Source organism: Streptomyces cyaneochromogenes (assembly GCF_003963535.1).
Classification (GTDB): domain Bacteria; phylum Actinomycetota; class Actinomycetes; order Streptomycetales; family Streptomycetaceae; genus Streptomyces; species Streptomyces shaanxiensis.
Map to the genome: position 1 here is coordinate 5,187,437 of NZ_CP034539.1, position 113,598 is coordinate 5,301,034.

Here is a 113,598-nt window from a genome sequence, read left to right on the forward strand (position 1 = left end):
CTCCCCTGCGTTCCCTGTGATCGCGAAGGCACGCATACTCGGGGGGTGACCGCGTACGAGCCGACGAGCGCCCAGGGCGCCGCCGACACCGGGGACGACGTCGTGTACGACGCCGTCGTGCTCGCCGGCGGCGGTGCCCGGCGGCTCGGCGGCGTGGACAAACCCGCCGTGCGCGTGGGCGGGCGCGCCCTGCTCGACCGGGTGCTCGGGGCCTGCGCCGAGGCCCGGACCACCGTCGTCGTCGCCGACCCCCGGCCCACCCCGCGGCCCGTGATCTGGGCGCGTGAGGACCCGCCCGGCGGCGGCCCCCTCGCCGCCCTCGACGCCGGGCTGCGGCACACCACGGCGGAGCAGGTCGTCGTCCTCTCCGCCGACCTGCCGTTCCTCGACCAGGGCACGGTCCGGCGGCTGCTGGCCGCCCTGCGCACCGGCGGCGCCGACGGCGCGCTGCTCACCGACGCCGACGGCCGCGACCAGCCGCTCGTCGCCGCGTACCGGGCGTCCGCGCTGCGCCGCGAACTGGCGTCACTCGCCGACTCCGGCGGCCGTCTCACCGGCCTCCCCCTGCGCCGGCTGACCGGTGCGCTCGACCTCACCCGCGTCCAGGACCCCGTCGCGTCCTTCGACTGCGACACCTGGGACGACATCGCCACCGCCAGGGCACGCATCAGGGAGCATGGGCACGTGTTGGATGAATGGATTTCCGCAGTCAAGGACGAACTCGGCATCGACCTGGACGTCGACACCAAGGTCCTGCTGGACCTGGCCCGCGACGCCGCCCACGGCGTGGCACGGCCCGCGGCCCCGCTGACCACCTTCCTCGTCGGATACGCGGCGGCACAGGCCAAGGGCGGCCAGGGCGGCCCCGAAGCCGTCGCCGAGGCATCCCGCAAGGCCGTCGCCCTCGCGCTGCGCTGGGCGGAGGAAGCCGCCGCCGAGCCGGACGCGGCCTCCGCCGCCAAGCCGGCCGCCACGCCCGACGCCACCCCCGACACCCGCCCGGACGCCGGATGACCGCCCGCGGCATCCGGGCGAACGAGGACGCCGAGGACCTCGACGTCGAGGAGGTGCTCGCCCTCGTGAACGAACACAACGGCCACCCCACCCCCGACGATCACGTGCGCGCCCCCACCTCGCACGGCCCGGGCTCCGGCAACGCCGACCGCCACCACAAGGCCACCCCCTGGCCGACCGCCCGCGAGATCGCCTCCCGCGCCGCCCGAACCGCCGCCCGGGCCGGCCGCCGCGCCCCCGTCTCCGTGCCCCTCGACGCCGCCCTCGGCCTCACCCTGGCCGCCCCCCTCACCGCCCTCACCGACCTGCCCTCCTTCGACACCTCGGCGATGGACGGCTGGGCGGTCGCGGGCCCCGGCCCCTGGGACGTACGGGACGAGGGAGTCCTGGCCGGGCACGCCGAGCCCGAGCCGCTCACCGACGGCGAGGCCGTCCGTATCGCGACCGGCGCCCGTATCCCCCCGGACACCAGCGCCGTCCTGCGCAGCGAGCACGGCCGGATGGACAGCAAGGACCGCCTGCACGGCACCCGGGAGATCGAGCCCGGCCAGGACATCCGTCCACGCGGCCAGGAGTGCCGTAGCGGCGACCAACTGCTCGCCGTCGGCACCCTGGTGACCCCGGCTGTGCTCGGGCTGGCCGCGGCCGCCGGATACGACACCCTGACCGCCGTGCCCCGCCCCCGCGTCGAAGTCCTCGTCCTCGGCGACGAGTTGCTGGCCGAAGGGCTGCCGCACGACGGCCTGATCCGTGACGCGCTCGGCCCTATGCTGCCGTCCTGGCTGCGCGCACTCGGCGCCGAGGTCACCGCCCTGCGCCGGCTCGGTGACGACGCCAAGGCCCTGCACAAGGCGCTCACCAAGTCCGACGCCGACCTCATCGTCACGACCGGCGGCACCGCGGCCGGCCCCGTCGACCATGTCCACCCCACCCTGCGGCGCATCGGCGCCGAACTCCTGGTGGACGGCGTCAAGGTGCGGCCCGGCCACCCCATGCTGCTGGCGCGCACCAAGGAGGACCAGCACCTCGTCGGCCTGCCCGGCAACCCCCTCGCCGCTGTCTCCGGCCTGCTCACGCTCGCCGAACCCCTGCTGCGCACCCTCGCCGCCCGCCCGGCGCCGGAGTCGTACACGCTGCCTCTGAGGGAGGCGGCGCACGGGCATCCGTACGACACCCGGCTCATCCCCGTCGTGCTGCGCGGCGACCATGCCGTGCCGCTGCACTACCACGGCCCGGCCATGCTGCGGGGCATGGCGGCGGCGGACGCCGTGGCCGTCGTACCGCCGGGCGGTGCCCGTGCGGGTCAGGAGACCGAACTGCTCGATCTGCCCTGGGCGTCGGCAGGCATCGAGGTGTGTTTCACGTGAAACTTCCGGGCCAGGACGCGATCGCCCGTGGCGCGGACGAGAGGGTCGCGACCTATCGGGTCAAACTCCCGAAGAAGATCGTGGAGCATCCGTTCCGGCAGGTCGCCAAGCGGGTCCTGCTCGCCCTGTCACTGCTCGTGGCGGCCGCCTTGATCGTCTACGCAGACCACGATGGCTACAACGACAACTCCGACGGTTCCGTCGACCTCCTCGACGCCTTCTACTACGCGACCGTCAGCCTCTCCACCACCGGATACGGCGACATCACCCCGGTCAGTGACGGCGCCCGGCTCACCAATATCTTCGTCATCACGCCCATGCGGGTGCTGTTCCTGATCATCCTGGTCGGCACCACACTGGAGGTCCTCACCGAGCGGACCCGGGAGGAATGGCGTCTGACCCGCTGGAGGTCCACCTTGCGCGATCACACCGTCGTCGTCGGCTTCGGCACGAAGGGGCGGTCGGCGATCCAGACCGTCTGCGCGACGGGCCTGCGCAAGGACCAGGTCATCGTGGTCGACCCGAGTTCCAAGGTGATCGAGGCCGCGGTCGCGGACGGATACGCCGGTGTCACGGGGGACGCGACGCGCAGCGAGGTCCTGTTGCGGGCCGAGGTGCAGAAGGCGCGGAAGATCATCATCGCCACCCAGCGAGACGACACCGCCGTCCTGGTCACGCTGACGGCCCGGCAGCTCAACCGTGGCGCGAAGATCGTGGCCGCGGTGCGTGAGGAGGAGAACGCGCCGCTGCTGAAGCAGTCCGGCGCCGACGCGGTCATCACCAGCGCCAGCGCGGCCGGCCGGCTGCTCGGCCTCTCCGTGCTCAGCCCGGCCGCCGGCATGGTCCTGGAGGACCTGATCCAGCAGGGCAGCGGGCTCGACATCGTCGAACGGCCGGTCGTGAAGGCCGAGGTGGGCAAGAGCCCGCGGCAGACGGACGACCTGGTGGTGAGCGTCGTACGCGGGCACCGGGTGCTCGGATACGACGATCCTGCCGTCGGGACACTGGAGTTGACGGACCGGCTGATCACGATCGTACGGGCGACGCCGGGCACTCAGGTCGCACCTGATGACCGGCGTCTGCCCCCGGGGATGAAGCCCATGTGACGGTCGGCCCCGGCTATTTGCGGTTGTACAGCCGCATCGTGATCGGCCCGAAGACCAGCACGAACAGTCCCGCCCAGCCCAGCGACCAGGCGACCTCGTCCGCCGGCCAGTCGCCCGCCATCAACCCGCGCACGGCCGAGGACAGATGGGTGATCGGGCTGTTGTTGACGAAGGCCTGGAGCCAGCCCGGCATGGTGCTCGGGTCCACGAAGACGTTGGACAGGAAGGTGAGCGGGAAGATCACCATCATGCTGACGCCCATCACCGACTTCTCGGAGCGCAGCATCAGCCCGAACATCGTCCAGATCCACGAGAACGCGAAGGAAAAGACGACCAGCAGCGCGATCCCGGCGAGCACTCCGCCGACCCCGCCGTCCGGGCGGTAGCCCAGGATGATGCCGACGGTGAGCATCACGATCGACGCGATCGTGTAGCGCAGGGCGTCGCCGAGCAGATAGCCGACCATGGTCGACGGCCGCCAGATCGGCAGCGAACGGAAGCGGTCGAAGACACCCTTCTCGATGTCGGTGTTCACCGAGACACCGGTGTACATCGTGATCATCACGACCGACATCACGAGGATGCCCGGCAGCAGGAACTGGATGTACTCCTTCGGGGACCCGGCCAGGGCGCCCCCGAACAGGTACGTGTACATCAGCACCATCATGATCGGGAACGCCGTGACGTCGAAGAGCTGCTCCGGCACGTGCTTGATCTTCAGGATCGCCCGCCAGCCGAAGGTCATGGAGGCCGACCAGGCGCTGGGCCGCGGCGGGCGCTCCCCGGCGACGAGCAGCGCGGCGAGCGACTCGGCGCTGACGGGGGCGAGTTCCCTGCTCTCGGTCTGCGTCACGGTGCTCATGCCGCCACCTCGTCCTTGTCGTCCTTGTCGTTCCTGTCGGCTTCGGTCTTGTGGGTGTCGTGTCCGGTGAGGGCGAGGAACACCTCGTCCAGGCTGGGCTGGCCCAGCGAGAAGTTGTCGACGGTGATGCCGGCGCGGGCGAGTTCGTTCAACGCGCGGGCGGCCTGCTCCGCCGCGGTGTCCTCGCTCGCCGCCCCGCTCAGCCGGGCGGTGAGGGCCACCGGGTCGGGCTCCGGCTGCACATGCGCGTCGAGGGCGCGGACCAGCAGGTCCGCCGCGAGGTCCCGCTGCGCCGCGTCCCGCAGCCGCAGATGGACGGAACCGGCGCCGACGGACGCCTTCAGCTCGCCCTTGGTCCCCTCGGCGATGACCTTGCCCTGGTCGATGACGGCGATACGGGACGCCAACTGATCGGCCTCGTCGAGGTACTGGGTGGTCAGCAGGACGGTGGTGCCCTGGGCGACGACCGCGCGGATGATGTCCCACACCTGGTTGCGGCTGCGCGGGTCGAGGCCGGTGGTCGGCTCGTCGAGGAAGAGCAGGTCGGGGGTGTTGAGGATGGACGCGGCGATGTCGATGCGGCGCCGCATGCCGCCGGAGTAGTTCTTGACCTGCTTCCCGGCGGCCTCGGTCAGCCCGAAGGCCTCCAGGAGCTGCCCGGAACGCTGCCGCGCGGCCTGCTTGCCGTGCCCGAGGAGCCGGCCCAGCAGGACCAGGTTCTCGGTGCCGGTGAGGTCCTCGTCCACGGAGGCGTACTGGCCGGTGAGACTCACGCGCCCGCGCACCTCGTCGGCTTCCCGCACGACGTCGTGGCCGAAGACATGGGCCTCGCCGCCGTCGGGTCGTAGGAGCGTGGCGAGCATCTTCACCGTGGTCGTCTTGCCGGCGCCGTTCGGGCCGAGGACGCCGTAGACCGTGCCGGCCGGAACCGCGAGGTCCACGCCGTCGACGGCCCGTGTCTCACCGAACGTCTTCACCAGGCCGGCGGTCTCGATCGCGAGACCGGACGTCGTCTGCGTGCTCATGCTTCGGGTTCCTTCCGAGAGGTCCTTCCGCCTTCTTGGGCTACGCATGGGGAGACTTTTACGGTCGCGCAAACTCATCGGTGGCGCACAGGGATTTTCGAAGGACCCGTCGAAGGTCCGAGGGGTGTGGGGCCGGGGACCGAGGCCGGCCGGGTTCGCGTTCGCCGTGGGGGTACGCGGGTCGGGGAGCGGAGGCCGAGGAGTAGCGTCCGTGCCATGCATGCGATCACGATTCCCGAACCTGGTGGGCCCGAGGCGCTGGTGTGGGACGAGGTCCCCGATCCCGTGCCCGGTGAGGGCGAGGTGCTGGTCGAGGTGGTGGCCGGGGCCGTCAACCGCGCCGACATCCTGCAACGCCAGGGCTTCTACAACCCGCCGCCCGGCGCCTCCCCCTACCCCGGCCTGGAGTGCTCCGGCCGCATCGCCGAGCTCGGCCCCGGCGTCTCCGGCTGGGCCGTCGGCGACGAGGTGTGCGCGCTGCTCTCGGGCGGCGGCTACGCCGAGAAGGTCGCCGTACCGGCCGGCCAACTGCTGCCCGTGCCCAAGGGCGTGAGCCTCACGCGGGCCGCGGCCCTGCCCGAGGTGGTCTGCACGGTCTGGTCCAACGTCTTCATGGTCTCCCACCTCCGCCCCGGCGAGACCCTGCTCGTGCACGGCGGCTCCAGCGGCATCGGCACCATGGCCATCCAGCTCGCCAAGGCCGTCGGCGCCAAGGTGGCGGTCACGGCGGGCAGCAAGGAGAAGCTCGACCGGTGTGCCGAGCTGGGCGCCGACATCCTGATCAACTACCGGGAACAGGACTTCGTCGCCGAGGTCAAGAAGGCCACCGACGGGGCGGGCGCCGACGTCATCCTCGACAACATGGGCGCCAAGTACCTCGACCGCAACGTCCAGACCCTCGCCGTCAACGGCCGCCTCGCCATCATCGGCATGCAGGGCGGCATCAAGGGCGAGCTCAACATCGGCGCGCTCCTGGCCAAGCGCGGCGCCATCAGCGCGACTTCGCTGCGTGCCCGCCCGGTCTCCGAGAAGGCGGCGATCGTGGCAGCCGTACGCGAGCACGTGTGGCCGCTGTTGGACGGCGGCCACGTACGTCCGGTCGTCGACCGCGAGATCCCGATGAGCGACGCGGCGGAGGCGCACCGGGTGCTGGAGGAGAGCGGGCATGTGGGGAAGGTGCTGCTTGTGGCGCCGTAGGGGGTGTGAGCGGCTGCTCGGGCGGTTCGGGCTCTGCTCGGTGCGGAGGCGGAGGCGGGGGGGACTGACGGGGCGGGAGCGGGTGCATCTCTGGGCGGGGGCGAGGGGACGCCTCCCGCCTGGGGCGGCTGCGAGCATCTGTTGGGGGTTGGTGGTGGGGGTGAGTGTGGGTGGGCTGGGGCGAGGGTCTTCGGGCTGGCGGTAGTGAAGGCTGCCCACGTGTGCAGGGGCGTCGCGGGGCGGGGCGACGGGATCCTCGTCCGGGCCGGCCTAAGAGCATCCGGTGGGTGCTGGTGGCGGGGTGAGTATCGGTCGGCTGGGGTGAGCGGCTTCCGGGGCCAGGGGTGGTGAAGGCGGCTGTGTGTAGGGCCGACCCGGGCGGGGCGACGGGGTCGGTTACGAGCATCCGTTGGGCGCCGGTGGCGGAGGGGGGCGTCGCCGGGCATGGGCCGGCCTCTGCGCACCGGCAGGAGCGCCGCCGCCCGGGGCGGCCCGAGCACCGTTTCCCGCGGCCGGCCGGCCTGCCTCGGAAGGCACCCGACCCTGTTAGCCGCGTCGTAGCCGGAGGCCTACGAAGGCGAGGCCCAGACCGAGCCCGATGAGCACCAGCCCGCTGCCGAGGGGCAAAATCTGCATCACGGGCTCGGAGGGGCCCTCGGCATGCGCCACAGGCTGCCGTACGGCGTCTGTCGGCGGGGCGGAGGGCTCCGCGGAGGCGTCCCGGGCGGGGTCATCGGCGGCACCCGCGCTCTCGCGCGCACTCCCGCCGTCGTCCTCGCCCTCCGCCTCCGGCGACGTCACGCCGTCGGCGTCCTCGTCGTCGCCTTCGTCACCGACGCCGCCGTCCGGCTTCTCCCGCGCCGCCTCCTCGTCCTCCAGCGGCCCCTTCTCCCGCCCGGGCCGCTGCCGCCCCTCACCCGCCCGGCTCCCGGCCCGGGACGGTCCGTCGGAGGGCGCGGGAGGGGAGCTGACGGGCCCGTGAGCGGGCGAGGCGGACGACCCCCTCGACTCGCCGGAATTCCTGGAGCCTCCGGAACCCTTGGACTCTCCGGGGCCTGTGGACGCCTTTGACTCCCCGGACCCCGTCGTCTCTTCGGATCCCCCGGTCTCCCCGGGTCCCCTGGACGCCTTGGACTCTCCGGACTCCCGGGGCTCCCTGGATTCCCCTGGCTCCTTGGGCTCCCGGGGCTGCGTGGATTCCGTGGACCTTCCCGGCGTGGCCGAGGGGGCCGAGGCGGCCGCGGACTCATCCGCAGGGCTGGCGGAGGGCCGGGATTCGGCTGCGGATCCGGGGGACTCATCAGAGGAACGATCCGAGGAATCCTCTGAGGAGGGGCCGGACGCTGGACCGGAGGAGCGGGCGGACGTAGGACCGGAGGAGGGGGCGGAGGGAGGGCCCGAGGACCCACCGGAGGAACGGTCCGACAAATCCCTGGAGGAGTCCCGCAAGACATCCGTGGGCGACCCCGTGGCCGCGGAGAGAGCCCAGGACGCCTCTGTGGAGCCGGAGGAGTCCCCGACCGCACCGGCACCACTCGGCCCGGCATGGCCGTACGACACCCCGGCGCCCCACAGCCCCATGACCGCCCCCACCATCAGCGCGACCAACACGCTCCCCGCACGCATGGCGACCAGAGCCCGGGGCGCCGGCTGGGCCTGCACCGTCGACTGAGCCTGGAGCGCCGATTGATCCTGGACCACGGACCGATTCCGGACCACGGACCTATCCCGCACCGCCGATCGATCCCAGATCGGCGACCGATCCTCCACCACCGCCTGATCCCGGACCACCGCCTGATCCCGCACCGCCAACCGCCCCCGCACCACAGACCGCCGCACCACAGACCGCCGCATCAAAGACCACCCCCACCCCGCCCGCAGCACCGACGCCCTTCCCACCCCCACCCCGATCCCGCCCACCCCGCACCTCAGCGAGCCAAGGGCAAGCCGCCGGAACCCTCCGCCCTGTCCGCCCTGTCCGCCCGGCACGACCGCGCTCACGGCCGCGGGGACGAACCCGCCCGCGGCCGTCGACATCCGTCGACGCAAGGCGCGCGGGCCGCCGGAGGCAGCTCGCGGCCGTACCCGTCGATTTCTCACCACGGCCAGCCATGGAGTCATGGGAACAAGCCTCACAGCACCCAACACACCCGGCATTCCGGACTCCGCCACCCGACCGAATCCGGCGCACAATCCGGGTATGTCGATACGACACGGGCTGCTGGCGCTCCTGGAACCCGGCGCCCGCTACGGCTCGCGGCTGCGCACCGAATTCCAGGCGCGTACGGGCGGAACCTGGCCGCTGGACATCGGCCAGGTCTATACGACCCTCGGCCGGCTGGAGCGGGACGGCCTGGTCGCCCAGGACGGCGTGGACGAGGCGGGGCGGGTGCTGTACGCGCTGACGGAGGCGGGCCGCGCCGAACTGCGGGCCTGGTTCATCCGACCAGTGGAGCGGGCCAGCCCGCCCCGCGACGAGCTGGCGATCAAGCTGGTGATGGCGGTCGGGGCGGCCGGCGTCGACGTACGCGAAGTCGTGGGGGCCCAGCGCAGACATGTGGCCGAGGCCCTGCACGGCTATGTACGGCAGCGGGCCGAGGCGCTGGCGCGGGCGCACGAGCACCCCGACGAGATGGCCCGGCTGCTGGTCCTGGAGCAGCTCGTCTTCCACACCGAGGCCGAGAGCCGCTGGCTCGACATCTGCGAGACACGTCTCCTGCGGCTCACCCAGGCCCCCTAGGCCGCTAGGCCCCTGGGCCGCCTATACCCCCAGGCCTCTTGGCTTGCTATGCACCAGGCCTCCCAGGCACCTCAGGCCCTTCAGGCCAGGCAGACCCCGGCCCAGGCCAGTACCCCCGACCCAGCAGACCCCAGACCTGGCAGACCCAAGACCAACAGCCCGAAAGCCCCCGCAGCCGCAAGGAGTGACGAAAAGTCCCGCAACGTAAACGGTGGATCTCTCCCCAGCGGGGGCACCACGATGATGAGCTGTACGGGTGCGAGAGAATGGCGGCATGGAGATGCCGAGGAACGAAAGGCCGTCCGAGAGCCCCCAGATCCTGGTCGTGGGCCAGGACGGGATGGCGCTCACCGGCGGCAACGGAGACGAGGACTCCCGCGAGATCCCGGTGACGGAGCAGGTCGAGCAGCCGGCGAAGGTCATGCGCATCGGCAGCATGATCAAGCAGCTGCTCGAAGAGGTGCGCGTTGCTCCGCTGGACGAGGCGAGCCGGGTCCGGCTGAAGGAGATCCACGCCAGTTCGGTGAAGGAACTGGAGGACGGCCTGGCCCCGGAGCTGGTCGAGGAGCTGGAGCGGCTCTCTCTGCCGTTCACGGACGAGGCGACCCCGAGCGACGCGGAACTGCGCATCGCGCAGGCCCAGTTGGTCGGCTGGCTGGAGGGCCTCTTCCACGGCATCCAGACCACGCTCTTCGCCCAGCAGATGGCGGCCCGCGCCCAGTTGGAACAGATGCGTCGCGCTCTCCCGCCGGGCGTCGGCGGCCACGAGGACGGCGAACAGCGCCCGGGCGGCCGATCGGGCGGGCCGTACCTGTAACAACCACCCCCCAGACAGGAGAAGGGCCCGGCAGCCGATGCTGCCGGGCCCTTTCACTCACGACGCCGGCTCACGACGTCACCGTCACCTCACGGACGTCATGACCTCCGCGGATACCCCGTCGAGACCTCGATCGTGAACACCGGCGGGTTGTCCGGGTCGAACTCCTTGTAGGACTTGGGCGTCTGCGCCATGACGGTGTTGTGGCCGAACAGGTTCTCGTTCACGTCGACCGTCTTGTAGTCCCAACCCGCGGCGTCGAGGCACTTCTTGACCGACGGCCAGGACTTGAACAGGAAGCTCGGCGCCCGCACGTTGCCACTGCTGTCGTACGTCTTCAGCGGGTCGGTGCACGCGGTCGTCTCGACCGTGTTCGTGGCGTCGCCTTCCCGGTAGTCCGACAGCGATCCCGCCGTGCTCGACCCCGAGGCGGTCGCGGTCGGGGTGCTGTAGGTGTAGTCGCTCGTCGGCAGGCTGTACGGATCGTCGTCGTCCGAACCGCCGTCGTTCAGCGTCGTCGCCAGGATCAGACTGACCACTGCCACGACGGACACGACGATCGACACGATGATCGTCGACCGGTTGTTCCGGCCACCGCCCGGAGCGGGCCGCTGCTGGGGCGAGATGTTGTACGGCGGCGGAATCGGGGCGCCAGGGGGCGGGACCGGTCCGCCGGGCGGCGGGGTCGACAGGCCCGGCTGCGGGGAGTACGCCGCCGGCGGGGGCGTCCGGGGCCCGGGCTGCTGCGGATAGCCGTACGACGGAGAAGGCATCGACGGCGGCGGGGTGCTGTACGGGTTCGGCGCCGGGGTCTGCTGGTACGGCGTCTGGACGGGGCCGCCCGGCGGGGGTGTTTGGACGGGGCCACCCGGCGGCGGTGTCTGGACGACCGGCGGGAACACCGCGGCGCCCACGCCCTGACCGCTCTGCGTCTGCGCTCCCGGCACGATGCTCGGCGGGGTGGCCTGGACGGACGCGGCCACGCGCAGGCTCTCCTCGCGCATGGACTCGGCACTCGGGAAGCGTTCGTTCGGGTTCTTCTTCAGCGCGCGGGCGACCAGCGCGTCCACGGCCGGCGGCAGGGCGCGGTTGATCGAGGACGGAGCCACCGGCTCCTCCTGCACATGCGCGTACGCGATCGCCAGCGGCGAGTCCGCGTCGAACGGCAGCCGCCCGGTGACCAGTTGGAACAGCATGATGCCGACCGAGTACAGGTCGGAGCGGGCGTCCACGGCCCGGCCCAGCGCCTGCTCCGGCGAGAGGTACTGCGGGGTGCCGACCACCATGCCGGTCTGTGTCATCGACGTCACACCGGACTGCATGGCGCGCGCGATGCCGAAGTCCATCACCTTGACGACGCCGCGCTTGTTCACCATCACGTTGCCCGGCTTGATGTCCCGGTGGACCAGCCCCATCTCGTGGCTGATCTCCAGCGCCGCGAGCACATCCGCGATGATCTTCAGCGCCTTGTCGGCGGGCACCGCGCCGAACTGCCGTATGTCCTCGTCGAACACCGAGCTGAGCGGCCGGCCCTCGATGTACTCCATGACGATGTACGGCGTCGTCATGCCGTCGACGGTGTCCTCGCCGGTGTCGAAGACCGAGACGATGTTGGTGTGCGTGAGCTTCGCCACTGCCTGGGCCTCGCGGCGGAAGCGCTCGCGGAACGCCTGCTCGCGGCCGAGCTCGGTGTGCAGCGTCTTGACCGCCACCTGCCGGTCGAGCACGGTGTCGTACGCGAGGTGCACGGAGGCCATGCCGCCCTGGCCGAGCAGGTCGCGCAGTTGATAGCGGCCGCCGGCCAGCGCCCGCCCCGCGTACTCGCCCTGTGCGCCGTCCTGGCTCATGTTCTGCTTCCCCCGTAGCCTCTTGGGCGCCTGCGATTGGCGTGGATCGGGTGATCCGAGTGATCCAATGTGCTATTCCCGGCCAAGTCTGCCCCAAGGCACTGACAGGTCAAGCGAGGTGCCCGTTCCGTGACCGTACGCGAAAGAAGAGCCGCGCAAGCGTTACAGGGGCAGTACGGCCGGTACACAGAATTTGCACGAGGAGGCGGGGTGCCGGTTTGATGGCCGGTCCGTCTCCTTCCGGTTTGGGGCGACCGTCTCGGACCGACGGCTTGCGCGGAGGCTGTAGCGTGGCCGACGGAGACCGTAACAACACCGCGCGCACCGCGGGCAGAAACGACGGCGAGGACTGATGGCACAGCAGCAGCGCGCTCAGGGCCCGTCCGACCCCGAGGCGGCTGGCGGCGGTATGTCAGATGCGCCGGAGATGTGGGGTAACGGCGGACTTGTCGGGGACGGCCGTTACAGGCTGACCCGCAGACTCGGCCGGGGCGGCATGGCCGAGGTGTTCGCCGCCGAGGACGTACGTCTGGGCCGCACCGTGGCGGTCAAGCTGCTGCGCTCCGATCTCGCCGAGGACCCGGTCTCCAAGGCCCGCTTCACGCGCGAGGCCCAGTCGGTGGCCGGCCTCAACCACCACGCGATCGTCGCCGTGTACGACTCCGGCGAGGACTTCGTGAACGGCCATGCCGTGCCGTACATCGTGATGGAGATCGTCGAGGGGCGGACGATCCGGGACCTGCTGATCAACGCCGAGGCACCCGGCCCCGAGCAGGCCCTGATCATCGTCTCCGGCGTCCTGGAGGCGCTCGCCTACTCGCACCAGCACGGCATCGTGCACCGCGACATCAAGCCGGCCAACGTCATCATCACGCACAACGGCGCCGTGAAGGTGATGGACTTCGGCATCGCCCGCGCGCTGCACGGCGCGCAGTCGACGATGACGCAGACCGGCATGGTCATGGGCACCCCGCAGTACCTCTCGCCCGAGCAGGCGCTCGGCAAGGCCGTCGACCACCGCTCCGACCTGTACGCGACCGGCTGCCTCCTCTACGAACTCCTCGCGCTGCGCCCGCCGTTCACCGGTGAGACCCCGCTGTCGGTGGTCTACCAGCACGTCCAGGACATCCCGACCCCGCCGTCCGAGGTCTCCGACGCCACGCCGCCGGAGCTCGACGGCCTGGTCATGCGCTCGCTCGCCAAGGAGCCGGACGACCGGTTCCAGACGGCCGAGGAGATGCGCGGTCTCGTCCAGTACGGCCTGCAGATGCTGTACGACCAGGGCGGCCACACCGGCACCTGGAACACCGGCCCGGTGGCGATGCACGAGGGCCGGCACACCCCGTCGGCGGGCTTCGCGAACACGACCGTCATGGGGCACCCCCACGACTCCGGCTCCGGTACGACGCAGATCCCGCAGCCGATCCTGCCCAACAGGTACGGGGGCGGCGACGACGGCGGCTTCGAGGGGCACGGCAACAAGGGCGGCGGCCGCGGCAAGCTGTGGATCCTCGCCGTCCTCGCGGTGATCGCCATCGCGGCGGGTGTCGCGCTGGCGCTGAACAACAGCGGCGGTGGCGGCGGGGGCAGCGACACCACGCCGACGCCGACGACCTCGCAGACGACGGACGAGAACAAGGACAGCGAGACGCCGAGCGACGAGCCGACCGAGGAGCCGACCGACACGGTCACGGACGACGGCACCGGCACGGGCACCGACCCGACCTACGAGCCGACCGAGGACCCCTCGTACTCGCCGACCGAGGACCCCACGTTCGAGCCGACGGAGGACCCGACCACCGCGGAGCCGACCGAGGAGCCGACCGAGGAGCCCACGGAGGAGCCGACCGAGGAGCCGACGGAGGAGCCGACCGAGGAGCCCACGCTGCCGACGGGCGGCGCCGGAGGCGGTGCCTGACCGGCCCCTGGGCACGGTTCGACGAGAGACACATCCCACGCGCGCGTGCGGCCCGGAATCGGGCTCCACGCGCGCGTGCCGTTTGGGCGTGCCGTTCGGCGTGTCGTTTCGCGTGTCGTTTTCGCGTGTCGTTTTTCGGGCCGCACGCGCGCGTGGCCGGATCGTTCTGTGGGCATACCCTGACTTATCCGCCTCTGCGTATGAGATCAGCGTCACACGACTTCAGTGACCTCGCCCTCGACGACTCTTCCCGTGACCTGGGTCACCGATATAACGTGCCGTTGTTCCGGCCCCCTGCAAGGCTGTGACCAGGACTTGTTCCCGACTTTCGCGATTTACTTGGAAATCCAAGCAAAATCGCAGGTCAGGAGGGGTTTCACAGAAATGTGGAGCACTGGGTAACGTGCCTGTTGCAGGGCGCTCGCCGGGGCACCTGTCACGCCTGTCCCCACCGAGCCGCACCCCACCCCGTGCGTCCGAGGGCCGCAGGTGAGCCGCACTGGCACCCGGCGAACCCGGGTAGCCGGACCGACGGAGGAGCACACGTGACCGTGGAGAGCACTGCCGCGCGGAAACCGCGACGCAGCGCCGGTACCAAGAGCACGGCCGGCAAGAGCACGACCGCAAGGAAACCGGCGAGCAAGGACCCCGAGCTCGTCCAGCTGCTGACGCCCGAGGGCAAGCGCGTCAAGAACGCCGAGTACGACAAGTACGTCGCCGGCATCACCCCCGAAGAGCTCCGCGGTCTCTACCGCGACATGGTGCTCACCCGCCGCTTCGACGCCGAGGCCACCTCCCTGCAGCGCCAGGGCGAGCTGGGCCTGTGGGCGTCGCTGCTCGGCCAGGAGGCCGCCCAGATCGGCTCCGGCCGGGCCACCCGCGAGGACGACTACGTCTTCCCGACCTACCGCGAGCACGGCGTGGCCTGGTGCCGCGGGGTCGACCCGACCAACCTGCTGGGCATGTTCCGCGGCGTGAACAACGGCGGCTGGGACCCGAACAGCAACAACTTCCAGCTCTACACGATCGTCATCGGCTCCCAGACGCTGCACGCCACCGGCTACGCGATGGGCATCGCCAAGGACGGCGCCGACAGCGCGGTGATCGCGTACTTCGGTGACGGCGCCTCCAGCCAGGGCGACGTCGCGGAATCGTTCACCTTCTCCGCGGTCTACAACGCCCCCGTGGTGTTCTTCTGCCAGAACAACCAGTGGGCGATCTCCGAGCCGACCGAGAAGCAGACCCGCGTGCCGCTCTACCAGCGCGCACAGGGCTTCGGCTTCCCCGGCGTCCGCGTGGACGGCAACGACGTCCTGGCCTGCCTGGCCGTGACGAAGTGGGCGCTGGAGCGCGCCCGTGCCGGTGAGGGACCGACGCTGGTCGAGGCGTACACGTACCGCATGGGCGCCCACACCACCTCCGACGACCCCACCCGCTACCGGGGTGACGAGGAGCGCCTGGCCTGGGAGGCGAAGGACCCGATCCTGCGCCTTCGCCGCTACCTCGAGGCTTCAAACCACGCGGACGAGGGATTCTTCGCGGAACTGGAGACCGAGAGCGAGGCGTTGGGCAAACGAGTGCGCGAGGCGGTCCGTGCCATGCCGGACCCGGACCACTTCGCCATCTTCGAGAACGCGTACGCGGACGGGCATGCGCTCGTCGACGAGGAGCGCGCCCAGTTCGCCGCCTACCAGGCGTCGTTCGCGGACGTAGAGGGGGCCTGACATGGCAGCGGAGACAATCAAGAACGTGGCTTTGGCCAAGGCGATCAACGAGTCGCTGCGGCGCGCCCTGGACTCCGACCCCAAGGTCCTCATCATGGGCGAGGACGTCGGCAAGCTCGGCGGCGTCTTCCGTGTGACGGACGGACTGCAGAAGGACTTCGGCGAGAGCCGGGTCATCGACACCCCGCTGGCCGAGTCGGGCATCGTGGGCACGGCGATCGGCCTCGCCCTGCGCGGCTACCGCCCGGTGGTGGAGATCCAGTTCGACGGCTTCGTCTTCCCGGCGTACGACCAGATCGTCACGCAGCTCGCGAAGATGCACGCGCGCTCGCTGGGCAAGGTCAAGCTGCCGGTCGTCGTCCGGATCCCCTACGGCGGCGGCATCGGCGCGGTCGAGCACCACTCCGAGTCGCCGGAGGCGCTCTTCGCGCACGTGGCGGGCCTGAAGATCGTGTCGCCGTCCAACGCGTCGGACGCCTACTGGATGATGCAGCAGGCCATCCAGAGCGACGACCCGGTGATCTTCTTCGAGCCCAAGCGCCGCTACTGGGACAAGGGCGAGGTCAACACCGAGGCGATCCCCGGCCCGCTGCACAAGGCGAAGGTCGTCCGTGAGGGCACGGACCTCACCCTGGCCGCGTACGGCCCGATGGTGAAGCTCTGCCAGGAGGTCGCCGCCGCGGCCGCCGAGGAGGGCAGGAACCTGGAGGTCCTGGACCTGCGCTCGGTGTCCCCGCTGGACTTCGACTCGATCCAGGCGTCGGTGGAGAAGACCCGCCGCCTGGTGGTGGTCCACGAGGCCCCGGTGTTCTTCGGCTCGGGCGCGGAGATCGCCGCCCGGATCACGGAGCGCTGCTTCTACCACCTGGAGGCCCCGGTGCTGCGGGTGGGCGGATACCACGCCCCGTATCCGCCGGCCCGCCTGGAGGAGGAGTACCTGCCGGGCCTGGACCGGGTGCTCGACGCCGTCGACCGTGCCCTGGCGTACTGAGGAGAGGGTCGTGACGACGATGACTGAAGCGACCGTGCGTGAGTTCAAGATGCCCGACGTGGGCGAGGGACTCACCGAGGCCGAGATCCTCAAGTGGTACGTCCAGCCCGGTGACACGGTCACCGACGGCCAGGTGGTGTGCGAGGTCGAGACGGCCAAGGCGGCCGTGGAACTGCCCATCCCGTACGACGGGGTGGTCCGCGAGCTGCACTTCCCCGAGGGCACGACGGTGGACGTCGGTACGGCGATCATCGCGGTGGATCTCGGAGGCGGGACTGCGGCTGCCGCTCCGGCGCCGGCCGCGGAGCCGCAGGCCGCGACGGAAGCCGCGACGGAGGCCGTGAAGGAGGAGCCCAAGGCGGCCGGCTCGGGCCGCCAGCCGGTGCTGGTCGGCTACGGCGTGGCCGCGTCCTCGACGAAGCGCCGCCCGCGCAAGGGGGCCGAGGTCCCGCACCAGGAGCCCGTGGCGGCGGCGCAGGCACTGCAGTCCGAGCTGAACGGGCATGGTTCCGCCCCGGCGGCGCAGTCGGCCCGCCCGCTGGCGAAGCCGCCGGTGCGCAAGCTGGCCAAGGACCTGGGCGTCGACCTGGCCACGGTGACGCCCACCGGCCCCGACGGCATCATCACGCGCGAGGACGTGCACGCGGCGGTGGCCCCGCCGGCCCCGGCCGCCGAGCCGGTGCCGCAGGCAGCCCCGGTCGCCGCTCCCGCCGCCCCGGCGCCGCTGGTCACCTTCGACACGGCGCGCGAGACCCGTATCCCGGTCAAGGGCGTCCGCAAGGCGACCGCCGCGGCGATGGTCGGCTCGGCGTTCACGGCCCCGCATGTCACGGAGTTCGTGACGGTGGACGTGACGCGCACGATGAAGCTGGTCGAGGAGCTCAAGGAGGACAAGGAGTTCGCGGGCCTGCGCGTGAACCCCCTGTTGCTGATCTCCAAGGCCCTGCTGGTCGCGATCAAGCGCAACCCGGAGGTCAACGCGTCCTGGGACGAGGCGGCCCAGGAGATCGTGCAGAAGCACTACGTCAACCTGGGCATCGCCGCGGCGACCCCGCGCGGCCTGATCGTCCCGAACATCAAGGACGCCCAGGCCAAGACGCTCCCGCAACTGGCCGAGGCGCTCGGTGAGTTGGTGTCGACGGCACGGGAGGGCAAGACCACCCCGGCCGCTATGCAGGGCGGCACGGTCACCATCACCAATGTCGGCGTCTTCGGCGTCGACACCGGGACCCCGATCCTCAACCCCGGCGAGTCCGCGATCCTCGCGGTCGGCGCGATCAAGCTCCAGCCGTGGGTCCACAAGGGCAAGGTGAAGCCGCGCCAGGTCACGACGCTGGCGCTCAGCTTCGACCACCGCCTGGTGGACGGCGAGCTGGGCTCCAAGGTGCTGGCCGACGTGGCGGCGATCCTGGAGCAGCCGAAGCGGCTGATCACCTGGGCGTGAGGCACCGGTAAGGCGTGAGGCACCGGTAAACGAAGGGGGGCGGCCACTGGCGAGTGGCCGCCCCCCTGTTCGCTGCTCGTGGACGCTAGCTGATCCGGGCGTAGCCGTAGTTGATCAGCTTCTTCACGTCCGCCGTGCGGTTGTCCGCGGAGGACGACGTGAGGACGGTGCCCATCACCGACTCGCCGTTGAGCGTGGCGGCGAAGATGAGGCAGTACTTGGCCTCGGTGCCGGAGCCGGTCTTGATGCCGAGCGTGCCGTTCCAGCCGAGCAGGGTGTTGGTGTTGTTCCACGTCGCCATGGTGCGGATGGCGCCGGTCTTCGTGATCGTCTTGGCGGTGTACGCCTTGGTCTTCACGACGGTCTTGAAGGTGGTGCTCTTCATCGCGCTGCGGGCGAGCTTCGTCAGGTCGCGCGGCGTCGAGTAGTTGGAGCCGTTGCTTATGCCGTCGAACGAATCGAAGTGCGTGTTCGTCATGCCAAGGTTCTTGGCCGTCGTGTTCATCTTGCCGATGAACGACTTCACGCGCGCGCTCACGCTCGTGCCGGTGCCGAACTTGTCGGCGAGGGCCATCGCGGCGTCACAGCCGGACGGCAGCATCATCCCGTACAGCAGCTGACGGACGGTGACCTTGTCGCCGACGATCAGCCGGGCGGACGAAGCGCCCTTGGAGACGATGTAGTCGCTGACTTCCTTGCGGATGGTGACCTTCGTGTCGAGGTTCAGGTTCGACTGCGAGAGCACGACCTTCGCGGTCATGACCTTGGTGGTGGAGGCGGTGAGCCTCTTCGTGTCGGCGGCCTTGGTGAACAGGGTCGTGCCGGTGGCGCTGTTCATCAGGAACCCGCCCTTGGCGGTGATGGTGGGCGCCGTCACTGCCTGCGCGGGTGCCGCGGTGAGGGCTCCGGTGGCGAGCATCGCGCCGGTCGTCACGGCGACGGCTGCGGCTCTGCGGACACGGAAGCCCTTGGTGGCGGTTATCAACTGAAATACCCCGATTACGTCGAATGCCCCTGAGTGCGGCCAAGTTGGAGGGGAAGACAGGCGGGCCGCACATGTGTGACACGTAAGTAGCACAGATGGTTGTGCGTCCGGTGAGGCGGGTTGTCCTCAGGGGGCATTTGACAGCCGATTGGCAGGTGGGGCGGGCGGGGGCGCGCGTCCGCATGATGGACCGGAACCCCGATGCGTACGTGTTGTATCTATGCTGTGTGCATGCCTACCGCCCCGCCCGCCCCCCTGAAGCAGCCCCCCGCCGCCGACCGCGTCTACAACCACGTCAAGCAGGGCGTCCTGGAGCGCCGTTACGAGGGCGGGACGCTGCTCACCGAGGGCGAGCTCGCCGAGGCCGTCGGGGTCTCGCGCACGCCGGTGCGCGAAGCGCTGCTGCGGCTGGAGGTCGAGGGGCTGATCAAGCTCTACCCGAAGAAGGGCGCGCTGGTCCTGCCGGTCTCCGCGCAGGAGATCAAGGACGTCGTGGAGACGCGGCTCCTGGTCGAGGAGCACGCGGCGCGCAAGGCCGTCCCCGCCCCGCCCGGCCTCATCGCCCGGCTCGAGGAGCTGCTCGCCCAGCAGAAGGCGCAGGCCGCCGCCGGTGACCTCGCCGGAGCCGCCGTCACCGACCGGTGCTTCCACGCCGAGATCGTCCGCAGCGGCGGCAACGAGATCCTCTCGCGGCTCTACGACCAACTGCGCGACCGGCAACTGCGCATGGGCGTGGCCGTCCTGCACTCCCACCCCGACCGGATCGCCAAGACCCTTCTCGAGCACGAGGAGATCCTTCAGGCGCTGCGCTCCGGGGACGCCGAGGCGGCCGTCGGGCTGGTCCACCGGCACATCGACTGGTTCTCGCACCTCGCGCGGGGTGAGGAGCGTTGAAGCCCGCCGCACTCCCCGGCGATCCTCCGGGCGGCCGCCGTGCCGTCGCCGTCTGGGGCATAGGCGTCTCGGTCTACTTCGTCGCCGTCATCTTCCGTACGTCCCTGGGTGTCGCCGGTCTCGATGCCGCGGACCGCTTCGACGTGAACGCCTCGGCCCTGTCGACGTTCTCGATCCTCCAGCTGCTCGTGTACGCGGGCATGCAGATACCCGTCGGCCTGCTGGTCGACCGGCTCGGCACCAAGAAGGTGCTGACCCTGGGCGTGGTGCTGTTCACGGCGGGCCAGCTGGGCTTCGCCCTCTCGCCGACGTACGGCACGGCCCTCGCCTCGCGCGCGCTGCTCGGCTGCGGCGACGCGATGACGTTCATCAGCGTGCTGCGGCTCGGCACCCGGTGGTTCCCGGCCCGGCGCGGTCCGCTGATCGCGCAGCTCGCGGGACTGGCCGGCATGGCGGGCAACCTCGTCTCCACGCTGGTGCTGGCGCGGCTGCTGCACGGGGTGGGCTGGACGGCGGCGTTCGCGGGCAGCGCGGGGGCCGGTGTCGTCGTACTCGTGCTGATGCTGCTGTTCCTCAAGGACCACCCCGAGGGGCACGAGCCGGAGCCGCTGCCGCACCTGGGCGTGGCCTACGTACGACGCCAGATCGCCGCGTCCTGGCGGGAGCCGGGCACCCGGCTGGGGCTTTGGGTGCACTTCACGACGCAGTTCCCGGCGATGGTGTTCCTGCTGCTGTGGGGGCTGCCGTTCCTGGTGGAGGCGCAGGGGCTGTCCCGGGCGACGGCCGGTGAACTGCTCACCCTCGTCGTCCTGTCGAACATGGCGGTGGGTCTGGTCTACGGCCAGGTCGTCGCCCGGCACCACGAGGCCCGGCTGCCGCTGGCGCTCGGGACCGTCGGGGCGACGGCGGTGCTGTGGGGGACGACACTGGCCTGGCCCGGTGAGACGGCGCCGATGTGGCTGCTGATCGTGCTGTGCACGGTGCTCGGGGCGTGCGGGCCGGCCTCGATGATCGGGTTCGACTTCGCCCGGCCGGCGAATCCGCCGGAGCGGCAGGGGACGGCGTCCGGGATCACCAACATGGGCGGTTTCGTCGCCTCGATGACGACGTTGTTCGCGATCGGTGTGCTGCTGGACGCGACGGGCGGCGACTACGCCGTCGCCTTCTCGGTGGTGTTCGTTCTGCAGGCGCTGGGGGTCGGTCAGATCCTGCGGCTGCGGAAGCGGGCGGCGCGCAGGGAGCGGGAACGGCTGGTTGCCAGCCGGGTGGAGACGGTGCACGTTCCCGCGTGAGTCGGTGTGCGGTTCGTACGGTTCGTACGGTTCACCGGGCCGGGACGAGTGTGAGGAACGCGAGTCCCAGTACGCCGCGGTAGCTCATCCACTGGGCGCGATGGCGGTCGAGGCGCTCGCGTGTCTCGGCCGCGAGCGGGTGGTCGGGGTGCTGGGCCAGCCATATCTCGGTGTCCGCCTGGTACGCCGACTCGAACTCCTCCCACTCGTCGAGGCTTGCCGTCTCGGTCCACTCCGGGCGGAAGCCGGCGGCGACCGCGAGGTCGAGCAGGGTGGCGAGGTCGAAGTGGTCCGTGGCGGCGGCTCCCGGCCACATGCCGGAGAGTTCGGCGGGGGTCGGGGGGCGCTGCCAGAAGCCCTCGCCGAGCAGGACACGGCCGTTGTCGGTGACCAGGCGGCGTAGTTCGCGCAGGGCCTCGGTGGTGTGGTCCGGGGGTGGGGCCGTGCTCAGGGCCTGGCTCGCTCCTATGCACAGGACCAGGTCGGCGGGGCCGCGGGAGGTGCCGATGGTGGACTCCTCGACGAATTCGGCCCTGTGCGTCAGTCCTCTGGCCTCGGCGTTGCGGCGGCCGCGGGCGAGGTCCTGGGGGCTGATGTCGAGGCCGATGCCTTTTGCCTCCGGGGCGGCGGTCAGGATGCGGAGCATCAACTCGCCCCAGCCGGAGCCGATGTCGAGGACCGTGGTGGGGTTCGTGCGGGTGAGGCGGTGGACGAGGGTGTTCGCCCGGGTCTCGGACAGTGGGCTGTGGAAGGTGAGGCGGGTCAGGCGTGGGGGGTGGCCGGTGGTGGTGTCGATGTTGGTCATGGCGGGACGGTAGCCATGGGCCGGGGGTGGGGGACAGACGATTTCTCGCCCCCGCCGCCCCTACCCGTCCCGTCCCTGGGGGCTGCCGCCCCCAGACCCCCGCTTCGGCCCGAAGGGCCTCGTCCTCAAACGCCGGACGGGCTGAAAGGCCGGGACCGGCCTCGAAACGCCGGGCGACTGAGATATGCCGTCCGATGCTGCGTTGACCGTCCGTGCCCCTGCGGCGCCTACGGCGTCACCGTGAAGTTGCGCAGGATCGCTGTCGTCAGGCCCGGGTCGCCCTCCGCCTTCACCCGGTCCGCGACCGCTTCCGGTGTGACGCGGCCGCAGGCGAGGCGGACGTAGGTTTCCCAGTCGAGGGTGAGGGTGGCGGCGGGGCCGAGGGCGGGGGCCGTTTCGAGGGTGCCGCGGCCCTGGATGTCGATGCGGATCGTGCGGAGGAACTCGATCGGGCCGTGGACGTCGAGGACGATGGCCGAACTGCGCGGGGCGTCGGCCTTGGTGGCGACGATCTCGGGCAGCTTGCCGAGCAGGACGTCGCGGGCGACGTGGGCGCCGGGGGAGTCGAGGTTGCCGGGGCGGCCGAGGGCGGCGCGCAGGTCCTGTTCGTGCACCCAGACGTCGAAGGCATGGCCTCGCATCGACTCTTCGAGAGTGAGTTCGGCGCCGAGCGGGCCGCGCACCTTCGTGCCGGGGTCGCGGGACTCGTTCCGCAGCTGGCGGTTGCGGCGGATGACCGTGTACTCCAGCTCGGACGTCATCTCCGGCGCCGTGTGGTGGCGGCGGACGTCGACCTGCATCTCCGTGTAGCGCTGCTGGTCGTTGGTGACGTGGAACAGGTCGCGCGGGAGCGTGTGGATGGGGCGCGGGTCGCCGAGCATCTCGCAGTCGAGGCCGATGACATGGGAGACCACGTCCCGCACCGACCAGCCGGGGCACGGCGTCCGCCGGTTCCACTCGCCCTCCACAAGGGGCGTCACCAGTTCGGATATCGCTTCGATCGAGTGGGTCCAGGCGTCGGCGTAGGGCTGGAGGGTGGGATGCAGACTCACGGAACGGGACCCCTCGGCGGTTGGTACGTCAATACGCGGGCAGGTGGTGGCGGCGTTGCCAGTGGGAGGCGGCAGCTGTCGGCGGGTGTCTTGGAACGCTAAGTTACGCTGCTGTGAGGCACCCCGGCAGTGCTTTCGTGTGACGATCGTAGGCCCGTGTGGAAGCCCGTGTGGACCGCTCGAATGCCAGGACGGTGGTAGTGTGCGCGCCTCTCTGCTCCAGATCGACGTAAATGAGGGCGAATCGATTGATTCGCGTCGGCTGAGAGTTGCCTCGCTCGTGCGGGAACAGGCCGGGGCGGCCGATCTTGTCGTCCTGCCCGAGCTGTGGACCACCGGGGCGTTCGCCTACGAGGGGTTCTCCAGCGAGGCCGAGCCGCTCGAAGGGCCCACGTACGAGGCGATGGCGAAGGCAGCGAGCGACGCGGGCGTGTGGCTGCACGCCGGCTCGATCCCCGAGCGGGACCCCGACGGGCCGCTCTACAACACCTCGCTCGTCTTCTCCCCGTCCGGTGATCTGGTCGCCGCGTACCGCAAGATCCATCGGTTCGGCTTCGACAAGGGCGAGGCCGTGCTGATGGGGGCGGGCGAGGAACTGGTGACGGTCCGGCTGCCCGAGACCACTCTGGGCGTGGCCACCTGTTACGACCTCCGTTTCCCCGAACTCTTCCGCGGCCTCGTCGACGCCGGCGCCGAGACCCTGGTCCTTCCGGCGGGCTGGCCGGAGCGCCGCCGGGCGCACTGGACGCTGCTGGCTCAGGCGCGGGCGGTGGAGAACCAGGCGTTCGTGCTCGCCTGTGGAACGGCCGGGACGCACGCGGGAGTTCCGCAGGCCGGTCACTCGATCGTGGTCGATCCGTGGGGCGAGGTGCTGGCGGAGGCCGGTGCGGGGGAGCAGGTCCTCACGGTGGAGTTCGACCCGGCGAAGGTGGCGACGACCAGGGAGCAGTTCCCGGCGCTGAAGGACCGGATGCTGGGGCTGCCGGCCCCGCGCCGCTGACGGCGGGCCACCTTCCGAGAGGCCGCCCTCCGAGGGGGATCCCCTCAGCCCTCCCCGCGCTCCTTTCAGTCCTCCCCGCGCTCCTTCTCCGCGAGGTGGATCACACACACCGCCACCGCGATCAGCAGCGCCGGATCCGCGTCGTCCCGTACGACGTCCACGCCGTACGTCTCCCGGACGTGCAGCCACCGGCGGGAGACCACGGCCAGGAGCTCACCGTCGTACTCGACGGCGAACTCCCGGTCGAGGATCTTGCCGCTGACGTCGAGTTCCGTGCTGCCGTCCGCCAGGGACACCCGGTAGTGGTTGCGCAGCAGGGACAGCCGTTTGCGGCGGATCTTCGCGAGCGGTGCGCCGTCCCGCTCGATCACCATCGTGTCGCGCAGGGCGAGCATCTTCTGGCGGATGTCGATGAGAACGCGTCCCTGGGTGTCCTTCAGCTCGAAGGTGTCCCGCAGGCGCATCGCCTTGCCGTCGACGAGGAACACCCTGTTGCCCCGGTCGTCCTCGATCCAGTAGTCGTCACCGAAGCCGAGGAGCCGGTCGCGTACGAGGAATCTCATGACACGAGGGGTTCCCCGCCGCGCGATCCGAAACGCCGTCTGTAGGCCGACGGGCCGATCCCGGCCCAGCGCACCGGCGCGTTCTCAGGTGCCGTACCCGTCGCTGTACCCGTCCCGCCTGTGATGGTGCCCCTCGTCGTCGACGACCGGCGTCGCGGGTGGCACGACCACGCGCCGGCGCCTGGCGATGCTGCTGAACGTGGTGGTGCCGATGAGCCCCACGATCATCAGGATGATCCCGACCAGGTCGAGATTGACCCCGTCCATCTCCCAGTCGGTCGCGAAGGTGAGGATGGCTCCCGCGGCGATGAGGATGATGCACCCGCCGAGGCCCATGAGTTGTCGCCTCCCTGTCCGGTCCGGTGGTTCCGGTGGTTCCGGTCGGGGGCGGGTACCCGGTCCCCTCGGAACTACCCCTCCAGGAACGCCACCAGCGAGTTGGCCAGCAGCCACGGGTCGTCCGCGCCGCACAACTCCCGCGCGCTGTGCATCGACAGGATCGCCACGCCGATGTCGACGGTCTTGATGCCGTGCCGGGCCGCGGTGATCGGGCCGATGGTGGTCCCGCAGGGCATGGCGTTGTTGGAGACGAAGGACTGAAAGGGGACGTCCGCCCTCTCGCAGGCGGCCGCCCACACCGCGCGGCCCGAACCGTCGGTCGCGTAGCGGTTGTTGACGTTGACCTTGAGGATCGGCCCGCCGTTGACGCGCGGGTGGTGCGTCGGGTCGTGGCGCTCCGCGTAGTTGGGGTGGACCGCGTGGCCCGTGTCGGAGGAGAGACAGACGGTGCCCGCGAAGGCACGTGCCTTGTCCTCGTACGATCCTCCGCGCGCGAACACCGAACGCTCCAGGACGCCGCCCAGCAGCGGCCCGTCGGCACCGGTGTCGCTCTGCGAGCCGTTCTCCTCGTGGTCGAAGGCGGCCAGCACGGGGATGGAGGGCAGGGCCGCACCCGAGGTCGCCGCCGCGGTCAGCGCGGCCACGCCCGAGTGCACCGAGAGCAGGTTGTCCATGCGTGGCCCCGCGACCAGCTCCTTGTCCCGGCCCAGGTAGGCCGGCGGCTCCACGGAGTGGACCATCAGGTCCCAGCCGGCGACCTCGCCCGCGGCGAGCCCGGCCGTCTCCTCCAGGAAGGCGATGAGGTCGCCGTCGCGCACGTCGTTGCCGAGGCCCCAGATGGGCTGCAGGTGCCGCTGCTTGTCGAGCTTGAGCCCCTCCGCCGACACCGAGCGGTCCAGGTGGATGGCGAGCTGGGGGACGCGCAGCAGCGGGCGGTCCACGTTCACCAGCCGCGACGAGCCGTCCCGCAGGGTCAGCCGGCCCGCCAGGCCCAGGTCGCGGTCGAGCCAGGAGTTGAGCAGCGGTCCGCCGTAGATCTCCACGGCGACCTGCCGCCAGCCGTGCGCCCCGCTGTCGGGCAGCGGCTTGACGCGCAGGTTGGGCGAGTCCGTGTGCGCGCCCACGATCCGGAACGGCGTGTGGGGCGCCGCACCCTCGGGGACGTACCAGGCCACGATCGCGCCACCGCGCAGCACGTACTTGCCGCCGCTCGTCCCGTCCCAGGCGTCCGTCTCGGCGACCTGCCTGAATCCGGCCTTCTCCAGCCGCTCGGCGGTGTTCGCCACGGCGTGGTACGGCGACGGGCTCGCCGCCAGGAAGGACATGAGGTCGTCGGTGTGGCCGCGGTCGAAGCGGGGGGGTTCGCTCATGGGGTTCACCTTAACGACGTACGAGGGCCCGCTCCCGGTGAAGGGGAGCGGGCCCTCGTGAGGGCGATGTGGATTGTCCGTGAGTGACCGGAAGGATTGGCCGGATCGCGTGCTTAGAAGGCCGCCTCGTCCAGCTCCATCAGGTCCAGGTCGACACCCTCGGCGAGCTTGCGCGCGCCGGTGACGCCGGGCAGGACGTTGGCCGCGAAGAACTTCGCCGCCGCGATCTTGCCGGTGTAGAAGGCCTTGTCCTTGGCGGACGCCGTCTGGAGCTTCTCGGCCGCGACCGCGGCACCCTTGAGCAGCAGGTAGCCGACGACGACGTCACCGGAGGCCAGCAGCAGGCGGGTGGTGTTGAGGCCGACCTTGTAGATGTTCTTGACGTCCTGCTCGGTGGCCGCGAGGTCGGTCAGCATCAGACCGACGATCGCCTCCAGCTCGACGGCGGCCTTCGCGAGGTACTCGCGGGCGCCGGCCAGCTCCTCGCCGCCCTCACCGAGCGCCAGGAACTTCTTGATGTCCTCGGCGAGCGAGTTCAGCGCGGCACCCTGGTTGCGGACGATCTTCCGGAAGAAGTAGTCCTGGCCCTGGATCGCCGTGGTGCCCTCGTAGAGGGTGTCGATCTTGGCGTCGCGGATGTACTGCTCGATCGGGTACTCCTGCAGGAAGCCGGAGCCGCCGAAGGTCTGCAGCGACTGGGCGAGCTGCTCGTAGCCCTTCTCGGAGCCGTAGCCCTTGACGATCGGCAGGAGCAGGTCGTTCAGCGCGTGCTCGGCCTTGGCGTCCTCGCCCGCGGCCTCCTTGACGGCGATCGCGTCCTGGATGGAGGCGGTGTACAGCACCAGCGCGCGCATGCCCTCCGCGTACGCCTTCTGCGTCATGAGCGAGCGGCGCACGTCGGGGTGGTGGGTGATGGTGACCTTGGGCGCGCTCTTGTCCATGAAGTTCGCCAGGTCCTGGCCCTGGACGCGCTCCTTGGCGTACTCCAGCGCGTTCAGGTAGCCCGTCGACAGCGTGGAGATCGCCTTCGTGCCGACCATCATGCGGGCGAACTCGATGATGCGGAACATCTGCCGGATGCCGTCGTGCTTGTCGCCGATCAGCCAGCCCTTGGCGGGGTGCTGGTCGCCGAAGGTCATCTCGCAGGTGTTGGAGGCCTTCAGGCCCATCTTGTGCTCGACGTTCGTGGCGTAGACGCCGTTGCGCTCGCCCAGCTCGCCGGTCTCGAAGTCGAAGAGGTACTTCGGGACGAGGAAGAGGGACAGGCCCTTGGTGCCGGGGCCGGCACCCTCGGGACGGGCGAGCACGTAGTGAAGGATGTTCTCCTCCATGTCGTGCTCACCGGAGGTGATGAAGCGCTTCACGCCCTCGATGTGCCAGGAGCCGTCCTCCTGCTGGATCGCCTTGGTGCGACCGGCGCCCACGTCCGAACCGGCGTCCGGCTCGGTCAGCACCATCGTCGAGCCCCAGGTCTTCTCGACCGCGATCTGGGCGATCTTCTTCTGGACGTCGTTGCCCTCGTCGTAGAGGATGCCGGCGAACGCCGGGCCGGAGGAGTACATCCACACGGCCGGGTTCGAGCCGAGGATCAGCTCCGCGTACGACCAGATCAGGGACGGCGGAGCCGTCGTGCCGCCGATCCCCTCGGGGAGACCGAGCCGCCAGTACTCGGAGTCCATGAAGGCCTTGTAGCTCTTCTTGAAGGACGCGGGGACCGGCGCGGTGTTGGTCTCCGGGTCGAAGACCGGCGGGTTGCGGTCGGCGTCCGCGAAGGACTCGGCCAGCTCGTTCTCCGCGAGCCGGGTGAGCTCCTCGAGGATGCTCTTCGCGGTCTCGACGTCCATCTCCTCGAAGGGACCCGTGCCGTACAGCTTGTCGCGGCCGAGTACTTCGAACAGGTTGAACTCGATGTCGCGGAGATTCGACTTGTAGTGCCCCATGGTGACGACTCCGTTAAGGGATCGGCGAGGCACTTGGATCCTCGCGCTAGTTCACGTACCAACAAGTAGCTACGATGATGCTACCCGCGAGTAATAAGACGCAACCCCGATCCGGTCATCTGTGACAGGTCACACCGGAACCGTCAGTGTGGCGGTGTATCCCTTCTCGACACTCCCCTCCAGGGTCGCCAGCTGCTGGTCGTAACTGTCGCTGAAGATGTTGTCCGTCTCCAGGGAGAGCTGAGCGAGGTTCGTCACGCTCTGGGTGTAGCCGTCCGTCGCGTACACCGTGTCGCAGACGTCCTTCGGCAGGGCGAGCTGGGAGGTGTTCGTGATCGAGGTCGCCGCCGTGGCGTCGTCCAGGCTTCCGTAGACCTCGAAGTGGATGTGCGGCCAGCGGCCCGTGTAGCAGGCCGGGAAGATGCTCTTGAAGGTGACCTGGCCCTTGTCGTCGGTCTCCTGGACGCCGCGCAGGTAGTTCTCGTCGGTGGCGCCCTCGGAGTACAGGGAGTACAGGCCCTCCCGGTCGCAGTGCCAGAGGTAGACGGCCGCGCCCTTCTTCGGGGTCCCGCAGCCGGAGGCGGCGTCCACGACCGTCAGCGTGACGGTGAGGGGCACGCCCTCGGCGGTGCCGCCCGCGGAGTCGCCGAAGCTCTTGGTGATGTCGCTGCGCACGACACCGCTCTCCTTCAGCACGTTCACGCCGTTCGAGCCGTCGCCCGGGTAGGGCCCGGCGGTCTCGTTCGGGATGGTCGCGCACTCGGCGGACGAGGAGGAGCCGCCGGAGGAGCCGCTGGAGGAAGCGGCCGAGGACGACGACGAGGCGGACGCCGGGGTGTCCTCGTCCGCGCCGCAGCCCACCAGCGGGACCAGGCTCGCCCCCGCCATCAGCCGGATCATGCGGCGGCGGGCGAGGACGGGAAGGTCGTAGGAGAGGCCTCTGTCGTGCTCGTGGTCCTCGTCGTCGTGGTGTCGGTGCATGGCTGTCCCCTTGCTGGTGCGGTGCCCCTTTCGGGCACATCTCGCGATACACCAGGACGCTAGGAGCGGCGGCTGTGCGAAACCAGCGCATGGGCTGTCGACGCGCTGTCAAGTCGCTGTCGGTTTGCCAGGACCCCCGTACCCGTCCGCTCTCCCGGCCGCTCTCGGTACGCTTGCGCCCATGTATGGATACGGCCAGCCCATGGACGGCGGCGCCGCTCAGCAGGGCTACGTCCCGCCGCAGCAGCCCATGTCCGGCGGCGTCGGCGGTTACGGCCAGCAGCCACCGCTCTACCCCGAGCCGTCCCCGCCCTCGCTCGCGGACGCGGTGCGCGCCTTCACCACCGGGCAGATGTCCGCCGAGGACTTCCAGCAGGTCTTCGCGACGTCGAAGGTCTACTGCCCGCGCGGCGACAACCCGGGTTTCCTCGCCCTGCACAACACCCAGCAGCCGGTGATCCCGATGTTCACCTCGCTCAAGGAGCTGCGGCGGTACGCGGGCAAGGAGTCCAAGTACTTCGTCATCACCGGCGCCGAGGTGATCGACCTGCTGCCGACCGGGTACGGCTTCGTCCTGGACATGGAGGGCGAGCACCGCATGGTCTTCGACGCGAAGGCCGTGGAGCAGATGGTCGAGTTCGCGATGCGGCGGATGTACGGCTAGACCGGCCACCGCACCTGCTACTTCTCCAGCCGCAGCGCCAGTCCGTCCAGGACGATCTCCAGGGCCGCGGCGAACTTGCCGTCCCGCAGGGCCACAGGGTCGGCCGCGGCTGTTTCCACCCCCGCGTACCCCTGCGCCAGATGCTCGTGGTCGGCGACGGCCTGCTGGGCCGCCGGCAGCAGCCGTGCGATGAAGTCGGCCTCGGTCTCCCCGGAGCGGGCGACCGTGATCAGCCAGGCGCCCTCGGTGGTGCTCATCCCGATGACGTACGACAGGACGGCGTCGATCGCCCCGCTGGGGTCCGGGAACCCGGCGGCCGCGAACAGGGCGGCCAGGCGCTCCGAGTACGACATGAGGTTGGGGCCGAGGTAGGCGAGGCCCGCCTGGCCGAGGACCGAGGACAGCCACGGGTGCCGTAGGGCCGTCGTACGGAAGGAGTGCGCCGCCTCGCTGACGGCCGCGCGCCAGTCGGGGCTGTCCGCCGGCGGTACGTGGATCTCGGCGGCGACCTCGTCGACGGCGAGCTCCATCAGCTCGTCCTTGGTCGCCACGTGCCGGTAGAGAGAGGCCGCGCCGGCGTTGAGCCGGGTGGCCAGCTTGCGCATGCTCAGCGCCTCCACGCCCTCCGCGTCCAGCATGGCGATCGCCTCGCGCACGATCGTGGCGCGGCTGAGCGTGGGCTGGTCGGGCTCGCGCTGGGGGCGGGCCCAGACGGAGGGGATGGGGCTCTGCTTGGTCGACTTGGCGGCCATCGGGCTCCTTCGGGTCCGTGCGTACAACGTTCGCATCGAGCGTACAGGAATCGAGGGTTGCGAACACTGTTCCGCTGTGCGTACAGTGTTCGCACCGAAGGAACGGTGTTCACAAACCGGGAGGGGAAGCCGTCATGGACGTCAAGGGAACCCGCGATCCACGCCGCTGGTGGATTCTGATCGTGCTCTGCCTGAGCACGCTGGTGCTGGTCGTCGACAGCATGGCGCTGACCGTCGCGGTGCCGGTGATGACCGGGGAGATCGGGGCGAGCGCGCAGCAGACCCAGTGGATCCTGGACTCCTACATCCTGGTCTTCGCCGGCCTGCTGCTCACCTCCGGCAGCCTGGGCGACCGGTTCGGACGCCGCAAGGTGATGCTGATCGGGCTCCTGCTCTTCGGGGCGGCCTCACTGGCCGCGACCTGGTGCACGAACCCCGGCGAGGTGATCGCCGTACGTGTCGCGATGGGTGTCGGCGGGGCCCTGATCATGCCGTCCACCCTGTCGATCCTCATCACCGTCTTCGACGAGGACGAGCGCGGCAAGGCGATGGCGGCCTGGAGTTCGGTGTCCATGCTCGGTCTGGTCGGCAGCCCGGTGCTGGGCGGTGTCCTGATCGAGCACTTCTCCTGGCAGTCGATCTTCCTCATCAACGTGCCGATCGTGGCGCTCGCCGTCGTCGCCGGTCTCACGCTGATGCCGGAGTCCAGGGCGCCCTGGCAGAAGGCCGACCCGCTGGGCGCGGTGCTGTCGGCGGTCGGGATGACGGCCCTGGTCTGGTGGATCATCGAGCTCCCGCAGCACGGCGCGCTGGGCGGCCGCTCCACGATCACCCTGGTGGTGGCGCTCGCCTCCCTGGTCGGCTTCGTGGTCTGGGAGAACGTCACCAAGTCCCCGATGGTCCCGCTGGTCCTGTTCAAGCACCGCAACTTCAGCGGTGGTTCGCTCTCCCTGGCCCTGGTCCAGATCGGCAACGGCGGTCTGCTGCTGGTCCTCACCCAGCACCTGCAGTTCGTGCTCGGCTACTCGCCGATCAAGGCGGGCCTCGCCTTCCTGCCGCTGGCGATCACGGCCCTGATCGGCAACGGCGTGGGCGTCAAGCTCGCCGCGAAGTACGGCAACCGGTGGGTGATCCTCGCGGGGATGCTGGTGATGGTGGCCTGCTTCGCCCTGCTGGCCACGGTCTCGGCGGACTCCGGCTTCACCGTCCCGGCGGTGGCGCTCGGTCTCCTCGGCCTCGGCGCGGGCCTGGCGATGCCGGCCGCGGTCGGCGCGCTGATGGGCACCATCCCCGAGGACAAGGCGGGCGTCGGCTCCGCCCTGAACGACACCATCCAGCAGGCCGGCACGGCCCTCGGCATCGCGATCCTGGGTTCGCTGCTGTCGAGCGGCTTCGCGGACCGGATGCCCGAGGGTGTGCCGGACGAGGCCAGGCACTCGATCGCCGGGGCGGTCGCCGGCGGTGACGCCGGTCTGGTCGCGGCGGCCCGCGAGGCCTTCACCGCCTCGATGTCCACCACCTTCACGGTCAGCGCGATCGGTGTCGCGGCGGCGGCGCTGCTGGCGACCCTGGTGATGCGGGATGACCGGCGAGGGCCGAAGGACGCCGCTGAGACTCCTGAGCAGCGGCACGAACTGGTCGTCTGACCGCATCGCCCCGGCTCTTCCTGACACACTGAGCCGCCATCGAAGCACCGGATCCTCGTGACGAAGGCCGGCGCCCACCCCGGGTGTCGGCCTTCGGTCGTGCCCGGGAATGGCTGCCGTGCCATTTCCGTTAGGGGTGGCAGGAAGTTCAATGCTCAACTAAACTGGCCGCACAAGGAGGTACCGACATGCCTGCAGTGACCGTCGAGAACCCGCTGACGCTGCCCCGTGTCGCCGCGCCCGCGGAGGCCGTGGCCCGTCCCGTGCTCGCCGTCACGACCGCGCCGAGCGGTTTCGAGGGTGAGGGCTTCCCGGTGCGCCGTGCGTTCGCCGGGATCAACTACCGCTACCTGGACCCGTTCATCATGATGGACCAGATGGGCGAGGTGGACTACGCGCCGGGCGAGCCCAAGGGCACCCCCTGGCACCCGCACCGCGGCTTCGAGACCGTCACCTACATCATCGACGGGATCTTCGACCACCAGGACTCCAACGGCGGTGGCGGCACCATCACCAACGGCGACACCCAGTGGATGACGGCCGGTTCCGGCCTTCTGCACATCGAGGCGCCGCCGGAGTCGCTGGTCGTGTCCGGCGGTCTCTTCCACGGCCTGCAGCTGTGGGTGAACCTCCCGGCCAAGGACAAGATGATGGCGCCGCGCTACCAGGACATCCGCGGCGGCCACGTCCAGCTGCTCACCACCCCCGACGGCGGCGCGCTGCTGCGGGTCATCGCCGGTGAGCTGGACGGCCACCAGGGTCCCGGCATCACGCACACGCCGATCACGATGATCCACGCGACCCTCGCGCCGGGCGCGGAGATCACGCTGCCGTGGCGCGAGGACTTCAACGGCCTCGCGTACGTCCTCGCCGGCCGGGGCGCGGTGGGCGCCGAGCGCCGTCCGATCCAGCTCGGCCAGACCGCGGTCTTCGGCGACGGCGGCTCGCTGACGGTCCGCGCGGACGAGAAGCAGGACTCGAACGCGCCGGACCTGGAGGTCGTCCTCCTCGGCGGACAGCCGATCCGCGAGCCGATGGCCCACTACGGCCCCTTCGTGATGAACACGCGGGAAGAACTCCAGCAGGCCTTCGACGACTTCCAGAAGGGCCGGCTGGGGACGATCCCCGCCGTGCACGGAATGACAGGGAGCGGGCCCTCCGAGGCCTGACCCTCCGTCATACGGCGACCAGGCCCGAAGCCGCCACCTCGTGGTGCGGCTTCGGGCCTTTCGTCACCCGTCACCCACCGACGGGCCCATCACCCACCCGGTCCGCCCGCACACGACAACCCCGCCGCGCGCATGATCCGCTGGAAGCGTGCAGGCCCCCACCCCGCTGCTCCCCGACCCCGTCCGGCGGCTCGCCGCCTGGTGTGTCGTCGTGCTGCTGGTCGCCGGGGTCGTCTACGTCGGGATCCGGCTGGCCGTGGAGTTCCGTACGGCGGTCGTGCCCGTGCTGCTGGCGCTGCTCGGGGCGGCGCTGCTCGGGCCGTTGCACCGGCGGCTGGTGACGGCCAGGGTGAACCGGTCCGTCGCCGCCGGGCTCACCTGCGTCGCCGTCGTGGCCGTCGTCGGCGGGGCCGTGTACATCGTGGTCGCCGCGATCGTCGAGACCGGCGACCAGATCGTCGACTCGCTCAAGCAGGCGGGCCAGGACCTCGCCGACCACTTCGGGGCCGCCGGGACCTCGCTGGACGACCTCGCGTCCAACTCCAGGGAACTGCTCACCAAGTTCGGGGGGACGGCCGCCTCCGGTGTCATCAGCGGGGTGAGCGTCGTCGGCGAGACCATCGCCATCGCTGTGCTCGCGCTGCTGCTCGTCTTCTTCTTCCTCCGGGACTCCGACCGGGCCGCCGGAGCCCTGCGGGCCATCGTTCCGGGGCAGAACGGGGACGTCGTGGAGGCCATGGCCCGGCGCGCCTTCCAGGCGGTGGAGGGGTTCATGCGGGGGACCACCTTCATCGCCTTCATCGACGCCGTCTGCATCACCGTCGGGCTGTTCGTGCTCGACGTGCCGGGTGCCATCGGGCTCGGCGCGCTCGTCTTCGTCGGGGCCTACATCCCCTACCTCGGCGCCTTCATCTCGGGGGCCGTCGCCGTGCTGGTCGCGCTCGCCGACCGCGGGTTCGTCATCGCGCTGTGGGTGCTGGCCATCGTGCTCGCCGTGCAGATCCTGGAAGGGCACGTGCTGACGCCCATGATCCAGAGCCGGACCGTGCAGATGCACCCGGCCGTCGTCATGGTGACGATCACCGCGGGGGCCTCCGTGGCCGGCATCCTCGGCATGCTGCTCGCCGTACCGCTCACCGCCGCCGTCACCGGCGTCGTCCACGAACTGCGGGAGCTCTACGGAAGCTCGGAACCCCCCGAGCCGCCGGACTCCCCCGGGTCGCCCGACTCCCCCGGGTCACCGGAACCTCCCGAACCTCCCGAGCCGTCCCCGTCGCCGGCACCGTCCGCGCCCCCGGAGCCGTCGGGGCCCTTGGCCTCGTAGAGCTCGAACCACGTGCTCTTGCCCTCGCCCCGCGGATCCACGCCCCACGCCTCGGCGAGCAGCTCGATCAGCACCAACCCCCGCCCGGACGACGCCAGTTCTCCGGGGCTGCGCCGGTGCGGCAGGTCGTCGCTGGTGTCCGTGACCTCGACGCGCAGTCGGCGGCCGCCCGGCTCGCCCCGCACCTCGGCGAGGAGCAGGGCGTCCGCGTCGGTGTGGACGAGGACGTTGGTGAGCGTCTCGGACAGGAGCAGGACCGCCGAGTCGACCTGGTCCTCGCAGGCCCAGTCGTGCAGCAGCTCCCGCAGCTGCTGACGGGCCACCGCGACGCGCTCCGGCTCGGCCTGCGCGACCGACAGCATGGTGCGCCGGATCGTCGGCGGGGCGACGAGGGTGTCGCCGCAGCCGCACCCGTCCCCTTGGCGGCGCAGCAGCAGCACCGCTATGTCGTCCTCGCGCCGGTCGGCGAGCGGGCCGGTGGTGTGGTGGGAGGACGGGCCGTGGACGGCCTGGACGAGGCCGTCGGCGAGGGACTCCAGGTCGCCGTCGTGCTCCTCGAGGATCGTGCGGATGCGCTTCCAGCCGGTCTCCAGGTCGTGGCCGCCGGTCTCGATCAGGCCGTCCGTGCAGATCAGCATGGTCTCGCCGGGCTCCAGGGTGATCCGGGTCGTCGGGTAGTCGGCGTCCGGGTCGATGCCCAGGGGGAGGCCGCCGGCCGTCGGGCGGGCCAGCACCGTGCCGTCGCTCATCCGGATCGCCGGGTCCGGGTGGCCGGCGCGGGCGATGTCCAGCAGCCCGGTCGTGGGGTCGACCTCGACGTACAGGCAGGTCGCGAAGCGCAGCTCGGAGGGGTCCTCGTCAAGGGAGCCGAGGGAGCCGAACGTCATCCCGTGCAGGAACCGGGAGGCGCGGGAGAGCACGGCGTCGGGGCGGTGGCCCTCGGAGGCGTAGGCGCGCAGGGCGATCCGGAGCTGGCCCATCAGGCCCGCCGCCCGCACGTCATGGCCCTGGACGTCGCCGATGACCAGGGCGAAGCGGCCGCTCGGCAGCGGGATCATGTCGTACCAGTCGCCGCCGACCTGGAGTCCGCCGCCGGTCGGGACGTAGCGGGCGGCGACGCTCATGCCCGGTATCTCGGGGCCCAGCTGGGGCAGCATCGAGCGCTGCAGACCGTCCGTCAGCTCCCGCGCGGACTCGGTGGCCTCGGCGCGGGACAGGGCCTGGGCGAGCATCCGGGCGACCGTCGTCAGCACGGACCGCTCGTCGGGGGTGAAGGCGACCGGATAGGTGAACGCCGCCATCCAGGCGCCCATCGTGCGGCCGGCCACGGTCAGCGGCAGGAACGCCCAGGACTGGCGGTTGAAGTGCGCGGCGAGCGGCCAGGTGACCGGGTAGCGGTCCTTGTACCTCGCGGGCGAGGAGAGATAGACGGCACGGCCGGTGCGGACGACCTCGGCGGCCGGGTAGTCCGTGTCCAGGGCCATGTGTGTGAACGGGTCCTCGTCGCCGGGCTCATGGCCGTGATGGCCGATGATCGTCAGGCGGTCGCCCGTGACGCCGAACACCGCGAGCCCGTCGGGTGAGAAACCCGGCATCGACAGGCCGGCCGCGACCCGCAGCACCTCCGCCGTCGAGCGCGCCTCGGCCAGCGCACGGCCCGCGTCCAGCAGGAACGCCTCCCGTGAGCGCCGCCAGTCCCCGGTGACCGCCGTACGCCCCGCGGAGGTGCCCGGCACCGGTTCGGTGACCTCCTGGAGGGAGCCGGTGACCTCGTAGGACCGCTTCTCCATGTCGAAGGAGGCGTGGAAGCGGCTGCGGCCCACCCGGACGACCCGGCCCCGCTCGTCCATGATCCGCACCCGCACCTCGCCGAGCGTGCCCTCGGCGACGGCGAGCTGGATCACTCCGCTGATCTCGTTCCAGTCGACGGGATGCAGCCGGGCGCGCACCTGGGCCTGGCTGAGAGTGGCCTGTTCGGCGGGCAGCCCGAGCAGCCGTGCCGCCTCCGCGTCGACCGTGACCAGTCCTGTGGCGGTGTTCCAGTGCCACAGTCCGGTCGCGAGGGCGGCGAGAACCTCCCCCACGCTGGGCAGGGGCTCACCAGTGCGCATTGCCCCACTCTAAGAAGAGGTGATCGCACACTGCCACCGAAGCTGTACGGGGCATCTGGTCGGGAGGGGGCCGGGGGAGGGCGTATGGGCGCGCAGTAATGGTGGGGAGCCGATCTTGGGGTCCCCGGTAGGCTTGGGTGAGGTTTCACGGAAAGTTTCACGTGAAACAGGCCCCCCGATCCGCGAAGACTGGATGAACGACGATGCATCGGTACAGGTCCCACACCTGCGGCGAGCTCCGCTCCTCTGACGTCGGTACCGACGTCCGACTGAGTGGCTGGCTGCACAATCGGCGCGACCTGGGCGGCATCCTCTTCATCGATCTGCGCGACCACTACGGCATCACGCAGCTCGTCGCCCGCCCCGGCACGCCCGCGTACGAGGCCCTGGACAAGCTCTCCAAGGAGTCCACGGTCCGCATCGACGGCAAGGTCGTCTCCCGCGGCGCCGAGAACATCAACTCCGAGCTGCCCACCGGCGAGGTCGAGGTCGAGGTCGGCGAGGTCGAGCTGCTCGGCGCGGCCGCCCCGCTGCCGTTCACGATCAACACCGAGGACGGGGTCAACGAGGAGCGGCGCCTGGAGTACCGCTTCCTGGACCTGCGCCGCGAGCGCATGCACAAGAACATCCTGCTGCGTACGTCGGTCATCTCGGCGATCCGGCACAAGATGACGGCGCTGGGCTTCAACGAGATGGCGACGCCGATCCTGTCCGCGACCTCCCCCGAGGGCGCCCGTGACTTCGTCGTCCCCTCCCGCCTGAACCCGGGCAAGTTCTACGCCCTGCCGCAGGCGCCGCAGCAGTTCAAGCAGCTGCTGATGATCTCCGGCTTCGACCGCTACTTCCAGATCGCGCCCTGCTTCCGTGACGAGGACGCGCGCGCGGACCGCTCGCCGGGCGAGTTCTACCAGCTCGACGTCGAGATGAGCTTCGTCGAGCAGGAGGACGTCTTCCAGCCGATCGAGCAGCTCATGACCGAGCTGTTCGAGGAGTTCGGCGGCGGCCGCCACGTCACCTCCCCCTTCCCGCGGATCCCGTTCCGCGAGGCGATGCTGAAGTACGGCTCCGACAAGCCGGACCTGCGCGCCCAGCTGGAGCTCGTCGACATCACCGACGTGTTCGAAGGCTCGGAGTTCAAGGCGTTCGCCGGCAAGCACGTGCGCGCGCTGCCGGTGCCGGACGTCTCCGCCCAGCCCCGCAAGTTCTTCGACCAGCTCGGTGACTTCGCGGTCTCCCAGGGCGCGAAGGGCCTGGCCTGGGTCCGCGTCGCCGAGGACGGCTCGCTGACCGGCCCGATCGCCAAGTTCCTCACCGAGGAGAACGTCAAGGTCCTCACCGAGCGTCTCGGCCTGGAGGCCGGTCACGCCGTGTTCTTCGGCGCGGGCGAGTTCGACGAGGTCTCGAAGATCATGGGCGCGGTGCGGGTCGAGGCCGCCAAGCGCGCCGGGCACTTCGAGGAGGGCGTCTTCCGGTTCTGCTGGATCGTCGACTTCCCGATGTACGAGAAGGACGAGGACACCGGCGCGATCGACTTCTCGCACAACCCGTTCTCGATGCCGCAGGGCGGTCTGGAGGCCCTTCAGACCCAGGACCCGCTGGACATCCTGGGCTGGCAGTACGACATCGTCTGCAACGGCGTCGAGCTGTCCTCCGGCGCGATCCGGAACCACGAGCCGGAGATCATGCTGAAGGCCTTCGAGATCGCGGGCTACGACCGCGAGACCGTCGAGGAGAAGTTCGCCGGCATGCTGCGCGCCTTCCGCTTCGGCGCCCCGCCGCACGGCGGCATCGCGCCCGGCGTGGACCGCATCGTCATGCTCCTCGCCGACGAGCCGAACATCCGCGAGACCATCGCCTTCCCGCTCAACGGCAACGCCCAGGACCTGATGATGGGCGCGCCGACGGAGCTGGAGGAGGCGCGGCTGAAGGAGCTGCACCTGTCGGTGCGCAAGCCGCAGCCGAAGTAGGCGGCACGCAGCAAGAGGCTGAGAAGGGGCCCGGAACCGACACGGTTCCGGGCCCCTTCAGCTTCCACAGGTAGCCACAGCCCACACCCACGTTGCTTACAGCCCTCTTACCTAGCGTTCCGGGCATGACGGGAAACCAGACGGCCGAAGGGCCGAAACACAAGCGGGACCTCACGCGTCGCAAGGTCGTCGTCGCCGGTGCGGGAGCCGCCGCGGCGGTGGGTGTGGGCGGCACGGTCGCGGCGGGCGCGTTCGCGGGTGAGTCCGGAGCGAAGGGTGCCAAGGCGTCGCCGAGCAGCAGCTCCAGTGCCGGTGAGACGTGCTACAAGCTCACCTCGGAGACCACCGAGGGTCCCTACTACATCGACGCCGACAAGCTCCGCCAGGACATCACCGAGGACAAGGAGGGCATCCCGCTCACCCTCCGCATCAAGGTGATCGACGCCGAGACCTGCAAGCCGGTCTCCAACGCGGCGGTGGATGTCTGGCACTGCGACGCGCTCGGCCTGTACTCGGGCTACGAGAGCTTCTCGGGCGGCGGCGGGGGCGGCACGCCGCCCACGGACGCCCCCTCGGGCACCCCCACCGACGTGCCGTCCGGCACCCCGACCGGTGAGCCCCCGTCCGGCGGCGGCGGTGGCGGCGGGCACGAGGAGCCCACCAGTGACACCCGCTATCTGCGCGGCACCTGGAAGACGGACCGCAAGGGCTTCGTCACCTTCAGGACCATCTTCCCGGGCTGGTACCAGGGCCGCTGCGTCCACATCCACACCAAGGTGCATGTGAGCGGCGAGTGGACGGACGCCGGTTACGAGGGCGGCAACACCTGCCACACCGGCCAGTTCTTCTTCGACGAGGAGACGGTCCTGCTCTCCGCCGAGGTGGAGCCGTACTCGACGTCCACGACCGAGCGCACCACGCTCGACGAGGACACGATCTACGACCAGAGCGGCACGACCGGCGGTCTGCTGAAGCTGAAGTACCAGAAGAACGACATCGCCAAGGGCGTCCTCGCGACCATCACGGTCGGCGTCGACCCGGAGGCGACGAACACCGGCACGGACGACTCGGTCCAGCCGGGAGCGTCGGCCTCGGCGAGCTGACCAGCCCAGAGGGCTCGGGGCGGGTGTGTGCGGACACATCCGCCCCGAGCTCACATGCGATGGCCGAGGGGGCCGGCGCGCAGCCCGCTAGATGACCCAGAGCAGCCCGTTGCCGCCGAGGAGCGTGCCGTTCTGCTGGGTTAGGTTGACGGAGAACGCGTTGAACACGCGGCTGCCCTTGGCGATCGGCCCCGACGCGGCGCCGGGGAACACCCAGACCGTACCGGTGAAGTTGTTCTCGCCGGACGCGCCGACGAACAGCTCGGGCCTGCCGTCCCCGTCGACGTCCCCGGCGGAGACGGTCGTACCGAAGAAGTCGTCGAGTTCGTTGCCGCCGCCGACGCCCGCCGTGAACTGGTTGAACGCATACGAGCCCGTGCCGGGCGCGCCCGTCTTCCGGCCCGGGATCACCGTCACCTCGCCGGAGCGGTTCTTGCCGGCGACGCCCTCGTAGGGGGTGCCGACGACGATGTCGTCGACGCCGTCCCGGTCGAGGTCGGCGACGGCGACGGAGGCGCCGAAGGCGTCGTTCTTCTCGCTGGTGCCGGGGACGCCGGGGGTGTTCTGGGTGAGGACGACGGGCTGGACGTCGTTGTTGATCCCGTTCGACCCGGCGTAGTAGACGATCACCCGGCCCCCGAGCGCGCCTTCCCTGCTGGCCGGCGCCGTGGGCTCCTCGGGGTCGCCGACCACGACGTCGTCGCGGCCGTCGCCGTTGACGTCACCGGTGGCGACGACGCGGCCGTCGCCCTGCGCCATCTCGTTCAGCTTCATGGGCGGGATGTACACGTCGTGGGCGGTGGCGGCGGCCTCGTCGGGCTTGCCGTCGCCGTTGAAGTCGCCGAGTCCGAAGCTGGTGAACGCCGTGGTCTCCATCTCCGAGGTGATCCACCGGGACCCGGACGTGCCGGTGCGGCTGAACGGTCCCTCGAAGTGCGCGGCCCCGAGCTTGCGGCCCGCGGCCACCACCTCGGTCCCCTCACCCGGGCCGAGGCCGATCGCGGCGAGGTCGCTGCCGTAGGCCGCCCCCTCCGCCCACCCCGCGCCCGGCATGAAGGGAATCGGCAGCTCGGTGGCGCTCGCGAGACCGGCCTTGCTGCCCCACAGCACGGTGAGCAGCCCCGTGTCCTTGCCCCGGGCGGTGTCCTCGTACGGCGCCGACACCACCAGGTCGGCATAGCCGTCCCGGTTCAGGTCGGCCGTGGCGGTGGCGCCGCCGAAGCGGTCGTAGGCCTCGGGGGAGCTGGGTACCCCGGTCGAGTTCTGCGTGAAGGTCTTGCGCCGCGTCGGCGACAGACCGGCCGACGAGCCGTACAGCACGACGACCGCCCCCGCGGCCTCCTGGCCCGCCACGTCGGCGCCCGGCGCGGGCAGGACGGCGTCCCCGTAGCCGTCGCCGTTGAAGTCACCCGGCACCGCGCCGTCCACGGCACCGGCCGGGGCCGCCGAGAGCAGCGTCGCGCTCAGCAGCGCGGAGAGCAGAACGGCGGCGCTTCGCCAACCGCCCTTGCGTATACGTCTTTTCATGGTCGTACGGGTCATGCACGTCATACGTGTCATGCGCGGCGTGTGCGTCATGTGCGTCCCCTCAACCCCAGGCGCACCTTTTGTGCGCCGACGTCACGCGCGGGATGGTAAAGGCGCCCGGTGACCAGCAGTCAACGGGCGCCTTAAGGGAGTGGGTGGCCGCAACTCACCCGCTACGAAAGGGACTTGTAGCCGCTCCACCCGCTCGCGATCTTCACCCGCGACCCGAACGACCCCTTGCCGTCCCCACTGTTGCGCCACGCGTTGCCGCTGGTGTCGCGGGAGACCAGGTCCGGTCGGCCGTCGTCGGTGATGTCGCCGATGCCGACCACGGCGTTGTACGAGCCGCCCCAGTCGGCGAAGACCTTCACGCGGGCGGCGAAGGTGCCGTCGCCCTTGCCGTCGTAGCGCCAGAGGGTGTTCGCCGTGTCCTGGGCGAGGAGGTCGGGCCGGCCGTCGCCGGTGATGTCGCCGACGCCGACGATCTTCTTGTAGCCCTTCCAGTTGTCGTAGAGCTTGACGCGGGAGGCGAGCTTGCCGTCGCTCGTGCCTTTGTAGAGGTAGACCGCTCCGGTGGACGAGTTCCTCGCGATCAGGTCCGGGCGTCCGTCCCCGCTCACGTCGCCGGGCGAGGTGAGCGCGTTGTACTGCGTCCAGCCGCTGGTCGCGAGGGTCGTGTACGACGTCGACGGCTTGACCGTCGCGCCGCAGCCCGGCTTGTACAGGCGCAGGGCGCCGCTGCTGTAGCGGATCAGGACGTCGTTGCAGCGGTCGCCGCTCAGGTCGCCGAAGGGGACGGCCGTGATGGTGGTGGGCCAGCCGGTGCCCGTCGTCTTCTCACCGAGCTTGCCCGTGCCGGTGCCCGCGTGGAAGGTGAGGCCGCCGGAGGAGTTGAGGGTGACCAGGTCGCCCCGGCCGTCCGGGCCGTCGGGGCTGTCGAAGTCGTGGCGCACGGGGGCTCCGCGTCCGACGTAGGCCTTGCCGGTGGTCACCGCGACGGGCGCGGAGGTGCCGAGGCCGGTCGCCTTGAGGGCCCAGGTCGACCAGCCGTTGGGGAAGTAGCTCCCGCTCGCCGTCCTGCCGTTCCAGTTCGCCGACACCCACGCCGAGGACGCGCCGCCGGTAAGGGTGCGGGTGGCCTTTCCGTTCGCGCCGCTCTGGACCGAGGTGAAGGTCAAGGACCAGGAGGTGACCGGGCGGGACACCAGCCAGTGGCCGTTGAACGGCACCGCCGGGTCCACGAAGTTGTCCACCTCCGAGTCGAAGGCCGTCACCGCGGACGGGGCGACGCCGGTGGTGGCGACGTGCGTCTGCTCGCGCGCGTCGAACCAGGCGACCAGGCCCGTGTACTCGTCGACCGTCCAGCGGAAACGGCGGTCCACGGCGAGCCCGCTGTCGGGCAGACCGGAGGCGATCACACGGGAGGAGCCGGTGGCCGCCTCGGTCAGGACCAGCCGGTCGGCGTCGTGGTCGTGGCGGACGGTGAAGCCGTCGCCGAGGAGCACGTCACCCGGGGTGACGGCCACGGACGTACGCGCTTTGGTGTCGTACACACCGGCCGAGCCCGTCCCGCACGCCCAGTACACCCAGCGGCCCGCCGCCTGCAGCTCGCTCGGCACACAGCCGAGGCCGGGGACGGTCACCGTGGCGAGGGTCTTGTCGGTGACGAGGCTGTACGAGGTGAGCTGCCCGGCGGTGGCGGTGGCGCTCCACAGGGTCGAGCCGTTCAGGGCGGCGGCACGCACGGAGCGCTTCAGCTTCTGGCCCTGGCCGAACTCGCCGACGTACTGCATCGGGGCGGAGCCGCCGGAGTCGTAGACGGCGTAGTCGTCGGAGACATCGACGATCGAGCCGCCCTCGGTGTGGAACTCCAGCGGGACGTAGCCGATGTTGACCAGCCGGTCCGCGTTCTCCAGACCGCTGCCGCCCTCGTCGCTGTCGTAGTACGTGTCGAGGTAGACGTCCCTGGCGTCGGTGCCGTCGAAGTTGCCCCACAGGGCCGAGCACGCGGTGTTCGCGTACGGGCACTTCGGGCTGACCGGCGAGGACTCCGTGATCGCGGACGCCGTCAGCTCGGTGCCGCCGTTCGTGGTGAGCGTGCGCAGGGACGTGGTGTCGCTGTTGGCGTTACTGGGGTTGTCCTCCACGACGCGCAGACTGCCGCGGCTGAGGGCGATGCCGGTCTTCTTGTTCTCGTACGGCGCGATCTTGGTCAGCCTCTTCACCTGCGGGGCGCCGTCGGATCCGAGGCTCACGCGCTGCACCCACCAGTCGGCCGTGGTGGTGCCGCCGGTGACGAGGGCGCCGCCGTCGGGGGTGGCCAGCGGGACGCCGTACGAGGCGGTCAGCAGGGTCTTCGTGGTGCCGTCGGTCAGGGAGACGGCCTTGAGGGGGCCGTTGGTGAAGACCGCCCAGTCGCCGACGAGGACGGGGACGGGGTCGGGGGAGGCGTTGTTCTCCGTGCCGGCCACCGGGACCGTCTCCTCGGCCGTGAGATCGGCCCGCGGCTTGAGGTGCAGACCGGCGGCCTCGGTGTACCAGCCGACCCGGTCCGCGGTCAGGACCAGGTCCGGGATGGTGTCCGCGCCCGTGAAGACCGGCGTGAACTGGGCGGTGGCGAAGTCCAGATAGCCGACGGTGTACGTCGTCGCGGAGCCGCTCCCGTCGGAGACCGGGTAGGAGAGCAGCGCGCCGTCCTTGTCGCCGGTGCGCGGGGACGAGCCGAAGCCACCCGACCAGTCCGCGTCGGCCGGCCAGCCGGTGACCGCGCGGTCGCGCTGCTCGCCGTCGACGATGTCGGTGAGTTCCAGCCAGGTGCCGTCCACGCCGTGACCGTCGGTGACGGCGTCACGGTCGGCCGACACGAGGGTGGTGCCGTAGGTACCGGCGTAGTCTCTGCCGTTCAGGTCGACGGTCGTCAGCCCGTTCCCGCCGGGCGTCCACAGCGAGATCGGATAGTCGGAGTAGTAGTGGGGCAGCGCCACGGTGTCGGCGCCCTGGCCGAACGTGCCGGACCGACAGGGCTGGGAGATCTCGTAGCAGTTCCGGCTGTTGGTGGGTTCATAGACCCCGCTCGGGCCTTGGACGGTGACGGTGCTGCCGTCGTCGTAGTCCGTCCACAGCAGCCCGGGGACCGAGGCCTGCCGGTGCAGGAAGCCGGTATCGCCCGCGGCGAGCAGCTGCTCTGTGCGCCGGGTTTCGGTGCGCGGGTCGTCCAGGACGATCTCGGTCGTCCCGGCCGCCGCGGTGGCGGCCTGCGCGGCCCCGCCGCCGTCCTCGGATCCGGCGAACAAGGTGATGGAGCCGGCCGCCACGGCGACCGCGAGCGCGGAGACGAGAGCGGCTCGACCGCCCCGTCTCAGGGCGTGTCTGCCCACGTGAGGTTCCCTCCCCAACGAGGGCCCCCGCCCTCGCACAAGTGGCCGGATCCTATCCCAGGGCCCGGTCAACCCGGCACCGGAGGCGGATCGTTGCTTCATCCCCGCGCGGGTGACGGAGGGCGAGGTCGCGGGAGGAAAACCGCAATGATCGCTCTGTCCAACCGGACGATCCGCTTCCTTTCTGACAAGGAGATGGTCGCCATGCGGCGCACCGCCACCGTCCTGCTCGCAGCCCTCGCCCTCGCCGGCGCCATGGCCCCGGCCGCCCACGCCGTTCCGGACCCGGTCGGGACCCTCACGTGTCTCGCCGAGACCCCGGCCGGCGTGGCGGGGCTCGCCGACCCCGCCGCGCTCCTCGACCCGGCCGGCCTGCTGGACCCGGCCGGCGCCCCGGGCGTCAGCTGCCTGGCCCCCTGAGCAGGAGGTCCGCTCGTAGAACGACGTGTGCGGCCGCCCTCCCCGACAGGAGGGCGGCCGCACACGTGTGAACGGGCTACTTCGCCACGAACTGCGTCAGGATCGCCTGCACCTCGTAGATGTCGACGCCCTTGGTGAACGTCTTCTGTATCGGCGTCGCCGAACCCGAGAGCCAGATCTTCAGCTCGGCGTCCAGATCGAAGGTGCCGGCCGTCTCCACCGCGAAGTGCGTGATGCTGCGGTAGGGGATGGAGTGGTACTCCACCTTCTTGCCGGTGATGCCCTGCTTGTCGACCAGGATCAGACGGCGGTCGGTGAACAGGATGGTGTCGCGTATCAGCAGGTACGCGGCGTGCACCTGCTCACCGTGGCCCAGCAGGCGCGCGTAGTCCTGCTGTGCCTGCCCCTGGTCGATGGTGTGCGCGTTTCCGAACAGTGCCATGAATGGATCCCCCCACTTGATGGCGTCTCGCTGGCTTGCGTGATCTTCGCCATGTATAGCGCCTCGGGGGTGTCCGGGCATAGGGGGGTAAACGATCAGGTGTCGTGAACGGTCAGGTGTCGTACGTACCGTCCCAGGGTGCCCCGAACCCCAGGTGGTCGGGGTAGAGCTCGGCCCAGGGCTCGCCCTCGTCCACTCCCGTCAGCAGACCGAACAGCACGCTGTCCACGGTGAGTTGGAAGGGGCGTATCGCGATGTCCGTGTACGTACGCCGGGGGAGGCTGCGCAGCATCGTCGCGAGGTGGGCGCGGGCGCGGGCGAGGACGGACTCCGGGCCGTGCGGGGCGCGCTGCTGCTCGGCCCAGGTGCCGGCGCACCAGATCTCCGAGTCGCGGTACCTGCCGTCGGCGTCGAAGGTGTGCAGGACCGAGTAGAGGCGTTTGTGGTCCTCCCAGCCGGCCTCGAGCTCGAACCCCTTGGGGAAGGCGTACGTGACGGACCCTATGAACTGCCCGTCCGCGTAATGACCGATCGCCTCGGTACGGCCGTGCGGCTCGTAGGCGATCGGGATGACCTCTGGGACTGCCATGGCGGAAACCTTACGGTCGTCGCGGGGGGCATGGTGGGGGTGGGGGGTTATCCGTGCCAAGCGGATGGGCAACATCCGCGTGATGTCCCCAACTTGAGCACTGATCGGCCAAAAGATTCACCTGCTTCTGGCGATGAAGCCCCAGCGCCTGTGCCCTCTGTCAGCTCTTCGTCGGGGCCGTGACGGTGGCGCGGGCGCGGTGGTACGCCCACATCCCGTTCCCGCTGGTCTACGCCGCCCCGGTGGTCGGCGCGCCGGCGCTCGCGTACGCGAGTGACCGGCATAAGCGAACGGGCCCGGAAACCAGCCGGTGAGGCGGGTTCCGGGCCCGTTCGCCCTGTCTCGTTTCGTGCCTACTCGCCGCCGAAGCGCTCCTTGTACGTCTCCAGGTCCTCGTCCGTGAGCTTGGCGAAGAGGACCGGCGGGACGGTGAAGGGGGTGCCGACGGGGACGGCGGTCAGGGACTTCGCCTCGTCCGTGCCGACCCAGGTCGCGGTGTCGTCCTTCAGGGCGAAGGCCTGGCGCATGGCTGCCGAGGTCGCCGGGATGAACGGTTCCGAGACCACCGCGTAGAGGTGGATCAGGTTCATCGCGGTGCGCAGGGTGAGGGCGGCGCCGTCCTTGTCGGTCTTGATCTCCAGCCAGGGGGCCTTCTCCTCCAGGTAGGAGTTGCCGGCCGACCACAGGGCGCGCAGGGCCGCCGACGCCTTGCGGAACTGGAGGGTCTCCATGTGGTTCTCGTACTCGGCGAGCAGTTCGGCGATCTGCTCGCCCAGCTTCGCCTCCGCCTCGCCGGGCTCGCCGCCCGCCGGGACCTCCTCGCCGAAGCGCTTCTTGGAGAAGGACAGGACGCGGTTGACGAAGTTGCCGAGCGTGTCGGCGAGGTCCTTGTTCACCGTCGCCGTGAAGTGCTCCCAGGTGAAGGACGCGTCGTCCGACTCGGGGGCGTTGGCGATCAGGAAGTAGCGCCAGTAGTCGGCGGGGAGGATCTCCAGGGCCTGGTCGGTGAAGACGCCGCGCTTCTGGGAGGTGGAGAACTTGCCGCCGTAGTACGTCAGCCAGTTGAAGGCCTTGACGAAGTCGACCTTCTTCCAGGGCTCGCGGATGCCGAGTTCCGTGGCCGGGAACATCACCGTGTGGAACGGGACGTTGTCCTTCGCCATGAACTGCGTGTAGCGCACGTCGGTGTCGACGTCGTACCACCACGACTTCCAGTCGCGGTTCTCCGGGTCCAGGTCGGCCCACTCCTTGGTCGCGCCGAGGTACTCGATCGGGGCGTCGAACCAGACGTAGAAGACCTTGCCCTCGGCCGCCAGCTCCGGCCAGGTGTCCGCCGGGACCGGGACGCCCCAGTCCAGGTCACGGGTGATCGCGCGGTCGTGCAGGCCCTCGGTCAGCCACTTGTGGGCGATCGAGGAGGCCAGGTGCGGCCAGACGCCGTCGTGCCGGGCGACCCACTCCATGACCTCGCTCTGCAGCTTGGACTGCAGGAGGAAGAGGTGCTTGGTCTCGCGGACCTCCAGGTCCGTGGAGCCCGAGATCGCGGAGCGCGGGTTGATGAGGTCCGTCGGGTCCAGGACGCGGGTGCAGTTCTCGCACTGGTCGCCGCGGGCCTTGTCGTAGCCGCAGTGGGGGCAGGTGCCCTCGACGTAGCGGTCCGGGAGGAAGCGGCCGTCGGTGGGGCTGTACACCTGGCGGATGGCGCGCTCTTCGATGAAGCCGTTCTCGTGCAGCTTGCGGGCGAAGTGCTGGGTGATCTCGACGTTCTGGGAGCTGGAGCTGCGGCCGAAGTAGTCGAAGGCCAGCGCGAAGCCGTCGTAGACCGCCTTCTGGGCGTCGTGCGCCTGCGCGCAGAAGTCCGCCACGGGGATGCCCTGCTCCTTCGCGGCCAGCTCGGCCGGGGTGCCGTGCTCGTCCGTGGCGCAGATGTAGAGGACGTCGTGGCCGCGCTGGCGGAGGTACCGGGAGTACACGTCCGCCGGGAGCATGGACCCCACCATGTTGCCCAGGTGCTTGATTCCGTTGATGTACGGAAGGGCGCTGGTGATGAGGTGTCGAGCCATCGGGGGATGCTCCCAGGTCGGTTCTGCTGCTGGTTTTGCGAACCTTGAAATCGTAGCCGACATGGGTGGGCCGCCCGCTTCCCGTTTTGAGGGGTGGGAAGGGGCGGCCGGGGTGGGCTACCGGGGCGGCCCGGGGGTGGTCCGGGGTGACCCGGGGGCGGAGCTACGGGCGCCAGTTCGCCAGGATGCCCTCGTAGACCTGCTGGTCGGTCAGCTCCAGGGGGGTCTCGCCGGCCAGGAAGTGGGCCGTGTTGTCCGTCTTGAGCTTGCGGAGGTAGTCGAAGGCCTTCTGCTCGGGGTCGCCGAAGGCGACGAAGGAGAAGAACACGGAGGGGTGGTTCTTCGCGGCCTCGGTGAGGGCGTGGGTGGCGGGGGTCTTGGCGTCGGGGGCGCCGTCGGTCTGGAAGATCACCAGGGCGGGGGTGTCGGGGGCGGTCTTGTGGTGGTGGGTGACCACCTCGTCGACGGCTACGTGGTAGCTGGTGCGGCCCATGCGGCCGAGGGCGGCGTGGAGCTCGTCGATCTTGGTCTCGTGGTCGGTGAGGGTGAGTTCGCCGGTGCCGTCGAGCTCGGTGGAGAAGAAGACGACGTGGACCGTGGCCTCGGGGTCGAGGTGGGCGGCGAGGGCGAGGGTCTGGTCGCCGAGGGCCTGGGCGGAGCCGTCCTTGTAGTACGGGCGCATGCTCGCGGAGCGGTCGAGGACGAGGTAGACCTTGGCGTGGGTGCCGGTGAGGTCGTGCTTCTTGAGGGCGGTGGCGGCTGCGCGGTGGGCTGTGCGGAGGGTTCGGGGGATCTTGGGGGCGGTGTCGACTGCCTCGGGCTCGGCGGTGGCCTCGGCCTCGGCTTCGCCTTCGGCCTCCGGGTTCCCACCCGCACCACCCGTGCTGCTTTCGTCGTCGGCTGCGAGTGGCCCCTGAGGGGCGTCCTCGCCGTCGGCGGCCGCGGGGGTGTCTGTGGCAGGGGTGGCCTCGGCTTCGCCTTCGGCCTCCGGGTTCCCACCCGCATCACCCGTGCTGCTTTCGTCGTCGGCTGCGAGTGGCCCCTGAGGGGCGTCCTCGCCGTCGGCGGCCGCGGGGGAGTCTGTGGCAGGGGTGGCCTCGGCTTCGCCTTCGGCCTCCGGGTTCCCACCCGCACCACCCGTGCTGCTTTCGTCGTCGGCTGCCAGTGGCCCCTGAGGGGCGTCCTCGCCGTCGGCGGCCGCGGGCTCGTCGTGCGTCTCGGCGGCCGGTTCGGGGGTGATCTCGACGACCGGCTCCGGCTCGGGTGCCGCTTCCTCGGCCGCGGCAACCGGGGCCGGCTCATCGACGACCGGCTCGGTCTCGGGCTCTGCGGCGACCGGGGTCTCCGCGACCGGCTCGGTGGCAGCCGGTTCCTCGGCAGCCGGCTCCTCTACGACCGGCTCCTCGGCCACCGGCGCCTCGGCGACGGTCTCCTCGGCGACCGGGGTCTCGGCAGATGCCTCCTCGGCAACAGGAGTCTCCTCGGCAACCGGAGTCTCCTCGGCCACCGCCGTCTCAGCCGCAGCCTCCTCAGCCACCGAAATCTCCGCGACGGCCTCCTCAGCAACCGCCGTCTCGGCAGCCGCCTCCTCAGCCACGGCCGTCTCAGCCGCAGCCTCCCCAGAAACCGCCCCCTCCGGCGCAGCCTCCCCCTCCGTCACCGTCTCCACCGGCTTCGCCGGCTTCGGCACCGTGACGTTGTTGAAGGCGGCCGAGACCAGCTCGTGCTCGTCCTTCGACGTTTCCTCCGCCGGGTCCGCTGCCGCCTCTGCCGTTTTCGGCGTCTCCGGCGTCTCCGGCGTCTCCGGTCCCTCCGGTGCGGTCGGCTCCGCGACGCGCGGTTCCGGTACCTGGGCGGTAGCCGTCGGCTGGGGTTCGGGGGACGGGGAGGGGACCGCCGGCTGCGGTTCCGGCGAAGGAGTCGCACCCTCTGCTTCGGCGGTACGCCCCTTGCGGGACCGGCCGAACGCGTTCCGCAGGAGAGTGAGAATGCCCATGTGCGCAACCCTTCGCGTGAGTTGATGCCCGTAGATCCCTGGCCAGGACGGACACGTAAGGTTAGCGGCCCCGGATGGCGATCTTGGGGAGGGGCTGACACAAGGGGTCCAGGTACGTCAAGGGCTGCATCGAGCCGAGTCGGGTCGCGGGCCCAACTGCCGTACATCCACCTCTGGTTCACCCTCCGTTCACCCGGTCGCCCCGCTCCCGCACAAACGTGCCCCTACCGTCCCCCACGCTGCACTCAAGGGGAAGCAAGGGGAGAACGAAACGCCATGCGCATACCGTTGCCGATCATCAGAACGAACAGTGACTCGCACCCCGGTGGGCGATCTGCCCTGACTTGCCGGTTCCGGTGTGGTGACGCCTGTTTCCACGAGGTGCCCAACACCAGCACGAACCCGTACGTCGGTGACGTCATCGCCGAGGCCGTCAGCCGCCGCACGACGCTGCGCGCCGCCGCCGTCGTCACCGCGGCCGCCGCCGTGGGCGGTGCCGTCACCGTCGCCGCGCCGCAGGCCGACGCCGCCGAAGCCGCCGCCGGGGCGGCCACGACCGACCGGACCGGCACCTTCGGCCACGGTGCGCGCGGTCTGCGCTTCAGCCCCGTCGCGCCCAACACCGCCGACACCGTGACCATCCCGGACGGCTACGCGCAGAACATCGTCATCCGCTGGGGCGAGCCCATCCTGCGTGGCGCCCCCGCCTTCGACCCGGACAAGCAGACCGCCGCCGCCCAGGCCGGTCAGTTCGGGTACAACTGTGACTTCCTGTCGCTGCTGCCGCTTCCCGGCGAGCGGGGCCGGCAGCTCCTCGTCGCCAACCACGAGTACACCGACGAGGTGCTCATGTTCCGCGGCTACGACGCCGCCAACCCGACCCGCGAGCAGGCCGAGATCGCCTGGGCGGCCCACGGTCTGTCCGTCGTCGTGGTGGAGGGGGACCGGGGGACCGGGAAGCTGACTGTCGTGCCCCGGCACTCGCTCAACCGGCGCGTCACCGCCACCTCCGAGTTCAAGGTCACCGGCCCTGCCGCCGGCTCCGACCTGCTGAAGACCTCCGCCGACCCGACCGGCAGGAAGGTGCTGGGCACCCTCAACAACTGCTCGGGCGGTACGACCCCCTGGGGCACCACGTTGCACGGCGAGGAGAACTTCAACCAGTACTTCGCCAACGGCACCCGCGCGACGGACAAGCGCTACGGCCTGCCGGCCACCGGCTCCGAGCGCAAGTGGGAGCTCTTCGACAAGCGCTTCGACGTCGCCCAGGAGCCCAACGAGCCGCACCGCTTCGGCTACGTCGTCGAGCTCGACCCGTACGACCCCACGTCCAAGCCGCGCAAGCACACGCTGCTCGGCCGCGTGAAGCACGAGGGTGCGACCGTGCGGCTGACCGACGACGGGCGGCCCGTCGTCTACACCGGTGACGACGAGCGCTTCGACTACTTCTACAAGTTCGTCGGCGCCAAGCGGATGATGAAGGGCACCAGCCGGGCCGTCCGTGAGCACAATCTCTCGCTGCTCGACGAGGGGACGCTGTACGTCGCCAAGCTCACCGGCGACTCCCCGGCCATCGAGATCGACGGCACCGGCAAGCTCCCGAGCGACGGTGAGTTCGACGGCAGCGGCGAGTGGATTCCGCTGGTCACCGCCACCGCCAAGGGTGCCGTCTCGCACGTGGACGGGATGACCGCCGAGGAGGTCTGCGTCTTCACGCGGCTCGCCGGTGACAAGGTCGGCGCCACGAAGATGGACCGCCCCGAGGACATCGAGCCCAACCCGCACACCGGCAAGGTCTACGTCGCCCTCACCAACAACTCCCGCCGCGGCACCACCGGCAACGCGCCCGTCGACGAGGCCAACCCCCGCATCGGCAACAAGCACGGCCAGGTCCTGGAGCTGACCGAGCGCTGGAACCGGGCCGACAGCAAGAAGTTCGCCTGGAGCCTGTTCCTCGTGGCCGGTGACCCGAACGACCCGGCGACCTACTTCGCGGGCTTCCCGAAGGACCAGGTCAGCCCGATCTCCTGCCCGGACAACGTCGCCTTCGACCCGTACGGCAACCTGTGGATCTCCACCGACGGCAACCAGCTCGGCTCGCACGACGGCCTCTTCGGTGTCGCCACGCGCGGCGAGCGGCGCGGTGAGCTGAAGCAGTTCCTGACGGTGCCGAAGGGCGCCGAGACCTGCGGCCCGATCGTCCAGGACCGCCGTGTCCTCGTCGCCGTGCAGCACCCGGGCGAGATCGACGGCGCGACCGCCGAGAAGCCGCTGAGCGCCTGGCCCGACGGTGAGGGCAAGATCAACCGTCCGGCCGTCGTGGCGGTCTGGCGCAAGGACGGCTGCAACATCGGCGTCTGAGCCACCACAGACACCGGTTACGGGAGTGCTGGGACCGGCGGTTGCCGCTCACCGTCGCGTTCCAGCCACTCCCGGTAGGCCGGCGCCTGCCGTGCCGCCTCCCAGTACGCCTCCTCCAGGGCGGGATAGACACCGTCCAGGTCCGTCTCCGTACGGGCCGCGAGGAGCAGGCGCACGCCGAGGGGGTCGCCGTGCAGGCGCCGTACCGCCATCGTGGGGCTGTCGGCGTGGGTCGGCTGGCAGATGGCCACCACCTCGCCGGTGGCGACCAGGGCGTCCGCCGTGTAGTAGTCGCCATGCAGGACATGGGGGTTGACGCCGGCCGCGCGGAACATCCGCTGCACGGCGTCCCACTCGCCGTCGACCGTCGGGTCGACCATCCAGCGGTCCTCGGCCAGGTCGGGGAGGGTGACCTCCGACTTCGCCGTGGCCGGGTGGTCGGTGGGCAGGGACACGAACTGCGGTTCGCGTTCCATCAGCACGCGCAGGCGCAGCTCCGGCGGGAAGCGCAGCGGGCAGCCCTCCACCTCGTGCACGAAGGCCACGTCCAGCTGGCCGTCGGCGACCATGCGCAGCAGGGCGTTCGGGGAGACGTTCATATGGAGGGTCGGGTCCTGGCCGTGGCCGCGCAGCCGGCGCAGCCAGCCCGCCAGGGCCTTGCTGGCCGTCGAGCCGACGCGCAGCTCCGGACCGCCCGTCGCGGCCGCCCGCGCCTCGGCGACCAGGGCACGCATATCGGCCACCAGCGGACGGGCCCGGCTGAGGACGAGGCGGCCCAGCGGAGTGGGGCGGCAGCCGGATCTCGCGCGCAGGAACAGGGCGCCGCCGAGCTCCTGCTCGATCCGCCGCAGTTGCGTGCTCAACGATGGCTGAGCGACGCCCAGTTGGCGGGCGGCCCGGTGCAGACTGCCGGTGTCGGCTATGGCGCACAGCGCGCGGAGGTGTCTGACCTCAAGGTCCATGCCCTCGGAGACTAAAGCGGAATCAAGGCTTTCACCAGCCGTACAAATCCCCCTGGATGACCGTCAATTGGGCCCCCGATAGGGCCGTGCTATCACCGATTGCCATCATCACAGCCGTCCCACAGGCGCCGACACTCGCCTTGACGACTCACCCCCCACCTAGGAGTCATCAATGCGCATGTCCATGTCCCTGTCCGCACGTACGACCCGTACGGCGGCGGCGGTCGGTCTCAGTGTCGCGGTACTCGGCTTGGGTACGGCCGTTCCGGCGACGGCGGCGACGGCACCCGTGCACGCCGGCTACGTCGCCAAGTCGGCCGAGTCCGACGCCGGTCGGGCGTTCTTCGAGGCGGTCCTGAAGTCCGTCGCCGAGAAGCGCGCCGAGAACCCGAGCGCCGCGGCCGTCACGGTCGTCTACGACGCCTCCGACGCGCCCACGTTCAGCGCCCAGATAGCCCGCAGCACCGAGATATGGAACGGCTCGGTGTCCAACGTCCAGCTCCAGGAGGGCTCGAACGCCGACTTCACCTACCGCGAGGGCAACGACTCGCGCGGCTCGTACGCCTCGACGGACGGGCACGGCAACGGATACATCTTCCTCGACTACCAGCAGAACCAGGAGTACGACTCGACTCGCGTCACCGCGCACGAGACGGGGCATGTTCTCGGGCTGCCGGACCACTACGAGGGGCCCTGCAGTGAGCTGATGTCGGGTGGCGGGCCCGGTACGTCCTGCACGAACTCGGTCCCGGACGCGAATGAGCGGGCCAAGGTCGAGCAGCTGTGGGCCAACGGGTTCGCCGCGGCCATGGACAAGGCCCTGCACAAGGCCGCCCGCCGGTAACGCCAGGAACGCCAGTAACGCCGAGATCCCAGACCCACCCCCCACATGGCGCGGTCGCCCTCCTGCACGGGGCGGCCGCGCCGGTCTTCAGGTCGGCTGCCGATCAGCTTTCTTCATGAGGTGACGTGATGGCGCGTGCCGCTGCCACCTCCTGGCGCAGGGGCTCCAGGACGCTGTCCGCCGGGCCCGTCAGGTCCGTGCGGACCGCGTACGGCGTTTCGGCCTCTCTTACGCCCGTCGCCAGCTCCCGTAGCTGGACGGCGACTTGGGTTGCCTCGCTCTCCGAGGGCGGCGTCGCCCCGTGTTTCACCCGTACCCGTGCCGCCGTCGTCGCGTCCACGATGCGTTCCACCGCCACCACCAGGGGCCACCAGGCCGCCGCCCGGCGTCCGGTCGGTGGGGGTTCGGTCAGGGCGCGTTGGAACTCCGTGCGGATGGCGGAGAGGTTGCGGTAGAGGCGGCGGCGCATGCGGGCGCGGGCCGGTGGGTCGACGGGGTGCGGACCGAAGGCGCCCTCCACGTAGCGTGCCGTGTCGTCCACCGCGTCCGCGAGCCGGTCGCCGACGCGGGTGTGCCAGCTCTCCGGCCACAGCAGGTAACCGGCGACGAGGGCGATCGCGCAGCCGAGGAGGGAGTCGACCAGGCGGGGCAGCAGCAGTGCGGTGCCCTCGCGGTTCAGGACGTCCGACAGGAGCAGGATCACCGGGGTGATGGCGGCCGTCTGGTAGCCGTACCCGCGGGGCGTGAACGCCGGGATCAGCGGCGCGAGCAGTATCAGTGTCGGTACGTCCGCCCAGCCGCGCGGCACCTGGGCCAGCACCGCCGCCGCGATGACCAGCCCGGCGACCGTGCCCGCCGCCCGCAGCAGGGCCCGGGAGAACACGGAGCCGAAGTCGGGCTTGAGGACGAAGGTGATGGTCAGGGCGACCCAGTAGGAGCGGGGGACGGGGATGAGGGACACCAGGGCCTGGGCCAGTCCGATGCACAGGGCCAGGCGCAGGCCGTAGCGCCAGGACGCGGCGGAGAGCGTCACGTCGCGCAGTGCGCGGGCGGTGCGGATGCTCAGGGCGGCCGGTCGGCCGAGGCGGTCGTCGATGCCGCGAGGGTCCACGTCGGGGGTGGCGACGACCTCGGCGGTGTGGCGCAGGGCGTGGTCGACGGCGCGGGCGGCCTCGGTGGTGGGGGCCGGCAGCTCCAGGCCTGTCGGGCCCGTGCAGCCGGTTTCGACGGCTGAGGCGAGGTGCCGTACGGACTGGGGGATCTCGGGCGGGAGGGGGGTGCCGCTGAGGTGGGCGGCGGGGGCGGCCTCGACCACCGGGGTGATGGCGTTCAACTGGGCCAGCAGCCGGGTGAGTTCGGGGCTGCGGCCGTGGTGGCGGGCGCGGTGGGCGAGGACGGTGTCGTACGCCTGGTTCAGGGACTGGGTCACGGCGTGCCGGGCGTCGTCGTACGCCTGGGTGCTGCCGACGGCGCAGGCCGCGAGCAGATCGGCGACCGCCCGGTAGGTGTCCGCGACCGCGCTCCGCTCCGGCACTCCCATCCGCAGCGGCCAGGCGAGCAGTCCGAGGAGGAGGACGAGCAGGCCGCCGCCGGACATCAGCAGCGGCGCGTGCCACCACTCGCCCGGCATCGGCAGGCCCGCCCCGACCACGCAGGTCAGCAGCAGCAACAGCCCCGACACGGAGGCGACCGCGCCGATCGTCGAGATCATCCCGGAGACCAGCGCGACGCCGGTGACGGCGGCGACGGCGACCCAGCCGTGGCCGTACACGAGGGCACCGAGGGTGATGCCGACGGCGCTGAAGAGCTGGGGGACGGCGATGGTGGGGATACGGATGCGGTACGCCGCGGCGGTGTCGCTGATGACGCCGTTGAGGGCGCCCATCGCGGCGAGGGCGCCGTACTCGGGCCGGCCGGTGGCGAGGCCGATGGCCAGGGGCAGGGGGATCGCGATCGCGGCGCGGATCACGGCCGGCCGGTTGACGGGGGCCGGCTGGGCCCGGAGGTTCCGCACCAGCCAGTCGGGGGGTGTGAGGCCGATGGGGAACTCGCGGGGCATGCGGCCCATTATGAGCACCCTCGTTCAGCTCATCGGCGCTGGTGAAGCGTGATGTCGGTGAGAAGCGCGCGGTGGTCGGTGCCGGGCAGGTCGAGGAAGCGGGCCCTGCGGACGGAGAAGTCCGCGGAGAGGAGGACGTGGTCGATCTGTACGCCGAAGACGGGCGTGGTGCGCGCGGGCCAGCTGGGGGTGCGGTCGTGGCCGGTGAGGCGGCTGGCGCTGCGCAGGCCGGTGTCCAGGATGCGGCGGAAGGCGGCGTGGTCCTGGGAGGCGTTGAAGTCGCCGGCGAGGATCAGGGGCGTACGGCTGTCACCGGTGCTCCCGGTGTTCTCGGCGGCGAAGTCGCGCAGCCTGCCCAGTTCCTCGCGCCACGCGTCGGTCCGGCCCGGCATCGGCGGCATGGGATGCGCGAGCTGCAGCCGTACGGCGTGGCCGCGCACGTCGGCGACGGCGCCGGGCATGGCCATGGTGCCGGGGACACCCTCGGCGGCGGTGAGCGGGAAGCGGCTGAGGACGACCGAGCCCGCCGAGCCGGCGGCCACCTGGGCCGCCCGGTACGGATAGTCGGTGCCGAGGGCCCGCTTGAGCGTGTCCTCGCAGGTGTACTCGCACTCCTGGACGAACACGAGGTCCGGCCTCTCGCGGCGGACGGCGTCGACCAGGGCGTCGGTCGCCTGCCCGAACTCGACGTTCGAGGTCAGCACCCGGAAGGAGACGAGCGGCGGCCCGCCCGGCTCACCGGTCTTCCCGTACGGCTCGATGTACCACGCCAGCAGCCCGAGCAGGGCCACGGCCCAGACGACGCCGGGCCACCAGCGGGAGAACAGCGCGAGCAGCAGCCCGACCCCGGTGGGCACGAGCAGCCACGGCAGGAAGGCGAGGAACTGCGGGACGGGGGTGACGCAGTCGGCGTCGGCGACGCGACAGCCGACGACCGCGCTGACGCCGAGGAACAGCAAGACAGCCGCAGTCTCCAAGAGCCGGCCTTCCGCTCGCGGGTGGGATGCCCGAATCCTCCCTCAAAGACGGGGGTCGTGGGGTGCAGGTTGCGTGGGCGGGAGGGGTCCCGGGGGTGCGTGCCGATGATGGGGCGCCGGTCACCGAGTGGGACAAGGAGATCCGAGATGACACCTGTGCAGGTCAACTGGCTGACTCTGCTGCTCGCGCCGATCGCCGTCGTCGGGCTGGTGGTCGCCCTCGGCGCCAAGCTTTCGTCGTCCAGGAGGGGCGAGCCGATGCCCGGATGGGCCAATGCCGTTCAGGGTGCGGCGATCGCGGTCGTGCTGCTCGTGGCCATCCTGAACTGGTAGTGAGCGGTTCGTGGGCGGAGTACGGATCACCCGTCGACCCGGGCCAGAAACGCCCCCAGCGCCTCGTTGAACTCCCCCGGCCGCTCCAGGTTCGGCATGTGCGCGGCCCCGTCGATCACCCGCAGGGCCGAGTCCGGGAGCGCCGCGTGCATCGCCTGCGCGTCGGCGACGGGGGTGTAGGCGTCGTCCGCGCCCACGACGACCAGGGCGGGGACCGTGACGCGGGTCAGCAGGGTGCGGTAGTCGGGGCGTTCGGCGCGGCCGCGCAGGGCCGCCGCGGCGCCCTCGGGCGGCGTCGCCGTCATCATGCGGTGGACGTGGGCCTTGACCTCGGCGTCCGCGTACGGCGCGACCATCTTCTCCAGCACCTCGTCGGCGTATCCGCGCATGCCCTCGCGCAGCAGCCGGTCCGCCATGGCGTTCCGCGTCCGCCTGCCCTGAGCCGTCTCCGCGGCCGGGAAGGTGTCCGCGAGGACCAGGCCCCGGATGCGGCCGGGGAAACGGTCGTAGCACTCCATGACGATCTGGCCGCCCATCGACAGGCCCGCCAGCACGAAGGTCTCCACCTCCAGGTGGTCCAGCAGGGCCTCGATGTCCCGGGCGAAGTCGGAGAGGAGCGTGATGCCGGGGACGACCGGGGAGGCGCCGTAGCCGCGCAGGTCGGGGGCGATCACCCGGCGGGCGGCGGAGAACGTCTCGATCTGCGGGGCCCACATCGTGCGGTCGAAGGGGTGGCCGTGGACGAGGACGAGGGGAGTCGATGATGCGTCGGCGCCTTTGTCCTCGTATGCGATGGATACGAGGGATGCACGGGATACGCGGGATGCGGGGGAAGGGGTCATGTGAAGGACCCTAGATCGGCCCAACTCCTCGGTGCAATAAGATCTTTGCCCTCGGTGCAATGTCAGGGGGAGAGCACGTGAACGACTATCGGCGCCTCGCCGACCGGATAGCCGACGACATCACCGCCGGACGGCTCAAGCCCGGCGAACGGCTGCCGCCGCAGCGGGTGTTCGCGCGGCGGCGCGGGATCGCCGGGTCGACGGCGGGGCGGGTGTACGCGGAACTCGTACGGCGCGGGCTGGTCGTCGGCGAGGTCGGCCGCGGCACGTTCGTACGGGCCGCTCCGGCGGCGTCCGGGCGGGCGCTCGTCGAGGCGGCGACCGCGGCGCCGGTGAACCTGGAGCTCAACTACCCCTCCGTGCCGGGCGAGGCGGAGCTCCTCGCGGCGACCTTCGGCCCGCTGCTGCGCCCCGACGTGCTGGCCGAGGCCCTGCGCCCGGCCGCCGCCACCGGCACGCCCGCGGCCCGGGAGGCGGCGGCCGCGCTCCTCGCCACCCCCGGCTGGCGCCCCGCCCCCGACCGGGTCCTGTTCACCGGCAGCGGCCGTCAGTCCATCGCCGCCACGCTCGCCTCCCTCGTCCGGCCCGGCGGCCGGGTCGGAGCCGAGGCGCTGACGTACCCCATGGTCAAGGAGATCGCCGCCCGGCTCGGCATCACCCTGGTGCCGCTGGCCACGGACGAGGAGGGACCGCGCCCGGAGTCCGTGGCCGCCGCCCACCGCGCGGCCCCGCTGGCCGCGCTCTACCTCCAGCCGACCCTGCACAACCCGACCTCGGTGACGACGAGCCCCGAACGCCGACACCAACTCGCCCGCACCGCAGTCGACTTGAACATCCCCGTCGTCGAGGACCGCATCTGGTCCTTCCTCACGGACGACGACCCCTTCGCCGCCCACGCGCCCGGACTCACCCATGTCGTCGACAGCCTCTCCAAGCGCGTCGCGCCCGGACTCACCGTCGGCTTCGCCGTCGTGCCCGAGACACGGGTCGAGGCGGTGGCGGCGGCCGTGCGCTCCGGTGGGTGGAGTGCGGGGCGGTTCGCGGTGGAGGCGGCCGTGCGGTGGATCGGGGACGGGACGGTGCGGCGGCTGGTCGCGGCGAAGCGGGCGGACGCGGCGCACCGGCAGCGGATCGTCGGCGAGGAACTGCGCGGGTTCGCCGTACGGTCCGATCCGCGCACCTGTTTCGCCTGGTGGGAGCTGCCGGCACCGTGGCGCGCGGACACCTTCACGGCCGCCGCGGCCGCGCACGGCATCGCCGTCACCCCCGGCCCCGCCTTCGCCGTCGACCCGAACCGCACCCCGGACGCGGTCAGACTCGGGCTCGCGTCGGCCCCGGAGCCGGATCTGCGGCGGGCGCTGCGGACCCTCGCCGGCGTTGCGCGAGCAGTTCGATGAGCCGGCACAGGAGGGCCGCCGTCAGGCCGAGGGCGATCAGCAGCCAGGACACCGTGCGCAGGGTCTGCGTCAGGGCGTCGTAGACCGCGCCGGCGGCCGGGCGGTGGGCCGCCTCGGGCAGGTCGGCCAGCGTGAGCCGGCGGCCGATCGCCACCGCGAGCAGCAGGAACGCGCCGCCGAGGGCCGCGCCCAGCGCGGTCGCCGTGAGGGCGCGGCGGCGGCAGGCGGCGACGGCGATGCCGGTCGTGGCGAGGACTGCGGCCGAGACGGGCAGCCAGAAACCGGCGACTTCGAGCACGTCGTACCCCTTCCTGAGCCGGTCCAGCTCGTGCGCCGGGAGCACCGGGACCTCGGTGTGCTCGACCGGGATGTTCTGCGCCAACGGCACGTTGTCCTCGGCGAGTTGGCGTTTGACCTGGGCGGCGACCGGGGCGAGGTCGACGGTGACGGTGCCCTCGCTCCCGTCCTGAAGGGCACTCAGCACGGAGCCGTGCAGCGCCCTGTTGCCCGCGTCCCACGCCGTGCGGAAGGCGTCGGTCCGGGTGAAGGAGCGCACCGCGTCGTACACGAAGGGGCGTACGGTGCCGCGCTCGTCGCGGATGCCGAGGTCGTGGTCGAGCCGGGGGGCCATCTCGTGCATGATCCCGGCCCCGACGGTGTCCGCGACCGCGCCCTGCACCGCCGGATCCCCGGCGAGCGGCGCCATCGTGGTGACGTAGTGCCCCGTGTCCGCGAGCCCGTACGTCACCCAGGCCGCCAGCGCGCCGAACGGCACGAGGAGGCACGACAGGGCGATCAGCGCTGCCGACAGGGCGTTCCGCAGACGGGTGAGCACGTTCTCAGGCAAGGCGCGCGGGGGTCGGGGCGCCAGCGGGCTGCCTGCATACGGCCGCACGATTCCGCTCTCCCGTGGCTCAGCGATGCCTCCGCGGTGGCTCTCCGGTGGAGCGTTCACCCGAACGGGTGTCTCATGGATCAGGGGAGCAAGGAGGCGGATCATGCGCACCAGCCCGACCCTGCGGATCATGGCCGCGGCTCTGCTCACCGGTGGCACTCTCGCGGTCGCGGCGGCGGGGACCCCGGCGGTGGCCGTAGACGATCACGACCGGCTGGTCAGGGGCACGGTCGTCTCCCACACCGATCTCAAGGTCAGGGAGGCGCCCACGACCCGGTCGGCCGTCGTCGACCGGCTCGCACCGGGCAGCGAGGTCCGCATCGAGTGCAAGGTGCGCGGTGAGCACATCGACGGCAATCCGTTCTGGTACTGGCTGGTGGACTCCCGTGGCTGGTCGAGCGCCGCCTTCGTGGACACCGGCGGACGCCACGTACCGGACTGCGCCGACCCCGTCCCCGAGTGGAAGGACGGCTCCTGGAGCAACTGGGACCCCTCCTGGAGCGTGTCGGCCTCCGGTTCGTGGAGCTGGAACGTGAGCGTGACCGTGGGTGGATGAACGTGACCGTGGGTGGATGAAGGGGAACGGATCGGCCCCGGCGCCAGTGGTGCCGGGGCCGATCCGTGCGCCCGTGAGTCCTCCGTCAGTCGGCCTTCCGGCCTTCCGTCAGCGGATGCGGTGGCCCTCGGCGTCCTCGTGCGTGTAGTAGCGGTAGAACAGCACGGCGAACCAGACCGCGCCGACCACAAGCCCCATCAGCACGGACCTGACGATGCTCTTGTCGGTCAGGCTGTACAGGAACCCGAAGGCGCCACCGGTGAAGGAGGCCCACAGGATCGCGTGCAGTTCGCGCCTCATGTGGGGCGCGAGGGCGCGAATGCCGACGTAGAGCACCATGAACGCGAACGCCGTGACGAAGCCGAAGAGCAGGTTCCAGCCGGTGATCTCGCCGCCGGAGCGCTGGTTCGCCGCGGCCCAGTAGCCGTAGACCAGCCCGAGGACGACGGGCACGGCCACGCTCGCGATGCGGTGCGTCCGCTCGCTGAACACGTCGGGCAGACCGCCTGCGCCGGCCGTCACCGCCCTTGGCGCCCCTGCGCCGGACGCGGGTGCCGCATGAGCCATGAGAGCACTCCTCTCTCTCGTCGCCCCCGCAATCAAGGGCACACCTGAGGGGGCTGCGTGGCAAGTCGGCGGGGCGGTCGTTTCAGCCCGCCCGGCGGCCACGGGAACCCCGGGTACCCGGATGCGGCAAGCCGGACGCCGTGTTTCGCTGAGGCGCATGAGGGCCGTCAGCGACGGCGGGGCCAGCCCGCTGGGCCGCCCACGCCGGCCGCAGCTGCTGCGCGTGCGCGGCCGGAGTGTCGCCTGGGTGCCGCCGCTGCTGCTGCTCGTCGGCATCGTGCTGGTCGACTTCCGCACCAGCAGCGACTTCCGGATCCTGTCCTGGATCGTGCTGGTGCCCGGTATCGCCGCCGCGATCTGCGGGGTGTGGGGGACGGCCGTGTACGCGGTGCTCGCGCCCGCCACCTACATCGTCGCGGACGCCGCCCTGCCGCACGAGTACCAGGCCGGCCTGCCCGACCTCGTCCTCGCCGGCATCGGCGGCGTCCTCGCCACGCTGGCCTGCGTGGTCCGGGTACGCGGCGAGCAGCGCATGCTGCACATGCAGGACGTCGCCGAGACCATCCGCCGCACCGTGCTGCGCCCGCTGCCCCCCGGCTGGGGCGGCCTCGACCACGCGGCCGTGTATCTCTCCGCCGACAGCGAGGCCAGGGTCGGCGGCGACTTCTACGACATCCAGATCGGCCTGCACGGCACCCGCGTCATCCTCGGCGACGTCCAGGGCAAGGGGCTCGGCGCGGTGGAGGCGGCGGCCGCGCTGCTCGGCACGTTCCGTGAGGCCGCGTACCACGAGGCGGATCTGAGGGCGGTCGCCGTGTGCCTGGAACTGCGTATGCAGCGGCACATCCGGCTGCGCACGGAGCTCGGCAGGGAGGAGGGCGACCGGTTCGCCACCGCCGTGCTGCTCGGCTTCCCCGAGGAGCGGCCGGGCGCGGTGGAGGCGGTCGTTCTCGGCCACGACGCCCCGCTGGTGGTCGGCCCCGACGGCGTACGGCCCCTGCCGCCCGACCACGGCCTCCCCCTCGGCTACGCCGAACTCGCCCCCGCCGACGGCCCGGCGCCCGTCCTGCGCGTCTCCCTCGCCCCCGGCGAGACGCTGCTGCTGACCACGGACGGCGTGACCGAGGCCAGGGACGGCGACGGCGCGTTCTACCCGCTCACCGCCGAGGTCACCGAGGCCGTCGCCGCCGACCCGGCCCTCGCACGGCCCGCACGGCTGGTCGCCTTCGTCCGGGAGCGGACGCTGCGGCACTGCGACGGTCATCTGGCCGACGACACGACGGTGTTCGCGGTGCGCAGGAGAGCCGGTATGGGGAACGGCGTGGGGAATGGCGGGGGGAAGGGCGGGGGGAACGGCGGGGGGAATGGGGACGGAATCGGGCGTAAACAGTCCTGAGATCCCGCTTTGCAGCCGCAGCGGTTACGGTGCTGCCGTACGTGATCGACGGGGGATGGGGAGGGACCGATGCCCGGAACCGTGCTGCTGTTGGCCGCCGCACCGGCGGGCAAGGGCTGTCTGGTGGACGCCGCCTCCGTGCTCCCCGTCCTCGCCGCCGTCGCGCCCACGGTGCTGTCCGGGACGGACACGGCGAACGTGGTGGAACTCGCCGATCCCCTGGAGCCGCAGGCCGTCCTCACCCGCCTGCGGGCGGCCGCGGCCGCGCAGGCCCCGCTCACGGTCTTCGTCACCGGCCAGCTCCAACTGGACCGCCGCCAGCACCTTCCCCACCTGGCGCTGGCCCGCACGACCCCCGCGACGGTCCGCTACACCGGGTTCCCCTGGCAGTGGATCCGCGAGGAACTGCGCCTGCGCGCACCGGGTTCGACGTCCATCTTCCTCGACCTGCACGCCGACGCGGAGACCTGGGAGTGGCTGCGCGCCAACGCCCTTGACTCGGGCCGCAACACCACGGTCTACGGCCGCGTCGCCCCACCACCGAGCCGCCGCACGGTGGCCGTGCCGACGTACATGAAGGCCCTCGCCACCATCCTCCGCAGCGGCCACCGCCCACCCCTCGACCAACTCCACCAGCAGGTACTGACCCGCATCTCCCCCGAGGGCGGCGTCGGCACGGACATCGTGCTGACAGCACACGCCCCGGCACAGTTCCCCGCACGGGGCGCTGCGCAGGCGCCGGTGCAGGTTCAGATGCCGGTTCAGGTGCCTGTGCCGATGCCGGTATCGGGCCAGGCCCCGCGGCAGGCTCCCGTGCAGGTCCGGCCGCAGAGTCCCGCGGGCGGTCCGACACAGCTTCACCCTCAGCCACCCGCGGCGAGTTCGGCCGAGGTCCTGCCGTCGCCTGCGGGGGGCACGGTGCAGCTTCTGCCTCAGGGGTCCTCGGTGGGGGCGGGGCAGGTGTCGGCTCAGGCGGGGGTGCTGTCGCAGGGGCCGGCGGGCGGTGGCCCGGTGCGGGTTGGGCCTCAGTCGCCTGCGGCGGGTCCGGCGCAGGGTCAGTCTCAGTCGCCCGCGGCGAGTTCGGCCGAGGTCCTGCCGTCGCCTGCGGGGGGCACGGTGCAGCTTCTGCCTCAGGGGTCCTCGGTGGGGTCGGGGCAGGTGCCGCCCCAGACCGCCGCGCAGGCTCCGGCACAGGTGCAGCCGCAGCAACTCCCGCAGAGCCCCGGCCCGATGCCGGCGCTGAGCCCCGCGCAGAATCCTGCCCGCATCCCTGCGCCGATCCTGGGGCAGGAACCGGCGCAGGTTCTGCCGCAGGAGCCCCGGGAGAGCCCTGCCGGGGGCTCGGGGTCGGGCCCCGCTCAGGTCCTGGCGCACGACTCCGAGCTAGGTCCTGGGCAGCTTCCCGCGGAACTTGTGCCGCGATCCTCGAAGGGCCTCGTGCACACCCCTGGGCGCAACCCCGCGCAGTTCTCGGGGGAGGCTCCTGCACAGAATCCGCCGGAGTTCTCGGGGCAGGGTCTTGCTCAGGTCCTGGCGCACGACTCCGAGCAAAGTTCTGCGCAGTTCCCCGGGCAGCCTCCCGCGCAGGTCCTGTCGCAGAGCCTTCCGGAGATCCCTGCGGAGGTCTCGGGGCTGGGTTCCGCTCAAGTCCCGCCGCATTACCCCGCGCAGAGTCACACGCAACTCCCGGCTCAGCTCCCGGCGGGGTTTCTGCCGCGGGAAGCTGCGGAGAGCCCCGCGCAACCCCCCATGGGCAACCCTGCGTCGACTCTGCCGACTCCGACGACCCCTCTGAACGCTCCCCCGATGCCTGCGCACAGTCCCGCGCAAATGCGGGCACCGGGCTCAGTACCAGGCCCAACCCAGAGCCCGCAGCCCAGCCTGGCCCAGAGCCTCCCGCCAGGCCCCGCACAGCGAGCCGCCCAGCCCTCGACGCAGGCCCTCGTCCAACCGTCCACCCAGGCCTTCGACCAGCCCGTCGCCGGGCCTTCCGCCCCGCCCCCCTCCCAACCCCCCACCCCCAACGACCCCCACGCCGCCATCGCCACCGCCGTCGAGTCAGGTCGGCACGGTGAGGCCGAGGCGTTGGCCGCGCACTATGAGCAGGTTGCTCTGCGGGCCCATGGGCCGGCGTCCGAGGAGGCTCTGCACTGGATCGAGGTGCGGGCCGATCTGGCGATGCTGGTGGGGGATCCGGTGCGCAGTTGCCGTACCTGGCTGACCGTCGCCTCGGCGCGGCTCTCCGCGGGGCAGGCCGCGGACACGCCCGCGGTGGAGGCCGCGGTGGACCGGGCCCATCACCAGTGGGGGCAGATCAAGGACGCTGCCCCCGCGCGCGAGCTCGGCCCCGTGCTCGCGGAGCTACGGGGCCGAGTGCCGGGACGGCGGCAGGGCGCTCTGGAGAACGTCCTCCAGCAGCTGCAGCAGTTGCAGACACAGAGCTGAGCCGCCGCCGCGTCACCTGGTGAAGGTGAAGTACTTCCAACCGCCGTACGTCGTCGCGTTGACGTTGTCGCCCGACGCCGTGTCGATGTAGGAGGAGCGGATCCGGAAGCGGACGCCGGTGGGCGGGTTGTCCTCCAGGAGGACGGAGTCCTTGCCGTAGCTGTCCAGGCCGAAGTACTCGCTCCCCGTCGTGTGCCAGGCCCCGCTGTAGTACTGCTCGATCTGGAACTGGTACTTGCGGCCCGGGTACATCGTCATCGTCGTGTCGTAGATCGGGTCCTTGGACTGGCGGAAGTAGTAGTACTTCGCGTTCCAGGCCGTGGCCGTCTTGTAGTAGCCGCTCAGCGAGGTCGAGATCGCCACCTTGGTGTACACGGTGTTGATCGTCGTCTTCGCCGCGTACCGCGTGTCACCCGTGAACTTCGCGCTGACCTTGGTGTCCCGGGTCAGGCGCACGCTCGCGGCGAGGTTGCCGTTCGCATCGACCGTCGCCTTCTTCACCAGCGCGTTCGGCTTGTCCGAGCCGTACGGGTCCGCCCAGATCTCAACCGTGCGGTTCTTGTACGTCGTGCCGAGATGCGCCGTGAAGGTGACGGTGCTGCCGTAGCCGTACACCTTGAGGTTGTTGTTCAGCGTCAGCGTGGTCGCCGTCTTCGCGACGGTCACCGAGCGGGAGGCCGTGGCGCCCGCGTGGTCCGCGTCGCCCGCGTAGGTAGCCGTGTACGTCACCTTGCCGCCGGCCGGCGGGGTGTCGGTGAAGGAGTACGAGCCGTCCGCGGCGACGGTCGCGGTGCCGAGGGCCTTGCCGCTCGGGGACTCGTCGTCGGTGCGGGTGACGGAGACCGTGGTGCCGGCCGGGAACGGCAACGACGAGGTCAGTGAGCCGGTCACCGTCAGCGGCTTGGCTCGGGGTGCCGTGGCGGGGGCGTTCGCCGTGAGGGTGGTGGCCGTCTTCGTCGGGGCGTCGAAGATACGCAGCGAGTAGGCGTCGTTGTTGTTCTTCGACACCGCGAACAGCTTGCTCTCGTCCGGCGCCCAGGCCAGGCCCCGGGCGGCGAGGGTGTCGGAGCCGCTGTCGGTGCCGGTGTTGGGGAAGTCGTACTGCTTCACCGGCGTCGACACGCCCTGCTTGAAGACGTGTACGTCCGGGTCGTACCAGGAGTCGGTGCCCGCCGCGACGTCGCCGTTCGGGGCGATGTCCACCGCGTTCGGGTAGGTGTTGGTGACGTACTTGCCGTCCGAGGACAGGTCGGAGAGCTTGTAGACCGCCTGGTAGTACGGGGCGCCGCTGGCCGTGATCACGTCCTTGCCGTCCGGCGTCACCGCGAGGTCGGCGAGGTTGCCGCCGCCCGTGTTGCCCGGGTCGAAGGCGTACGCCGTCTGGCTCGCCGTGCCCGACGAGACGTCATACACGGCGAGTGACGCCGGGCTCTGGCCCACCGCGCCCGCGACCAGCGTGCCCGGCGCGCCCGCCGAGGCGTCCAGGATCGGGGCCTCGTAGAAGAGGCGGCCGGTGTTCTGGTCCAGGGCGACGGCCGGGTCGGTGCCGGTCGGGTCGAGCGAGCCGATGTTGCCGCCGCCCCCGGAGCCGTAGCTGAACCAGAGCTTGCCGCCGGTGAGGGCCACGTACTTGGGGCCGGCCGTGCCCGTCGAGAAGCGGTGGGCCTCCGCCGCGGTGGCCGTGTCGATGGCGACGACCGCGGCGGCCCCCGCCACGGCCGCGTACAGGGTGCCCGAGTCGGGCGACAGCTCCAGGCCGCGCACGCCGGGCAGGGAGCCGACGGTGCCGACGAGCTTGCCCGCGTAGTCGGTGACGACGACCTGGCCGGCGGTCGGGTCGCTGATGAAGACCCGCTGGTGGAGCCCGTCGACCACGATGTCGCCGGTCGACTTCAGGGACAGGGGAGCGGTGGAGTCGGCGGCCGCCGACCCGGCGCCGGTCGCGACCAGCGCGACCGAGCTGAAGAGGACCGCGAGCGCCGTCGCGGTAGCCGGAAGAGTGCGTCTGCGCACGGTTGTTTCGAACCCCCCGGAACGAAAAAGACGTGAGGGCGGACGCGGCAGGAGCCAAGGGCTGGCAAAGGGCTGGGCACGCGTACCGCCGTGAGTGATCGAAGGCTAGGTCATGGCGCTGACAGCCGGGTGAAGCGGGGTGTAAGAGACGGGTGAGAGCGAGAGGAAGCCCCCGGCGGGACAGGGGGGTGTCCCCGCCGGGGGCTGCTCGGTGCCGGTCCGTGCGTCAGAACCAGGGGACCTCGTCGGGCTTGGCCTTGTTGATGTTGCTGACGAGGTTGTTGGTCAGCGGGAAGTTGGCCCTGCCCCACTGGGAGTTCCACAGGGCGTCGCGCGGCGCCTGGGGCATCTGCTCCATCGTGACCAGGGCCGGGGTGTCCCAGTGGTTGCCCGGGCCCCAGGCCTCCGTGTCCTCGCCCCACCCGGCGAAGCGGAAGGCGTGCGTGCTCGCGCCGTCCTTGTGGTAGACGATCTTGACGTGGTTGCCGTCCATCGGCACCTCGTTGATCGGGTGGGTGCTGAAGCCGCCGTGCCGGGAGGCGGCCAGGTAACGGGGGCGCTCCTCACCCTGCTTCTGGAAGACCACGACGCACTCCCAGTCGTGGCGGTGCCCGAAGGCGTCGGCGCCGTTGAGCGTCTGGTCCTTCTCGAAGTAGAGCGCGTACACGTAGGCGCACCAGCCGTTTCTGCACAGGGACTGCGAGTACGTGTTGGCTCTGCCGAGGTGGTCGGTCCGGCAGCCGCCGGTGATCGAGCCGCTGGGGTTGAGGCCACCGTTGAGGTGTCCGCTCGCGTCCACCGCTGCCGCGGGGAAGCAGCCGTCGGTGTCGTAGTCGAAGAGCGGCATGTACTTGTTCTGGAACGTGCTCGCGTTCCACGGCAGCGGGTTCAGGACCTCGGCGCTCGCGCTGCCCGTAAGACCGACGATCAGGGCGGCGGCGCTGCCCAGGACGAGGGCGGCCTTGGCGAGGCGGGACCGTCGGCGGGGCTTGGCTGTCTGAGACATGTGGGGTGCTCCAGTGGTTCGCTTGGCTCGTTCTGCCGGGATTCCGGCGGGACGAGACCGAGACTGGAGTGCGGGGAGTTGATTGGCGGCATGTCCTGAACAGGGCGATCAATCGTCCTGGGTGTTTCGGCGGGATGTTCCTTGTGGCGTCAACACCCGTTCCTCTCCCGCCGTTCGCCGTTCACCTCAGGTTGCGCCGCGGCCTTGCCGTCGCACTCGAACCAGACGGTCTTGCCGGGCCGGTCGGCCAGGGGAACCCACCCCCACCGGTCCGTCACGGCCTCGACGATCCCCACTCCGCGCCCGCCCTCGGCGAGTTCGTCCACAGCTGTGGACAGCGGCGGGCACGCGCTCGCGTCGGTGACCTCGACGCGCAGTCCCTGCCCCTCCGGCAACCGCAGGATCAGCACCGCGGCACGCCGGTCGGGACAGTGGCGAACGACGTTGGCGATCAGCTCCGTGAGCGCGAGGGACGCCGCGTCGTAGAGGTCGTCCATCTCCCAGGCGGCGAGATACCGGCGGAGGACGCGGCGCAGGTGCCGGGCGGAGTGCTCACCGAGGGCGAAGTCGGTGCCGTACCGGGCGCCAAGTCCTCCCTCGTGAGAGGCAGTTACGCGATTCATGTCATCAGAGTGGAGTCATGTGATTACGCTCGGCCACAGACCGAAATGAACGCCGCGCCGCGTTCTGACCTGGGGGTGACCGCCGCATGCCCAACATCCGCAAACTCGACCCCACCGCCTCGCCGCTGGACTACTTCGGCTCCGAGCTCCGCCGGTACCGGGAGTCGGCGGGGATGTCCCAGCAGGAGCTGGGCGACTGCATCTTCTGCACCGGCTCCCTGGTGGGCCAGATCGAGACCGCCCACAAGGTGCCGACCAGGGAGTTCGCGGAGCGGGCGGATGCGGCGCTGCTGACGGACGGGTGCTTTTCGAGGCTGGTGGGGTTGGTTCTGCGAAGCCAACTGCCGACGTGGTTTCAGCCGTTCGCCGACATGGAAGCGAAGGCGACGTACATCTCCACGTACCAGTGCCAACTGGTGTACGGGCTGTTGCAGACGGAGGAGTACGCCCGTGCCGTGCTGGCCACGGGGCGGCCGGACAAGCTCGACGAACTGCTCGCCGCCCGCATGGAACGCCAGCGCATCCTCAAGCGGGAGCACCCGCCCCTGACGTTGGTGGTGCTCGACGAGGCGGTGCTGCACCGCCCGATCGGGGGCCCGGAGGTCATGCGGAAGCAACTCCAGCACCTGTTGGGTCTCCAGGACGAGCGCTGGATCCAGCTCCAGGTGCTGCCTTTCCGGGTGGGTGAACACGTGAGTCTGGCGGGGTCGTTCACTCTCCTCCGCTTTGACGACGACCCGGACGTCGTCTACACCGAAGACCTGATTTCGGGCCACATGACGGCCAACGCGGACACCATTCGCGAGGCCGCCCTTCGTTACGCTGGCTTGCAGGGAGCCGCCCTCTCCGAGGAGGATTCGGCGGAACTGATCAAGGGCGTACTGGAGGAGCGTTATGGACAGCACACCGGAACTGGTCAACGTCCCGTGGCGTAAGTCCAGTTACAGCGGCAACACCGGCGGCGAATGCGTCGAGGTCGCCCCCCTCACCCCCCACATCGCCGTCCGCGACTCAAAGAACCCCGAGGTCGGCACCCTCACCCTCTCACCGGAGGCGTACGTCGCCTTCGTGGGCCACGTCGGGCGCTGACGAGCGCGAGGCCCCCACGGGGATCACGCCGTGGGGGCCCGGTGCCGCTTCGCGGCCTGTGTCTCAGCCGGACTTGGGGACGTACTTACCGAGGGCGATCAGCAGGCAGTACGCGGCGAACGTCTTCGGGTCGTTCAGGAAGATCTTGACCCACTCACCCGTCTTCCTGTTGAAGGACCAGATCCACAGGGCGGACGAGGCCGGTTCGCTCTGCTGGTTCTTCATCTGCGTGTTGAAGCGCTCGCTCAACTGGCCCCAGCTGTTCTCCATATCCACGAGCTGCCAGGGCAGGCGGGTCTCCTGCACGTTCGGAGCGGAGGCGAGGTGGAAGAATTCGGCGATCGGGCGGAAGCGGGACCCCTCCGCGAGGGTCTGGGCCATCATCAGGAACGCTCGCGCCTGGTCCCTGTCGTCGCCCGCCTTCAGGAGCGAGTGCACCGCGTTGCTCAGGCTCACCTCGCTGTACGTCACGTCGTAGCGCGTGGTCCCGCCTTTCTGCTCCAGACTCCCGTAGTCCTCGTCGAAGGGTGCAGGCGTGCTGTTGCTGCTTGAGGCCTGGCTGTCGTCGGCGTAGTGATACCGGCCGTCGTTCGCCCACCAACCCATCAGGTACATGTCCGAGGCGCGCATCCGTACGCGTACGTAGGCGTCGCTGTACGCGTCCTCGACGTCGATGTCGACATACGTCTGCCTGGCAGTCGTGTCCGTGTGCATGACCTGGTATCCGGCGCCCGGCACCGTGGGGTCCTGGGCGTTCACCGCGTTGCGGATCGCCTTGACGACCTGGACGTAGCTCGTGGGGCTGTTCGGGTCGCTGTCGCCGATCTTCCACGTGATGTGGCCGTCGGCGGCGTTCGCGCTCGACAGCACGCCGAGCGGCCCGAGCAGGGTGGCGAAGATCGACAGCACCAGGGTGGTGACGACCGAGCCGATGGTGACCTTGCGGGTGCGTTGCCGCGGCGCCGCGGTCGGCTGTTCGTGTGCTTCCCGTTCCGGGAGCGTCGGGAGCGTGGTGTCGTCGGTATGGGACATGCGCTGTCCTCCGGGAGTTCGGGGTGCCGGGATCCTTGCCCCACCGACGCTCGCAACCGGAACGTTGATTGCCACGTCCCTTTTGTCAGGTCAATCAATTTCGTGGGCGGAAGGGGATTGCATCGCCGTCCGCGACCCCAAGAACCCCGAGGCCGGCACCCCCACCCTCTCGCCGGAGGCGTACGTCGCCTTCGTGGGCCACGTCAGGCACTGACGAGCGCGCGGCGCCCGGGCCACGCCAGAAGCCGCCGGTGGACGGGGGGTGTCCACCGGCGGCTGTCTGCCCGAGCCCCGCGCAGAACACGGGCGCCTCGGTTGGCCGGGACTCGTCAGGGGGGCTGAGAGGTCGCCGGCCGGGGTGTGCCCCTCGGGGGGATGAGGGCCACGGATCCAAGGCTGGCAGCCGGAGAGTTGATCGGCAGCCCGTCCGATCAGGGCAATCAATCCCTCGGTGGTGAGCGCCCGCGTCCTGAACCCGGCCAAGAGCCACCTACGCCCTGCGCCCCGCCCCCGAACCGACCGCGGCGGTCCCCGCCCGGAGCCCGCTGACCCGGGGGCGGTGCCGGTGCCCGGAGGAACACCGCTGCCCCGGCGGGATGGGCGCCGGAAAGGATCTGCCCGCGGCCCGCCCCCGCACCATCGGCGGCGTTCACGGCCTTTGCCCCAGCGACGCTCGCAACCGGAACGCTGATTTCCACGTCCCTTTTGTCAGGTCAATCAATCTCGTAGGCGGAGGTTGGTTGATGGACATCACATGGCGCATCGCCCGCACGTCACCCGCAGGAAACCTGGGCGTCACCGGGCGGCTTGTACGTTCGTCGCGCTCGTGTCCCTTTCGCCGGTCATACGGAGGTGTGCGCATGGGGCGCCCGGAAAGACCGCTGGACCCGACGGCCGGTCCCGTGCCGCGGCTCGCGCACGAGCTGCGGGAGCTGCGCAAGGCCGCGGGGAACCCCTCGTACCGGAAGATGGCCGAGACGGCGGGCTTCTCCGCGACAACGCTGTCGCAGGCCGCGGCAGGTGAACGGCTGCCGTCCCTCGCCGTCGTCCAGGGCTATGTACGGGCCTGCGGCGGCGACCCGGACGAGTGGGAGCCACGGTGGAAGGACGCCGAGGCGGAGGCGGCGGGGGAGGTCCGCGAGGACGACGAGGACGCGGCGCCGCCCTACCGGGGCCTGTCCCGGTTCGAGCCGGCCGACCGGGGGCTGTTCTTCGGCCGGGACCGTCTGACGGAGGACCTGCTGCAGCTCGTGTGCGGGCACCGGTTCGCCGCGGTGTTCGGCGCCTCCGGCAGCGGGAAGTCCTCGCTGCTGCGGGCCGGACTGATACCCCGGCTCCAGCAGGAGATCGCCGACCAGGGGCGTCCGGCGGTGCTGCGGGTGCTCACGCCCGGCGACCGGCCTGCCACCAGGTACGGCCATCTGCTGGCCCCGGCGGCGGACGAGCCGGAGAGCTGGGTGGTGGTGGACCAGTTCGAGGAGCTCTTCACCCTGTGCCGGGACCGGGCCGAGCGCGCCCGGTTCATCGACCTGCTGCTCACCGCCCGGGACCCGGACAGCCGGCTGCGGGTGCTCATCGCCGTACGGGCCGACTTCTACTCCCGCTGCGGCGAGCACCGCGGCCTGGCCGACACGCTGTGCGGCGCCGGACTGCTGGTCGGCCCGATGACCGCGGACGAGCTGCGCGAGGCGGTCGTCAAGCCGGCGCAGGAGGTCGGGCTCCTGGTGGAGCGGGAGCTGACCGCGCGGATCGTGGAGGAGGTCCTCGACGAGCCCGGCGGGCTGCCGATGCTCTCGCACGCCCTGCTGGAGACCTGGCGGCGACGCAAGGGCCGGGTGCTCACCCTGGCCGCGTACGAGGCGGCGGGCGGGGTGCGCGGTGCGATCGCCGCGAGCGCGGAGGAGGCGTACGGGCAGCTCACCGGGGAGCAGGCGGACGCCGCCCGGCGGCTGCTGCTGCGGATGGTCGAGCCCGGCCAGGGCACCCCCGACACCCGGCGGCCGCTGACCCGGACCGAGCGGGAGGAGTGGGGGTGCCCGGACGTGCCCCCGGCGGTGGAGCGGCTGGCCCGCGCCCGGCTGCTGACCGTCGACGAGGACGCCGTCCAGCTCGCCCACGAGGCGCTGATCACCTGCTGGCCGCGGCTGCGCGGCTGGATCGAGGAGGACCGCGAGCGGCTGCGCCACCACCGTCGGCTGACCGATGCCGCCCGCGTCTGGCTGGAGCACGACCGCGACCCCGGCGCCCTGTACCGGGGCACCCGCCTGGACCGGGTGGCGGAGCTGTTCCCCGACCCCGAGCACGACTACTCCCTGACCGCGCCGGAACGCGAGTTCCTCACCGCCGCGCTGGCCGCCCGCGAGGCGGAACGCCGGGCTGCCGCCCGCTCGACGCGCCGGGCGCGGGCCGCGGTGGGCGTGCTGTCGGCCGTCCTCGCGGTGGCGCTGGTCGCCGGTCTGGCCGCCTGGACCCAGAGCCGGGACAACGAGCTCCGCCGCATCGACGACGAGGCCCGTCGCATCGCCGCCGTCGCGGACGGCCTGCGCACGACCGACCCGCGCACCGCACAGCTGCTGGGCGTCGCCGCCTGGCGTGTGTCCGAGCTGCCGGAGACCCGGCGGGCGCTGCTGGGCTCGCTCGGCCAGCAGGAACTGGACACCTTCAGCGACCCGGCACCGGGCGCCGGCCCCTTCCGCCGTCTGACGGACTCCGGTCGCACCCTGCTCAGCGTCGAGGGGCGCACCTGGCGGACCTGGGACGTGGCACGACACCGGCCGATCGCCGAGGGGCGGCTCCCGGAGGCCGGCACCGACGTCGGGGCGAGCTCGGACGGGCGGCTGCTGGCGATCCAGGGGGATGGCTACGGCGACGGGGTTCGGCTGTGGGACACCGCTGCCGGACGCTGGGTCGGTGACCGGCTGCCGGCGTGGTCCTCCGTGGACTTCGCCGAGAGCACGTATGCCGTGGGCAGTGCGGAGGACGACCGGGTGGAGGTGCACTCGGTCGCGGACGGGAAGCTGCTGTTCGAGACGGAGTCGGACGGCACGGTGCCGAGCGACGACGGCCGGCTGATCGCGCTCTGCCCACCCGGGAGTGGCGCGCCGCAGGTGCGGGACCTCACGGACCGGCGCGCGGTGCACGGGCGCTGGGAACGCGTGGGCGACGTCTGCAGCCAGGAGCGCCTGCAGCTGGTGGTCGGCGGGGGACGGTGGCTCGCCGCGGTGCTCCCGAGCGGCGTGCGGGTCTGGGACATCCGCTCGGGGGAGCAGCTGCCCGACCTCCCCCATACGGGAGTGACGTACGCCGCCTTCAGCAAGGACGGGAACTTCCTGGCGACCGCCGACGGGGAGGAGATCAGGGTGTGGCGGCTGGGCGTCGACAACCCGGTGTTCCGGCACTCCCTCAACAACCAGCACCTCGGCGGTCTGGCCTGGGACCCCGCCCACCCGGCACTGCGCTATCTGGAGGCCGGCACGGTCCACACCCTGGACCTCGCGACGGCCGTGACGTCCGCCTGGCAGGACGAGCCACTGGACAGGGTGTCGCTGAGCCCGGACGGCCGCACCCTCGCCACCGTGCGACGCACCGGCGACACCTACCGCTTCGAGCTGCGCGACACCCGCGACCGACTGCTCAGGACACTGCCGCCCACGCCGCTCCCCGTATCGCGCGACCCCTCCCGGCCGGTACGCCCGAAGGACACTCTCCCCCTTCTGGCCTTCACCCCCGACGGCAAGGCGCTCGCGTACGCCGTCTCGGCGCCCGGTTACGAGGCGTCCCCGCAGCGCCTCACGATCTGGGACGTCACCCGGGGCCGGGTCCGCACGACGCTGGACCTGGCGGCGCAGACGTCGGTCGGGGCGGTGATCACGATCGCCCTCGGCCCGGACGCTCGCACGCTCCACCTCGCCCGCACACCGGCCATCGGCGAGCTGAGCAACGAGACCTGGGACATCGCCCGCCACCGCCGGACGGCCGTCCTCACCGGCCTGTCCAGCAGTTACCTGGCCGTCCGTCCCGACGGCGGGCTCCTGGTCGGGGACAACCGCACGGTGGCTCTGCCCGGCGGCAAGGCCACCCCAAGTGACCTGGTCCAGGGTGATCAGATCGGCGCCCTCGCCTTCGCTCCGGACGGTTCGCGGCTCGCGGCGGGCGACCAGGCGGGCCGGGTGGCGCTGTGGGACGGGAAGCTCCGGCAGCGGGAGGGGACCCTGCCGAACGTCTTCCCCGCGCTCCCGGAGGGCATGGACGAGGAGATCACCGGCGACACCTCCGAGGCCGTCAGCGCCCTCGCCATCAGCCCCGACGGCCGCACGCTGGCGGTGGGCGGCGAAGCGGGAAGTCTGCAGCTGTGGGACATCGCCACCCACCAGCCGCTCGGCGGACCGCTGACCACACCCGGCGACGCGATCGACACGGTGGCGTTCGGCGCGGACAGCGGCACGGTGTACGCGGGCAGCGCGCACGTGCCTCTCCAGCGCTACACCATCGACCCGGCCAGGGCGGTCGAATCGGTGTGCGCGCGGCCGGGACAGCGCGAGCTGACGCGGGCTCAGTGGCAGACGTACGTGCACGAGGTGCCGTACCGCAGGGTGTGCGGCGACTGAGGCGTCCGGCGTTGCCGTGCTCGATATGCCGCTCCGCCGCGTGGGCCTGGCCGCAGGCAATTGATCGACCTGATGGAACGGCTGGCCGATCAACTCCCGGCCCCCCGACGATCGACCTGTCGCTGCCCCGGTTCCGAACGGCCCCCCTCCTCGGCCGGGGCAGCGACCCGACCCGACGAACGGGTCGAGGCATCCGACAGGAGATCCCCCACATGAAGATCCTGAAGAACGGCCGCCGCCGGACGGCGATGCTGACGTCGGCGCTCGCCCTCGCGCTGATCCCCTTCTCCACAGGCACGGCCAGCGCCAACACCACCCCCGGCTGGGGCGACGACATGCCCGACGTGATCTGGGACTGCAACAACGGCAACGCCGACTCGTGCCAGTACCACGAGCAGAACGCCGAGACCGAACTCGGCAAGCGGCGTCAGGCCTCCAACGTGATCAGCAACTGCGCCAGCAACCAGCCCGTGACCCTCACCCGCACCGACAGCACCACCACGAGCACCGAGTACGCCTTCGAGCAGCAGACGTCCGTGGAGGTGTCCGCCGGCTTCAGCGACACGTTCGAGGCCGGGATGAAGGCCAGCGAGTCGCAGACCGAGACCTGGAAGGTGGGCAGTGCCCACACCGCGACCGAGACCCACACCTCGACCATCCCGCCCGGCCAGCAGGGCGCCTGGTGGTTCGCGCCGTACGTCCGCCACTCCCAGGGTTACCTGGAGGTCCACTACGGCAGTCGCAACCACGGCCACTACATCTGGTACTACCCCGGCAACGGCGGCCTTCCGGGCGTCGACGTCCTGACCCCGGTCTTCCTCCCGGGTAGCGGCGAGCTGAAGGGCAACTGGTACTGGGCGACCTGGAACTGCTGACTTAGGGGAAACGTAACAGCACACTCGTTCGAGTGAACGGCTCCGCATTCGGTGAGCGGGCTGCCGGTCCGCCTTGAGAGGGTCGCGCTGAGCGAAGGAGGTCTGGTCACGCGCTCCCCGGCCTGAAGGGCCGGGGCTTGTCCCCTGTGAGGGGCTGAGCCCTCGTGTGACCAGCACCAGCCGAACGACGCGTCAAGGAGGTGACCGACGTTGGCTACGTTCCGCGTACGACAGAAGACCGACCGGGCTGTGCTTCCTCAGCAGCTCGCTCTCGAATTCGAGTCAGCAGACAACCCCGGGAGCAGGGACGAAACGGGGCTCGAAGACCACCACAGGGTGGTACCGGGCGCGGGACATGTGCGAGAGGAGACCCGCACCGTTTCACCTGGCGGTGCGGGCGTCACCCTCAACTGCCGAGTTGGGGAGGAGGGGCGTGAGTCCCACCCGTACGTCCTGGTACTCGACAAGCACCACCACCCCTTGCAGCCCTGCACCCCCGCACGGGCCCGCAAGCTCCTCAAGAAGGGCCGCGCTGTTGTTCACCGGCATACGCCGTTCGTCATCCGGCTCACCGACCGCACTATCGCCGAGTCGGAGGTGGATGGTGTCGAGGTAGGCGTCGACCCCGGCTCCAAGCACACCGGCCTGGCCGTCTTCACCATGCAGGCCGCCGAACGCCGAGCGAGGTTTGCCGTCCAGCTCGACCACCGAGGCGCCATCGTCCGGAAGAAGCTGGGGCAGCGCGCTGCTTACCGGCGTCGCCGCCGTTCGAAGAATCTGCGTTACCGGGCTCCGCGCTTCCTCAACCGGCGCAGGCCGGACGGCTGGCTTGCCCCGAGTCTGCGGCACCGTGTCGACACCACGGTGTCGTGGATCGATCGGCTGTCCCGCTGGGCCCCGGTGCGGGCGGTGCATGTGGAGCGGGTCGCGTTCGATACTCACGCCCTGTCGGCAGGGCGGCCGCTGGAGGGGGCCGAGTACCAGCAGGGCACCCTCGCCGGGTACGAGGTCCGTGAGTACTTGCTGGCCAAGTGGGGCCGCTGCTGCGCGTACTGCGGGGCTTCCGGGGTGCCGCTCAACATCGACCACATCCACCCCAGGTCACGGGGCGGAAGTGACCGCGTCAGCAACCTGTGCCTCGCTTGCGTCCCATGCAACCGGACCAAGTCAAACCAGCCGGTGGAGGACTTCCTCGCAAAGAAGCCGAAGCTCCTCGCGCGAATCAAGGCACAGGCCAAGTCCTCCCTGCAGGACGCGGCAGCCGTCCAATCGGTGCGCTGGGTCCTCTGGAGGGCATTGGACGCCCGCCTGCCCACCCACGTGGCGTCGGGGGGACGTACGAATGTGAACCGCACCCGCAACCACCTGCCCAAGTCTCACACGCTCGACGCGCTCAACGTCGGCAAGCTCGACGTCGTCACCGAGGTGGTCTCCACGGTGCTCGTGGCCGGGTGCGCGGGACGCGGAACTCACTGCCGGACCCGCACCGACAATCACGGCTTTCCCCGCCTCCGCATGCCCCGGCAGAAACGGCATTTTGGCTACCAGACCGGAGACCTCGTCCGAGCTGTCGTCCCTGGCGGGAAGTACGCGGGCTGCTACACGGGCCGTGTCGTGGTCCGCTCCACTGGGCGTCATCAGATCCCGACCCCGGCCGGGCCCGCGAACACCTCATACAAGAATCTCACCCTGCTGCAGCGAGCAGACGGCTACGCCTACACCAGCCGGGCGGAAGGGCGATTGTGATCCATGACCGCAAGTGGCCCGCTGCCGGCCTTCGGCGGCAAACGACGATCTGCCCTGGCACCGGAGCGGGCCTTCCAGTTGTCCAGCGGGGCGGCCCCCGAGGGCTGGCGCGTGGAGCTGATCGAAGGGGAGATCTGCGTGACGCCACCGGCCAACGGGGAGCACGCGGAGATTGTGTCGGAGGTCGTCGGCCAAGTCATCGACCGGTGTACTGACCGGTCCCTGCGTAACTACACCGGCATCGGCCTGAACGTCCCCGGGGCCTCCGGAACCAGTCATGTCCTCCCCGATCTGACCGTCGCTCCCAAGGGCAGTTTTCAGGACCAGGAGGAGTGGCACGATGCCTCCCCCGTCCTCCTCGTCGCCGAGGTCACCTCCAACGGCACCGCCGACCGCGACCGCCACATGAAGATCCGCGGCTACGCCCGGGCCGGCATCCCCATCTACCTGCTGATCGACCGCGATGAAGCGGAGGTCACCGTCTACTCCGAGCCGTCCGGCGACGAATACACCCAGAACCCCAAGTACAAGCTCGGTCTCACCGTCCCGCTCCCCGCCCCCTTCGGATTCGAGCTGGACACCGCCGAGTTCTGAGCCCGCTCAGCGCCTTGGTTGTGAAGGGCTGACGCGCGGGCCGGGCCCGCGTTCGCTGCCAATATCAACGTCGCCACGGCGACCACCGCGGCAGCGAAGCCCCGGGTGTATCGCTCGGTGGAGCTGGTGCGTTCCTGCACGGCGACCTCGCAACAGCTGTAGGTTAAGCGCGTTTAATACGCGGTTTAACCTAGGGGCGCCGGACTCCAACGGCAAGGGGCGCAGGGGGAGTTGAGCGATGTCGGAGCGTGACGACCCAGCGATCATCGGACGCAGAGTCCAGCAGCTGCGGGCCGACCGCGGCCTGACGCAGCGGCAGTTGGCGGAGCCCGCGTACACCCCCGCCTACATCTCCACCCTGGAGGCCGGCCGCGTCCGTGCCTCCGACGACGCGCTGCGGCACATCGCCGAGCGGCTCGGGGTCGCCTTCGAGGAGCTCGCCACCGGACGCCCCGCCCACCTCGTCACGGACCTGCGCCTGCGGCTGACCGAGGCGCAGCGCGCCCTCGCCACCGGCGATGCCGAGGCGGCGGCCGGGCGGTACGCCGCGCTGCTCGCCGAGGCGGAGGCACACGGGTTCGCCGAAGAGCAGGCGACCGCGCTGCTCGGGCTCGGCGAGTGCGGCATCGACGTCGGTGAACTCACCTCCGCCCGCCGTCACTTCGAACGCGCCGAGCGCCTGCTCGCCGAGGCCGACGCCCCGCTGCCCGCCCGCGTCCCGGCCCTGCGCGGGAGAGCCGTGTCCCACTACCTCGCCGGTGAACTCCGTTACGCCGTCTACCTCCTCGAATCCACCCTCGACGAGCTCAACCGCGGCGGACTGCACGACCCCGACGCCCTCCTCCTGCTCTACGCCAGCGTCATCGGCCCCTACATGGACATGGGCGCCCACGCCCGCGCCGCCCAGGCCGCCGAGTACGCCCTCGCCCTCGCCCCGAAGGCCGCGGACCCGGCCCTGGTCGCCCGTATGCACCGCTCCGTCGCCCGCACCCTCCTCGCCGAGGGCAGGATCGCGGAGGCCGACGCCTCCCTCGCCAAGGCCGCCGAGCTGTACCGGCAACTGCAGATCCGCACCGAACTCGCCAACTGCCACTGGATGCGGGGCTACGTCTACGCCCAGAACGGCGACCTGGAACGCGCCGAGGCCGAACTGCGCGAGGCCCGGGCCATGCTCACCGCCCAGCGCGCCGCCCTCTACACCAGCCAGGTCGCCGTCGAACTCGCCGACGTACTGCACCGGCGCGGCAAGTCGGAAGAGGCCGCCGCCCTCCTCCACGAGGTGCTCAGTGACCTCAGCCCCGAACGCGGCGCCCTGCACTCCGCGGCCGCCCACCGCCTCCTCGGCATCATCGCCGAGGACGCCCGCGACACCGAGACGGCCGAGGAGCACTACGTCCGCGCCCTGAGCCTGTTGGAACGCGCGGGCGCGGCGGGTGACCTGGCTGACCTGTGCCGCCTGCTGGGCGACCTGCTCCGCCGCACGGGCCGTGTGGAGGCGGCCCTGGACGCATACCGAACGGGCCTGGGCCACCGCACGGCCCCCGGCACCACCACCCTGGGCCCGGCCCCCGCACAGCCACCTCTGTGAGGAACCCAAGGCCGAGTACGGGCTCCACCGCTTAGCCTGCGCCCCGCCCTCCCCCCGGCCCTCCCCTCACTCAGCGACGCCCGCCCCTTCGGCACCCACCCCACAGCCCTCTCCGGAACGAACCCAAGGCTTTCCACAGGTCCCACCGGTTAGCCTTCGCGGGGACATCCGGACAGGTGGGGACAGGCGCGTGGAGAACCAGCGGACCGTGGTCGACGGGCTGCGGCTCGGTATGCGCGCGCTCGTGTACGCCGTGCTCGGCGGTGCCGCGCTCCTCGCCGTCGCCACGGTCGCCTCGGTCCTCGGCCCGATGCTCGCGCTCGACCTGTACACCCCGCCCGTCGCCGCCTGGTGGACCGTCTTCACGGCGATCGCGGTGCAGGGCGTGCCCTTCCTGCTGCTCGGGACGGTCGTCTCGGCGGCGGTCGGCGCCTTCGTGCCGGAGAAGGTGTTCAGCCGGCTGCTGCCCCGCAACCAGGCCCTCGCCGTGCCCGTCGCGGGCGCGGCCGGTGTCGTCCTGCCGGGCTGCGAGTGCGCGTCCGTGCCGGTGGCCGGGAGCCTGATGCGGCGTGGGGTCGCCCCGGCCGCCGCCCTCGCCTTCCTCCTCTCCGCGCCCGCCATCAACCCGGTCGTCCTCGTCGCCACGTCCGTCGCCTTCCCCGGGCAGCCGCAGATGGTCCTCGCCCGGCTCGTCGCCTCGCTGGCCACGGCCGTGACGATGGGCTGGCTGTGGGCCCGGTTCGGCCGCGAGGAGTGGCTGCGGCCGCCGAAACGGCACACCGGCCCCGGCGCTTCCGGCCTGCGCGCCTTCACCGCCGGGCTCCAGCACGACTTCCTGCACGCGGGCGGCTTCCTCGTCCTCGGCGCGGCGGCCGCGGCGACCTTCAACATCGCCGTGCCGCGTTCGGTCCTGGACCTCTTCACCGGCTCGCCCTGGCTGTCGGTGCTGCTCCTGGCGCTGCTCGCGGTCGTGCTGTGCGTGTGCAGCGAGGCGGACGCGTTCGTCGCCGCGTCCCTGACCGGCTTCTCGCCGACCGCGCGGCTGGCGTTCATGGTGGTCGGCCCGATGGTGGACCTGAAGCTGATCGCCCTCCAGGCGGGCACCTTCGGACGCTCCTTCGCCCTGCGGTTCTCGTCCGTGACGTGGGTCGTGGCCGTGGTGAGCAGCGTGCTGGTGGGGTGGTGGGTGCTGTGAGGCGGTACGGCCCCGCGGTGCTGCTGCTCCTGACGGGCGCGGCGATCCTGCGGATCTCCCTGTTCAGCGAGCTGTATCTGCGGTATGTGCAGGCGGGGCTACGGCCATACCTGGTCGTGTCCGGGTTTCTGCTGGTGCTGCTGGCGGTGGCCGCGGCGGTCGTCGCGCGACCGGAACAGGAACCGCACGCCGAGCAGGGCCGGCACACAGAGCACGGTGAACAGGCCGGCCGCGATCAGCAACGCGAGCACGGCGAGCACGACGAGTCCGGCGAGGATTCCCACGCCCACGATCAGCACGGCGGCCACCATAGCCCCCGCGTCGCCTGGCTCCTCACCCTCCCCGCCCTCGCCCTCCTGCTCTTCCCGCCGCCCGCCCTCGGCTCCTACAGCGCCGAACGCGAGGCCGAGCAGCGGGCGGCGCAAGGGGTCGGGGCCTTCCCGGCGCTGCCGTCCGGGAACCCGCTGGAGCTGACGCTCGCCGAGTTCGGCTCCCGGGCGATCTACGACAGCGGACGCTCGCTCGCGGGCCGTACGGTCCGGCTGACCGGCTTCGTCACCCGGGACGGCGAGGGCACCTGGTACGTCACCCGCCTCCTCGTCGCCTGCTGCGCCGCCGACGCCACCACCAGCAAGGTCGAGATCCGGGGTGCGGACGCGCCGCCCGTCGACGCCTGGGTCACCGTCACCGGCACCTGGCACCCCAAGGGCGAGCTCGGCACGGACGGGGCCTGGCCGCCTGTCCTGGACGCCGTGTCGGTACGGCGGATCACGCAGCCGGCGAACCCGTACGAGAAGCGTTGAGGGTCGGTGAAAGGGTGCTCGCCGGGGGCCGCAGACGGGTTTCGTGGGGCGGGCCACGGGTAGTCGGGCGTCGTCCGGGGCGGGCGGTGAGATGGCCGTCGAGCGGGGTCCCTGGATCCAGCAGGCCGCGCTCGGAACGAGGAGGCTGCCGTGCGGCCCAAAGACGAGCAACGAGGCGAGCGGGGCCGGGAGTGTGCCGGTCCCGCGGACGCGATCGCCGAGGGCGTACGCGACGCGGGGCCCGGCGACATCCCGGCGCGGCTGTGCGACGTCGCCGTACGACTGCTGCCCGTGACCGGCGCGAGCGTGTCGCTGCACAGTGACGGCATGCCGGTCCAGCTGGGGGCGAGCAACGCGCAGGCCGCGTATGTGACGGAGATCCAGGCCACGCTGGGCGACGGTCCCTGCCAGTCCGCCGCGGAGAGCGGGGCGCCGGTGCTGGCCTGCGATCTGACGGCGGGGCGGGACGTGCTGCGCTGGCCGGTCTTCGCCCAGCAGGCCACGGCCGCCGGGGTGCGGGCGGTGTACTCGATGCCGCTCGGCAGCGACACGGTGTGCGTGGGCACGCTCGACCTCTACCGGGACACCCCCGGCGACCTCACCGAGCACGACCTGCGGACGGCGCGCCTGATGGCCGGGATGATGACCGTGGCGCTGATGGCGCTGTCGCGCGCGGACGAGGCGGGCGACCTCGACGACGAACGCTGGCTGAGCGGCCTGACCACCGACCATGACCAGGTCTACCAGGCCACCGGCATGATCATGGCCCAGCTGGGCGTCGGCACGGACGAGGCGCTGGCCCGCCTGCGCGCCCACGCCTTCGCACACGGCCGTACGGCGCTGGACGTGGCCCAGGACGTGGTGGCACACCGGCTGCGCTTCGACCGGGACCAGGACCAGGACCAGGCCTAGGCCGTACGGGCCGGCCCGCCTAGGATCTTCGACCATGGTTGAGAAGGTGGGAAACTTCGTGCCGGACGACGACCCTCGGCTGGCCGAGGTCGTGGCCCTGGTGCGGAAGGGCAAGAAGATCCGGGCGATCAAGCTCTACCGGCAGATCACCGGGGCGGACTTCCAGGAGGCCAACGAGGCGGTGGAGCGCATCAGTTGAGCGTGCGCGTCAGTTGAGCATGCGCGTCAGTTGAGCGTGCGCATCGGTTGACGCGCGGGGCGGTCGTGCGTATCGGCTGACCGCGCGGGGCTGCCGTGCCGCTCCGCCGCGGCGGCCACCTCGGTCCCCCGTCGGTTACACGTCCTCCCTCCCCCGCTTCCTCGCCTCCGTCAGCCGGCGGGCGCCCAGTTCGACGGCCGCCGAGGTGGCGTCGGAAGGGACCTCGGCGAGGCCGCCGTTGGTGAGGGTGATCGCGTCGTCGCCCACGCGGATGGCGGCGACGTGCAGCGTCAGCGTGGGCGCGTCCGCGTCCTCGTCCTCGGAGACGGCGCTCAGGACGATCCGCAGACCCACGCGGGCGTCCCCGACCTCCGGCATCTCGGCCGCGCTCACCTCGACGGCCATCTCCCCGTCGCCCGCCGTCGCGATGAACTCCCCGCACTTCTCCGGCAGGCTGCCCAGCCACGCCAACGTCCGGTCCAGGTCGGCGGGCCGATGGGCCACGACCTGGTAGCGCAGCTGGGCCCCGCTCCACTCGTCGTCCAGACCGACCGACGCGCGCGTACGGGCCTCGGGGCCGAAGAGCTCCTCCGTGTACAGGGCGTCGAGCAGCCGCCCGCAGTCGGCCGACTCGGCGCTCGCCTTGAGCATGGAGTCCCGCCAGGTGGCGAAGCCCTGGGTGGCCGCCCAGCCGCCACCGAGGTCGTCCTCACCGATGAGGGCGGCACGGGCCTGGGCCTCGGTGAGCGTGGGCGCGGCCGCGGGGGTGGGCGGCGCGGTGGTGGGGTCCGCGGGCGTGACCGCTTCGGGGACGCCCCTGATCGCCTTGTCCAGGTCGCCGAGGGAGCACGCGGACGTGGACAGCAGGGCGGCCGCCGAGAGGGTCGAGGCGATGACGGTGCGGGCCGGGGGACGGGGCATCGCGAGCCTCCTGTGCTGGGTGCGGGGGTGCGCTCAAGATCGGGTGCGTGTTCTTAAGGCACCACCGCGGGAGTACGACCACCAGTGCGCCGGGCCGTCCGGGTGACACCGCCCCGGTCGGCGGGCGGGCGATTACGTCGGACGTGTAACAACCGTCGATGAGCGGCCGCAACATGACGGCCGACTTACCGAGAAGCGGCACTCATAGCTTCTGAGCACTAGCCGATGACCAACGACAGCAACGGAGCCGGAAGCCATGAACGACACGAGGATCTCCCGCAAGAAGGCGACCCTGGCGGCGGGCCTGACCGCGGCCGCCCTGCTCGGGGCGTTCGCCACCTCGCAGGCGGCGGACGCGACGGGGGCGTCGTCGGACGACGCCGGGAAGGCCGGCCGTGCCGTCGCCGCCCCGCACGTCCTCAACTTCTACGGCGAGGAGTACGCCGACACCGGCCACCCCGAGCGCCGCCCCACCAACCTCGTGCTGTCCGAGTTCACCCACATCGACAACGTGAAGTGGAAGCAGTGGGGGGCGAAGGAGGCCGTCGGCACCGGCGACGTCAGCGGCATGTGGTGCCTGCCCGACTGCCTCGACAAGCCGCTGAAGGGGACCGTCACGCTCTCCGACCCCAAGACCGTGAACGGGAAGACCTACTACTCCGCCTTCACGCTCAAGTTGTCCGGGAATCCCGGAACGTATGATTCCGAGGACCTTCAGGGCAAGCACGCGCTCGCCACCCCCTGAGCGGCGACGCGACCCGCCCTCGTACGCAAAGGTTCCCGCAATGCGCACACCTACGGCCGTCGCCGCCGCCCTCACGCTGGCCCTGGTGCCGGCCGTGGGCGTCGCCGGATGCGGGGGCCCCGAGCGGCCGCGGGTCCAGGGGCCCGCGCCCACCGCGAGTCCGGCGAACGGCCCGGTCTACGCCTCCGACGCCATGGGACGCCCGCTGGTCCGTCCCGCGAACTTCCCCTTCAGCGAGTTCGCCGGGCTCACGCACGTGAAGTGGCGGAACTGGGGACAGCCGAAGGCCGTGGGCACGGGCGAGCTGAGCGCCTCCTGGTGCGCCCCTGACTGCGACTACCCGACGGCCACCATCGAGCTGACCCGCCTGGAGCACCAGGAGAACGTCTCGTACTACACCCGGGCCACCGTGGTGTCCCCGCAGGTCGAGCCCGAGTACGAGGCCAATGTGCGCTCGGTGCACCTGTACGTCCCCGAACCCTAGGCAGAAAGCCGCGACCGATGACCGATGTCCTGCTCGTCGAGGACGACGCCCTGCTCCGTGAGGCGACCCAACTGTCCCTGGAGCGCTACGGCTACGAGGTGCGCACGGCCTCGGACGGGCTCGCGGGGCTGGCGGAGTTCAGGCTCAGGGCGCCGGACGTCGCCCTGCTCGACGTGATGCTGCCGCACCTCGACGGCGTCAGCCTGGTCCGCCGCATCCGCGAGACCAGCCGGGTGCCGGTCCTGATGATCTCCGCGCGGACCGACCCGGTGGACGTCGTCCTCGGCCTGGAGGCCGGGGCCGACGACTACCTCACCAAGCCGTACGACATGCCGGTGCTCGTCGCCCGGATCCGCAGCGCGCTGCGCCGGGCCGCCGACTTCACCGGCCCCGGCCAGGCCGTCGTACCGGAGCCCGCCCTCGCGTTCGGCGACATCACCGTGGAGATCGCCTCCATGGAGGTACGCCGCGACGGGCGAGTGCTCGAACTCACCCCCACCGAGCGCAAGTTGATGCTGGAGTTCGCGGAACAGCCCGGTGTGGTGCTGTCCCGGGCGATGCTGCTGGAGCGGGTGTGGGACTACGCGTGGGGCGGCGACAGCCGGGTCGTCGACGTCCATGTGCAGCGGCTGCGCGCGAAGATCGGCCGCGAGCGGATCGAGACCGTACGCGGCTTCGGCTACAAGCTCGTGGCCGGAGCGCGCCCCGCGTCCGGCGACGTCTGACCGCCGCCATGGGACTGCGAACGAAGACAGCCCTGGTCATCGCCGCCGTCGCCGCGGTCGTCGCCGCGTTCATCGGGCTCCTGGTGCACCAGCGCACCGCCGACGACCAGCGCGAGGACGCGGAGCGCACGGCCGACGCCCGGCTCGTGGAGGCGCTGCAGGACCGGATCGCCGGCGTCGAGACGAACGCGCTGGTCAACCCGCGCGCGCTGCCGACCGTCCTGCGCGAGACCGTCACCGACCGGCCCGTGCGGGCCACTTACCTCCAGGAGAGCGCCCGCGGTGGCCCGGTGATGTGGGCCGCGGCCCGCAGCGGCGCGGACGTCGTCGCCGTACGACGCTCCTACGCGCCCGAGGTGCGGGCGCTGAACTCCCTGGACCAGGTGCTGCTCAGCGCGGGCGCCGCCGCCGTCGCCCTCGGCTGCGGCCTCGGCATCGCCGTCGCGGCCGCCGCGGGACGCCGCATCGGCGCCTCCGCCCGCACCGCGCAGCGCATCGCCCACGGCGACCTGACGGCACGCGTGACGCCCAAGGGCAAGGACGAGATCGCCGAACTGGCCGACGCGGTCAACACCATGGCCGACGCGTTGAGCCTCCGGCTGGAGGCGGAACGCCGGGTCACCGCCGACATCGCCCATGAACTCCGTACGCCCGTCGCCGGGTTGGTGACCGCCGTCGGTCTCCTGCCCCCGGGCCGGGCGACCGAGCTGGTCAGCGGGGGCGTGGACCAGCTACGCCGACTCGTCGAGGACGTCCTGGAAGTGGCCCGCCTCGACGTGCCGGGTGTTGAGCGGGCCCAGCGCGAGGAGGTCTCTTTGGCCGACCTCACTCGCCGGGCCGCGGCGGCGACGGGCCGGGAGGTGGAGGTGCGGGTGCGTCGGGACGAGGTCGTGGCCACCGACCCGCGCCGGGTCGAACGGATCCTGGCCAACCTGATCGCCAACGCCTACCGGCACGGGGCCCCGCCGGTGACCTTGGAGGTCGACGGGGCCGCGGTACGGGTGTCCGACCGGGGCCCCGGCTTCCCTGCCGACCTCCTGGCGGAGGGGCCGCAACGCTTCCGCACGGGGGCGCGGGAGCGGGGTACGGGCATCGGGCTGGGCCTGACCATCGTCATGGGCCAGGCCCAGGTGCTGGGCGCCCGGGTGACGTACGAGAACCTCGCGGAAGGCGGCGCTCAGGCCACGGTCGACCTGACGTAGCCGATGAAGGAGGCGTAGGCCTCCGGCGAGAGGGTGAGGGTGCCGACCTCGGGGTTCTTGGAGTCGCGGACGGCGAGGCGGGGGGTGAGGTCGGCTACCTCGACGCATTCGCCGCCGCTGGTGCCGCTGTATGAGGACTTGCGCCAAGCGACCGAGCCGAGCGGAGCGCACTCCACGCAGTCGCCGCCGCTGGTGCCGCTGTAGCTGGACTTACGCCACGTCGCGGCCTTCAGCTGCTTGCTGGTGTCCATAGCGTTCCTCCATCACGCGGGCGATCAGGTCGGCCGACTCATCCGGTGAGAGGGCGGCGGCCTGCAAGCGAGCGTAACCGACCGAACGCTCCCTGATTACTTCCGGGTTGGCGGTCATATGGCCTTGGGCGTAGCTCTCGCAGTAGAGGAGATCGGGGTGCTCGTCGAAGCGCAGGAGGTTGAACGACCCCATCATCCCGGTGTGCGGGCCCGCGGAGTATGGCAGCACCTGGATGTGCACCCACTGGTTGGTCCGGAAGCTCAACAGGTGGGCGAGTTGATCACGCATGACGCCTCGGTCGCCGACCATCCGGTACAGCACGGACTCGTCGAGGATCACCCACAGAGCGGGCGGCTTCTCGCGCTCCAGGATGCGCTGCCGTTCCAGGCGGGCGGCGACCATCTCCTCGACCTTGTCCGGGTGATCCACGCTCAGCAGCGCTGCCGCGTACTCCCTCGTCTGCAGCAGCCCGTACACCAACTGGCACTGGTACGTGGAGATGTAGGTCGCCTTCGCCTCCATGTCGGCGTACGGCTGAAACCACGCCGGCAGCTGACTGCGCAGTACCAGCCCCACCAGCCGCGAGAACATCCCGTCCGTCACCAGCGCCGCGTCCACGCGTTCGGCGAAGGCCCTCGTCGGGACCTTCAGCGTGGTCTCGATCTGGCCGATCAACGACCCGGTGCAGTAGAGGATCGAGCCCAACTGCTTCAGCGTCAGCCCCGCTTCCTCCCGCTTCCTCCTCAGCTCCCAGCCGAAGTAGTCCAGCGGAGAAGCCGTGGGATCGAGTTCACGAATGTGGGCCAAGGCGTGCCACCCCCAAGCGAGTTGACGCTGCGCGTCGTTGCGTCCGGTCTGTAGCTGAGGGTAACCGCGCGAATTCGCATTGGTGATGTGAATCGTGAAAACAAACCGATCGCGCCCCGGCACCGCCCCTGTTACCGTCGCCCCATGAAGCGCGCCAACCCGTCTCTCACGACGACGCCGGACCCCGTCCCGGCGCGCTGACAGCTGAGCGAATCCGAAGCCCCGGGGCGAGTACCCCGGGGCTTTGTCGTGGGTGCTCGTCCGCCACGTACTGGAGGAGCAGCCATGCACGACCACCGCCGCCTCGGCCGCGAACTCGACCTCTTCGACACCGACCCCCTGATGGGCGCGGGCCTGCCGTACTGGCTGCCCGACGGCGCCGTCGTCCGCCACGTACTGGAGGAGTACATCCGCGAAGCCGAACGGCAGGCCGGCTATCGCCACGTCTACTCGCCCGTGCTCGGCAAACGCGAGCTGTACGAGATCTCCGGGCACTGGGACCACTACAGCGACGACATGTTCCCGCCGATGAAACTGGGCGCCGAGGAAGTCGTCCTGCGCCCCAGCCTCTGCCCCCACCACGCCCTGATCTACCGCTCCCGCTCCCACAGCTACCGCGAACTACCTCTCCGCATGGCCGAGTTGGGCGGCATGTACCGCTCGGAGCTGTCCGGAGTCCTGGGCGGTCTGACCCGCGTCCGCGCGATCCACCTCAACGACGCCCATATCTTCTGCACCCTGGACCAGGCCGTGGAGGAGGCCCGGGCGGCCCTCCAGCTCATCGCCCGCGCGTACGCCGACCTCGGCATCCAGGCCGTACGCCACCGCCTCTCCCTCCCCGGCGAGGGAGGCAAGTACGTCGCCGACCCCAAGCTGTGGCAGCGAGCTACCACCCTCCTCCGCGAGGTTCTCGACGGCTCCGGCATCCCCTACGAGGCAGCCGAAGGCGAGGCGGCCTTCTACGGCCCCAAGATCGACGTCCAGATCGCCGACCCGTCCGGCCGCGAGGCGACCCTCTCCACCGTCCAGATCGACTTCCACCAGCCCGAACGCTTCGACCTGCACTACATCGGCCCCGACGGCGCCAAGCACCGCCCGGTCATGGTGCACCGCAGCATCATCGGCAGCGTGGAGCGAGCCGTCGCCCACCTGATCGAGCAGCACGGCGGCGCGTTCCCGGCCTGGCTGGCCCCCGTGCAGCTGCTGATCCTCCCCGTCTCGGAGGCGCAGGTCGAACCGGCGCAGAAGCTGCTGCGCAGGGCCCTGGACCAAGGCCTGCGCGCGGAACTCGCCGGCCCGGAGCTCGGCACCCTGGGCGCCCGTGTCCGCGCGGCCCGCCTCGTGCCGTACCAGGCGGTCATCGGGGAGCGGGAGGCGGAGGCGGGCGGGGACCTGGTGGCCGTACGGCTGCGGGACGGGCGGCGGCCGGGGGCCGTACCCGGGGCGGAGCTGGTCGCCCGGATCGCCGCCCGCGTCGCGGCCCGGGGCTCCGAACTGTGGGACGGGGGTCCCCTCGCCGGACGGCCTGCGTAAGGTCGCTGTCGTAGGAGCCACCCCCGGAGCCCATCCCCCCACGAGGAGCCTCGCCGTGACGAACGACGGTCAGCCCATACCGGTGATCATCGACTGCGACACCGGTGTCGACGACGCCCTGGCGCTGCTGTTCGCCGTCCGCCACCCGGGGCTGGACCTGCGCGCGGTGACCTGTGTGGCCGGGAACACGGACGTGGACGGCGTCGTACGCAACACCCTGACCGTCCTGGAGCAGGCCGGCGCCCCCGACATCCCGGTCGCCCGGGGCGCCGCCCTGCCGCTGATCGAGCCCGCGCGCTCGGCGCGGCACGTGCACGGCGAGGACGGCATGGGCGACATCGGCCTGCCCGCCCCGACCCGCGCCCCGGCCGACGTGGACGCGGTGACGCTGCTGCGGCGCGAGATCCTCGCCTCGCCGAGGCCGGTGACGCTGATCCCCACGGCGCCCCTCACCAACATCGCCCTGCTGCTGCGCACCCACCCGGAGGTGACCCGCAACATCGAGCGGATCGTCTTCATGGGTGGCGCGGTGGCCTGCGGGAACGCCACGCCGGTCGCGGAGTTCAACGTGTGGCACGACCCGGAGGCGGCGGCGATCCTGCTCACGGCCGGGGTGCCGATCACCATGTACGGCCTGGACGTCTTCCAGCGGGTCGTCGTGCCCGGGGCGGACGTACGGCGGCTGCGCGCGAGCGCGGAACCCGGCGCACGTCTCGCCGGTGAGCTGCTGTCCCACCGCCCGGCCACGCCGGACGTCGGTGCCGACTCCGAGGCGGGCGGCATCGGCGACGCCGGCGCGGTCTGCGCGGTCGTGGACCCGGCGGGCATCACCACCCGGCTGCTGCCCGTGGAGGTCTCCCTCGCCCCGGGGCCGACGCGCGGCCAGACGATCGTCGACCGACGCCCGCGGCCGGGGGAGTCGGAGATACACATCGGCGACCGTGAGCGACACCTGGTGGACGTGGCCCTGGACGTGGACGTCGACCGGTTCGTGAAGCTGTACCTGACGGCGGTGGAACGCGCCTGAATCCGGGTGTCCGAATGCCGCCTTGTCCGCACAAGCGCGGCTCGGCACTGTCATGGGGCACACGAAGCACACCGATGACCGACCACCATCGGAGACCCCATGCTGCGGGTGCACTTCACAGCCGACGACCTCGCGCGCGTACGCGTCGCCGCCGCCCCCGATCCCCTCTGGGAGATCGCCAACAGTTTCCAGGCACTGATCAGTGCCGACGCCCCCCTGCTCCTCGGGGAGTGGCGCAGGCTCGTGCGGCCCCGCGTGGGCTCCGTGCACGGGCTCCTCGCCGCTCTGCTGCCGCTGCGGGGCTACTCCCCGGACTTCCTCACACCCGATCTGCGCGGCTCGTTCGACCTGGCGGGCGCCGTCGAGACCGTGCTCGGCACGCCCCGGGCCCGGTTGCGCGGCGACCTGGCACGGCTCGCCGTCTCGCGGGCCCGCCCGGGGCCGCTGCCGTCCGGCACGCGCGCCCTGGCCGACGGGGAGCCCGACGCCCTGCGCCGGCTGGGCACCGCCCTGCACACCTATCACCGCCGCGCCCTCGCCCCGTTCTGGCCGCGGATCCGGGCCCAGGTGGACGCCGACCGGGCCGTACGCGCCCGCGCGGTGCTGGAGGGCGGCACCGACGGCCTGCTGGCGGGCTTCCGGCCCGTGCTGCGCTGGCAGTCGCCCGTCCTGGAGGCCGACTATCCGGTCCGCCGTGAACTACGGCTCGGTGGACGGGGGTTACTGCTGCAGCCGTCGTTCTTCTGTCTCCGAAGACCCGTGACGCTGGCCGCCGAGGACCTGACGCCGGTCCTCGTCTACCCGATCCAGCACACCCTCGGCTGGGCCCGGGAGAGCGGGGGCACGGAGGCCGGCGTGGAGCTGGGCGCCCTCATCGGCCGCACCCGGGCCGCCATCCTGGAGGACGTCGTCACCGGCCGCACGACCGGCGAACTCGCCGAGCGCTTCGGCGTCTCGGGGGCGGCGGTGAGCCAGCACACCGCGATCCTCCGCCGGGCCGGGCTCCTGGTGAGCGTCCGCCGCAGCAAGAACGTCCTGCACACCATCACCCCCACGGGCCTCGCCCTGCTCGAGGGTGCGCGTGCTTCCGTTTAAGGCACGGCTTCAACGTGTGGCGGCGGCGCGGGAGTCGGCTCCAGCCTGAGGGCACGCACGATCAACCAGGGGGTTCGAAGAATGCACACAGTGCGTGCCCAACGTTCCGTCCTCGGCGTCATCGGCGCCCTCATCATCGCTCTGGCGGCCGTGTTCGCCGCCGGACCGGCGCAGGCCGCGTCGTCCTCGACCAACGCCGCGGTCGCGCCGCCCGCGCCACAGGGCGCACAGGCGGCGGATATCTCCGTCGCCGCGGTCTCGCCGGGGATCTCCCCGGCCGCCAACTTCATCCATGTGGCACCCGGCGGCACTTTCGACTGCACCAGCGGCAGCCTCTGCGCGGCGGTCTGGGATCCCACCACGAGCGACTGGAAGATCTACTACCTCTACACCTGCGCCAGGTACTCCCTGTCCAACTGGAACGGCACCGGCTACTACTTCGACGAGCAGACCGGTGGCGTCACCTCCTACTTCTACGGTCAGAGCGGCAACGTTCTCAGGTCGTTCAAGCCCGACGGCGGAGTCCGCCACGAGGTGGACTGGACCCCGGTCTGGTCCATCCGCAACTGCTGATACCGAACCTCAGACGGACAAGGGGCCCGGGGTGATCACCCCGGGCCCCTTCGGTTCCCCTGGATCAGGAACGCGCCGTGCGCCGCCGCTTCGACGCGACCATGAACGCCGCGCCGCCCGCGACCAGCACCACCGCGCCGATGGCGATCGGGCCGGTCGCGCTGCTGCCGCCGGTCTGGGCGAGGTCGCCGTCGCCGCCGTTCGGGGACGGGGCCGGGGCGGACGGCGAGTCCGAGGCCTCCGGGGTCGGGGTCTCGGTGGACGGAGTCTCCGAGGCCGGCGGCGTCGTCTCCTCTGCCGGCGTCGACGGCTCCTCGGAGGCGGGCTCCGACGGCTCGGCCGGCGGCGTGGTCGGCGGCTCCTCGGTGGCCGGCGGCTCGGTCGTGCAGTCCTTCGTGCCGCCGTTCCAGGCCGCGATCAGCTTGTCCTTGATGACCGGGCGGTCCGGGCCCTTGGGCAGCTCCCCGTGCTCGAAGCCGTCGTTCGCGCCGAGCTTGCCGTCGAACTTCACCGCGCCCCGGTACAGGTCGATCTGCGCGAAGCAGCCCGCGTCCGGCACGGCGATGTCGAGCGTGTCGGTCTGGCCGGGCTTGACCGTGACCGTGTCGAAGTCGACGAAGACCTGCTCGCCGGAGGTGGCGAACGTCGGCCCGTGGGCGAGGTAGGAGGCGAGCGAGGCGGTGCAGGTGGTGGCGTCGGCGGCGGCGCGGACGGCGACGTGGACCTTGCCGTCGTCGGTGACCTTCAGGTTCTGGTCGTCGACCTTGACCGAGTCGTAGAAGTTCGTGCCGTCGAGCGAGAACTGGCAGCGGTCGGTGGCCGTCTCCGTGCCGGCACCCGTGCCGGGCTGGTAGGTGCCGCCGGACTTCCAGCCGTCGCCGCCGTGCGAACCGGTGGCCCAGGCACCGGAGGCGGAGGCGACGGTGGCCGCGCAGAGGGCGAGCGACGCGGCGCCCGTCCCCAACAGGCGTCGCGCGATGACACGTCTCGCTATGGACATGCGTATCCCATCGTGGGGTGTGGTCGAAGAAGAAACACTGGGCTCATTGGTCACATGCGCCACAGCGTGAGCACATCGTCGGGCGCGGCGAGAACGCTGTCAACCTGCGGGAACGCAAGGGAAGTTCAAACAGCAATCACAATTCCGTCACACGGGGAATGATCTGATCCGCTCTTCGCGGTGTTCGCTTTTCCGGCGAAGTGGACAGAGTTCTCACTGTCGCCGTACTCACCCCACGAGGAGACCGCGTGACCGTTCGCCCCACCACGCCCGACCTCTCGTCCAGCAACCCCGACTGGTGGCGCCAGGCCGTCATCTACCAGGTCTACCCCCGCAGCTTCGCCGACGGCGACGGCGACGGGCTCGGCGACCTCAAGGGCCTGACCGGGCGCCTGGGCCACCTCGCCGGCCTCGGCGTGGACGCCCTGTGGCTCAGCCCGTTCTACCCGTCCGAACTGGCCGACGGCGGCTACGACGTCGCCGACTACCGCGACGTCGACCCCCGCCTGGGCACCCTCGACGACTTCGACGCCATGGCCGCCGAGGCCCACCGCCTCGGCCTGAAAGTGATCGTCGACCTGGTCCCCAACCACACCTCCCACCAGCACGTCTGGTTCCAGGAGGCGCTGCGGTCCGGCCCCGGCTCGCCCGCCCGCGACCGCTACGTCTTCCGCGACGGCCGCGGCCCGCACGGCGAACTCCCGCCCACCGACTGGCAGTCCGTCTTCGGCGGCAGCGCCTGGCGCCGGGTCCCCGACGGCCAGTGGTACCTGCATCTGTTCACCCCGCAGCAGCCCGACCTGAACTGGGAGCACGAGGAGGTCCGCGCCGACTTCCGCACCACCCTGCGGTTCTGGTCCGACCGCGGCGTCGACGGCTTCCGCGTCGACGTGGCCCACGCCGTCGCCAAGGACCTGAGCGAGCCGCTGCGCGACCTCGGCGCCCCGGAGCTCAGCCGCGAGGAGGAACTGGACCGGTTCCCGCCCGGCACCCACCCCTTCTACGACCGCGACGAGGTCCACGAGATCTACCGCGACTGGCGCAAGATCTTCGACACCTACCGCCCGCCCCGCATGGCGGTCGCCGAGGCCTGGGTGACCTCGGCCTCCCGCCGCGCCCTGTACGCCCGCCCGGACGAACTGGGCCAGGCCTTCAACTTCGAGTATCTCCAGGGAAGGTGGGACGCGGAGGAGCTGAAGCGGATCATCACCGACTCGCTCGCCACGGCCCGCTCGGCCGGCGCCTCCGCCACCTGGGTCCTGTCCAACCACGACGTCGTACGCCACACCTCCCGTCTGATGCTCCCGCCCGGCACCGACGACAACGCCTGGCTCCTGTCCGGCGGCCACGCCCCGGCCGTCGACGAGTCCGCGGGCCTGCGCCGGGCCCGCGCCGCGACCCTCCTCATGCTCGCGCTGCCCGGTTCGTCGTACGTCTACCAGGGCGAGGAACTCGGCCTGCCCGAGGTCGCCGACCTGCCCTTCGAGGTCCTCCAGGACCCCATCTGGGAACAGACGGGACGCGTGCGCAAGGGCCGCGACGGCTGCCGGGTGCCGCTGCCGTGGACGACGACGGGGCCGTCGTACGGCTTCGGCGCGGGCGGGTCCTGGCTGCCGCAGCCGTCGGCTTTCGCGGCGTACGCCGTCGAGGCCCAGGACGGCGTGGAGGGTTCCACCCTGGAGCTCTACCGCAGGGCCCTGCGCCTGCGCCGCAAGCTGCTGGAGGGCGAGGAACTGCAATGGGCGCCGGACAGCCCGCCCGGGGTGCTGCACTTCGCCCGCTCGGACGGCTGGCGGTGCGTGGCCAACCTCTCCGGTACGGCGGTCGAGTTGCCGCCGGGTGAGGTGCTGATCGGCAGCGGGCCGCTGGAGGGGGGTCGGCTGGGGCCGGACACGACGGTCTGGCTGGCGTAGGTCGCGAGTTGGCATCGGCTCCGTAAAGCGATGGCCGGGCACGGGCCGCTCAGCGCCCGGCGCCCTTGCGGAACGTCGCCCGCGCCCACAGGTAGCCCGTCAGGCCGAGGCCGGCGCACCAGGCCAGGGCGATCCAGGCGTCGTTGCCGATCTCGGTGCCGAGCAGGAGGCCGCGCAGGGTCTCGTTGATGGGCGAGAAGGGCTGGTACTCGGCGAACCAGCGCAGGCCGGTCGGCATCGAGTCGGGGGTGACGAACGCGCTGGAGAGGAAGGGCAGGTAGATCAGCGGCATCGGGGCGTTGCTCGCGGCCTCGATGGTCTTCGAGTTCAGGCCCATCGCGGCCGACAGCCAGCTCAGTCCGAAGGCCAGGAACAGCAGCAGCCCGAGGGCGGCGGCCCACTCGACGGCGGTGGCGTCGGGGCGGAAACCGATCGCGTACGCCACCCCGGTGACCAGGGCGAGGATGAACACGATCTGGATCATGTTGCCGAGCACGTGCCCGGTGAGCACCGAACTGCGCCAGATCGCCATCGTCCGGAAGCGGTTGATGATGCCCTCGGTCATGTCGGTGCACACGGTCACCGCGACCGTGATCGTGCCGGAGGTCACCGCCATCACGATGATGCCGGGGACCAGGTAGTTGATGTAGGCGTCGCGGTCGCCGACCCCGATCCCCTCGCCGATCGCGCCGCCGAAGACGTACACGAACAGCAGCAGCATCAGCACGGGCAGGGTGACGATCTGCACCGTCAGGGACGGGTAGCGCAGCATGTGCTTGATGTTGCGGCGCAGCATCGTCATCGAGTCGCGAAAGGCGTAGGAGCGGGTGCGCGCGGGGGTGGTGGCGGTGGTGGGGACGGTGGTCATCGGGGTGTCCTTTCGGGGACGGGTCGGGCGGCGGTGCGTCGGACGGTGGCGGGTCAGACGGTGGCGGTCTTCTGGGTCTCGGTCAGCGCGAGGAACACGTCGTCCAGGTCGGGGGTGTGCACGGTGAGCGACTCGGCCTCGACGGCCGCGGCCTCCAGCAGGTCGAGGACCGCGCGTACGGTGGCGGGGGTGCCGTCGCCGGGGACCTGAAGGGCGAGGTTCTCGGGGTCGCGCTGGGCGACCTCGAAGACCCGGGCGGCCGCGTCGAGCCGCCGCTCGTCGGCGAACCGGAGCCGGATGTGGCTGCCGGGGATACGGCGCTTGAGCTCCTCCGCGGTGCCCTCGGCGACGATCCGGCCGCCGTGCAGCACGGCGATGCGGTCGGCGAGCTGGTCGGCCTCCTCCAGGTACTGCGTGGTGAGGAAGATCGTGATGCCCAGGTCCTCGACCAGGCCGCGGACCAGCTCCCACACGGTGCGGCGGCTGCGCGGGTCGAGGCCGGTGGTGGGCTCGTCGAGGAAGATGATCCGCGGCTCGCCGACCAGCGTCATCGCCAGGTCGAGCTTGCGGCGCATACCGCCGGAGAAGGTGGAGGCGGCCTTCTTCGCCTCCTGCGTCAGATCGAAGCGCTCCAGCAGGTCGGCGGCCCGGCGACGGCCCTCGCCGCGGCTCAGGTGGTGCAGGTCCGCCATCAGCAGCAGGTTCTCCTCGGCGGTCAGCAGCCCGTCGACGGCGGCGAACTGGCCGGTCACACCGATCGAGCGGCGTACGTCGTCGGCCTGCCGCACGACGTCGTAGCCGCCGACGCGGGCCTCGCCGGCGTCGGCGCCGATCAGCGTGGACAGGATCTGGACGGTCGTGGTCTTGCCGGCGCCGTTCGGGCCGAGCAGGGCGAAGACCGACGCCTCGGGGATGCGCAGGTCGATGCCGTCGAGCACCGACTTCTCCCCGTACGACTTGCGCAGGCCCTCTGCGTGGATGGCGGTCATGACTCTCCTCGGTGACTTCGACGACTTCTAGGGGACTTTTACGGTGTGCAACTCCGTGGACTTGCACACCGTAAAACTTGACTTGCACGGTGTGCAAGTCCTTTGGGGCAGGAACTTTTACAGCGTGCAAGAGGCGGTTACGCTGGTCCCATGGCGCGAGAGACCTTGAACCGTGAACAGATCGTCCGGGCGGCGATCGAGCTGCTGGACGCCGAGGGCATCGACGGCCTGAGCATGCGCAAGCTCGGCCAGAAGCTGGGCTCGGCGGCCACGGCGATGTACTGGCACGTCGGCAACAAGGAGAACCTGCTGGTGCTCGCGGCCGACGAGGTGTGGAGCGAGGTCCGGCTGCCCGACGTCCCGGCGGTGGGCTGGCGGACGGCGGCGCGCGAGCTGATGTACGCCGCACGCGAGCTGTGCGACCGGCACCGCTGGCTGGTGCGCGTGATCACCACGTACGTCGGCTACAGCGACGGGATGGCCCGCTTCCAGGAGTGTGCGTACGAGACCTTCGAGACCGCCGGTTTCCGGGACGCGGACCTCGACTGGGCCGTGAGCACCCCGTTCATGTTCGTGACGGGGCTGGCCTTCATGACCTCGACCGAGGCCGCCGAGGTCAAGGAACGCGCGTCGCGCAACCCGGCCGCGCAGTCGGAGGAGGAGGCCGCGGTCGTCGCGCAGGCCCAAGCCATCGCGGCGAAGTACCCACGGCTGGCCGCCAGCGGGGAGGCGCAGGCGCGCCGCGGGGAGAGCTTCTCGGAGCAGGTCGACGAGGTCTTCGCGTTCGGCGTGCGGACGATCCTCGACGGGCTGGAGGCCCGACTGGGGGCACGCTCCGACTCCGTCTGAGTGGAAGGGTGCGGGCCCCTCGCGTGGCGGGCCCCCGGCGCGGCCCCCGCTGCCGAAGGATCCGTACGCGTGGCACGCACCTTCGACGAACTGGTCGCCATGCAGCGCGCGGCCGACCAGGCGCACACCAGGGTGGAGGAGCTCCGGAGTCAGTACGGGCCGCCCGCCCACAGCCCGTGGACCGAGCTCCAGACCGACACGTACGAAACCGCGTGGCGGGCCTGGCGCGACCTCGCGCGCGACGTCCAGACCGCGGTGACCGAATACGCGAAGGAGCAGGGCAGCTCGCGGGGCGAGGTCGAGGCGGACGTGAAGAAGGCCGTACGGCATCCGGAGCAGGGGATCCAGCCGTAGTCGGATCAGCGGGGAAGTGGGGGGAGCAGGGGGAAGCGACCCTGCTCCCGCTGACGCCGACGGCCCGCGGGTTCGCCCGTATCGGCTGATCGGCGGCGACGGGCCCCCGCACGGGTGGTGCACGTCGGCCGACCGGCCCGTACGGCCGAGCAACACACGCCACCTGCGCGAACGGGCCGTGAGAATCGCAGGCAGTGGTGTTGCCGACGCATGTGTGAGGAGCCCCGCCGACGATGAGCAGGTCCTGGAAGACGACGGTTCTCGGGTCGCTCGCTGTCGCGGGCGTGGTGTCGATGACGGGGGTGTCGTACGGCGTGTCGTACGGCGCCGAGGGTCCGGCGGTGGCGGCGGTGATCTCGGTGGGGCCGTCCGGACCGGACGGTTCGGTCGGCTCGTCCGGCCCTGATCTGTGGGCGGCGGCGACGATCGAGCCCGGGCGGGAGGGGCGGGTCGAGGTCGGGGGCTACGAGGGGATGGGGCTGGGCGAGGGTTCCACGCTGACACTGACGGCGCCGACGGGGACGAGGGTGACGGGCATGCCGTTCGCCTCGCTCGGCTACCGGGGAGCGGTGGGGCAGGGCGGGGCCACGGGGACGTACACGTTCACGGGGGCGTCAGGGGCGTCGGGAGCGGCTGGGGAGCCGGCGCCGGCGGGCGGCGACCCGGGCTCGGCATCCGATTCGCCGTCGGAGGCATGGAAGCGCCGTACGTTCCCCTTCGTCCTGTCGGTCGGCCCGGAGGCCGAACCCGGCACCAGGCTCCCCGACTGCGCCCTGGTCCTGCGGGACGCGAAGGGCACCGTGCGGGAGAGGGGCACCTGCACCGTGACGGTCGGACTGCCCGTGCCGACCCTGTCCCGCCCCCAGTCGGGCGTCCCCGTGGACGCGCTGTCGAGGACGGTGGGCACGGCCTACCCGGGCGCCCAGATCACGGTCCGGGACGCGGCGGAGAACGAGGTCTGCTCGACCACCGCAGGACCCAACGGCATCTGGCACTGCGTCCCCGCCCTCGCCCTCACCCCCGGCCCGGGCCGCCTGCAGGCGACGGCGACGATGAACGGCGTCAGCTCGACCAGCGAACAGATCGACATCACGGTGTCGGGCGCGCCCGAGGCTCAGGCGACGGACTCGCGCAAGTCGCGCCGGCCTCAGTAGCGCACGGCCCTCGCCACCTCCGCCCGCACCTCGCCGCCCAGGTCGCGGGTGCTGCGGCCGGTGGCCGTCCCCGTCTCGCCCGCCGGTACGTCGGACACGGTCACCACGGTGGCGTCCAGGAAGTTGCCGTCCTCGTCGCGGAAGTTGATCTGTACGGCGAAGGACCGGGTCGAGTCGGTCGTGTTGTCCGCGGTGACCTCCACGGTCGTACGGCCGTCCGAGTCGGTCTTCGGCGCGCCCAGTTTCACCGCGTCCTTGGCGTCGATGCCGCCCTGGATGTCGTCCAGTTGGCGGCCCGCCTCCGCGGTCGCCGAGGCGAAGGCCGATGCCGCTCTGCTGGCCACGGAGGAGGGGGTGTCGTCCTCGCCGCACGCCGTGAGGAGGGCGGCGGCCAGTGCGGCGGTCGTCGTGAGTATCGTGGTCGTCGTCCACCGCGTTCGGTGACCGGGCATGGCGCCTCCAGCGGGTGCGTTCCGTGCGCGTCGGGACCTGACTGTCCCCTCCGGGCTCCTCCAGTGAAGTTCGGTGAGCCCGAGCCCGCACTCCGGCCGTCACCCGTTCGGCCCTCCCCCGTGGTGACCGCCCCCGCCCCAACCCATCGTCGAACCGACCGCAGAACACGCGAGAAGCGAGAAGTGGGGTACGGCAACCATGAGCCAGCAGCAGTCCCAGCCGCAGCCGCAGTCGCAGCCGCAGTCACAGGCGACCGACGCGGCGCACAGCCGCCCCGGAGCCCCCGGCCCCACCCCCGCACCGGGCCCCACCGGCGGCCCGCGGCCCGCGCCCGCCGTCCCCGGCTGGGTCACCGGCGGACTCGTCTTCGCGGGTGTGCTGATGCTGGTGAACGGCCTGCTGGCGGTCCTGCAGGGCATCTCCGCGATCGCCGAGGACGACGTCTACGGCAGTGTCGGCGACTACGTCTTCGGGATGAGCCTCACGGGCTGGGGCTGGACGCTGCTCGTCCTCGGCGTCGTCGTGGCCGCGGTCGGCTACGGCATCCTCAAGGGGGCCTGGTGGGCGCGGATCACCGGCATCTTCGTGGCGTCACTGAGCATGGTGCTCCACTTTCTCTTCCTGCCGTACACGCCGGTGTGGTCGGTGATCATGGTCGGCATCGACTTCTTCGTGATCCTGGCCCTGGCCACGGCGCAGGACATCTCGGAGTCGACCAGCGCTTCGACGCGCGAGAACGCCTCAGCAGGTCGTTGATCCTGGCCGGGTCCTTACGGCCGTTCAGCTCGGCCAGCAGGTCGTCGGGGCATGCGCCCCCTGTCCGGACCCGTGCACGGATTTGAACGGCTCTGATTCGCGCAGCCATGCACGTCGTCCGGACAGGGTGACATCACGCAGCCGGTCCCCGCGCCGCAATTTCCCGGCGGCTCAGGCGTGTCCGATACCGCCGCCGCCGAAGGAACCGCTCTTGCCCGGCAGCCACCGCTTGCGGTGCTGGTCCTCGCTGCGCTTGCTGCCCGCGTGGTGCAGCTCGTGCGGCAGGAGCCGTTCCCTGCCCGTCGCGTGCGGCACCTCGTCCGGCTCCCGTATCTCCCGGATCTCATGGACCGCGCCGGTCTCGGGGAGGTGCGGCTGCTCGTCGGCCTTGGGCCGGGGCAGTTCTCGGTCCCGGACCCGCATGCCGAACTGAACGGCCCAGACCAGGGCGCCGGCGATGAACAGGCCACCCACGAAGGCGGCGATCACGTTGAGTACTTCACTCGACGTGGCCGCTAGTACAAACGTCGTCGTACTCATGCCCTAATTATCACCGAAACGGGCGAATGGGCTCCCTGTAGGGGTGACCGGATTGTCTACGCGCGTTGCGTATGCCGCAGGGCCTGGCCCGAGCTCTCACTCACCCCTCATCCACCCCCTCACGCACCCCTTCACCCAGCTCCGTGAACAGCGTCAACTGCAGGGCGCCGGGCGCTTCGAGGCGTGAGTTGAGGGAGTTCCAGGGCGTCCGTGTGGGCTCCGCGACGACCTCGGCTCCGGCGGCGGCCAGCCTGGCCGTGACGGCCCTCGAGTCGTCCACCTGGAAGGCGACCCGGATGTGGCCGGCGACCCGTCGGCCGACCTCGACCTCGTCGATGAACTCGGCGTGGTTCGGGTCGGTCAGCTCCAGGGTGGCCCGGCCGGCGTCGAGGATCGTGACCCGGCCGTCGGGCGAGGAGAACGCGCCCCGCTCGGGGAGGCCGAGCTCGTCCCGGTAGAAGCGCAGCGCCTCGTCGTAGTCGGCCGCGGTGACGACCAGGCGGAGTTCGTGGACGCGTACGGGGTGCTGTTCGGCCGGTCCTGCGTCGGACATGTACGGCTCCTCTTCGGGTCTTCGGCTTGTCGGTGGTCGTGAGGTGAACCCGGGCGGCGGGGCGGGTGATTCCCCGGGAGGGTTTTTCGCCCCGCCGCCCCTACCCGTCCCGTCCTTGAAGGGGTGCTGCCCCTTCGACCCCGCCAGGGGGCTCTGCCCCCTGGACCCCCGCTCCTCAAACGCCGGAGGGGCTGAATGTCGCCGGCGGCGCTGAATTCGGGGACGCCTCTTCAGGCCCGGGGCGGGTTGTGACGGGTGCCGGGCGGCGGCCCGTAGGGGCCGACCGGATGTCGGTGTGCCCCGGTCCGCCGCCCGTTGCCCGTTGCCCGCCGGAGCGTCAGCCGCCGTTCTTGCCGAGCAGCTTGTTCATCTCCTTGATCTCGGCGGTCTGGGCGGTGATGACCGCGTCGGCCAGTTCGGTCGCCGGGTTGTACCGGCCCTTCGCCTTCTCGGTCTCGGCCATCTCCACGGCGCCTTCGTGGTGCTCGACCATCATGGTCAGGAACATGGTGTCGAAGTCCTTGCCGGAGGCCTTCGACAGCTTGTCCATGTCCGCCGGGTCCATCATTCCGGCCATGCCGGAGCCGCCCGAGTGACCGGAGTGGTCCATGCCGGGGGTGGCCGCCGGGACGTCCTCGCCCCAGGCCTTCAGCCAGCCGGACATGGTCCGGATCTCCGGGTCCTGCGCCTTCTGGACGCGCGCGGCGAGGTCCTTGACCTGTGCCGAGGAGGCGCGGTCGGCGGCCAGTTCGGCCATCTCCAGGGCCTGCTGGTGGTGCGGGATCATGCCCTGCGCGAAGGAGACGTCCTGGTCGTTGTGGGCGCCGGCCGGGGCGCCCGTGGCGGAGGCGTCCGCGCTCGCCGACGGCGACTTGTGCGTGCCGGAGGCGTCGTGCCCGCCGTCGTCACCGCCACAGGCGGCGAGGACGAGGGCGGCGGTGGTGGCCGTCGCGGCCAGGGCGGCGCGACGGATCAGGGTACGGGTACTGGTCATGCTGGTAACTCCTGCGAAGTACGTGACGTGCCGCGGCCTCGCGGGGCGGCGCGGCATGGGCATGGCTGAGCGCCGTGTGCCCGTACGCCCGTACTCCCCCGGTCGGGGAACGGGGACGGGGACGGCTCGGCCTTGTCCTAGGTCCGCAGGATCTGTAGTTCGGCCAGTGAGGGTGGCGCGCGCCCGCCCTCCGGTGCGGCGGCCACGGAACGGCCGTCGAGATCGCCGGAGACGGCGTTTCCGGCCGGATCGGGCAGCAGGGCCGGCAGTACGGGTCCCGTGCCGACGGCGCCGGAGGCGCAGGTCGGGTCGGCGTGCTGTGCGTGTCCGCCGCCCGTGGTGCCGCCGTGGCACACGGTCTCGTCGGCCGTGCCCGGCATGTGGGCGGCGGCCATGGCGCGCGCGTGGGCGTGATGGGACGAGGTGGAGGCGGCGGCGACCACGTTGCCGGGCCCGAGGGCGTGCATCCCGAACAGCCCGGCGAGGAGCCCGAGCAGCAGAAGCATGCGCCACGGCCCCGTCATCGGGAGCCGAGGCGCACGGCGGTGCTGTGCACGGGCTGTCACGCCCTCATCGTACGTATGCCGTCGGCGACCGACTCACCAGGTGACCGGCCGCACACATCGCGGTCCGCTCACCACGTCACCGGCAGCGCGTGGAGGCCGTAGATCACCGCGTCGTGCTTGAAGGGGAGCTCGGCGAGCTCGGCGGCGACGCGCAGGGTGGGCACGTCACCGACCTGTCCCGGCACAGCAGGGACGACCTCGATGCGGTCGCCGCCGAACTCAACAGCCGCCCACGCAAAACGCTCGGCTGGGAAACCCCAGCCGAGCGCCTGCATAAACTGCTCACGGCCTGATCAACACGACCGCGTGTTGCAACGACCCATGGAATCCGCCCTGGAGCCGGGCCTCTCTGCCTGGTCGCTGTCCTGCTGGTTGTTTCCCGCGCCGGCTGCTTGTCCTACACGACGGCCTTGTAGCCCTGCCAGCCCGTGGCGATCCGCGTGCGGCTGCCGAACGACCCCTTGCCGTCGCCGTTGTTGCGCCAGACGTTGCCCGAGGTGTCCCGGGAGACGAGATCCGCCCGGCCGTCACCGGTGAAGTCGCCGACGCCGACCACGGCGTTGTAGGAGGCACCCCAGTCGTCGAGGACCTTGACGCGCGCCTTGAAGCCGCCCGTGCTCGTGGTGTTCGCCTCGTAGCGCCAGAGCTCGTTGGACTTGTCCTGGGCGAGGAGGTCGCCGCGGCCGTCGCCGTTCAGGTCGCCGGCGCCGATGATCTTCTTGTAGCCGGTCCAGCGAGAGGCGATCTTGACGCGGGCGGACAGCGTTCCGGTGCCGGTGCCCTTGAAGAGGTAGACGTCCCCGGTGGACGCCTGACGCGCGATCAGATCGGGACGCCGGTCGCCGTTGACGTCGCCGGGCGAGGTCAGGATGTCGTACGCGTTCCAGCCGGAGGTGCCGAGCGAGGTGTACGGCGTCGAGGGCGTCGGCGCCGTGCCGCAAGCCGGGCGGTAGGCGCGCAGGGCGCCGCTGCTCAGCCGGACCAGGACGTCGTTGCAGCGGTCGCCGTCGAGGTCGCCGAACGGCACGAACTTCGCGGTCGTGGACCAGCCGGAGCCGGAGACCTTGCTGCCCAGCGTGCCCGTTCCGGTGCCGCGCTGGATGGTGAGCGCGCCGGAGGAGTTGAGGGTCAGGACGTCACCCACGCCGTCGCTGCCGGCGTGGTCGCGCGGTGCCGCCGACCCGGCCGTCACCTTCACGGTGCCGGTGCGGGAGAGGGCGGCGCCCTGGCCGTCGGCGGGCTGGGCGGTGAGCGTCCAGGTGTAGGTGCCGTTGGCGACGAGGCGGCCCGCGGAGTCCTTGCCGTCCCAGGCGGCCTTCAGCAGACCGCGGGCGGACGAGCCGGAGAGGGTCCGGACGGTCGAGCCGGACGCCTTGTCGCGGACGGCGACCGTCCAGGAGGCGGCGGGCTTCGACAGCCACCAGGTGCCCGAGAAGCCCGCGGATCCGGCGGTGACCGTGGAGTCGATCGCGGTGAGCGCGGAGGCCGGGACGCCGGTCGGCACGAGGTGGACGCGCTGCGCCTCGTCGGCGTAGGCGACGCCGCCGCCGAAGCGGTCGACGGTCCAGCGGGCACCCGCCGTGAGGTTGTCCCGCCCGAGTTCGGTCCAGTCCGCGAGCTTGTGGCTCGGCAGGTCCAAGTGACTTCCGCTGGACGGCAGTCCGTTGTGCAGGTCGATGAGGGTCAGCCCGCTGATCGACTGGACACCGTCGACGCGCTGGACGAGGTAGCCGTCGCCGAGCAGGACCCTGCCGTCCGGGGCGGTGGCGGTGCGCTTCGCCGTACGGTCGTACACGCCCGAGCCTTGGACAGACCCCCAGTTGTCCACACACGTCCAGTAGACCCAGCGACCCACGGCCTGGAGATCGGACGGGGTGCAGCCGTTGCGGGTGGTGAACGACTCCACGACGCTGCCGGACGGGAGCCGGGTGGCCGTGACCTTGCCTCCCGTGGCCGCGCCGCTCCACAGGGTGTCCCCCCAGACGGCGGCGGCGACCCGGTCGCGCTTCTGGAGAACCTTCGGCGCCGTCCCGTCGACGGGGAACTCGGCGATGTACTGCGAGTCGGAGGAGGCACCGTCGACGATCGCGTACCGCCCGGAGAGGGCCTTGAGTTCCGGGGTGCTGTCGCCGGTGTCGAGGGCCGGACCCCACGGGGCGGTGCCGTTGGTGCGCAGGACGGTCAGACCGGATTCGGAGGCGTTGCGGCGGCCGTGGCGGCCGGTGCCGTCGGCGAGCAGACGGCCGCCGTCCCTTCCGCTGACGAGCCCGTCCACGCTGGTCCTGGCCACGCTCGGCGTGCTGCCCGGGGTGAGCCAGGTGCTGCGATAGGCGCCGACGATCGTGTCCGGCTCGTACAGCGTGCTGTTGTCGGACGTGGTGAGGATGCCGTTGCCGATCGACAGACCGCGGATCCCCGCGGGCATCGGCTGTACGGCGGTCACCCGGGTGCGGGCGACCGAGCCGTCGGCGCCCTGGGCGACGCGGTACACGCCCCAGTCGAGGTCGCCCCGGTCGACGTACTTCTCGGCGCCCGCCACGAGGACGGAGCCGTCCGGCGCCTGGACGATCTGGTGGGCTGCCGGGTCCATGACCTCGGTCATGCCGGTGTCGGTACCGTCGGAATCGAGGGCCCACAGGGGCTGGCCCCGGTACATGTTGTTGCCGGGCCACACCGGTTCCACGCCGAGCAGCCTGTCGCCGACGATGCCGTACGCGGCCTCGTGGGTCAGGGACGCCGTGTCGAAGGTACGGGGCGCGGCGGACAGGTCGGCGCGGTCGTACACGTCCGCCTTGCCACGCCCGGGCCGCAGCCGCAGCACCGAGTCGGCGCCCAGCCGGAAGCCTGCCACCTCCCAGGTGTCCGTGGCGTCGACCCGGTCGGGCAGCGCGCCGAACACTCCGGTGGCGAGGTCGACGATGCCCCAGTGACTGTGGCTGTCCTCGCTGTCGCCAGTGCTGTAGCGGACGATGACGGACCGTGCGTCGCCGTCCTCCACCCGGATGTCGCCCGCACCGTCCGGGAGCCCGGTGACGGGCGTCTCGGTGACCCCGCCCCCGTCGTTGACGCGCCGCAGCTGGTAGGCGTTCGGGTTCCCGTTGACCCCGCCGGTGCTGGTCAGGACGGTGTCGCCGAAAGTGCCCTGGTAGGTGTGGTACTCGGGCACCGGCACCACGCTCGTGCCGCCCGAGGCGCCCGCGCCCTGGAGGAGGGTGACCTGGTGGTCCTCCTCGGAGTACAGGGCGACGGTGTCGGAACCGTCACCGTAGTAGCCGGTCTGGAAGGACGCGGCCTCCTGGAAATAGCCGCTGTCGATGTCGTACTGGACGGGGACCTCCAGCCGCTGCTCCAGCGCGGTCGTGGTGCCGGTCGCGTAGTCCGTCCACAGCAGTCGGTCGTCGCCCTCCTGGGCCCAGAGGAACCCGGTGGCACCGGCGTTGAGGATCTGGGTGGCCCGGGGGACGGCACGCGGGGCGGCGGGCAGGACGAGTTCCCCTGCCGCGGCGGCCGCGAGCGGTGAGGGTGCCGCGGTGGCGGGCGTCGCGGTGAGCGGCAGGCTGAGACTGAGGCTGAGCGTCGCCGCGAGTACGGCCGTGTGCGCGGCCGTGGATCTGAGGCGTACTGAGCGTGAACCAAGGGCCGGTCTGTGCCGGCGTCGGCCGAGTCGGGCCACCGTTCCTCCTGGGAAGGCAAGAAGAAGGCATGGTGGGACACTCGGCAGCGCTCCGGCTCCTCGCTCGGCCCCCCGGCCGTTCCCCCCACGCGCGTGGGGGGAGAGTAACAGCATGTTCATGACGGGCTGCCGCCGCCCGCCGTGGCACGAGCCCTCGGCGGACGACGGCCAAGCCCTCGAGGTCCGGCTGTGATGCCCCCCGGCGACTTTGCCATCTCTTTGCAACCCGCTCCGGGGCTGCCTCGTCTCTTCGCTCGATTCCGTCACCGAGAGAATGAGCGACCCCATGCGTCGAACTGCCCTCAGCATCCTGGCTCTTGCCTGCACCGCCGTCCTGGCGAGCACCACGCCCGCCCTCGCCGACGGGACCTCCCCGACCCCCGCCCCCGGCCGGACGGCCTCGCAGCCCGCGGCCACCGCCGTCCCGACGCCCAGCGAGGAGCCGACCACCGCCCCGAGCGCCGAGCCGACCCGGCCCGCCTCGCCCGTCCCCTCGGCGCCGTCGGAGGCCGAGCCGACGCCTGCACCGGAGGGCGGCCAGGTCTCCGTCGTACCGTCGGGGGCGCCGGACACCGGAGTCACGGACCCGTCCTCGTCGTCCGGCGCCGCGGGCGGGCTGATCGGGGGCGGTGCCGCCGCGGTGCTCCTCGCCGGGGGCGCGACGGTCTTCGTCGTACGGCGTCGGAGGGCGCACGGGGCATGACGCCGCTGTCCAGGCCGGTGCCGCTGTCCGAGCCAACGCCTCTGTCCGCACCGACGTCCCTCTCCCGGCGCGCCTTCGCCACGACGGCCACGGCGGCGATGGCCTCGCTGCTGGTGGGCTGCGGCGGCCAGGAGCAGGAAGCCGGGCAGGGCGCGAGCGCGCACTCCCGGAGGTCGCGGGGCAGGCAGGGGACGGACGACGGTCCGTCCTCCTCGCCGTCCGCGAACTCGGCCCGGGCGCTGGGGCGTTCGGCCCCGGTCCGGCTACGGATCCCGGCTATCGACGTCGACACCCCGGTCATCCGGCTCGGCCTGGCGGCGGACGGCACGGTCCAGGTGCCGCCGGTCACGGCCGACGACCGTGCGGGCTGGTACCGGCACTCGCCGACGCCGGGTCAGGTCGGGCCGTCGGTCATCCTCGGCCATGTCACGGTGGGCGCCTACGGGGACGGGGTGTTCCGGCACCTCGCCCGGCTGCACCGGGGCGACCGGATCGTGGCGCGCAGGGACGACGGCAGCTCGGCGGAGTTCACGGTGAGCGCCGTACGGACGGTGGCCAAGGCGGACTTTCCGGCGGACGACGTGTACGGGGACGTAGCCCGTCCGGAGCTGCGGCTGATCACGTGCGGAGGGCCGCGTGCCGGGGACGAGTACCGCGACAACGTGATCGTGTTCGCGGGGTTGACCGCGACGACTCCCTGACCGTCACGGCTTCCTGACCGCCAGGACTCCCTGACCACCCGCCCCGCCGCAGACACGGCACGCACGGATCCCGGGCTTTCGGAACGGCCGCCGACGGCCCGGCATCTTCCCCCAGGAGTGCGGTGCCAGTTCCTCACGACCATGGAGAGCGTTGAAACGGTCCCGAGACAAGGCAGCGTCCGAGCTGTTCGCCGCCCTGTACCCGCGCCTGGCCGGCTGGTGCCGCCGGCTCGTCGACGACGACGAGACGGCCCACGAGATCGCCTCCGAGGCCTTCACCCGGCTCTGGGCCCGCTGGAGCCGGGTGGAGGAACCGCGCGGCTTCCTCTACGTCACGGCGGCCAACCTGGTCCGGGACCACTGGCGCAAGCTGGAGCGCGAGCGCAAGGCGATGCGCCGGGTCACGGCCGAGGCAGAGGTCAACTCCCGTACGGAACACGCTGATCCGGCGGATCCGTCCGTACGCCTGCTGGTCCAGTCACTCCCGGAACGCCTCCGCACCCCGATCCTCCTCCACTACTACGCTGACATGCCGATCCGGGAGGTGTCCGTGCTGACCGGACGCAAGGAAGGGACCGTCAAGGCCGACCTCCACGCGGCCCGCGAACTGCTCCGCGCCCATCTGAGGAGAAGCCTTGACCACACGCTTTGACGACGACCCGGACGTCCCGGAGCTCTCCCCCGACGACCCCCTCGCGGTGATCCTGCGCCCTCCCTCCGACCGCCTCGCCGCGCCGTCCGGCCACTACGAGGCGATCCGCGCCAGGGCGTCGCGTCGCCGCCTCCTGCGTACGGCGGCGGGGGCCGGCGCGGCGGTCGCGGTCGCGGCCCTCATCGCCCTGCCGCTCCACTTCGCCAGGCCCGACGGCGGCCACACGACCCCGGCGCCTCCGCTGGCACCCCCACCGGCGACCAGCCGCCCCACGCCACCCGAGCCGTCGCCGACCCCGACCCCGTCGGAGTCGCCCACCGAATCGGTCGCGCCGACACCGACGGTGCCTCCGGCTCCGGCGGAGACGGAGGCTCCTTCGGCCTCGGCGAGCGACGGGACGCCCACCGAGCCCAGGGCGTCGGGCGGTTCGGCGGCGACGGCCGAGCCGTCATCGGCGCCGACGACCGCACCGTCGACCGCGCGGACGTCTGTGCCGACGCCTGCACGGGTGGAGACGACGCCTACGCGAGTCCCGTGAATCTGGCGCGAACCGGCGTTGCGGACGTGTCGCACGAGGCGCGGCCTGGGCGGTGCGGGAGCGCACATGGACCAGACGTACTTCCTGTGCGGCGACGTCAACTTCCGCTGAGGCAGGGCCCGAATCAGAGCTGATCCCGTCGAAGCTCCACGTAGGTCCGCTCGCCGCGCGCATCCGTGATGTCGACGGTGACGCTCTCCCACTCCTCGGCGGGCTCTTCCGGCACCTCGCCCACCCGGTACACGGCCTCGGCCAGCAGCTCCTCGGTGACCTGTACGCCCGTGAGGCGCTCGCTCAGCGCGAAGACAGCCGCCTTGCGATCGATATCGGTGTCCTGGTCACCCGAGGGGTCGAGGCCGAGGTCCGTCATCACGGCGTTCAGGTCATCGGGAGTGCTGCCGGTCCTGACCGACGGCCATTCGAAGGTGGTCCGCAACTCGCCGTTCTCGTACCAGTGGAAGAAGTCCATGGGCTTCCCCCCGTTGCTCGAATGCGAGACGGCACGCGTCCCCGCGGAGAGGGACTCCATGAAGCCGGGCCGCGTTCCCAGGTCGCCGCCGACGTCCAGGACGAGGGCCCAGTCCCCTCCCTCGCCCTCAACGGTGAACGCGCCGGCGATGAAGGCCTCGGGCCAGTCGTCGCAGTCCTCCAGCAACTCCTGGTGCCGCTCGATCAGTTCACCGAGCCCCGCACACTCCCCTGGCGGCTCGGTGTCCGCCCCCGCCATCCTGAGCAACTCGTCAGGCGAGACGCCGCGCACGAGCGTCAGGGTGTACCCGATCTCCAGCGCGTACCGGAACAGGGAGGACGGGGAACGTATCCAGCCGTAGTCGGCTGCGGTGGCCGAGGTCATGCGGTGCATAGTGCCAGGGGGCACTGACACGGGTGCGGGCCAGGGCTCGGCACGCATCCCAGGCCCGCACGTAACCGCAGGTCAGAAGGGGAGGGATGGTTCCAGGGCGGAGTAACGGGCGGAAGCGCTTGCGGTGGCCGCTGTGACCGGTGATGCTCTCGGTGTCGCACCGCACCGACCGGGCCCGGACCGACCATCCGCCACCCGCCGGGAGTCGCGACACCTGATCATGTACGCACCACGCCAGGCCGGCGGCGACCGGAACCGCCGCGCGACCCTGGCGACCACATCGGGGGAGAGCCGGCATGGAAACGATCATCGTCCAGCCGCCCGGTCCGCCGCGGCCGGATGCCGTCGGCGCGGGCAAGCCCGAACTGCTGCACATGGGACCGGGGGACGTGGCCGAGTTCGGGCGCGGACTGCCCGGCGGCGGGGGAGTCGCCGTCGTCCTGCCCGACCCCGGGATCTCCCGGCGGGCGGGGCGGCTGGAGGCGGCCGAAGACTACTGGCGGCTGTCGAACTTCAGCCGTGACACCGCGTATGTGGTCGAGAACCTGGAGGGGGCCGGCGAGTACATCACCGTCGCGCCCGGCCGGCTCGGGGCGCCGGTGCCCTTCGAGTTCTCCCGGGTCGTCCTGCCCGCGCTGAGCGGGACCGCCGACTTCAAGGTGTTCGCCCCGCAACACGCCTACCTGGACGAACGGTCCGCGCCCGGTGCCGGGGAGCTGACCGTGCACCCCTACGCGCTCGACGCGACGGCCAAGTACTTCCTGGTGCTGGTGGCCCTGTGCGAGCCACGGCTGCGCGACCCCTCGGACAGCGCGCTGCCGGGCGCGGGGGACATCGCGGAGCGGCTGCGCCCGCTGGAGAGCTGTCGTGGCTTGACCCGCTCCGCCGTGAACTACCACATCGACTACCTGGCCTTCGCGAAGCTGCGCCTGGACGTCGGCGACGAGCCCGGTGCGGACGGCAACGCCCGCACCGGCGCCAAGCGCACCCGGCTGGCCTCCCTCGCCCTGCGCTTCGGCCTGGTCCGCGAGGAGCACCTCGCCCTGCTGCCGTCCCGCAAGCGGCCCGCACCGCAGGGAACCTGCTCGTGACCTCGCCGGGCGCCGAGGAGGGCGCGGAGGAGATCGCGGAGACGGGCGCGGACACGGGCTCGGGGGAGATCACGGAGAAGGGCGCGGAGGAGATCGTAGAGGCGGGTGCGCGGGAGGTCGCAGAGGCGGGTGCGCGGGAGGTCGCAGAGGCGGGTGCGGACGAGCTCGCTTTCACAACGCCGCGGCTGCCCTCGGGTTTCCGTGTCGACGGCTGGCAGCTGGACACGGTCATCGGCTCGGGCGGCTGGGGCACCGTGTACGAGGCGCACGCGGTCGCCGACGGCACGACGGTGGCGGTGAAGGTACTGCCCACCGGTGCCCTGGCACCCAATCAGCGGGCCGCGCTCGGCGAACTGGTCGCGCGCGAGGTGCGGTTCAGCGCCGAGGCGGACCATCCTCACCTCGTACGGACCCACGCCGTGTGCACCGTCGACGCGCCCGACCTGCCCGATCTGCACGGCGCCATCGCGCTCGTCATGGACCGCGCCGAGGCCAGCCTGCGCCAGGTGCTGGACTCCGCCGGTACCGGCAGCCCGGTCCCGGACGCCGTACGGATCCTGCGCGGCGTCGCCGCCGGGCTCGCCCATATGCACGACGCCGGCTGGGTGCACGGCGACCTCAAACCCGCCAACGTCCTGCTCGGCGCGGACGGCGAGGCCCGGCTCGCCGACTTCGGCCTCGCCACC

General features: G+C 71.3%; 99 protein-coding genes and 3 pseudogenes (1 of these 102 running past the window's edge). 58 read left to right on the top strand and 44 right to left on the bottom strand.

Translation table 11 applies throughout. The features are described 5' to 3' along the window. Positions 1-45: 45 nt before the first annotated feature. From EJ357_RS23555 to EJ357_RS23565, 3 genes are read left to right on the top strand one after another with little or no spacing between them, the layout of a single operon-like run. A complete protein-coding gene (locus EJ357_RS23555) occupies positions 46-1,014 on the top strand; it encodes an NTP transferase domain-containing protein (protein ID WP_126393544.1) in 969 nt (322 codons plus the stop codon). Further along, positions 1,011-2,381, top strand: coding sequence for a molybdopterin molybdotransferase MoeA (locus tag EJ357_RS23560; protein ID WP_126393545.1), 1,371 nt, complete (start codon positions 1,011-1,013; stop codon positions 2,379-2,381). The genes EJ357_RS23555 and EJ357_RS23560 overlap by 4 nt, the downstream gene beginning before the upstream one ends. Continuing rightward, on the top strand, positions 2,378-3,487 hold the full coding sequence (locus EJ357_RS23565; RefSeq protein ID WP_126393546.1) for a potassium channel family protein: 1,110 nt from the start codon (positions 2,378-2,380) through the stop codon (positions 3,485-3,487). The genes EJ357_RS23560 and EJ357_RS23565 overlap by 4 nt, the downstream gene beginning before the upstream one ends. A 13-nt stretch (positions 3,488-3,500) precedes the next feature. Here EJ357_RS23565 and EJ357_RS23570 read toward each other — a convergent pair whose 3' ends face one another. After that, positions 3,501-4,349 (bottom strand): ABC transporter permease, encoded by an 849-nt coding sequence (locus tag EJ357_RS23570; RefSeq protein ID WP_126393547.1) that lies wholly within the window; start codon positions 4,347-4,349, stop codon positions 3,501-3,503. After that, complete coding sequence (locus tag EJ357_RS23575; RefSeq protein ID WP_126393548.1) at positions 4,346-5,374, bottom strand: ATP-binding cassette domain-containing protein; 1,029 nt, start codon at positions 5,372-5,374, stop codon at positions 4,346-4,348. Before EJ357_RS23575 ends, EJ357_RS23570 begins: the two co-directional genes overlap by 4 nt. Before the next feature lie 216 nt (positions 5,375-5,590). Here EJ357_RS23575 and EJ357_RS23580 point away from each other — a divergent pair, with 216 nt between their 5' ends. After that, positions 5,591-6,571: an NAD(P)H-quinone oxidoreductase gene (locus tag EJ357_RS23580; RefSeq protein ID WP_126393549.1), complete on the top strand. Its 981-nt coding sequence runs from the start codon at positions 5,591-5,593 to the stop codon at positions 6,569-6,571. Positions 6,572-7,117: 546 nt separating this feature from the next. Here the strand turns inward: EJ357_RS23580 and EJ357_RS23585 are convergent. Further along, positions 7,118-7,372 (bottom strand): hypothetical protein, encoded by a 255-nt coding sequence (locus EJ357_RS23585; protein WP_126393550.1) that lies wholly within the window; start codon positions 7,370-7,372, stop codon positions 7,118-7,120. A 667-nt stretch (positions 7,373-8,039) separates the two neighbouring features. Between EJ357_RS23585 and EJ357_RS23590 the strand changes: the two genes are divergently transcribed. The 3 genes from EJ357_RS23590 to EJ357_RS23600 all read left to right on the top strand — a co-directional run bounded on the left by EJ357_RS23590 (position 8,040) and on the right by EJ357_RS23600 (position 10,128). Continuing rightward, a complete protein-coding gene (locus EJ357_RS23590) occupies positions 8,040-8,243 on the top strand; it encodes a hypothetical protein (RefSeq protein WP_126393551.1) in 204 nt (67 codons plus the stop codon). Positions 8,244-8,771: 528 nt separating this feature from the next. Then, on the top strand, positions 8,772-9,311 hold the full coding sequence (locus EJ357_RS23595; RefSeq protein WP_126393552.1) for a PadR family transcriptional regulator: 540 nt from the start codon (positions 8,772-8,774) through the stop codon (positions 9,309-9,311). 274 nt (positions 9,312-9,585) lie between these two features. Next, entirely contained in the window at positions 9,586-10,128 is a 543-nt protein-coding gene (locus EJ357_RS23600; RefSeq protein ID WP_126393553.1) for a bacterial proteasome activator family protein, read from the top strand. Between the two features lie 98 nt (positions 10,129-10,226). On the opposite strand, the gene EJ357_RS23605 is transcribed toward EJ357_RS23600, so the two are convergent. Next, positions 10,227-11,975: a protein kinase domain-containing protein gene (locus tag EJ357_RS23605; protein ID WP_126393554.1), complete on the bottom strand. Its 1,749-nt coding sequence runs from the start codon at positions 11,973-11,975 to the stop codon at positions 10,227-10,229. Between the two features lie 352 nt (positions 11,976-12,327). Here EJ357_RS23605 and EJ357_RS23610 point away from each other — a divergent pair, with 352 nt between their 5' ends. From EJ357_RS23610 to EJ357_RS23625, 4 genes are all read left to right on the top strand, one after another. Next, positions 12,328-13,893, top strand: coding sequence for a protein kinase domain-containing protein (locus EJ357_RS23610; RefSeq protein ID WP_126393555.1), 1,566 nt, complete (start codon positions 12,328-12,330; stop codon positions 13,891-13,893). Between the two features lie 545 nt (positions 13,894-14,438). Next, positions 14,439-15,617 carry a pyruvate dehydrogenase (acetyl-transferring) E1 component subunit alpha gene (gene pdhA, locus EJ357_RS23615; protein ID WP_126393556.1) on the top strand — a complete coding sequence of 393 codons (1,179 nt, stop codon included), beginning with the start codon at positions 14,439-14,441 and terminating at the stop codon, positions 15,615-15,617. 1 nt (position 15,618) lies between these two features. Continuing rightward, a complete protein-coding gene (locus EJ357_RS23620; RefSeq protein ID WP_126393557.1) occupies positions 15,619-16,608 on the top strand; it encodes an alpha-ketoacid dehydrogenase subunit beta in 990 nt (329 codons plus the stop codon). A gap of 10 nt (positions 16,609-16,618) precedes the next feature. Further along, positions 16,619-18,052 (top strand): dihydrolipoamide acetyltransferase family protein, encoded by a 1,434-nt coding sequence (locus EJ357_RS23625; RefSeq protein WP_126393558.1) that lies wholly within the window; start codon positions 16,619-16,621, stop codon positions 18,050-18,052. 85 nt (positions 18,053-18,137) lie between these two features. On the opposite strand, the gene EJ357_RS23630 is transcribed toward EJ357_RS23625, so the two are convergent. Beyond that, positions 18,138-19,037, bottom strand: a complete 900-nt coding sequence (locus tag EJ357_RS23630; RefSeq protein WP_228473141.1) for a D-alanyl-D-alanine carboxypeptidase family protein — start codon at positions 19,035-19,037, stop codon at positions 18,138-18,140. Positions 19,038-19,268: 231 nt separating this feature from the next. Here EJ357_RS23630 and EJ357_RS23635 point away from each other — a divergent pair, with 231 nt between their 5' ends. Both EJ357_RS23635 and EJ357_RS23640 read left to right on the top strand, forming a co-directional pair. Beyond that, the gene (locus tag EJ357_RS23635) at positions 19,269-19,931 is read left to right on the top strand and encodes a GntR family transcriptional regulator (protein WP_126393559.1); all 663 of its coding nucleotides are present in this window, start codon (positions 19,269-19,271) and stop codon (positions 19,929-19,931) included. Then, positions 19,928-21,223: an MFS transporter gene (locus EJ357_RS23640; protein ID WP_126393560.1), complete on the top strand. Its 1,296-nt coding sequence runs from the start codon at positions 19,928-19,930 to the stop codon at positions 21,221-21,223. The genes EJ357_RS23635 and EJ357_RS23640 overlap by 4 nt, the downstream gene beginning before the upstream one ends. 31 nt (positions 21,224-21,254) lie before the next feature. Here EJ357_RS23640 and EJ357_RS23645 read toward each other — a convergent pair whose 3' ends face one another. Both EJ357_RS23645 and EJ357_RS23655 read right to left on the bottom strand, forming a co-directional pair. Further along, positions 21,255-22,028, bottom strand: coding sequence for an SAM-dependent methyltransferase (locus tag EJ357_RS23645; protein WP_126393561.1), 774 nt, complete (start codon positions 22,026-22,028; stop codon positions 21,255-21,257). 227 nt (positions 22,029-22,255) lie between these two features. Next, entirely contained in the window at positions 22,256-23,080 is an 825-nt protein-coding gene (locus EJ357_RS23655) for a maleylpyruvate isomerase family mycothiol-dependent enzyme (RefSeq protein WP_126393563.1), read from the bottom strand. A gap of 202 nt (positions 23,081-23,282) precedes the next feature. On the opposite strand from EJ357_RS23655, the gene EJ357_RS23660 reads away from it, so the two are divergent. Beyond that, positions 23,283-24,080, top strand: a complete 798-nt coding sequence (locus EJ357_RS23660; RefSeq protein WP_126393564.1) for a carbon-nitrogen family hydrolase — start codon at positions 23,283-23,285, stop codon at positions 24,078-24,080. 65 nt (positions 24,081-24,145) lie between these two features. Here EJ357_RS23660 and EJ357_RS23665 read toward each other — a convergent pair whose 3' ends face one another. The 5 genes from EJ357_RS23665 to EJ357_RS23685 all read right to left on the bottom strand — a co-directional run bounded on the left by EJ357_RS23665 (position 24,146) and on the right by EJ357_RS23685 (position 29,273). Beyond that, entirely contained in the window at positions 24,146-24,643 is a 498-nt protein-coding gene (locus EJ357_RS23665; RefSeq protein WP_126393565.1) for an LURP-one-related/scramblase family protein, read from the bottom strand. A gap of 84 nt (positions 24,644-24,727) precedes the next feature. Continuing rightward, entirely contained in the window at positions 24,728-24,979 is a 252-nt protein-coding gene (locus EJ357_RS23670; RefSeq protein WP_126393566.1) for a DUF6458 family protein, read from the bottom strand. A gap of 74 nt (positions 24,980-25,053) precedes the next feature. Continuing rightward, positions 25,054-26,352 carry a M18 family aminopeptidase gene (locus EJ357_RS23675; RefSeq protein WP_126393567.1) on the bottom strand — a complete coding sequence of 433 codons (1,299 nt, stop codon included), beginning with the start codon at positions 26,350-26,352 and terminating at the stop codon, positions 25,054-25,056. A gap of 113 nt (positions 26,353-26,465) precedes the next feature. Beyond that, on the bottom strand, positions 26,466-28,292 hold the full coding sequence (locus EJ357_RS23680) for an acyl-CoA dehydrogenase (protein ID WP_126393568.1): 1,827 nt from the start codon (positions 28,290-28,292) through the stop codon (positions 26,466-26,468). 129 nt (positions 28,293-28,421) lie between these two features. Beyond that, complete coding sequence (locus EJ357_RS23685; RefSeq protein ID WP_126393569.1) at positions 28,422-29,273, bottom strand: intradiol ring-cleavage dioxygenase; 852 nt, start codon at positions 29,271-29,273, stop codon at positions 28,422-28,424. Positions 29,274-29,454: 181 nt separating this feature from the next. On the opposite strand from EJ357_RS23685, the gene EJ357_RS23690 reads away from it, so the two are divergent. Further along, positions 29,455-29,937 carry an SseB family protein gene (locus EJ357_RS23690; RefSeq protein ID WP_126393570.1) on the top strand — a complete coding sequence of 161 codons (483 nt, stop codon included), beginning with the start codon at positions 29,455-29,457 and terminating at the stop codon, positions 29,935-29,937. A gap of 17 nt (positions 29,938-29,954) precedes the next feature. On the opposite strand, the gene EJ357_RS23695 is transcribed toward EJ357_RS23690, so the two are convergent. After that, the gene (locus EJ357_RS23695; RefSeq protein WP_126393571.1) at positions 29,955-30,689 is read right to left on the bottom strand and encodes a TetR/AcrR family transcriptional regulator; all 735 of its coding nucleotides are present in this window, start codon (positions 30,687-30,689) and stop codon (positions 29,955-29,957) included. Between the two features lie 134 nt (positions 30,690-30,823). Between EJ357_RS23695 and EJ357_RS23700 the strand changes: the two genes are divergently transcribed. The 3 genes and pseudogenes from EJ357_RS23700 to EJ357_RS23710 form a co-directional block, all read left to right on the top strand. Continuing rightward, positions 30,824-32,335 (top strand): MFS transporter, encoded by a 1,512-nt coding sequence (locus EJ357_RS23700; RefSeq protein WP_126393572.1) that lies wholly within the window; start codon positions 30,824-30,826, stop codon positions 32,333-32,335. A 188-nt stretch (positions 32,336-32,523) separates the two neighbouring features. Beyond that, positions 32,524-33,504, top strand: coding sequence for a pirin family protein (locus EJ357_RS23705; protein ID WP_126393573.1), 981 nt, complete (start codon positions 32,524-32,526; stop codon positions 33,502-33,504). A gap of 148 nt (positions 33,505-33,652) precedes the next feature. Continuing rightward, positions 33,653-34,735: pseudogene (locus EJ357_RS23710) on the top strand (AI-2E family transporter); the annotation flags it as partial. Here EJ357_RS23710 and EJ357_RS23715 read toward each other — a convergent pair. Beyond that, positions 34,681-36,939, bottom strand: a complete 2,259-nt coding sequence (locus EJ357_RS23715; RefSeq protein ID WP_175647489.1) for an ATP-binding SpoIIE family protein phosphatase — start codon at positions 36,937-36,939, stop codon at positions 34,681-34,683. The pseudogene EJ357_RS23710 and the gene EJ357_RS23715 sit on opposite strands and share 55 nt — an antisense overlap. Positions 36,940-37,142: 203 nt before the next feature. Here EJ357_RS23715 and aspS point away from each other — a divergent pair, with 203 nt between their 5' ends. Further along, a complete protein-coding gene (gene aspS, locus EJ357_RS23720) occupies positions 37,143-38,906 on the top strand; it encodes an aspartate--tRNA ligase (RefSeq protein WP_126393575.1) in 1,764 nt (587 codons plus the stop codon). 125 nt (positions 38,907-39,031) lie between these two features. Beyond that, positions 39,032-40,009, top strand: a complete 978-nt coding sequence (locus EJ357_RS23725) for an intradiol ring-cleavage dioxygenase (protein ID WP_126393576.1) — start codon at positions 39,032-39,034, stop codon at positions 40,007-40,009. 87 nt (positions 40,010-40,096) lie between these two features. Here EJ357_RS23725 and EJ357_RS23730 read toward each other — a convergent pair whose 3' ends face one another. Together EJ357_RS23730 and EJ357_RS23735 are read right to left on the bottom strand one after the other, a co-directional pair. Next, on the bottom strand, positions 40,097-41,536 hold the full coding sequence (locus EJ357_RS23730; RefSeq protein ID WP_126393577.1) for an FG-GAP-like repeat-containing protein: 1,440 nt from the start codon (positions 41,534-41,536) through the stop codon (positions 40,097-40,099). A 173-nt stretch (positions 41,537-41,709) separates the two neighbouring features. Continuing rightward, the gene (locus EJ357_RS23735) at positions 41,710-44,913 is read right to left on the bottom strand and encodes an FG-GAP repeat domain-containing protein (protein ID WP_126393578.1); all 3,204 of its coding nucleotides are present in this window, start codon (positions 44,911-44,913) and stop codon (positions 41,710-41,712) included. A 147-nt stretch (positions 44,914-45,060) separates the two neighbouring features. Between EJ357_RS23735 and EJ357_RS23740 the strand changes: the two genes are divergently transcribed. Beyond that, positions 45,061-45,333, top strand: coding sequence for a hypothetical protein (locus tag EJ357_RS23740; RefSeq protein WP_228473142.1), 273 nt, complete (start codon positions 45,061-45,063; stop codon positions 45,331-45,333). Between the two features lie 76 nt (positions 45,334-45,409). On the opposite strand, the gene EJ357_RS23745 is transcribed toward EJ357_RS23740, so the two are convergent. The 4 genes from EJ357_RS23745 to EJ357_RS23760 form a co-directional block, all read right to left on the bottom strand. Beyond that, the gene (locus EJ357_RS23745; RefSeq protein ID WP_048581363.1) at positions 45,410-45,775 is read right to left on the bottom strand and encodes a PH domain-containing protein; all 366 of its coding nucleotides are present in this window, start codon (positions 45,773-45,775) and stop codon (positions 45,410-45,412) included. 112 nt (positions 45,776-45,887) lie between these two features. After that, complete coding sequence (locus EJ357_RS23750) at positions 45,888-46,364, bottom strand: hypothetical protein (protein ID WP_126393579.1); 477 nt, start codon at positions 46,362-46,364, stop codon at positions 45,888-45,890. A gap of 353 nt (positions 46,365-46,717) precedes the next feature. Further along, the gene (gene metG, locus EJ357_RS23755; protein ID WP_126393580.1) at positions 46,718-48,427 is read right to left on the bottom strand and encodes a methionine--tRNA ligase; all 1,710 of its coding nucleotides are present in this window, start codon (positions 48,425-48,427) and stop codon (positions 46,718-46,720) included. 163 nt (positions 48,428-48,590) lie between these two features. Then, positions 48,591-50,423 carry a VWA domain-containing protein gene (locus EJ357_RS23760; protein WP_126393581.1) on the bottom strand — a complete coding sequence of 611 codons (1,833 nt, stop codon included), beginning with the start codon at positions 50,421-50,423 and terminating at the stop codon, positions 48,591-48,593. Between the two features lie 276 nt (positions 50,424-50,699). Here EJ357_RS23760 and EJ357_RS23765 point away from each other — a divergent pair, with 276 nt between their 5' ends. Beyond that, positions 50,700-52,784, top strand: coding sequence for a PhoX family protein (locus EJ357_RS23765; protein ID WP_126393582.1), 2,085 nt, complete (start codon positions 50,700-50,702; stop codon positions 52,782-52,784). 17 nt (positions 52,785-52,801) lie between these two features. Here EJ357_RS23765 and EJ357_RS23770 read toward each other — a convergent pair whose 3' ends face one another. After that, positions 52,802-53,746, bottom strand: coding sequence for a LysR family transcriptional regulator (locus EJ357_RS23770; protein ID WP_126393583.1), 945 nt, complete (start codon positions 53,744-53,746; stop codon positions 52,802-52,804). A 184-nt stretch (positions 53,747-53,930) separates the two neighbouring features. Here EJ357_RS23770 and snpA point away from each other — a divergent pair, with 184 nt between their 5' ends. Then, a complete protein-coding gene (gene snpA / locus EJ357_RS23775; RefSeq protein WP_407698524.1) occupies positions 53,931-54,590 on the top strand; it encodes a snapalysin in 660 nt (219 codons plus the stop codon). A gap of 103 nt (positions 54,591-54,693) precedes the next feature. Here snpA and EJ357_RS23780 read toward each other — a convergent pair whose 3' ends face one another. Then, the gene (locus EJ357_RS23780; protein WP_126393585.1) at positions 54,694-56,649 is read right to left on the bottom strand and encodes an FUSC family protein; all 1,956 of its coding nucleotides are present in this window, start codon (positions 56,647-56,649) and stop codon (positions 54,694-54,696) included. A gap of 29 nt (positions 56,650-56,678) precedes the next feature. Then, a complete protein-coding gene (locus tag EJ357_RS23785) occupies positions 56,679-57,626 on the bottom strand; it encodes an endonuclease/exonuclease/phosphatase family protein (RefSeq protein WP_228473143.1) in 948 nt (315 codons plus the stop codon). Between the two features lie 147 nt (positions 57,627-57,773). On the opposite strand from EJ357_RS23785, the gene EJ357_RS23790 reads away from it, so the two are divergent. After that, positions 57,774-57,959: a hypothetical protein gene (locus tag EJ357_RS23790; RefSeq protein WP_126393587.1), complete on the top strand. Its 186-nt coding sequence runs from the start codon at positions 57,774-57,776 to the stop codon at positions 57,957-57,959. Positions 57,960-57,985: 26 nt separating this feature from the next. On the opposite strand, the gene EJ357_RS23795 is transcribed toward EJ357_RS23790, so the two are convergent. After that, the gene (locus tag EJ357_RS23795; RefSeq protein ID WP_126393588.1) at positions 57,986-58,801 is read right to left on the bottom strand and encodes an alpha/beta fold hydrolase; all 816 of its coding nucleotides are present in this window, start codon (positions 58,799-58,801) and stop codon (positions 57,986-57,988) included. Positions 58,802-58,878: 77 nt separating this feature from the next. On the opposite strand from EJ357_RS23795, the gene EJ357_RS23800 reads away from it, so the two are divergent. Next, positions 58,879-60,198, top strand: a complete 1,320-nt coding sequence (locus EJ357_RS23800; RefSeq protein ID WP_126393589.1) for an aminotransferase-like domain-containing protein — start codon at positions 58,879-58,881, stop codon at positions 60,196-60,198. Here EJ357_RS23800 and EJ357_RS23805 read toward each other — a convergent pair. Next, entirely contained in the window at positions 60,113-61,033 is a 921-nt protein-coding gene (locus tag EJ357_RS23805; protein ID WP_126393590.1) for a hypothetical protein, read from the bottom strand. The genes EJ357_RS23800 and EJ357_RS23805 overlap by 86 nt on opposite strands. 163 nt (positions 61,034-61,196) lie before the next feature. On the opposite strand from EJ357_RS23805, the gene EJ357_RS23810 reads away from it, so the two are divergent. Next, positions 61,197-61,649: an SH3 domain-containing protein gene (locus EJ357_RS23810; protein WP_126393591.1), complete on the top strand. Its 453-nt coding sequence runs from the start codon at positions 61,197-61,199 to the stop codon at positions 61,647-61,649. Positions 61,650-61,757: 108 nt separating this feature from the next. Here EJ357_RS23810 and EJ357_RS23815 read toward each other — a convergent pair whose 3' ends face one another. Continuing rightward, the gene (locus EJ357_RS23815) at positions 61,758-62,216 is read right to left on the bottom strand and encodes a hypothetical protein (protein WP_228473144.1); all 459 of its coding nucleotides are present in this window, start codon (positions 62,214-62,216) and stop codon (positions 61,758-61,760) included. A gap of 157 nt (positions 62,217-62,373) precedes the next feature. Here EJ357_RS23815 and EJ357_RS23820 point away from each other — a divergent pair, with 157 nt between their 5' ends. Then, positions 62,374-63,612, top strand: a complete 1,239-nt coding sequence (locus EJ357_RS23820) for a PP2C family protein-serine/threonine phosphatase (RefSeq protein WP_126393592.1) — start codon at positions 62,374-62,376, stop codon at positions 63,610-63,612. Between the two features lie 2,019 nt (positions 63,613-65,631). Next, a pseudogene (locus EJ357_RS23830) lies at positions 65,632-66,057 on the top strand (hypothetical protein); the annotation flags it as partial. A gap of 12 nt (positions 66,058-66,069) precedes the next feature. Here the strand turns inward: EJ357_RS23830 and EJ357_RS23835 are convergent. From EJ357_RS23835 to EJ357_RS23845, 3 genes are all read right to left on the bottom strand, one after another. Beyond that, positions 66,070-68,070 (bottom strand): Ig-like domain-containing protein, encoded by a 2,001-nt coding sequence (locus EJ357_RS23835; protein WP_126393593.1) that lies wholly within the window; start codon positions 68,068-68,070, stop codon positions 66,070-66,072. Between the two features lie 226 nt (positions 68,071-68,296). After that, entirely contained in the window at positions 68,297-69,076 is a 780-nt protein-coding gene (locus EJ357_RS23840; protein WP_126393594.1) for an NPP1 family protein, read from the bottom strand. Between the two features lie 149 nt (positions 69,077-69,225). Then, the gene (locus EJ357_RS23845) at positions 69,226-69,699 is read right to left on the bottom strand and encodes an ATP-binding protein (RefSeq protein WP_126393595.1); all 474 of its coding nucleotides are present in this window, start codon (positions 69,697-69,699) and stop codon (positions 69,226-69,228) included. Between the two features lie 86 nt (positions 69,700-69,785). Here EJ357_RS23845 and EJ357_RS23850 point away from each other — a divergent pair, with 86 nt between their 5' ends. Together EJ357_RS23850 and EJ357_RS23855 are read left to right on the top strand one after the other, a co-directional pair. Beyond that, positions 69,786-70,634: a helix-turn-helix domain-containing protein gene (locus EJ357_RS23850; RefSeq protein WP_126393596.1), complete on the top strand. Its 849-nt coding sequence runs from the start codon at positions 69,786-69,788 to the stop codon at positions 70,632-70,634. Then, complete coding sequence (locus EJ357_RS23855; protein WP_126393597.1) at positions 70,594-70,788, top strand: DUF397 domain-containing protein; 195 nt, start codon at positions 70,594-70,596, stop codon at positions 70,786-70,788. The genes EJ357_RS23850 and EJ357_RS23855 overlap by 41 nt, the downstream gene beginning before the upstream one ends. Positions 70,789-70,851: 63 nt before the next feature. Here EJ357_RS23855 and EJ357_RS23860 read toward each other — a convergent pair whose 3' ends face one another. After that, entirely contained in the window at positions 70,852-71,820 is a 969-nt protein-coding gene (locus EJ357_RS23860) for a ribosome-inactivating family protein (RefSeq protein WP_126393598.1), read from the bottom strand. 860 nt (positions 71,821-72,680) lie between these two features. Here EJ357_RS23860 and EJ357_RS23870 point away from each other — a divergent pair. From EJ357_RS23870 to EJ357_RS48405, 9 genes are all read left to right on the top strand, one after another. Further along, positions 72,681-76,427, top strand: coding sequence for an nSTAND1 domain-containing NTPase (locus EJ357_RS23870; protein WP_126393599.1), 3,747 nt, complete (start codon positions 72,681-72,683; stop codon positions 76,425-76,427). A gap of 212 nt (positions 76,428-76,639) precedes the next feature. Then, positions 76,640-77,302: a hypothetical protein gene (locus EJ357_RS23875; protein ID WP_126393600.1), complete on the top strand. Its 663-nt coding sequence runs from the start codon at positions 76,640-76,642 to the stop codon at positions 77,300-77,302. A 357-nt stretch (positions 77,303-77,659) separates the two neighbouring features. Then, a complete protein-coding gene (gene iscB / locus EJ357_RS23880; protein ID WP_228473145.1) occupies positions 77,660-79,048 on the top strand; it encodes an RNA-guided endonuclease IscB in 1,389 nt (462 codons plus the stop codon). 3 nt (positions 79,049-79,051) lie between these two features. Continuing rightward, positions 79,052-79,642, top strand: a complete 591-nt coding sequence (locus tag EJ357_RS23885) for a Uma2 family endonuclease (protein WP_126393602.1) — start codon at positions 79,052-79,054, stop codon at positions 79,640-79,642. 238 nt (positions 79,643-79,880) lie between these two features. Then, positions 79,881-81,230 carry a helix-turn-helix domain-containing protein gene (locus EJ357_RS23895; protein ID WP_126393604.1) on the top strand — a complete coding sequence of 450 codons (1,350 nt, stop codon included), beginning with the start codon at positions 79,881-79,883 and terminating at the stop codon, positions 81,228-81,230. 232 nt (positions 81,231-81,462) lie between these two features. Beyond that, on the top strand, positions 81,463-82,425 hold the full coding sequence (locus EJ357_RS23900) for a permease (RefSeq protein WP_126399889.1): 963 nt from the start codon (positions 81,463-81,465) through the stop codon (positions 82,423-82,425). Next, positions 82,422-83,228: a TIGR03943 family putative permease subunit gene (locus EJ357_RS23905; protein WP_126399892.1), complete on the top strand. Its 807-nt coding sequence runs from the start codon at positions 82,422-82,424 to the stop codon at positions 83,226-83,228. The genes EJ357_RS23900 and EJ357_RS23905 overlap by 4 nt, the downstream gene beginning before the upstream one ends. Before the next feature lie 150 nt (positions 83,229-83,378). Beyond that, complete coding sequence (locus EJ357_RS23910) at positions 83,379-84,140, top strand: GAF and ANTAR domain-containing protein (protein WP_126393605.1); 762 nt, start codon at positions 83,379-83,381, stop codon at positions 84,138-84,140. A gap of 34 nt (positions 84,141-84,174) precedes the next feature. Beyond that, a complete protein-coding gene (locus EJ357_RS48405; RefSeq protein ID WP_175647490.1) occupies positions 84,175-84,339 on the top strand; it encodes a hypothetical protein in 165 nt (54 codons plus the stop codon). A 135-nt stretch (positions 84,340-84,474) separates the two neighbouring features. Here EJ357_RS48405 and EJ357_RS23915 read toward each other — a convergent pair whose 3' ends face one another. Continuing rightward, complete coding sequence (locus EJ357_RS23915; protein ID WP_126393606.1) at positions 84,475-85,260, bottom strand: hypothetical protein; 786 nt, start codon at positions 85,258-85,260, stop codon at positions 84,475-84,477. A gap of 256 nt (positions 85,261-85,516) precedes the next feature. Between EJ357_RS23915 and EJ357_RS23920 the strand changes: the two genes are divergently transcribed. Genes EJ357_RS23920 through EJ357_RS23935 form a run of 4 tightly spaced genes read left to right on the top strand, consistent with a single transcriptional unit; the run spans position 85,517 to position 88,416 of the window. Continuing rightward, positions 85,517-86,005, top strand: a complete 489-nt coding sequence (locus tag EJ357_RS23920; protein ID WP_126393607.1) for a hypothetical protein — start codon at positions 85,517-85,519, stop codon at positions 86,003-86,005. 40 nt (positions 86,006-86,045) lie between these two features. After that, entirely contained in the window at positions 86,046-86,489 is a 444-nt protein-coding gene (locus EJ357_RS23925) for a hypothetical protein (RefSeq protein ID WP_126393608.1), read from the top strand. 17 nt (positions 86,490-86,506) lie between these two features. Beyond that, positions 86,507-87,214, top strand: a complete 708-nt coding sequence (gene cseB, locus EJ357_RS23930; protein WP_126393609.1) for a two-component system response regulator CseB — start codon at positions 86,507-86,509, stop codon at positions 87,212-87,214. A gap of 8 nt (positions 87,215-87,222) precedes the next feature. After that, on the top strand, positions 87,223-88,416 hold the full coding sequence (locus EJ357_RS23935; protein ID WP_126393610.1) for a HAMP domain-containing sensor histidine kinase: 1,194 nt from the start codon (positions 87,223-87,225) through the stop codon (positions 88,414-88,416). Here EJ357_RS23935 and EJ357_RS23940 read toward each other — a convergent pair. Beyond that, the gene (locus EJ357_RS23940; RefSeq protein WP_126393611.1) at positions 88,392-88,667 is read right to left on the bottom strand and encodes a DUF397 domain-containing protein; all 276 of its coding nucleotides are present in this window, start codon (positions 88,665-88,667) and stop codon (positions 88,392-88,394) included. The two genes, EJ357_RS23935 and EJ357_RS23940, sit on opposite strands and share 25 nt — an antisense overlap. Further along, positions 88,627-89,475 (bottom strand): helix-turn-helix domain-containing protein, encoded by an 849-nt coding sequence (locus EJ357_RS23945; RefSeq protein ID WP_126393612.1) that lies wholly within the window; start codon positions 89,473-89,475, stop codon positions 88,627-88,629. The genes EJ357_RS23940 and EJ357_RS23945 overlap by 41 nt, the downstream gene beginning before the upstream one ends. Before the next feature lie 285 nt (positions 89,476-89,760). Here EJ357_RS23945 and thrS point away from each other — a divergent pair, with 285 nt between their 5' ends. The 4 genes from thrS to EJ357_RS23965 all read left to right on the top strand — a co-directional run bounded on the left by thrS (position 89,761) and on the right by EJ357_RS23965 (position 93,703). Continuing rightward, positions 89,761-91,008, top strand: coding sequence for a threonine--tRNA ligase (thrS, locus tag EJ357_RS23950; protein ID WP_126393613.1), 1,248 nt, complete (start codon positions 89,761-89,763; stop codon positions 91,006-91,008). A 55-nt stretch (positions 91,009-91,063) separates the two neighbouring features. After that, positions 91,064-92,035: a nucleoside hydrolase gene (locus tag EJ357_RS23955; RefSeq protein ID WP_126393614.1), complete on the top strand. Its 972-nt coding sequence runs from the start codon at positions 91,064-91,066 to the stop codon at positions 92,033-92,035. Between the two features lie 99 nt (positions 92,036-92,134). Next, a complete protein-coding gene (locus EJ357_RS23960; RefSeq protein WP_126393615.1) occupies positions 92,135-93,130 on the top strand; it encodes an ArsR/SmtB family transcription factor in 996 nt (331 codons plus the stop codon). Positions 93,131-93,211: 81 nt separating this feature from the next. Next, positions 93,212-93,703, top strand: coding sequence for a hypothetical protein (locus tag EJ357_RS23965; RefSeq protein ID WP_228473146.1), 492 nt, complete (start codon positions 93,212-93,214; stop codon positions 93,701-93,703). A 64-nt stretch (positions 93,704-93,767) separates the two neighbouring features. On the opposite strand, the gene EJ357_RS23970 is transcribed toward EJ357_RS23965, so the two are convergent. Beyond that, complete coding sequence (locus EJ357_RS23970; RefSeq protein WP_126393617.1) at positions 93,768-94,703, bottom strand: LAETG motif-containing sortase-dependent surface protein; 936 nt, start codon at positions 94,701-94,703, stop codon at positions 93,768-93,770. A 248-nt stretch (positions 94,704-94,951) separates the two neighbouring features. Here EJ357_RS23970 and EJ357_RS23975 point away from each other — a divergent pair, with 248 nt between their 5' ends. After that, entirely contained in the window at positions 94,952-96,616 is a 1,665-nt protein-coding gene (locus EJ357_RS23975; protein ID WP_126393618.1) for a glycoside hydrolase family 13 protein, read from the top strand. Positions 96,617-96,665: 49 nt separating this feature from the next. Here EJ357_RS23975 and EJ357_RS23980 read toward each other — a convergent pair whose 3' ends face one another. Together EJ357_RS23980 and EJ357_RS23985 are read right to left on the bottom strand one after the other, a co-directional pair. Beyond that, on the bottom strand, positions 96,666-97,484 hold the full coding sequence (locus EJ357_RS23980) for an ABC transporter permease (RefSeq protein ID WP_126393619.1): 819 nt from the start codon (positions 97,482-97,484) through the stop codon (positions 96,666-96,668). Positions 97,485-97,537: 53 nt separating this feature from the next. Next, entirely contained in the window at positions 97,538-98,473 is a 936-nt protein-coding gene (locus EJ357_RS23985; protein ID WP_126393620.1) for an ATP-binding cassette domain-containing protein, read from the bottom strand. Between the two features lie 150 nt (positions 98,474-98,623). Between EJ357_RS23985 and EJ357_RS23990 the strand changes: the two genes are divergently transcribed. The 3 genes from EJ357_RS23990 to EJ357_RS24000 all read left to right on the top strand — a co-directional run bounded on the left by EJ357_RS23990 (position 98,624) and on the right by EJ357_RS24000 (position 100,830). After that, entirely contained in the window at positions 98,624-99,322 is a 699-nt protein-coding gene (locus EJ357_RS23990; protein WP_126393621.1) for a TetR/AcrR family transcriptional regulator C-terminal domain-containing protein, read from the top strand. A gap of 69 nt (positions 99,323-99,391) precedes the next feature. Next, positions 99,392-99,676 carry a hypothetical protein gene (locus EJ357_RS23995; protein ID WP_126393622.1) on the top strand — a complete coding sequence of 95 codons (285 nt, stop codon included), beginning with the start codon at positions 99,392-99,394 and terminating at the stop codon, positions 99,674-99,676. Positions 99,677-99,909: 233 nt separating this feature from the next. Next, positions 99,910-100,830, top strand: coding sequence for an Ig-like domain-containing protein (locus EJ357_RS24000; protein WP_126393623.1), 921 nt, complete (start codon positions 99,910-99,912; stop codon positions 100,828-100,830). On the opposite strand, the gene EJ357_RS24005 is transcribed toward EJ357_RS24000, so the two are convergent. Further along, positions 100,824-101,282, bottom strand: coding sequence for an FxLYD domain-containing protein (locus EJ357_RS24005; RefSeq protein ID WP_126393624.1), 459 nt, complete (start codon positions 101,280-101,282; stop codon positions 100,824-100,826). The two genes, EJ357_RS24000 and EJ357_RS24005, sit on opposite strands and share 7 nt — an antisense overlap. 199 nt (positions 101,283-101,481) lie before the next feature. Here EJ357_RS24005 and EJ357_RS24010 point away from each other — a divergent pair, with 199 nt between their 5' ends. Beyond that, positions 101,482-102,039, top strand: a complete 558-nt coding sequence (locus tag EJ357_RS24010; protein ID WP_228473147.1) for a DUF7144 family membrane protein — start codon at positions 101,482-101,484, stop codon at positions 102,037-102,039. A 171-nt stretch (positions 102,040-102,210) separates the two neighbouring features. On the opposite strand, the gene EJ357_RS24020 is transcribed toward EJ357_RS24010, so the two are convergent. The 4 genes from EJ357_RS24020 to EJ357_RS24035 form a co-directional block, all read right to left on the bottom strand. Next, a complete protein-coding gene (locus EJ357_RS24020; RefSeq protein ID WP_126393627.1) occupies positions 102,211-102,579 on the bottom strand; it encodes a DUF6479 family protein in 369 nt (122 codons plus the stop codon). 100 nt (positions 102,580-102,679) lie between these two features. Further along, on the bottom strand, positions 102,680-103,132 hold the full coding sequence (locus tag EJ357_RS24025) for a VOC family protein (RefSeq protein WP_126393628.1): 453 nt from the start codon (positions 103,130-103,132) through the stop codon (positions 102,680-102,682). A 337-nt stretch (positions 103,133-103,469) separates the two neighbouring features. Next, positions 103,470-104,126, bottom strand: a complete 657-nt coding sequence (locus EJ357_RS24030) for a DUF305 domain-containing protein (RefSeq protein WP_126393629.1) — start codon at positions 104,124-104,126, stop codon at positions 103,470-103,472. A 137-nt stretch (positions 104,127-104,263) separates the two neighbouring features. Beyond that, positions 104,264-104,692 (bottom strand): DUF6153 family protein, encoded by a 429-nt coding sequence (locus EJ357_RS24035; protein WP_228473148.1) that lies wholly within the window; start codon positions 104,690-104,692, stop codon positions 104,264-104,266. A gap of 167 nt (positions 104,693-104,859) precedes the next feature. Here EJ357_RS24035 and EJ357_RS24040 point away from each other — a divergent pair. Further along, positions 104,860-104,985, top strand: a pseudogene (locus tag EJ357_RS24040) (IS30 family transposase); the annotation flags it as partial. Between the two features lie 104 nt (positions 104,986-105,089). On the opposite strand, the gene EJ357_RS24045 reads toward EJ357_RS24040, so the two are convergent. Continuing rightward, positions 105,090-108,365 carry an FG-GAP-like repeat-containing protein gene (locus tag EJ357_RS24045; RefSeq protein ID WP_228473149.1) on the bottom strand — a complete coding sequence of 1,092 codons (3,276 nt, stop codon included), beginning with the start codon at positions 108,363-108,365 and terminating at the stop codon, positions 105,090-105,092. A gap of 286 nt (positions 108,366-108,651) precedes the next feature. On the opposite strand from EJ357_RS24045, the gene EJ357_RS24050 reads away from it, so the two are divergent. From EJ357_RS24050 to EJ357_RS24060, 3 genes are all read left to right on the top strand, one after another. Continuing rightward, on the top strand, positions 108,652-109,068 hold the full coding sequence (locus tag EJ357_RS24050; protein ID WP_126393630.1) for a Tat pathway signal sequence domain protein: 417 nt from the start codon (positions 108,652-108,654) through the stop codon (positions 109,066-109,068). Then, entirely contained in the window at positions 109,065-109,769 is a 705-nt protein-coding gene (locus EJ357_RS24055) for a class F sortase (RefSeq protein WP_126393631.1), read from the top strand. Before EJ357_RS24050 ends, EJ357_RS24055 begins: the two co-directional genes overlap by 4 nt. A 151-nt stretch (positions 109,770-109,920) precedes the next feature. Then, positions 109,921-110,421, top strand: a complete 501-nt coding sequence (locus EJ357_RS24060) for an RNA polymerase sigma factor (protein WP_126393632.1) — start codon at positions 109,921-109,923, stop codon at positions 110,419-110,421. A 93-nt stretch (positions 110,422-110,514) separates the two neighbouring features. Here EJ357_RS24060 and EJ357_RS48410 read toward each other — a convergent pair whose 3' ends face one another. After that, positions 110,515-110,994 carry a hypothetical protein gene (locus EJ357_RS48410; protein WP_175647491.1) on the bottom strand — a complete coding sequence of 160 codons (480 nt, stop codon included), beginning with the start codon at positions 110,992-110,994 and terminating at the stop codon, positions 110,515-110,517. An 89-nt stretch (positions 110,995-111,083) separates the two neighbouring features. Continuing rightward, a complete protein-coding gene (locus EJ357_RS48415) occupies positions 111,084-111,812 on the bottom strand; it encodes a DUF6461 domain-containing protein (RefSeq protein ID WP_175647492.1) in 729 nt (242 codons plus the stop codon). Between the two features lie 305 nt (positions 111,813-112,117). On the opposite strand from EJ357_RS48415, the gene EJ357_RS24075 reads away from it, so the two are divergent. Next, the gene (locus tag EJ357_RS24075) at positions 112,118-112,912 is read left to right on the top strand and encodes a serine/threonine protein kinase (RefSeq protein ID WP_126393633.1); all 795 of its coding nucleotides are present in this window, start codon (positions 112,118-112,120) and stop codon (positions 112,910-112,912) included. After that, positions 112,909-113,598, top strand: the 5' end (the start) of a protein-coding gene (locus EJ357_RS24080) for a serine/threonine-protein kinase (RefSeq protein ID WP_228473150.1). The gene runs 1,032 nt beyond the window's last position; only the first 690 of its 1,722 coding nucleotides appear in the window; it begins with the start codon at positions 112,909-112,911; its stop codon lies beyond the right edge, outside the window. The genes EJ357_RS24075 and EJ357_RS24080 overlap by 4 nt, the downstream gene beginning before the upstream one ends.

Excerpts from the sequence above, each read along its gene's own strand:
- EJ357_RS23850 (WP_126393596.1), top strand. The coding sequence starts at position 69,786 with ATGCCCAACATCCGCAAACTCGACCCCACCGCCTCGCCGCTGGACTAC.
- EJ357_RS23895 (WP_126393604.1), top strand. The coding sequence starts at position 79,881 with ATGTCGGAGCGTGACGACCCAGCGATCATCGGACGCAGAGTCCAGCAG.
- EJ357_RS23700 (WP_126393572.1), top strand. The coding sequence starts at position 30,824 with ATGGACGTCAAGGGAACCCGCGATCCACGCCGCTGGTGGATTCTGATC.
- EJ357_RS23715 (WP_175647489.1), bottom strand. The coding sequence starts at position 36,939 with ATGCGCACTGGTGAGCCCCTGCCCAGCGTGGGGGAGGTTCTCGCCGCC.
- EJ357_RS23560 (WP_126393545.1), top strand. The coding sequence starts at position 1,011 with ATGACCGCCCGCGGCATCCGGGCGAACGAGGACGCCGAGGACCTCGAC.
- EJ357_RS23810 (WP_126393591.1), top strand. The coding sequence starts at position 61,197 with ATGCGCACCAGCCCGACCCTGCGGATCATGGCCGCGGCTCTGCTCACC.
- EJ357_RS23745 (WP_048581363.1), bottom strand. The coding sequence starts at position 45,775 with ATGGCACTGTTCGGAAACGCGCACACCATCGACCAGGGGCAGGCACAG.
- EJ357_RS23875 (WP_126393600.1), top strand. The coding sequence starts at position 76,640 with ATGAAGATCCTGAAGAACGGCCGCCGCCGGACGGCGATGCTGACGTCG.
- EJ357_RS23900 (WP_126399889.1), top strand. The coding sequence starts at position 81,463 with ATGCGCGCGCTCGTGTACGCCGTGCTCGGCGGTGCCGCGCTCCTCGCC.
- EJ357_RS23965 (WP_228473146.1), top strand. The coding sequence starts at position 93,212 with ATGCACACAGTGCGTGCCCAACGTTCCGTCCTCGGCGTCATCGGCGCC.
- EJ357_RS23855 (WP_126393597.1), top strand. The coding sequence starts at position 70,594 with ATGGACAGCACACCGGAACTGGTCAACGTCCCGTGGCGTAAGTCCAGT.
- EJ357_RS24005 (WP_126393624.1), bottom strand. The coding sequence starts at position 101,282 with ATGCCCGGTCACCGAACGCGGTGGACGACGACCACGATACTCACGACG.
- EJ357_RS23575 (WP_126393548.1), bottom strand. The coding sequence starts at position 5,374 with ATGAGCACGCAGACGACGTCCGGTCTCGCGATCGAGACCGCCGGCCTG.
- EJ357_RS24000 (WP_126393623.1), top strand. The coding sequence starts at position 99,910 with ATGAGCAGGTCCTGGAAGACGACGGTTCTCGGGTCGCTCGCTGTCGCG.
- EJ357_RS23845 (WP_126393595.1), bottom strand. The coding sequence starts at position 69,699 with ATGAATCGCGTAACTGCCTCTCACGAGGGAGGACTTGGCGCCCGGTAC.
- EJ357_RS23635 (WP_126393559.1), top strand. The coding sequence starts at position 19,269 with ATGCCTACCGCCCCGCCCGCCCCCCTGAAGCAGCCCCCCGCCGCCGAC.
- thrS (WP_126393613.1), top strand. The coding sequence starts at position 89,761 with ATGCACGACCACCGCCGCCTCGGCCGCGAACTCGACCTCTTCGACACC.
- EJ357_RS23885 (WP_126393602.1), top strand. The coding sequence starts at position 79,052 with ATGACCGCAAGTGGCCCGCTGCCGGCCTTCGGCGGCAAACGACGATCT.
- EJ357_RS23685 (WP_126393569.1), bottom strand. The coding sequence starts at position 29,273 with ATGCACCGACACCACGACGACGAGGACCACGAGCACGACAGAGGCCTC.
- EJ357_RS23870 (WP_126393599.1), top strand. The coding sequence starts at position 72,681 with ATGGGGCGCCCGGAAAGACCGCTGGACCCGACGGCCGGTCCCGTGCCG.
- aspS (WP_126393575.1), top strand. The coding sequence starts at position 37,143 with ATGCATCGGTACAGGTCCCACACCTGCGGCGAGCTCCGCTCCTCTGAC.
- EJ357_RS23935 (WP_126393610.1), top strand. The coding sequence starts at position 87,223 with ATGGGACTGCGAACGAAGACAGCCCTGGTCATCGCCGCCGTCGCCGCG.
- EJ357_RS23940 (WP_126393611.1), bottom strand. The coding sequence starts at position 88,667 with ATGGACACCAGCAAGCAGCTGAAGGCCGCGACGTGGCGTAAGTCCAGC.
- EJ357_RS23760 (WP_126393581.1), bottom strand. The coding sequence starts at position 50,423 with ATGGGCATTCTCACTCTCCTGCGGAACGCGTTCGGCCGGTCCCGCAAG.
- EJ357_RS23725 (WP_126393576.1), top strand. The coding sequence starts at position 39,032 with ATGACGGGAAACCAGACGGCCGAAGGGCCGAAACACAAGCGGGACCTC.
- EJ357_RS23605 (WP_126393554.1), bottom strand. The coding sequence starts at position 11,975 with ATGAGCCAGGACGGCGCACAGGGCGAGTACGCGGGGCGGGCGCTGGCC.
- EJ357_RS24050 (WP_126393630.1), top strand. The coding sequence starts at position 108,652 with ATGCGTCGAACTGCCCTCAGCATCCTGGCTCTTGCCTGCACCGCCGTC.
- EJ357_RS23570 (WP_126393547.1), bottom strand. The coding sequence starts at position 4,349 with ATGAGCACCGTGACGCAGACCGAGAGCAGGGAACTCGCCCCCGTCAGC.
- EJ357_RS23705 (WP_126393573.1), top strand. The coding sequence starts at position 32,524 with ATGCCTGCAGTGACCGTCGAGAACCCGCTGACGCTGCCCCGTGTCGCC.
- cseB (WP_126393609.1), top strand. The coding sequence starts at position 86,507 with ATGACCGATGTCCTGCTCGTCGAGGACGACGCCCTGCTCCGTGAGGCG.
- EJ357_RS23665 (WP_126393565.1), bottom strand. The coding sequence starts at position 24,643 with ATGAGATTCCTCGTACGCGACCGGCTCCTCGGCTTCGGTGACGACTAC.
- EJ357_RS23990 (WP_126393621.1), top strand. The coding sequence starts at position 98,624 with ATGGCGCGAGAGACCTTGAACCGTGAACAGATCGTCCGGGCGGCGATC.
- EJ357_RS23960 (WP_126393615.1), top strand. The coding sequence starts at position 92,135 with ATGCTGCGGGTGCACTTCACAGCCGACGACCTCGCGCGCGTACGCGTC.
- EJ357_RS24030 (WP_126393629.1), bottom strand. The coding sequence starts at position 104,126 with ATGACCAGTACCCGTACCCTGATCCGTCGCGCCGCCCTGGCCGCGACG.
- EJ357_RS48405 (WP_175647490.1), top strand. The coding sequence starts at position 84,175 with ATGGTTGAGAAGGTGGGAAACTTCGTGCCGGACGACGACCCTCGGCTG.
- EJ357_RS23795 (WP_126393588.1), bottom strand. The coding sequence starts at position 58,801 with ATGACCCCTTCCCCCGCATCCCGCGTATCCCGTGCATCCCTCGTATCC.
- EJ357_RS23980 (WP_126393619.1), bottom strand. The coding sequence starts at position 97,484 with ATGACCACCGTCCCCACCACCGCCACCACCCCCGCGCGCACCCGCTCC.
- EJ357_RS23790 (WP_126393587.1), top strand. The coding sequence starts at position 57,774 with ATGACACCTGTGCAGGTCAACTGGCTGACTCTGCTGCTCGCGCCGATC.
- EJ357_RS23675 (WP_126393567.1), bottom strand. The coding sequence starts at position 26,352 with ATGAGCGAACCCCCCCGCTTCGACCGCGGCCACACCGACGACCTCATG.
- EJ357_RS23600 (WP_126393553.1), top strand. The coding sequence starts at position 9,586 with ATGGAGATGCCGAGGAACGAAAGGCCGTCCGAGAGCCCCCAGATCCTG.
- EJ357_RS23920 (WP_126393607.1), top strand. The coding sequence starts at position 85,517 with ATGAACGACACGAGGATCTCCCGCAAGAAGGCGACCCTGGCGGCGGGC.
- EJ357_RS23730 (WP_126393577.1), bottom strand. The coding sequence starts at position 41,536 with ATGAAAAGACGTATACGCAAGGGCGGTTGGCGAAGCGCCGCCGTTCTG.
- EJ357_RS23925 (WP_126393608.1), top strand. The coding sequence starts at position 86,046 with ATGCGCACACCTACGGCCGTCGCCGCCGCCCTCACGCTGGCCCTGGTG.
- EJ357_RS23970 (WP_126393617.1), bottom strand. The coding sequence starts at position 94,703 with ATGTCCATAGCGAGACGTGTCATCGCGCGACGCCTGTTGGGGACGGGC.
- EJ357_RS48415 (WP_175647492.1), bottom strand. The coding sequence starts at position 111,812 with ATGACCTCGGCCACCGCAGCCGACTACGGCTGGATACGTTCCCCGTCC.
- EJ357_RS23670 (WP_126393566.1), bottom strand. The coding sequence starts at position 24,979 with ATGGGCCTCGGCGGGTGCATCATCCTCATCGCCGCGGGAGCCATCCTC.
- EJ357_RS23840 (WP_126393594.1), bottom strand. The coding sequence starts at position 69,076 with ATGTCTCAGACAGCCAAGCCCCGCCGACGGTCCCGCCTCGCCAAGGCC.
- EJ357_RS24025 (WP_126393628.1), bottom strand. The coding sequence starts at position 103,132 with ATGTCCGACGCAGGACCGGCCGAACAGCACCCCGTACGCGTCCACGAA.
- EJ357_RS23780 (WP_126393585.1), bottom strand. The coding sequence starts at position 56,649 with ATGCCCCGCGAGTTCCCCATCGGCCTCACACCCCCCGACTGGCTGGTG.
- EJ357_RS23750 (WP_126393579.1), bottom strand. The coding sequence starts at position 46,364 with ATGGCAGTCCCAGAGGTCATCCCGATCGCCTACGAGCCGCACGGCCGT.
- EJ357_RS23580 (WP_126393549.1), top strand. The coding sequence starts at position 5,591 with ATGCATGCGATCACGATTCCCGAACCTGGTGGGCCCGAGGCGCTGGTG.
- EJ357_RS23690 (WP_126393570.1), top strand. The coding sequence starts at position 29,455 with ATGTATGGATACGGCCAGCCCATGGACGGCGGCGCCGCTCAGCAGGGC.
- EJ357_RS23820 (WP_126393592.1), top strand. The coding sequence starts at position 62,374 with ATGAGGGCCGTCAGCGACGGCGGGGCCAGCCCGCTGGGCCGCCCACGC.
- EJ357_RS24055 (WP_126393631.1), top strand. The coding sequence starts at position 109,065 with ATGACGCCGCTGTCCAGGCCGGTGCCGCTGTCCGAGCCAACGCCTCTG.
- snpA (WP_407698524.1), top strand. The coding sequence starts at position 53,931 with ATGTCCCTGTCCGCACGTACGACCCGTACGGCGGCGGCGGTCGGTCTC.
- EJ357_RS23680 (WP_126393568.1), bottom strand. The coding sequence starts at position 28,292 with ATGGGGCACTACAAGTCGAATCTCCGCGACATCGAGTTCAACCTGTTC.
- EJ357_RS23645 (WP_126393561.1), bottom strand. The coding sequence starts at position 22,028 with ATGACCAACATCGACACCACCACCGGCCACCCCCCACGCCTGACCCGC.
- EJ357_RS23610 (WP_126393555.1), top strand. The coding sequence starts at position 12,328 with ATGGCACAGCAGCAGCGCGCTCAGGGCCCGTCCGACCCCGAGGCGGCT.
- EJ357_RS24075 (WP_126393633.1), top strand. The coding sequence starts at position 112,118 with ATGGAAACGATCATCGTCCAGCCGCCCGGTCCGCCGCGGCCGGATGCC.
- EJ357_RS23770 (WP_126393583.1), bottom strand. The coding sequence starts at position 53,746 with ATGGACCTTGAGGTCAGACACCTCCGCGCGCTGTGCGCCATAGCCGAC.
- EJ357_RS23595 (WP_126393552.1), top strand. The coding sequence starts at position 8,772 with ATGTCGATACGACACGGGCTGCTGGCGCTCCTGGAACCCGGCGCCCGC.
- EJ357_RS23765 (WP_126393582.1), top strand. The coding sequence starts at position 50,700 with ATGCGCATACCGTTGCCGATCATCAGAACGAACAGTGACTCGCACCCC.
- EJ357_RS23620 (WP_126393557.1), top strand. The coding sequence starts at position 15,619 with ATGGCAGCGGAGACAATCAAGAACGTGGCTTTGGCCAAGGCGATCAAC.
- metG (WP_126393580.1), bottom strand. The coding sequence starts at position 48,427 with ATGGCTCGACACCTCATCACCAGCGCCCTTCCGTACATCAACGGAATC.
- EJ357_RS23915 (WP_126393606.1), bottom strand. The coding sequence starts at position 85,260 with ATGCCCCGTCCCCCGGCCCGCACCGTCATCGCCTCGACCCTCTCGGCG.
- EJ357_RS23740 (WP_228473142.1), top strand. The coding sequence starts at position 45,061 with ATGATCGCTCTGTCCAACCGGACGATCCGCTTCCTTTCTGACAAGGAG.
- EJ357_RS23695 (WP_126393571.1), bottom strand. The coding sequence starts at position 30,689 with ATGGCCGCCAAGTCGACCAAGCAGAGCCCCATCCCCTCCGTCTGGGCC.
- EJ357_RS23815 (WP_228473144.1), bottom strand. The coding sequence starts at position 62,216 with ATGGCTCATGCGGCACCCGCGTCCGGCGCAGGGGCGCCAAGGGCGGTG.
- EJ357_RS24010 (WP_228473147.1), top strand. The coding sequence starts at position 101,482 with ATGAGCCAGCAGCAGTCCCAGCCGCAGCCGCAGTCGCAGCCGCAGTCA.
- EJ357_RS23860 (WP_126393598.1), bottom strand. The coding sequence starts at position 71,820 with ATGTCCCATACCGACGACACCACGCTCCCGACGCTCCCGGAACGGGAA.
- EJ357_RS24020 (WP_126393627.1), bottom strand. The coding sequence starts at position 102,579 with ATGAGTACGACGACGTTTGTACTAGCGGCCACGTCGAGTGAAGTACTC.
- EJ357_RS23985 (WP_126393620.1), bottom strand. The coding sequence starts at position 98,473 with ATGACCGCCATCCACGCAGAGGGCCTGCGCAAGTCGTACGGGGAGAAG.